General features: G+C 72.6%; 101 protein-coding genes, 1 pseudogene and 1 riboswitch (1 of these 103 running past the window's edge). Of the genes and pseudogenes, 57 read left to right on the top strand and 45 right to left on the bottom strand.

Annotated elements, in window-relative coordinates; translation table 11 throughout:
- The 3 genes in view from AB0K10_RS09480 to AB0K10_RS09470 are tightly spaced (at most 44 nt apart) and all read left to right on the top strand, a layout consistent with a single transcriptional unit that may run on beyond the window.
- Nucleotides 1-120, top strand: the final stretch of a protein-coding gene (locus AB0K10_RS09480) for a type VII secretion target (protein WP_363681638.1). It extends 189 nt beyond the left edge of the window; only the last 120 of its 309 coding nucleotides appear in the window; the start codon falls outside the window, past its left edge; the stop codon is at nucleotides 118-120.
- Entirely contained in the window at nucleotides 117-1,352 is a 1,236-nt protein-coding gene (locus AB0K10_RS09475; RefSeq protein WP_363681636.1) for a hypothetical protein, read from the top strand. The genes AB0K10_RS09480 and AB0K10_RS09475 overlap by 4 nt, the downstream gene beginning before the upstream one ends.
- Before the next feature lie 44 nt (nucleotides 1,353-1,396).
- Nucleotides 1,397-1,726 (top strand): hypothetical protein, encoded by a 330-nt coding sequence (locus AB0K10_RS09470; RefSeq protein WP_363681634.1) that lies wholly within the window; start codon nucleotides 1,397-1,399, stop codon nucleotides 1,724-1,726.
- A 66-nt stretch (nucleotides 1,727-1,792) separates the two neighbouring features.
- Here the strand turns inward: AB0K10_RS09470 and AB0K10_RS09465 are convergent, their stop codons facing one another.
- From AB0K10_RS09465 to AB0K10_RS09455, 3 genes are read right to left on the bottom strand one after another with little or no spacing between them, the layout of a single operon-like run.
- Entirely contained in the window at nucleotides 1,793-2,032 is a 240-nt protein-coding gene (locus AB0K10_RS09465) for a hypothetical protein (protein ID WP_363681632.1), read from the bottom strand.
- 4 nt (nucleotides 2,033-2,036) lie between these two features.
- Nucleotides 2,037-3,224 carry a hypothetical protein gene (locus AB0K10_RS09460; protein ID WP_363681630.1) on the bottom strand — a complete coding sequence of 396 codons (1,188 nt, stop codon included), beginning with the start codon at nucleotides 3,222-3,224 and terminating at the stop codon, nucleotides 2,037-2,039.
- A gap of 33 nt (nucleotides 3,225-3,257) precedes the next feature.
- Nucleotides 3,258-5,246 (bottom strand): DUF262 domain-containing protein, encoded by a 1,989-nt coding sequence (locus tag AB0K10_RS09455; protein WP_363681628.1) that lies wholly within the window; start codon nucleotides 5,244-5,246, stop codon nucleotides 3,258-3,260.
- Between the two features lie 309 nt (nucleotides 5,247-5,555).
- Here AB0K10_RS09455 and AB0K10_RS09450 point away from each other — a divergent pair, with 309 nt between their 5' ends.
- From AB0K10_RS09450 to AB0K10_RS09430, 5 genes are all read left to right on the top strand, one after another.
- Nucleotides 5,556-9,314: a hypothetical protein gene (locus AB0K10_RS09450; RefSeq protein ID WP_363681626.1), complete on the top strand. Its 3,759-nt coding sequence runs from the start codon at nucleotides 5,556-5,558 to the stop codon at nucleotides 9,312-9,314.
- Nucleotides 9,311-12,052 carry a BREX-2 system phosphatase PglZ gene (gene pglZ, locus AB0K10_RS09445; RefSeq protein ID WP_363681625.1) on the top strand — a complete coding sequence of 914 codons (2,742 nt, stop codon included), beginning with the start codon at nucleotides 9,311-9,313 and terminating at the stop codon, nucleotides 12,050-12,052. The genes AB0K10_RS09450 and pglZ overlap by 4 nt, the downstream gene beginning before the upstream one ends.
- Complete coding sequence (gene brxD / locus AB0K10_RS09440) at nucleotides 12,049-13,362, top strand: BREX system ATP-binding protein BrxD (RefSeq protein ID WP_363681623.1); 1,314 nt, start codon at nucleotides 12,049-12,051, stop codon at nucleotides 13,360-13,362. The genes pglZ and brxD overlap by 4 nt, the downstream gene beginning before the upstream one ends.
- A 12-nt stretch (nucleotides 13,363-13,374) precedes the next feature.
- Nucleotides 13,375-15,510, top strand: a complete 2,136-nt coding sequence (locus tag AB0K10_RS09435; protein WP_363681621.1) for a DEAD/DEAH box helicase — start codon at nucleotides 13,375-13,377, stop codon at nucleotides 15,508-15,510.
- 143 nt (nucleotides 15,511-15,653) lie between these two features.
- Nucleotides 15,654-17,198, top strand: coding sequence for an NAD(P)-binding domain-containing protein (locus tag AB0K10_RS09430; protein ID WP_363681619.1), 1,545 nt, complete (start codon nucleotides 15,654-15,656; stop codon nucleotides 17,196-17,198).
- Here AB0K10_RS09430 and AB0K10_RS09425 read toward each other — a convergent pair.
- The 4 genes from AB0K10_RS09425 to AB0K10_RS09410 all read right to left on the bottom strand — a co-directional run bounded on the left by AB0K10_RS09425 (nucleotide 17,182) and on the right by AB0K10_RS09410 (nucleotide 20,914).
- The gene (locus AB0K10_RS09425; protein WP_363682193.1) at nucleotides 17,182-17,781 is read right to left on the bottom strand and encodes a nitroreductase family protein; all 600 of its coding nucleotides are present in this window, start codon (nucleotides 17,779-17,781) and stop codon (nucleotides 17,182-17,184) included. The genes AB0K10_RS09430 and AB0K10_RS09425 overlap by 17 nt on opposite strands.
- A 127-nt stretch (nucleotides 17,782-17,908) precedes the next feature.
- Nucleotides 17,909-19,054 (bottom strand): glutamate--cysteine ligase, encoded by a 1,146-nt coding sequence (locus AB0K10_RS09420; protein WP_363681617.1) that lies wholly within the window; start codon nucleotides 19,052-19,054, stop codon nucleotides 17,909-17,911.
- A 41-nt stretch (nucleotides 19,055-19,095) separates the two neighbouring features.
- Nucleotides 19,096-20,259, bottom strand: coding sequence for a M20/M25/M40 family metallo-hydrolase (locus tag AB0K10_RS09415; protein ID WP_363681615.1), 1,164 nt, complete (start codon nucleotides 20,257-20,259; stop codon nucleotides 19,096-19,098).
- 91 nt (nucleotides 20,260-20,350) lie between these two features.
- Entirely contained in the window at nucleotides 20,351-20,914 is a 564-nt protein-coding gene (locus AB0K10_RS09410) for a carboxymuconolactone decarboxylase family protein (RefSeq protein ID WP_363681613.1), read from the bottom strand.
- 269 nt (nucleotides 20,915-21,183) lie between these two features.
- On the opposite strand from AB0K10_RS09410, the gene AB0K10_RS09405 reads away from it, so the two are divergent.
- Entirely contained in the window at nucleotides 21,184-22,143 is a 960-nt protein-coding gene (locus AB0K10_RS09405; protein ID WP_363681611.1) for a DUF559 domain-containing protein, read from the top strand.
- 121 nt (nucleotides 22,144-22,264) lie between these two features.
- On the opposite strand, the gene AB0K10_RS09400 is transcribed toward AB0K10_RS09405, so the two are convergent.
- From AB0K10_RS09400 to AB0K10_RS09390, 3 genes are all read right to left on the bottom strand, one after another.
- On the bottom strand, nucleotides 22,265-22,723 hold the full coding sequence (locus AB0K10_RS09400) for a hypothetical protein (RefSeq protein ID WP_363681609.1): 459 nt from the start codon (nucleotides 22,721-22,723) through the stop codon (nucleotides 22,265-22,267).
- 33 nt (nucleotides 22,724-22,756) lie between these two features.
- Nucleotides 22,757-23,260, bottom strand: a complete 504-nt coding sequence (locus AB0K10_RS09395; protein WP_363681607.1) for a hypothetical protein — start codon at nucleotides 23,258-23,260, stop codon at nucleotides 22,757-22,759.
- Between the two features lie 74 nt (nucleotides 23,261-23,334).
- Complete coding sequence (locus AB0K10_RS09390) at nucleotides 23,335-24,108, bottom strand: hypothetical protein (RefSeq protein WP_363681605.1); 774 nt, start codon at nucleotides 24,106-24,108, stop codon at nucleotides 23,335-23,337.
- Between the two features lie 265 nt (nucleotides 24,109-24,373).
- On the opposite strand from AB0K10_RS09390, the gene AB0K10_RS09385 reads away from it, so the two are divergent.
- The 17 genes from AB0K10_RS09385 to AB0K10_RS09305 all read left to right on the top strand — a co-directional run bounded on the left by AB0K10_RS09385 (nucleotide 24,374) and on the right by AB0K10_RS09305 (nucleotide 43,050).
- On the top strand, nucleotides 24,374-24,823 hold the full coding sequence (locus tag AB0K10_RS09385; protein ID WP_363681603.1) for a ribonuclease domain-containing protein: 450 nt from the start codon (nucleotides 24,374-24,376) through the stop codon (nucleotides 24,821-24,823).
- A 99-nt stretch (nucleotides 24,824-24,922) separates the two neighbouring features.
- Nucleotides 24,923-25,285 (top strand): barstar family protein, encoded by a 363-nt coding sequence (locus tag AB0K10_RS09380; protein ID WP_363681601.1) that lies wholly within the window; start codon nucleotides 24,923-24,925, stop codon nucleotides 25,283-25,285.
- Nucleotides 25,286-25,559: 274 nt separating this feature from the next.
- Nucleotides 25,560-26,501 (top strand): hypothetical protein, encoded by a 942-nt coding sequence (locus tag AB0K10_RS09375; protein ID WP_363681599.1) that lies wholly within the window; start codon nucleotides 25,560-25,562, stop codon nucleotides 26,499-26,501.
- Nucleotides 26,502-26,577: 76 nt separating this feature from the next.
- Nucleotides 26,578-27,747, top strand: coding sequence for a hypothetical protein (locus tag AB0K10_RS09370; RefSeq protein ID WP_363681597.1), 1,170 nt, complete (start codon nucleotides 26,578-26,580; stop codon nucleotides 27,745-27,747).
- Between the two features lie 17 nt (nucleotides 27,748-27,764).
- On the top strand, nucleotides 27,765-28,193 hold the full coding sequence (locus AB0K10_RS09365) for a hypothetical protein (RefSeq protein ID WP_007460824.1): 429 nt from the start codon (nucleotides 27,765-27,767) through the stop codon (nucleotides 28,191-28,193).
- Between the two features lie 28 nt (nucleotides 28,194-28,221).
- Entirely contained in the window at nucleotides 28,222-28,476 is a 255-nt protein-coding gene (locus AB0K10_RS09360; protein ID WP_363681595.1) for a hypothetical protein, read from the top strand.
- Nucleotides 28,477-28,478: 2 nt separating this feature from the next.
- The gene (locus AB0K10_RS09355; RefSeq protein ID WP_363681593.1) at nucleotides 28,479-31,697 is read left to right on the top strand and encodes a hypothetical protein; all 3,219 of its coding nucleotides are present in this window, start codon (nucleotides 28,479-28,481) and stop codon (nucleotides 31,695-31,697) included.
- Nucleotides 31,694-33,169 (top strand): hypothetical protein, encoded by a 1,476-nt coding sequence (locus tag AB0K10_RS09350; protein WP_363681591.1) that lies wholly within the window; start codon nucleotides 31,694-31,696, stop codon nucleotides 33,167-33,169. Before AB0K10_RS09355 ends, AB0K10_RS09350 begins: the two co-directional genes overlap by 4 nt.
- Before the next feature lie 2 nt (nucleotides 33,170-33,171).
- The gene (locus AB0K10_RS09345; RefSeq protein ID WP_053659787.1) at nucleotides 33,172-33,672 is read left to right on the top strand and encodes a hypothetical protein; all 501 of its coding nucleotides are present in this window, start codon (nucleotides 33,172-33,174) and stop codon (nucleotides 33,670-33,672) included.
- Nucleotides 33,672-34,319: a hypothetical protein gene (locus AB0K10_RS09340; RefSeq protein ID WP_363681589.1), complete on the top strand. Its 648-nt coding sequence runs from the start codon at nucleotides 33,672-33,674 to the stop codon at nucleotides 34,317-34,319. The genes AB0K10_RS09345 and AB0K10_RS09340 overlap by 1 nt, the downstream gene beginning before the upstream one ends.
- Nucleotides 34,316-36,343, top strand: coding sequence for a hypothetical protein (locus AB0K10_RS09335; RefSeq protein ID WP_363681587.1), 2,028 nt, complete (start codon nucleotides 34,316-34,318; stop codon nucleotides 36,341-36,343). The genes AB0K10_RS09340 and AB0K10_RS09335 overlap by 4 nt, the downstream gene beginning before the upstream one ends.
- A 10-nt stretch (nucleotides 36,344-36,353) precedes the next feature.
- A complete protein-coding gene (locus tag AB0K10_RS09330; RefSeq protein WP_363681585.1) occupies nucleotides 36,354-36,677 on the top strand; it encodes a hypothetical protein in 324 nt (107 codons plus the stop codon).
- Between the two features lies 1 nt (nucleotide 36,678).
- Nucleotides 36,679-37,182: a hypothetical protein gene (locus AB0K10_RS09325; RefSeq protein ID WP_363681583.1), complete on the top strand. Its 504-nt coding sequence runs from the start codon at nucleotides 36,679-36,681 to the stop codon at nucleotides 37,180-37,182.
- Nucleotides 37,175-38,611 (top strand): baseplate J/gp47 family protein, encoded by a 1,437-nt coding sequence (locus tag AB0K10_RS09320; protein WP_363681581.1) that lies wholly within the window; start codon nucleotides 37,175-37,177, stop codon nucleotides 38,609-38,611. The genes AB0K10_RS09325 and AB0K10_RS09320 overlap by 8 nt, the downstream gene beginning before the upstream one ends.
- An 11-nt stretch (nucleotides 38,612-38,622) precedes the next feature.
- On the top strand, nucleotides 38,623-40,971 hold the full coding sequence (locus tag AB0K10_RS09315; protein WP_363681579.1) for a hypothetical protein: 2,349 nt from the start codon (nucleotides 38,623-38,625) through the stop codon (nucleotides 40,969-40,971).
- A gap of 13 nt (nucleotides 40,972-40,984) precedes the next feature.
- A complete protein-coding gene (locus AB0K10_RS09310) occupies nucleotides 40,985-42,112 on the top strand; it encodes a hypothetical protein (protein WP_363681577.1) in 1,128 nt (375 codons plus the stop codon).
- Nucleotides 42,113-42,249: 137 nt separating this feature from the next.
- Entirely contained in the window at nucleotides 42,250-43,050 is an 801-nt protein-coding gene (locus AB0K10_RS09305) for a BTAD domain-containing putative transcriptional regulator (RefSeq protein ID WP_363681575.1), read from the top strand.
- Nucleotides 43,051-43,065: 15 nt separating this feature from the next.
- Here the strand turns inward: AB0K10_RS09305 and AB0K10_RS09300 are convergent, their stop codons facing one another.
- Nucleotides 43,066-43,443 carry a helix-turn-helix domain-containing protein gene (locus AB0K10_RS09300; RefSeq protein WP_363681573.1) on the bottom strand — a complete coding sequence of 126 codons (378 nt, stop codon included), beginning with the start codon at nucleotides 43,441-43,443 and terminating at the stop codon, nucleotides 43,066-43,068.
- A gap of 60 nt (nucleotides 43,444-43,503) precedes the next feature.
- Between AB0K10_RS09300 and AB0K10_RS09295 the strand changes: the two genes are divergently transcribed.
- Nucleotides 43,504-44,196, top strand: a complete 693-nt coding sequence (locus AB0K10_RS09295) for an NAD(P)H-binding protein (protein ID WP_363681571.1) — start codon at nucleotides 43,504-43,506, stop codon at nucleotides 44,194-44,196.
- Nucleotides 44,197-44,218: 22 nt separating this feature from the next.
- Here the strand turns inward: AB0K10_RS09295 and AB0K10_RS09290 are convergent, their stop codons facing one another.
- Both AB0K10_RS09290 and AB0K10_RS09285 read right to left on the bottom strand, forming a co-directional pair.
- Nucleotides 44,219-44,932: an HD domain-containing protein gene (locus tag AB0K10_RS09290; RefSeq protein WP_363681569.1), complete on the bottom strand. Its 714-nt coding sequence runs from the start codon at nucleotides 44,930-44,932 to the stop codon at nucleotides 44,219-44,221.
- 183 nt (nucleotides 44,933-45,115) lie between these two features.
- Nucleotides 45,116-46,468: a polysaccharide lyase family 1 protein gene (locus tag AB0K10_RS09285; protein ID WP_363681567.1), complete on the bottom strand. Its 1,353-nt coding sequence runs from the start codon at nucleotides 46,466-46,468 to the stop codon at nucleotides 45,116-45,118.
- A gap of 186 nt (nucleotides 46,469-46,654) precedes the next feature.
- Between AB0K10_RS09285 and AB0K10_RS09280 the strand changes: the two genes are divergently transcribed.
- The 3 genes from AB0K10_RS09280 to AB0K10_RS09270 all read left to right on the top strand — a co-directional run bounded on the left by AB0K10_RS09280 (nucleotide 46,655) and on the right by AB0K10_RS09270 (nucleotide 49,047).
- On the top strand, nucleotides 46,655-47,740 hold the full coding sequence (locus tag AB0K10_RS09280; protein WP_363681565.1) for a sensor histidine kinase: 1,086 nt from the start codon (nucleotides 46,655-46,657) through the stop codon (nucleotides 47,738-47,740).
- On the top strand, nucleotides 47,737-48,393 hold the full coding sequence (locus tag AB0K10_RS09275) for a response regulator transcription factor (RefSeq protein ID WP_363681563.1): 657 nt from the start codon (nucleotides 47,737-47,739) through the stop codon (nucleotides 48,391-48,393). Before AB0K10_RS09280 ends, AB0K10_RS09275 begins: the two co-directional genes overlap by 4 nt.
- A gap of 81 nt (nucleotides 48,394-48,474) precedes the next feature.
- The gene (locus AB0K10_RS09270) at nucleotides 48,475-49,047 is read left to right on the top strand and encodes a hypothetical protein (protein WP_363681561.1); all 573 of its coding nucleotides are present in this window, start codon (nucleotides 48,475-48,477) and stop codon (nucleotides 49,045-49,047) included.
- Between the two features lie 149 nt (nucleotides 49,048-49,196).
- Here the strand turns inward: AB0K10_RS09270 and AB0K10_RS09265 are convergent, their stop codons facing one another.
- The 5 genes from AB0K10_RS09265 to AB0K10_RS09245 form a co-directional block, all read right to left on the bottom strand.
- The gene (locus tag AB0K10_RS09265; RefSeq protein ID WP_363681559.1) at nucleotides 49,197-50,411 is read right to left on the bottom strand and encodes a Gfo/Idh/MocA family oxidoreductase; all 1,215 of its coding nucleotides are present in this window, start codon (nucleotides 50,409-50,411) and stop codon (nucleotides 49,197-49,199) included.
- Between the two features lie 76 nt (nucleotides 50,412-50,487).
- Nucleotides 50,488-51,981 (bottom strand): mannitol dehydrogenase family protein, encoded by a 1,494-nt coding sequence (locus AB0K10_RS09260; RefSeq protein ID WP_363681557.1) that lies wholly within the window; start codon nucleotides 51,979-51,981, stop codon nucleotides 50,488-50,490.
- Complete coding sequence (locus AB0K10_RS09255; RefSeq protein WP_363681555.1) at nucleotides 51,972-53,276, bottom strand: enolase C-terminal domain-like protein; 1,305 nt, start codon at nucleotides 53,274-53,276, stop codon at nucleotides 51,972-51,974. The genes AB0K10_RS09260 and AB0K10_RS09255 overlap by 10 nt, the downstream gene beginning before the upstream one ends.
- A 55-nt stretch (nucleotides 53,277-53,331) precedes the next feature.
- A complete protein-coding gene (uxaC, locus tag AB0K10_RS09250; protein WP_363681553.1) occupies nucleotides 53,332-54,765 on the bottom strand; it encodes a glucuronate isomerase in 1,434 nt (477 codons plus the stop codon).
- 26 nt (nucleotides 54,766-54,791) lie between these two features.
- Nucleotides 54,792-56,120, bottom strand: a complete 1,329-nt coding sequence (locus AB0K10_RS09245; RefSeq protein ID WP_363681552.1) for a Gfo/Idh/MocA family oxidoreductase — start codon at nucleotides 56,118-56,120, stop codon at nucleotides 54,792-54,794.
- A gap of 238 nt (nucleotides 56,121-56,358) precedes the next feature.
- Here AB0K10_RS09245 and AB0K10_RS09240 point away from each other — a divergent pair, with 238 nt between their 5' ends.
- From AB0K10_RS09240 to AB0K10_RS09215, 6 genes are read left to right on the top strand one after another with little or no spacing between them, the layout of a single operon-like run.
- Nucleotides 56,359-57,483: a LacI family DNA-binding transcriptional regulator gene (locus AB0K10_RS09240; RefSeq protein WP_363681550.1), complete on the top strand. Its 1,125-nt coding sequence runs from the start codon at nucleotides 56,359-56,361 to the stop codon at nucleotides 57,481-57,483.
- Nucleotides 57,484-57,502: 19 nt separating this feature from the next.
- Nucleotides 57,503-58,849, top strand: a complete 1,347-nt coding sequence (locus AB0K10_RS09235) for an extracellular solute-binding protein (protein ID WP_363681548.1) — start codon at nucleotides 57,503-57,505, stop codon at nucleotides 58,847-58,849.
- 31 nt (nucleotides 58,850-58,880) lie between these two features.
- A complete protein-coding gene (locus AB0K10_RS09230; RefSeq protein ID WP_363681546.1) occupies nucleotides 58,881-59,864 on the top strand; it encodes a sugar ABC transporter permease in 984 nt (327 codons plus the stop codon).
- Nucleotides 59,864-60,739 carry a carbohydrate ABC transporter permease gene (locus tag AB0K10_RS09225; protein ID WP_363681544.1) on the top strand — a complete coding sequence of 292 codons (876 nt, stop codon included), beginning with the start codon at nucleotides 59,864-59,866 and terminating at the stop codon, nucleotides 60,737-60,739. The genes AB0K10_RS09230 and AB0K10_RS09225 overlap by 1 nt, the downstream gene beginning before the upstream one ends.
- Nucleotides 60,723-61,451 carry a hypothetical protein gene (locus tag AB0K10_RS09220; protein WP_363681543.1) on the top strand — a complete coding sequence of 243 codons (729 nt, stop codon included), beginning with the start codon at nucleotides 60,723-60,725 and terminating at the stop codon, nucleotides 61,449-61,451. Before AB0K10_RS09225 ends, AB0K10_RS09220 begins: the two co-directional genes overlap by 17 nt.
- Nucleotides 61,448-62,389 carry a PmoA family protein gene (locus tag AB0K10_RS09215; RefSeq protein ID WP_363681541.1) on the top strand — a complete coding sequence of 314 codons (942 nt, stop codon included), beginning with the start codon at nucleotides 61,448-61,450 and terminating at the stop codon, nucleotides 62,387-62,389. Before AB0K10_RS09220 ends, AB0K10_RS09215 begins: the two co-directional genes overlap by 4 nt.
- Here the strand turns inward: AB0K10_RS09215 and AB0K10_RS09210 are convergent.
- The 9 genes from AB0K10_RS09210 to AB0K10_RS09170 all read right to left on the bottom strand — a co-directional run bounded on the left by AB0K10_RS09210 (nucleotide 62,352) and on the right by AB0K10_RS09170 (nucleotide 70,983).
- Entirely contained in the window at nucleotides 62,352-63,101 is a 750-nt protein-coding gene (locus tag AB0K10_RS09210) for a hypothetical protein (RefSeq protein WP_363681539.1), read from the bottom strand. The genes AB0K10_RS09215 and AB0K10_RS09210 overlap by 38 nt on opposite strands.
- 72 nt (nucleotides 63,102-63,173) lie before the next feature.
- On the bottom strand, nucleotides 63,174-63,632 hold the full coding sequence (locus AB0K10_RS09205) for a hypothetical protein (protein WP_363681537.1): 459 nt from the start codon (nucleotides 63,630-63,632) through the stop codon (nucleotides 63,174-63,176).
- Nucleotides 63,629-64,561, bottom strand: coding sequence for a hypothetical protein (locus AB0K10_RS09200; RefSeq protein ID WP_363681535.1), 933 nt, complete (start codon nucleotides 64,559-64,561; stop codon nucleotides 63,629-63,631). The genes AB0K10_RS09205 and AB0K10_RS09200 overlap by 4 nt, the downstream gene beginning before the upstream one ends.
- Nucleotides 64,558-65,115, bottom strand: a complete 558-nt coding sequence (locus AB0K10_RS09195; RefSeq protein WP_363681533.1) for a phage tail protein — start codon at nucleotides 65,113-65,115, stop codon at nucleotides 64,558-64,560. Before AB0K10_RS09195 ends, AB0K10_RS09200 begins: the two co-directional genes overlap by 4 nt.
- A complete protein-coding gene (locus AB0K10_RS09190; RefSeq protein WP_363681531.1) occupies nucleotides 65,096-67,732 on the bottom strand; it encodes a putative baseplate assembly protein in 2,637 nt (878 codons plus the stop codon). The genes AB0K10_RS09195 and AB0K10_RS09190 overlap by 20 nt, the downstream gene beginning before the upstream one ends.
- A complete protein-coding gene (locus AB0K10_RS09185; protein WP_363681529.1) occupies nucleotides 67,729-68,157 on the bottom strand; it encodes a GPW/gp25 family protein in 429 nt (142 codons plus the stop codon). The genes AB0K10_RS09190 and AB0K10_RS09185 overlap by 4 nt, the downstream gene beginning before the upstream one ends.
- Nucleotides 68,154-68,492: a hypothetical protein gene (locus AB0K10_RS09180; protein ID WP_363681527.1), complete on the bottom strand. Its 339-nt coding sequence runs from the start codon at nucleotides 68,490-68,492 to the stop codon at nucleotides 68,154-68,156. Before AB0K10_RS09180 ends, AB0K10_RS09185 begins: the two co-directional genes overlap by 4 nt.
- Nucleotides 68,492-70,084 (bottom strand): contractile injection system protein, VgrG/Pvc8 family, encoded by a 1,593-nt coding sequence (locus AB0K10_RS09175; RefSeq protein ID WP_363681525.1) that lies wholly within the window; start codon nucleotides 70,082-70,084, stop codon nucleotides 68,492-68,494. The genes AB0K10_RS09180 and AB0K10_RS09175 overlap by 1 nt, the downstream gene beginning before the upstream one ends.
- Nucleotides 70,081-70,983, bottom strand: coding sequence for a hypothetical protein (locus AB0K10_RS09170; RefSeq protein WP_363681524.1), 903 nt, complete (start codon nucleotides 70,981-70,983; stop codon nucleotides 70,081-70,083). Before AB0K10_RS09170 ends, AB0K10_RS09175 begins: the two co-directional genes overlap by 4 nt.
- 35 nt (nucleotides 70,984-71,018) lie before the next feature.
- On the opposite strand from AB0K10_RS09170, the gene AB0K10_RS09165 reads away from it, so the two are divergent.
- Entirely contained in the window at nucleotides 71,019-71,291 is a 273-nt protein-coding gene (locus tag AB0K10_RS09165; RefSeq protein ID WP_363681522.1) for a hypothetical protein, read from the top strand.
- A 1,102-nt stretch (nucleotides 71,292-72,393) separates the two neighbouring features.
- Here AB0K10_RS09165 and AB0K10_RS09160 read toward each other — a convergent pair.
- From AB0K10_RS09160 to AB0K10_RS09130, 7 genes are all read right to left on the bottom strand, one after another.
- On the bottom strand, nucleotides 72,394-72,876 hold the full coding sequence (locus AB0K10_RS09160; RefSeq protein ID WP_363681520.1) for a phage tail protein: 483 nt from the start codon (nucleotides 72,874-72,876) through the stop codon (nucleotides 72,394-72,396).
- Between the two features lie 3 nt (nucleotides 72,877-72,879).
- Complete coding sequence (locus AB0K10_RS09155) at nucleotides 72,880-74,148, bottom strand: phage tail sheath subtilisin-like domain-containing protein (protein WP_363681518.1); 1,269 nt, start codon at nucleotides 74,146-74,148, stop codon at nucleotides 72,880-72,882.
- Between the two features lie 23 nt (nucleotides 74,149-74,171).
- A complete protein-coding gene (locus tag AB0K10_RS09150; protein ID WP_363681516.1) occupies nucleotides 74,172-74,870 on the bottom strand; it encodes a carboxypeptidase-like regulatory domain-containing protein in 699 nt (232 codons plus the stop codon).
- Nucleotides 74,867-75,475, bottom strand: coding sequence for a glycine zipper family protein (locus tag AB0K10_RS09145; RefSeq protein ID WP_363681514.1), 609 nt, complete (start codon nucleotides 75,473-75,475; stop codon nucleotides 74,867-74,869). Before AB0K10_RS09145 ends, AB0K10_RS09150 begins: the two co-directional genes overlap by 4 nt.
- Nucleotides 75,476-75,486: 11 nt before the next feature.
- Nucleotides 75,487-75,822, bottom strand: a complete 336-nt coding sequence (locus AB0K10_RS09140; RefSeq protein ID WP_363681512.1) for a hypothetical protein — start codon at nucleotides 75,820-75,822, stop codon at nucleotides 75,487-75,489.
- A 116-nt stretch (nucleotides 75,823-75,938) separates the two neighbouring features.
- Nucleotides 75,939-76,742 carry a DUF3153 domain-containing protein gene (locus AB0K10_RS09135; RefSeq protein WP_363681510.1) on the bottom strand — a complete coding sequence of 268 codons (804 nt, stop codon included), beginning with the start codon at nucleotides 76,740-76,742 and terminating at the stop codon, nucleotides 75,939-75,941.
- Between the two features lie 170 nt (nucleotides 76,743-76,912).
- Complete coding sequence (locus AB0K10_RS09130; protein WP_363681508.1) at nucleotides 76,913-78,076, bottom strand: FAD-dependent oxidoreductase; 1,164 nt, start codon at nucleotides 78,074-78,076, stop codon at nucleotides 76,913-76,915.
- Nucleotides 78,077-78,142: 66 nt separating this feature from the next.
- Between AB0K10_RS09130 and AB0K10_RS09125 the strand changes: the two genes are divergently transcribed.
- Nucleotides 78,143-78,772 (top strand): TetR family transcriptional regulator, encoded by a 630-nt coding sequence (locus AB0K10_RS09125; RefSeq protein ID WP_363681506.1) that lies wholly within the window; start codon nucleotides 78,143-78,145, stop codon nucleotides 78,770-78,772.
- A gap of 22 nt (nucleotides 78,773-78,794) precedes the next feature.
- Here AB0K10_RS09125 and AB0K10_RS09120 read toward each other — a convergent pair whose 3' ends face one another.
- Nucleotides 78,795-79,724: an AraC family transcriptional regulator gene (locus AB0K10_RS09120; RefSeq protein ID WP_363681504.1), complete on the bottom strand. Its 930-nt coding sequence runs from the start codon at nucleotides 79,722-79,724 to the stop codon at nucleotides 78,795-78,797.
- A gap of 91 nt (nucleotides 79,725-79,815) precedes the next feature.
- On the opposite strand from AB0K10_RS09120, the gene AB0K10_RS09115 reads away from it, so the two are divergent.
- Nucleotides 79,816-80,940 carry an FUSC family protein gene (locus AB0K10_RS09115; RefSeq protein ID WP_363681502.1) on the top strand — a complete coding sequence of 375 codons (1,125 nt, stop codon included), beginning with the start codon at nucleotides 79,816-79,818 and terminating at the stop codon, nucleotides 80,938-80,940.
- 11 nt (nucleotides 80,941-80,951) lie between these two features.
- Here the strand turns inward: AB0K10_RS09115 and AB0K10_RS09110 are convergent, their stop codons facing one another.
- Both AB0K10_RS09110 and AB0K10_RS09105 read right to left on the bottom strand, forming a co-directional pair.
- Nucleotides 80,952-81,644: a phospholipase gene (locus tag AB0K10_RS09110; protein WP_363681500.1), complete on the bottom strand. Its 693-nt coding sequence runs from the start codon at nucleotides 81,642-81,644 to the stop codon at nucleotides 80,952-80,954.
- A 77-nt stretch (nucleotides 81,645-81,721) separates the two neighbouring features.
- On the bottom strand, nucleotides 81,722-82,714 hold the full coding sequence (locus tag AB0K10_RS09105) for a LacI family DNA-binding transcriptional regulator (protein WP_363681498.1): 993 nt from the start codon (nucleotides 82,712-82,714) through the stop codon (nucleotides 81,722-81,724).
- Between the two features lie 163 nt (nucleotides 82,715-82,877).
- Between AB0K10_RS09105 and AB0K10_RS09100 the strand changes: the two genes are divergently transcribed.
- Together AB0K10_RS09100 and AB0K10_RS09095 are read left to right on the top strand one after the other, a co-directional pair.
- Nucleotides 82,878-84,167 (top strand): MFS transporter, encoded by a 1,290-nt coding sequence (locus tag AB0K10_RS09100; RefSeq protein WP_363681496.1) that lies wholly within the window; start codon nucleotides 82,878-82,880, stop codon nucleotides 84,165-84,167.
- Between the two features lie 79 nt (nucleotides 84,168-84,246).
- Nucleotides 84,247-85,143 carry an aldo/keto reductase gene (locus AB0K10_RS09095; protein WP_363681494.1) on the top strand — a complete coding sequence of 299 codons (897 nt, stop codon included), beginning with the start codon at nucleotides 84,247-84,249 and terminating at the stop codon, nucleotides 85,141-85,143.
- Between the two features lie 67 nt (nucleotides 85,144-85,210).
- On the opposite strand, the gene AB0K10_RS09090 is transcribed toward AB0K10_RS09095, so the two are convergent.
- Both AB0K10_RS09090 and helR read right to left on the bottom strand, forming a co-directional pair.
- On the bottom strand, nucleotides 85,211-85,873 hold the full coding sequence (locus AB0K10_RS09090; protein ID WP_363681492.1) for a hypothetical protein: 663 nt from the start codon (nucleotides 85,871-85,873) through the stop codon (nucleotides 85,211-85,213).
- Between the two features lie 18 nt (nucleotides 85,874-85,891).
- The gene (helR, locus tag AB0K10_RS09085; RefSeq protein WP_363681490.1) at nucleotides 85,892-88,054 is read right to left on the bottom strand and encodes an RNA polymerase recycling motor ATPase HelR; all 2,163 of its coding nucleotides are present in this window, start codon (nucleotides 88,052-88,054) and stop codon (nucleotides 85,892-85,894) included.
- A gap of 254 nt (nucleotides 88,055-88,308) precedes the next feature.
- Here helR and AB0K10_RS09080 point away from each other — a divergent pair, with 254 nt between their 5' ends.
- The 13 genes and pseudogenes from AB0K10_RS09080 to cobA all read left to right on the top strand — a co-directional run bounded on the left by AB0K10_RS09080 (nucleotide 88,309) and on the right by cobA (nucleotide 106,087).
- Nucleotides 88,309-88,644 (top strand): hypothetical protein, encoded by a 336-nt coding sequence (locus tag AB0K10_RS09080; protein WP_363681488.1) that lies wholly within the window; start codon nucleotides 88,309-88,311, stop codon nucleotides 88,642-88,644.
- A 795-nt stretch (nucleotides 88,645-89,439) separates the two neighbouring features.
- Nucleotides 89,440-89,569: riboswitch (cobalamin riboswitch) on the top strand.
- Between the two features lie 279 nt (nucleotides 89,570-89,848).
- Entirely contained in the window at nucleotides 89,849-93,517 is a 3,669-nt protein-coding gene (gene cobN, locus AB0K10_RS09075; RefSeq protein WP_363681486.1) for a cobaltochelatase subunit CobN, read from the top strand.
- Nucleotides 93,514-95,870: pseudogene (locus AB0K10_RS09070) on the top strand (VWA domain-containing protein). Before cobN ends, AB0K10_RS09070 begins: the two are co-directional and overlap by 4 nt.
- Complete coding sequence (gene cobO, locus AB0K10_RS09065) at nucleotides 95,870-96,481, top strand: cob(I)yrinic acid a,c-diamide adenosyltransferase (RefSeq protein WP_363681484.1); 612 nt, start codon at nucleotides 95,870-95,872, stop codon at nucleotides 96,479-96,481. Before AB0K10_RS09070 ends, cobO begins: the two are co-directional and overlap by 1 nt.
- Nucleotides 96,475-97,830, top strand: a complete 1,356-nt coding sequence (locus tag AB0K10_RS09060; protein ID WP_363681482.1) for a cobyrinate a,c-diamide synthase — start codon at nucleotides 96,475-96,477, stop codon at nucleotides 97,828-97,830. The genes cobO and AB0K10_RS09060 overlap by 7 nt, the downstream gene beginning before the upstream one ends.
- Nucleotides 97,827-98,606, top strand: coding sequence for a precorrin-2 C(20)-methyltransferase (cobI, locus tag AB0K10_RS09055; protein ID WP_363681480.1), 780 nt, complete (start codon nucleotides 97,827-97,829; stop codon nucleotides 98,604-98,606). The genes AB0K10_RS09060 and cobI overlap by 4 nt, the downstream gene beginning before the upstream one ends.
- On the top strand, nucleotides 98,603-99,436 hold the full coding sequence (gene cobM, locus AB0K10_RS09050) for a precorrin-4 C(11)-methyltransferase (RefSeq protein WP_363681478.1): 834 nt from the start codon (nucleotides 98,603-98,605) through the stop codon (nucleotides 99,434-99,436). The genes cobI and cobM overlap by 4 nt, the downstream gene beginning before the upstream one ends.
- Complete coding sequence (locus tag AB0K10_RS09045; protein WP_363681476.1) at nucleotides 99,433-100,584, top strand: cobalt-precorrin-5B (C(1))-methyltransferase; 1,152 nt, start codon at nucleotides 99,433-99,435, stop codon at nucleotides 100,582-100,584. Before cobM ends, AB0K10_RS09045 begins: the two co-directional genes overlap by 4 nt.
- A complete protein-coding gene (cbiE, locus tag AB0K10_RS09040; RefSeq protein WP_363681474.1) occupies nucleotides 100,581-101,852 on the top strand; it encodes a precorrin-6y C5,15-methyltransferase (decarboxylating) subunit CbiE in 1,272 nt (423 codons plus the stop codon). The genes AB0K10_RS09045 and cbiE overlap by 4 nt, the downstream gene beginning before the upstream one ends.
- Nucleotides 101,849-103,633 (top strand): precorrin-3B C(17)-methyltransferase, encoded by a 1,785-nt coding sequence (cobJ, locus tag AB0K10_RS09035; RefSeq protein ID WP_363681472.1) that lies wholly within the window; start codon nucleotides 101,849-101,851, stop codon nucleotides 103,631-103,633. The genes cbiE and cobJ overlap by 4 nt, the downstream gene beginning before the upstream one ends.
- A complete protein-coding gene (locus AB0K10_RS09030; protein ID WP_007460705.1) occupies nucleotides 103,621-103,812 on the top strand; it encodes a 4Fe-4S binding protein in 192 nt (63 codons plus the stop codon). Before cobJ ends, AB0K10_RS09030 begins: the two co-directional genes overlap by 13 nt.
- On the top strand, nucleotides 103,809-104,405 hold the full coding sequence (locus AB0K10_RS09025) for a precorrin-8X methylmutase (protein ID WP_363681470.1): 597 nt from the start codon (nucleotides 103,809-103,811) through the stop codon (nucleotides 104,403-104,405). Before AB0K10_RS09030 ends, AB0K10_RS09025 begins: the two co-directional genes overlap by 4 nt.
- Nucleotides 104,402-106,087: a uroporphyrinogen-III C-methyltransferase gene (gene cobA, locus AB0K10_RS09020; RefSeq protein WP_363681468.1), complete on the top strand. Its 1,686-nt coding sequence runs from the start codon at nucleotides 104,402-104,404 to the stop codon at nucleotides 106,085-106,087. The genes AB0K10_RS09025 and cobA overlap by 4 nt, the downstream gene beginning before the upstream one ends.
- A gap of 3 nt (nucleotides 106,088-106,090) precedes the next feature.
- Here the strand turns inward: cobA and AB0K10_RS09015 are convergent, their stop codons facing one another.
- The 6 genes from AB0K10_RS09015 to AB0K10_RS08990 form a co-directional block, all read right to left on the bottom strand.
- A complete protein-coding gene (locus AB0K10_RS09015) occupies nucleotides 106,091-108,244 on the bottom strand; it encodes an FtsX-like permease family protein (protein WP_363681466.1) in 2,154 nt (717 codons plus the stop codon).
- Nucleotides 108,241-108,921: an ABC transporter ATP-binding protein gene (locus AB0K10_RS09010; RefSeq protein WP_363681464.1), complete on the bottom strand. Its 681-nt coding sequence runs from the start codon at nucleotides 108,919-108,921 to the stop codon at nucleotides 108,241-108,243. The genes AB0K10_RS09015 and AB0K10_RS09010 overlap by 4 nt, the downstream gene beginning before the upstream one ends.
- On the bottom strand, nucleotides 108,918-109,442 hold the full coding sequence (locus AB0K10_RS09005; protein WP_363681463.1) for a PadR family transcriptional regulator: 525 nt from the start codon (nucleotides 109,440-109,442) through the stop codon (nucleotides 108,918-108,920). Before AB0K10_RS09005 ends, AB0K10_RS09010 begins: the two co-directional genes overlap by 4 nt.
- 78 nt (nucleotides 109,443-109,520) lie before the next feature.
- A complete protein-coding gene (gene crcB / locus AB0K10_RS09000) occupies nucleotides 109,521-109,883 on the bottom strand; it encodes a fluoride efflux transporter CrcB (protein ID WP_363681461.1) in 363 nt (120 codons plus the stop codon).
- A complete protein-coding gene (locus tag AB0K10_RS08995; RefSeq protein ID WP_363681459.1) occupies nucleotides 109,880-110,359 on the bottom strand; it encodes a CrcB family protein in 480 nt (159 codons plus the stop codon). The genes crcB and AB0K10_RS08995 overlap by 4 nt, the downstream gene beginning before the upstream one ends.
- A gap of 28 nt (nucleotides 110,360-110,387) precedes the next feature.
- Nucleotides 110,388-111,146 (bottom strand): class I SAM-dependent methyltransferase, encoded by a 759-nt coding sequence (locus tag AB0K10_RS08990; protein WP_363681457.1) that lies wholly within the window; start codon nucleotides 111,144-111,146, stop codon nucleotides 110,388-110,390.
- Nucleotides 111,147-111,353: 207 nt separating this feature from the next.
- On the opposite strand from AB0K10_RS08990, the gene paaK reads away from it, so the two are divergent.
- The 3 genes from paaK to AB0K10_RS08975 all read left to right on the top strand — a co-directional run bounded on the left by paaK (nucleotide 111,354) and on the right by AB0K10_RS08975 (nucleotide 114,449).
- Nucleotides 111,354-112,658 carry a phenylacetate--CoA ligase PaaK gene (paaK, locus tag AB0K10_RS08985; protein WP_363681455.1) on the top strand — a complete coding sequence of 435 codons (1,305 nt, stop codon included), beginning with the start codon at nucleotides 111,354-111,356 and terminating at the stop codon, nucleotides 112,656-112,658.
- 62 nt (nucleotides 112,659-112,720) lie between these two features.
- A complete protein-coding gene (locus AB0K10_RS08980; protein ID WP_363681453.1) occupies nucleotides 112,721-113,827 on the top strand; it encodes a nucleotide disphospho-sugar-binding domain-containing protein in 1,107 nt (368 codons plus the stop codon).
- 37 nt (nucleotides 113,828-113,864) lie between these two features.
- Entirely contained in the window at nucleotides 113,865-114,449 is a 585-nt protein-coding gene (locus AB0K10_RS08975) for a dienelactone hydrolase family protein (RefSeq protein WP_363682191.1), read from the top strand.
- Nucleotides 114,450-114,701 lie beyond the last annotated feature (252 nt).

The raw sequence follows: 114,701 nt of genomic DNA, 5'->3' as shown, positions 1-114,701 counted from the left end.
AGCCTCGGCGAGACAGTTCGGGCGCTGCAGGAGGCGGCCGACGGGCTACGTACGGTTTCTGACCGGTATGAGCGGGGTGACGAACGCGCGGCCAGCCGTTTCGGTGGAGGCACACGGTGAGCCAGCCATCTCCCTTGGTCGCCGCCCGCCACGACAGCACGACGGCGTTCAGCGGCATCTTCATCGCGGAGGATATCGACGCGCTGATGGCGGGCTACACCTCCGGCGGCTGGATCGATGTCGCGATCGGCGGTGTCGCGACCTCGATGGATGCCCTCGCCTTCGTCACGGATCCGCTCGGGCAACTGGTCGCATGGGGAGTGGGCTGGCTGATCGAGCACGTCAAGCCCCTGTCCGATGCGCTGGATGAGTTGGCCGGCGACCCAGATCAGATCACCGCGTACGCACAGACCTGGCGCAACGTTGGGAGGGCCGCAGCCGAGACGGGCGCAGACCTCAGGGCAAAAGTCGGTAGCCAGATATCAGGCTGGGGCGGCTCCGCTGCCGATGCGTACCGTCGAACCAGCGACCGGCACATTGCCGCAATGAACGCGCTCACCAAGGCTGCGGACGCCATGGCGGAGATCACCACTGGCGCCGGGCTACTCGTCGCGATGGTCCGCGGTCTGGTCCGTGATCTCATCGCGGAGTTCGTGTCGGTGCTGGCGGTGCGCCTTTGGGAATGGCTCGCCGAGGCCGGCCTGACGCTGGGCGTGGCAACCCCGTGGGTGATCACGCAGGTGACCGCTCTCGCCGGCAAGTGGGTAGCCCGGATCGCCCGCCTGTTGCACGGACTGATCGAGAGCCTGCGCCGGCTGGCGCCCATCCTGCGCCGCCTCGAACAGCTCATCGCGGATCTGAAGGCTCTTCTCCGAGGCGCCACGCCCGGGGGAGCGGCGCCGGCATCGGCGCTAGATCGGGGCACCCACCTGTTTCACGCCGACGCCGATCCGCTTCGGAAGTGGGGCCCGGCGCGCCAGACCCACCCCGAGGAGTGGGAGGGAGCCATCCAGGAGGCGCGAGATTTGGGCGTCGACATTACCTTCCGCCCGGACGCCCTAGCCTACGGTCCGGCCCCCGCGCCGGGCAGCCCTGGTCAACTCGTGCTCGACCCCGAGGCGTCGTATGGGGCGCTGCTGCACGAGATGCAGCACCTGCGCGACGACCAGGCTGCCGGCTGGGCGGGCATGAGAGGCTGGTTCGAGGACCCGGTCGTGCGGTACGAGAACGAGGTTCGGGCGTACCAGAAGGAGATTGACTATGCCAACTCGATCGGTGACCACGAGTCCGTCGAACGCCTGAACCAGGCGATTCGCGAAGAGTATTCGAGAATTTTCGGAGTTGATCCATGACCGCACCGCCCCCGCCTAACCTCCCAGTCCCGCCGGTGGGGCAGATGACCAACGCCGGGTTGGCGGACCTGGCCGCGAGCGGGGGCCCGTACCGGGGCAAGGCGGTGTTCGAGCTTGTTGACCGGGCGCGGTCCGACGACGATGCGGCCACCCGGCTCGATCAGCTGAGCCGGCTACCAGCCCTGCGCGAAGACCGCGCATTCCACCTGGTCTCGCTCGCGTGGGCGGCGATCATCGGCCTGTTGGCAGCAGAGACTCCGCACGCACGGGCGAGGGCCTACGCCGCATTCGAGGCCCTGGATCGCGCCGAGCAGGTCGACTTCCTCGCATGCGTACGAGCGGAACGGGTTGAGGACGCCCATCCGCAGATCTGACGTGAACAAGGGGCCCGGCTTGTACATGCCGCAGAGTGCCTGATCTCCCATGACACTGCCGTTGGGTCAGCTCCGCTGCTCGAAGTGGACCCGGCGACCGGCGATATCCGGGTGGGCAGAGATTCCAGCATCGCGCCATGACGTGGACTGCGCATGGGTCCTGTCCTCGTTCGACCACCAGGCCGAGTAGCGGAAGGCCGAACTGGGCAAGCCTCCGGGAACCAGGTCCGAGATCTCCTCGAAGCTCATCTCGACATCCCCGGAATGTTGCCGGAGGTGTTCACGTAAACCGTCGTACTTGGCCACGGACTCACCCCGCGCCGGGCTCGGGCGTGTTGAGGACGTCCAGGATCGCGGCGGCCACCTGCTCGATGTAGTCGATCGTCTGCGTGGTGCTGGGCCCGTCGATAGGGCGCTTCCGACTGGTGTCCTCAGGATCCTCGTCGTACTCGTGGGCGATCTTGTGACGGCGCTGCACGACCTGCCGGAGTTGTTCCTGGATGTCCTTGCCGGTGAATGCGACCCCGTCGCCGCTCTGCTCTGTGAGGACTCGCGCCACCCGGTCCCAGAAGCCCTTGACGTCATGGACGAGACCGAAGCCCTCGCGAATCTTGTCCGGATTCTGGTAAACAAGATGGCCCTGATCGCGTAGCTGTTGATCCAGGGCTTCGACGAGTGTCTTCGTGCCCAGCTGGACCTGCTCGACCAAGCCGAGCGTGATCTGGAAAGCCGTGAAGCCTTTCGGCCTCTGGGCCGTGGGCTGTTCGACCAGCTTGAGCATCCGGCTCCGGATCTCCTGCCGGACCCAGTGGTCCAGTGCGGCGACGCTCTGGACCCAGGCTGCTCGGAATACATCCGAGACCTCGAACGACCCCACCTTGAGCTGATCCAGGTGCTGGCCGGCGGTGGCAAGGCTACGGGCGTAGTTCAGGTTCCGCCGCAGGTTCGTGAAGGGACTGGAGCCGTCGTCCTGGCCAGGTGGACTAGAGGTAACGGGCTCCTCGGGAGGTGCGGTCGCTGTGTTGGGACGTAGAAGCCGCTCGAGTCGGGTGACGCTGTCAGCCTGGTTGATCCGGTAGACGGTGGTCAGCGACGGGAGGGCAAGCACTTCCCGCTCCACCGACGCCCGAGGAATGTCGGTGCGAGACCAGTGCACGGGACGTACGTGGCGGATGTCAGAGGGTAGGTCGGTCCGGTACTCGTAGGAGCCGGTCACGCGGCCGACAGCAACGTCGGGGCTGGTTCGTTGGAGGTACAGCACGATGTCGCCCTCGGACATCCGCGACCGGAACGCGACCAACTGGATCGCGTAATTTTCCACCGAACGCCGCTCGACCTCTGGGTAGGCGGCTCTGACACGCTCGTAGATGTCGGTGTGGGTCGTGGTCTCCGTCAGGTCACCCGCGCCGGACCAGCCGACCGCGATCAGATTCTTGTCGAGGGCGAGGGCGTCGTAGCTGTCATCGCGTCCCGCCCGCACGATCCATGCCTTCGTCATCGGATCTCCTTTGAAGGGGTGTCGGTGTGCGGGTCAGTCCGTGCTGGTGATGGGGAACTTCGTGGGCTCACCGTCCCACTGCTTTGCCTCGATCCGGGGAAGCGCGGAGAGGGGCTGGGAGGTGTCGAGTTCCCGGTCGAAGACACCGCGCCACTCCTCGGGAGTGCCGGTAACAAGAAACGGGCCGATGTGCACCTGCAACGAGTCCTCGATCATTTCGACCGGGGTGGACTCGCCAGCGATTGTCACATCGCTGTCGATACCCGCGACCCGCGCTGATTCGATGGCGCTGTCCAGCTCGGCCATGCTGGCCGAGCCCACCCAGGAGATGCCGTCGCCGGACGCCGTGAAGACGATCCGGCCACCGTCGCGGACGCTGCCGTAAAGAGCCAGATCGAGCGACAGTCCGGCGCTTGGGTCGGCGTTCTCGACTGGCACCTCATCGAGGAATGGCGGCCGGAATCGGTCCAGGAGATCGTTCATGGCCTCCGCGAGAAGCGCGCGGCGGGCGTTCAGGAATCGCTGGTAGCCGTCCGGGTCCCGTAGTGACTCGTCGAGTGGTACCAGATGCGCCCGCAGTTCGTGCTCGTCCAGGGTCGGGAAGTACTCGATGGGGCTCCGACCGTTGATCTTCTTGTTGGCCTGGGCGGAGATGAACACCAGATTGGCCAGATCGTTGACCATGCCCTTGTCGAAGCGGCGATCGTCGAGGGTCGACGGCGGATGGACGTGGTGGTGCTCGAGTCTGGGCGCGGTCTCCTTCTCAGGAAGGATGTCGGAGCCGTACCACCAGTCACGGGCACCGCGGGCCATGGACACGAGCAGACTGAGGAAGAAGTAGGGACTTTCCTTCGTCCGGCCCCGCAGCGCTCGCTCGGTGACCTCAGCCCGGGAGTTCTCGACGTTCAGACCCTCGAGCAGCGCCCGGACGGGATCTGACTGTCGCGCCGCCCGAATGTCCTGGCTCAACCTGGTGTCAGTGGAGCCGCTGTAGCGGGTCCGGATGGTGGCGAGCAGGAGCCAGTAGATGATCCCGTTCGAGGTTTCCTCGTCGACCGTGTCGTCGGTGCGCTCACCGAGAAGCACGACAAGTGGAATCAGGACGATCATCGAGGGCAGCGGGTCCGACCGGGTCAGCTCGAGGTGTGTCTGCAACAGTGGAATCAGCCGCCGGAGGCCGCGCTTGACCACCTCCCAGCCCTGCTCGAGTTCCGTGTCACCGGTCTGCCGCAGCTTGCTGTGGGACCACACTGACAGACCGCGCCCCAAAACGACGCCTGCCAGCGCCCGGGACAGGAAGTTGACGTCGATGTGCCCGTAGCCGTGGCGGAGCCAGTGCTCCGACTCGCGCTGCAGCCTGGTCAGCACGCCCGTCCACCTGGTGGAAAGGGTCGCCATGGCGAGGTCGAGGGTGCCGAGACGACGGCCACCGCTGTTGACCCGGACGAAGATCTCCGCGACCTCCTCGTACGGGAAACCCTTGAGGACCTCCATGAAGAACCGCCGGTTGCGCAGCTCCTTGATCTTGCCGAGTCGATCCTCGATCTCATGGTCCTCAAGAGTGGAGCCCGCGTCGAGTAGCCGCTGGGTCAGGCGCAACATGCTCGCCTTCGGGTCGAGCACGTCCGCCACCTTCACCCATTTCGGGTCGCGCTGGGTGGCCGCGCTCTGGTTCTGGAATTTCTGGTTCTCGACGTGGAAGACGACCTGCGCCTCGGGGTGGTCACTGAACACCCTGTGCAGGGACGTCAGGCGTTGCTGGCCGTCGAGTAGGAAGAGCGGCGGCTTCGAGGGCGCCCGTTCAGGTCCGCTGACGAACATCTCCCGGGTCTCCGGGACATCGTCGGTCTCCCAGAACAGGAGCGAGCCGAAGGGGTAGCCCCGGTAGATGGAGTCCATCAGCTTGGCAACCTGTGTCGGCTTCCAGACATATTCGCGCTGGATCTCAGGAAGCAGGATCTCGGCACTCGAGATCTCGTCGATCAGTTTCCCGATGGACCGCTCAATCCTGTCGACGTGCATCAGTCAACCTCTTCATCCCCACGAAGGTTTTGGAACGCCGAGCCGGTGTCCACCCAGCCGAGCCGCAGTTCCGGCCGCACCCGGCCCGCCGTCTGTCGATAGACAGCAGGACGCGCTGAGCGATTGGCCCGACTGAAGTCCTACCGTGCATGCGTAGGCCTGTCCACCCCATGATCGGCCGCTCGATTTGTGCGTGGCGCCGGTCGCATGGAGGGTCTGGTTGACGTGCGTCAGCCAGAAAGCCAATTCGGTACAGGCACGAACGCGCCTGTACCGAACGTGCTGGCGTTGGTCGGTACGGTATGCAGCATGTCTTCGCCCAGCCCCGCGCCGCTGCTTCGGGAGTTCATCGACATCCCTGAGCGCACGAGCACGAGCGACTTCGTGCTCAAGCTCGCCGACAGCGTTGTCGACGTCGACGCCACCCTTCGCGACTATGTCGTCACGGACCGTCTGCTCGTCAACTTCGACGAGGCGCTTGGGCTGATCCGCTCCGCAGTCGAGGGGCATGCTTCCAAGGCCGCCTACCTGCACGGCTCATTCGGTTCCGGCAAGTCGCACTTCATGGCCGTGCTGCACGCGCTGCTGCGAGGCGAATCGGCCGCTCGCGGTCGCGACGAGTTGGCCCCGCTGGTGGCGAAGCACAGCGTCTGGCTGGATGGCCGCAAGTTCCTGCTCATTCCGTACCACCTGCTCGACGCCCGCTCGCTGGAGCAGCGGGTGCTGGGCGGCTACGTCGACCGGGTTCGTGCGTTGCACCCGGACGCGTCCATCCCGGCGGTCCACCGTACCGACGCGCTGCTGGATCAGGCGGCCTCGCTCCGCGAGAAGATCGGCGACAAGCAGTTCATCGACGGCCTACCCGGCGGCGACGCCGAAGACGAGTGGGGCGACAGCGAGACGTTCTGGACGCCCGAGCGACTGGATGAGGCGTTCGTCGGCGCGTACTCCGACGAACTGCGCCGCAAGCTGGTGAACGACCTGCTGACCAGTTGGAACGTCGGCTTCTTCAGCAACGCCCGGGAAGACGCCGAGGCGTTTGTCTCGCTCGATCGGGGTCTGACCGAGATCAGCCGGCACGCCAAAGAACTCGGCTACCACGGTCTGATCCTCTTTCTCGACGAGCTGATCCTCTGGCTGGCCAATTCGATCGGTGACCAGCAGTTCGTCTCGCGGGAGATCCAGAAGATCACCAACTTCGTCGAGGGCGGCGACACCCGCCGGCCGATCCCGGTGGTCAGCTTCATCGCTCGGCAGCGTGACCTGCGCGAGCTGGTCGGCGAGGAGGTCACCGGCGCAAACGAGCTGAGCTATCAGGACACCCTCAACCTGGCCAGCGGCCGGTTCGACGTGATCAAGCTGGAGGACCGTAACCTCCCAGAGATCGCTCGCCGCCGGCTGCTCAAGGCTCGCGACGACCGACCCGGGGCGGGCGAGGCCATCTCCCGGTCCTTCGACGCCACCACCAAGGTACGGCGAGAGGTGTTCGACACCCTGCTCGGCACCGACTCCGGCAGTGGCGCCGACATCGACGCCTTCCGGTCGACGTACCCGTTCAGCCCGGCGTTCCTCTCCACCCTGGTGCACGTCTCCAGCGCCCTGCAGCGGTCCCGGACCGCGTTGAAGCTGATGCGCCAGTTGCTGGTCGATCGCCGTGACACGCTGCGCCTCGGTCAGCTGGTACCCCTCGGCGACCTCTACGACGTCATCAGCACGGGCGGGGACCAGCCTTTCACCGAAAAGCTCAAGGCCGAGTTCGAAATGGCTCAGAAGCTCTATGACCTGAAGCTGCGCCCCTACCTGCTCAGCCAGTACGACCTCACGGACGACGACCTTGACGCGGCTCGCCGCGGTGACGCCCAGCCGGGCGAGACGGCGGGACGTGTCCGTGCCTTCACTGGCGACGACCGGCTGATCAAGACTCTGCTGCTGGCCGCGCTGGCGCCCAGCGTCCCGGCGCTGCGCAATCTCACCGCCCGACGGCTATCTGCGCTTAACCACGGCAGCATCACCAGCCCGATCCCGGGAGGCGAGGTCGGCCAGGTCAACCGGAAGTTGACCGACTGGGCCGGCCGCTTTGGCGAGATTCGTATCGGTGAGGGTGATGACCCGATCGTGTCGCTGGAGCTGGTCGGTGTCGACGTCGACAGCGTGCTCGCTACTGCCAAGCACTACGACAACGAGGGTGCCCGCAAGCACCTCGTCCAGCGGCTGCTCTGGAAACAGCTCGGCGTCCCGTGGAGCGACTCGTTCTTCGCCGAGGCTGCGCTGAGCTGGCGGGGCAGTCGCCGCTCGATCGAGCTGGTGTACGGCAACGTCCGCGACCCGCATGACATCCGCGACGAGGCATTCCCGCCTAATGATCCCTTCGGCTGGCGGATGATCATTGACTATCCGTTCGACGACGGGAGTCACGGGCCGGCCGACGACCGGCAGCGAGTCCAGGAGCTGAGCGGGCGGATGACGCCGCGCACGCTCTGTTGGATCCCGGCGGCCCTGACCATCGAACGCCGGAACGAATTGGGCAAGCTCGCCATCATCGACAAGTTGCTGGAGGGTCAGCGTTTCGACAGCCACGCCGAGCACCTCAACCCCGACGACCGTCGGCGGGCTCACGCGGCCCTGACCAACCAGCGCACCGCGCTGTTGAACAAGATGCAGTCGGTGCTGCGCCAGGCTTACGGGCTGGCAGGTAAGCAGCCCTCCGATGTGCAGCTGGGGTTCGATGATCACCTACAGTCGCTCACCCGTGCCTTGGAGCCAAAGCTTCCGATGGGCGCCACGTTCGCCGATGCCCTACGCAGCCTCGGTGACCAGATGCTCGGCCAGCAGTTCCCTGCCCATCCTGACTTCGACCCTGACCGCAAGGGCGAGCCGGTGCGCCTGCCGGACGTGAAGGTCGTGCTGGACCATGTCCGGCGTGCGGTCGAGTCGCCGGAGGGACGCGTCGAGGTCGAGCGGGCGCATCGGCAGACCATGCGGCGGATCGCCAACCCGCTCGGACTCGGCACGATGCACGAGGCAGCCTTCGTCATCGACGGTCAGTGGGCCCAGCACTTCCACCACAAGGCAGCAATCGAAAGCATCACCGGTGAGCTACGCGTCGCCGACCTGCTGCGCTGGATCGACGAACCCAGCCCCCGTGGTCTCGATCCGATCGTGGCGCAACTTGTTGTGGCCACCTTCGCCGAGCAGACGGACCGTGCCTTCTACCTACACGGAAGCACCGTCACGCCAGCCCCGGAACCGGGCCGGATCACGACCGACCATGCTCTGCGCGAGGAGCGGCTGCCGAGCGAGGAGGACTGGGCCGAGGCTCGGGCCCGTGCTGGTGCGATCTTCGGTGTTCATAACCTGAACCTGCGGCGAGGGCGGCTGGTGGCAATGTTCGGCCGCGACATCAGCAACGAGGCCGCCCGCTACCGGGAAGCCGCGCACAGCCTCACCGCCCGGCTCGAGCAGCACGACAAGTGGCTGGGGATCGACCAAGCATCCCTGTCCGGCCGGCTCGTCACCGCTCGCGCTGCGGCCGACCTGCTGGAACGGCTGGCGACCGGGCGTACGGCGGTCGAGACGATCGAACGGCTCTCGCAGGCGGATCTCTCCGGGCCGGCTGAACGAATCGGGAAGAGCATCAAGAGCGCTCAGCAGGTGTCCTCAAGCCTCGCCAGCACGGCCTGGGACAACTTCGAGATCATCGCCGGCCTCGGCGATCCGTATGCCGGGGAGGCCGCGGCAATCCTGGCTGAGGTGCGCCGCGTTGGTCAGGCCGACGAGTTGACCGCCGCACTCAGCCCAGCACTCCATGGCGCGCAGTCCGATGCCGTTTCCCTCATCCGTCGTGCTACCCGTCGGCGTGACAACCCCCCTCAGAGCGGCACTGCTGGCGGGAAGGTCGGGCCACCCGAGTACGTCGGGCCAGGCGGCGGGGGGCGGAGCAAGCCGGCCGCGCCGGATCTCGTTGCGGTACCCGCCGCCGACCTCGGCCAAGCCCTGGACAAGCTACGGGCCTTCGCCTCCGCCCACCCGGAAGCCACCATTGAGGTGAGCTGGAGAATCGTTTCGTGACTCAGGCACCTGCACCCGCTCAGGCACTGCGGATCAGCCCGGTCGCGCTCCGCCAGAAGGTGACGCAACAACTTGAGCGGCACCGCAATGGCGAGGCGTACCCGGTGATGGTGATCCGGGCCGAGCCGGTATGGCCATACGACCCCGCGGTGCTGTTGCCGGACGGACGCCAGGTTCGGGTAGTGCCGTGCGTGTCACCGCTTGCCGTGTGGGAGCACCTCGTCGCCGACCGCGGCGAGGAGGTGCTGGTGCTGCTCACCGACGTTCCGGAATCGGTGCTGCACCACGGGGTGCGGAGCCGGATCTTCCGTCAACACGTCATCACCGTGCAGCCGTGGGATCTGGTCGTCGACGCCTTCGGCGCCCACCTGCCGGACGCCGCCCTTGAGCGCGAGGCGTGGGCGGGGGAGGCGCTGCTCGACGCTATGCCACCGGCCGGCTGGCCGAGGCTCGCCACGTCCGTGCTGACCCGGGACGTGGCTCTGCGGCATCTCGCGGCGGTGCGGCTCGGCCTCGACCGTCACGGCCTCGGTCCGGACGACCTGGATGCAACGGCCCTGTTGCGATGGAGCACGGAGTCCGGTGCCGTAGAGGCGTTCGGACTGTTGCGGGAAGCCGAGCGAGTCGGACTTTCCCGGTGGCTGTTGGAACAGTTCGGCCGACCGGCGAAGGCACTTTTCGCGCTTGTCGACGCGGGGCGCGGGGCCGAGGCGCTGCCGCTGGGCTTGGTCTGCGACGCGCTCTGGAGCACCGAGGGCGCCGATGCGGTGCGCGCTCAGGGACGCGTCGAGCAGTACTTCGGCAACCTCAACGACGACGCGACAGTCCGCGGCTTCGCGGCGGCGGCCGTGCAGGTGGTCAGCGCGCTGCTGAACGCGCCCCGCCCGGCGGTTCGCCGCGACGGGCACGCCATCCTCGACCGCGCGGAGCAGTTGCTCATCCAGTTCTCCGCAGTCAGCAGCGCGGCGCACAGTCCGATCCTGCGGACCGGCTTCACCTACCGACTGGGTGCTGCGGCGGATGTACTACTTGCCGGTCTGCGGAACCCCACGAACCCGGAAGTCGAGCTGGCGGTCGATCACCTCGCCGAGCACCGGCTCGCCGAGGCCGAGGCAGAACGGGTCCGCCGAGCCCGCATGGCCCAGCGGCTTGTGCGTTGGCTCGGCACGACGGTGGTGCCTCCGCAGAGCGTCGCAGACGGCGTGCAACGCCACATTGCCGAGTGGGGGTGGGTGGACCGGGCGCTCAACCACGTCTGGGCTGGTGAAGAGACGCATCCGCAGCTGCAGCGGGCATACCGGGAGATCCATGAGCTGGCGCAGCAGCGGCGGCGTGAACTCGACGGCGCATTTGCGGGCCGGCTTGCGGCATGGGCCACCGCCGGCCCGGGAGGCGACGGCAACCTACTCACTGTCGAGAACCTCCTGCCGCGGGTGGTCGATCCGCTGATTCGCGCCGGCCGACCTGTGCTGCTCACCGTGCTCGACGGCATGAGTGCCGCCGTCGCGGTGCAGCTCGCCGACCAGTTGGCCCCGCACTGGGTGGAGTACGACCCGTTGGCGAAATCGGGAGCGGCCAGACGTCGGGGAATGGTCGCAGCGTTGCCCACCCTCACCGCAGTCTCCCGCACATCGCTCTTCGCCGGGGCGCTACGTGCCGGCAGTCAGGATCTTGAGCGGAGGCTCTTTGCCGAGGGGCGATGGGGTCGGGACTCGCGGATCTTCCACAAGGGTCCAGCCCGTGGCGGAGCGGGCGAGGTGATCGCCACCGAGTTGACCGACGCGGTGGCGAGTTCGGCTCCCGTGGTGGCCGTCGTGATCAATACGGTGGACGACTCGTTGGCACACGGTCGAGAGGGCGACGAGGCCGGTTGGCAGCTCAACGATCTCGGCTTCCTGAAGAGCCTGCTCGACCAGGCCCGCTCCACCGGTCGAGCCGTCATCATCACCAGCGACCACGGACACGTGCTCGAGCGCGGCGGCCAGCACCTCAAGACCCCGGATGCCGCATCCGCCCGACACCGAACCGGCGCCGGGCCGGCAGGGGCCGGTGAGGTGGAACTGGCCGGTCCGCGCGTCGTCTCGGACGGAAACCGCATCATCGCGCTCTGGGATCCGCTGCTGCGCCACCGTCCGAGCCGGGCGGGTTACCACGGCGGCGCGTCCCTGGCCGAGGTGACCATCCCGCTATTGGCCTACCTGCTGCCCAACGTGGTCGAACCACCGGCCGGGTGGGCGCCCATAGAGGAACGCACACCGGAGTGGTGGCAGAAAAACACTGCCGATCCGCAGCCGAGTTCTTCGGCGAAGCCGACGTCCACGCCGAAGCCGCGCCGTAAGGCCTCTGCTGTCGCCGGAGACGCGCTCTTCGACGTACCCGAAGCGGCGACCCTGCCGCAGACGGCCCCGTCCGTCAGCGACAGCGACCTGGTGGCGATGGTGTTGGCCACCGAACTGTTCGAGGCGCAGCACAGTCTGACGCCCCGCCGGGTGGAGTTGAAGAAGATCCAGGCAGCTATGCGGGCCTTGGTCGACGCCAAAGGCGTGCTGCCCGTGGCGGTACTGGCTCAACGAGCTGGCGAGGCGCCGGTGCGGGCGGTCGGCTTCGCCACCACTCTTCAACGAATCTTCAACGTGGACAACTATCCGGTGTTGTCGCTCACTGACAACTCCCGGACCGTCCGGTTGGACCTCCGGCTTCTCCAAGAGCAGTTCCGCCTGCCCGGGAGGCCGGCGTGACGACGGTCAGCCCGGCCCGCCGCCGCGAGGTGATCGACGCGCTGCGCCGCGGCGCCGTGCCATCGGCTGGTCTGGATCTCTTCGCGGTGGGACTGGACCGCTTCGGCGCCGCGATCGGTGACGACCTGGACGGCGTCGCCGCCGGCGGATCCGTCTTCAAGGCGGTCCGGGGCGAATACGGTTCGGGCAAGACGTTCTTCGCCCGGTGGATCGCCGAGCGAGCGAAACAAGCAAACCTCGCCGTCGCCGAGGTGCAGATTTCGGAGAACGAGACGCCGTTGCACAAGCTCGAGACCGTCTATCGCCGGCTCAGCGAGCGACTCACCACCTCGACTTTCCCGCCCAGCGCGCTCCGCCCGATCGTGGACGGCTGGTTCTACGCGCTGGAGGAGGACGTCCTGGCAGCGGGGCAGATCGACTGCCATGACGCCGACATGCTCGACCGGGCGGTGGATAACCTGCTCGACCAACGGCTGGCCATCGTGAGCCGCAGCGCTCCTGCGTTCGCTGCCGCGTTGCGTGGCTACCGCGCTGCTGCCGCACGAGGGGACGCCGCGACCGCGGACGCCGTGCTCGCCTGGCTCGGCGGGCAGCCGCACGTCGCGGCCGCCGCCCGTCGGGCAGCCGGAGTACGCGGCGACCTCGACCACTTCGCGGCGCTCAGCTTCCTGCAGGGACTGCTGGCCGTACTTCGTGACAGTGGGCATCCCGGTCTGCTGCTGGTGCTCGACGAGGTGGAGACCCTGCAACGGGTCCGCTCGGATGCCAGGGACAAGGCACTCAACGCCCTCCGGCAACTTATCGACGAGGTGCATTCCGGGCGATTTCCCGGTCTCTACCTGGTGATCACCGGCACGCCGGCGTTTTACGACGGTCCGCAGGGCGTCCAACGACTCGCCCCGTTGGCGCAACGGCTCGCGGTGGATTTCAACACCGACCCACGATTCGACAATCCGCGCGCCGTGCAGATCCGGCTGCCGGGCTTCATCGCCGATTCCCTCGTCGAGCTCGGCGGCCGAGTACGGGACCTCTACGCCGACGGGTCCGCCGCACCGGAGCGAGTGTCCGCGCTCGTCGACGACGGATACCTCGGCGAACTGGCACGGGCAGTCGCCGGTGGTCTCGGTGGCAGAGTCGGAGTGGCGCCGCGCCTCTTCCTCAAGAAGCTCGTGGGGGAGGTGCTCGACCGGGTGGATCAGTTCCCCGAGTTCGACCCTCGGCAACACTATGCGCTCACTCTGGCCGCTGCCGAGATGACGGACGTGGAGCGGAACGCCACGAGTGCCGACGAGATCTCGATCGAACTCTGAGGAGCGTCGGGTATGACGAGCGGTGCCGAACTTTTGCATCCAGTCGTGCTGCATCACGTCGTCAACTCATTGCAATGGCCGGTATTGCGACCGCTGCAGGAAGCAGCCGTGCAGCCACTGCTGGCGGGCGAGGACGCACTCCTGCTCGCGCCCACGGCCGGTGGAAAGACTGAGGCGGCGGTGTTTCCGCTGCTGTCCCGGATGGCACAGGAGAACTGGTCGGGTACCTCCGTGCTGTACGTCTGCCCGCTGAAGGCGCTGCTCAACAATCTTCTGCCCCGCCTGGAGACTTACACGGCGTGGCTGGGGCGTCGCACGGCGCTCTGGCACGGCGATGTGACGATGGGGCGTCGCCGTGTGATTCTCCGCCAGAGGCCCGACATTCTGCTGACCACTCCGGAGTCCCTGGAGTCGATGCTGGTCAGCACCGCGGTCGATCACGATGCGTTCTTTGGGCAACTGCAGGCGATCGTCGTCGACGAGGTGCACGCCTTCGCCGGTGATGATCGAGGCTGGCACCTGCTGGCCGTGTTGGAACGACTCAGCCGGGTGGCTGGGCGATCGGTACAGCGAATCGGCCTTTCGGCGACGGTCGGCAACCCGGACGACTTGCTGGCATGGTTACAGGGCGCTGGCCGGGGTCAGCGGTCCGCACGGGTGATCGCACCTGATCGTCGCACTTCGGCGGCGTCAGCGACGTCCGTCTCGCATCCAGATGGTGAGGTTGAGCTCGACTACGTCGGATCGGTGCACAATGCGGCGAAGGTCATTGCGGCCCTTCATCACGGACAGAAGCGATTGGTCTTCTGCGACTCTCGCGCGCTTGTCGAGGATCTTGGCCAGCGACTGCGCGCCCTCAACGTGACGACTTTCCTCTCCCATGCGTCCCTCTCGATCGACGAGCGGCGGCGGGCAGAAGAAGCCTTCGCTCAGGAGCGCGACTGCGTCATCGTCGCCACCAGCACTCTGGAGCTCGGTATCGACGTGGGTGACCTTGACCGGGTCATCCAAATCAATGCTCCGCGCAGCGTCGCCGCCTTTCTTCAGCGGATCGGCCGAACGGGTAGGCGTCCCGGTAGCAGCCGTAACTGTCTCTTCCTCACCTTGGACGGTGAAGGGCTGCTGCACGCCGCTGGTCTCCTGAACCTCTGGGCACAGGGTTGGGTCGAGCCAGTCGTACCCCCACCGGAACCACGACACATTGTGGCGCAGCAGCTGCTGGCGCTCGCGCTGCAGAAGCATCGAGTCGGTGACAACCTCTGGGCGCAGGAGTGGAATGGGCTGTCGCCCTTCGACAAGAGCGCGGAAGTGATCGTGCGGCACCTCGTCCAGCATGGCTATCTCGATGTCGACTCCGGAATGCTCTTCATCGGGCCGGAAGCGGAACTGCGCTTCGGACGTCGGCACTTCATGGAGATGTTGGCGGTGTTCACCGCACCGCCGCAGTTCACCGTGCTGGCCGGTCGTACCGAGATCGGCCGGACCGATCCAGCGCTGTTGACGGCGAAGGTGTTCGGTCCCCGGCTACTGCTGCTCGCTGGCCGAAGTTGGCGTGTCACCTACATCGACTGGAAACGCCGCCGATGCTTCGTGGAACCGGCAGAGGGCGGCGGAAAGGCGCTCTGGATGACCAACGGGTCTCCCCAAGGGCTGTCGTACCAGATGGTCCGTTCGATGCGTGATGTGCTACTCGGCGCTGAACCGCCTGTCGCCCTCACCGGCCGAGCGAAGACCAGACTGGCCGATCTACGGGACGACGCGACCTCTGTCGTCCATCCCGGCGGCACGGTGGTCGTCAGGGACGGTGACGATGAGGTCAGATGGTGGACGTGGGCGGGCTTCCGGGCGAACGCCACCCTTATCGCGACCCTGAGTGAACTCGCCGACCCGGCTCAGCGGTACGACGACGCATCGATAAGGCTGCGAGCGGACGTTGACAACGGGACGCTGCGAGCAGCAATGGCGGATGCGGTCGAGCGGATCTGCCTGCCGGAAGTCTCCGATAAGGCGCTTGCCGGCCTAAAGTTCAGTGCAGCATTGCCAGAACGCCTTGCCGTCGCCACGCTGGCTGCTCGACTGGCAGACATCCCAGCGGCCCGGGCCGTGCTTGCCCAACCCACGCGAGTGGCGTACCAATCCTCTGCATGATCGACCGATGATCATTGGCTGCCCGACCAGCCTGCCGGGTGCGGGCCTACTGTGCTGCTGGTGCGAAGCCATGGTGGGCATTGACAGGCGTCGCTTCGCATCCCATGGTCGATGGAGTCTTCCCTCCGTCGAAGGGCCACAGGATGGTCAGCAGCGAACACCGGTACGTCATCGTCGGGGCGGGGCCCGCCGGCCTCCAACTGAGCTATTACCTGCAGCAACACGGTGCCGACTACCTGACGCTGGAGAGCGGCGACGAGCCCGGCGGTTTCTTCCGGCGGTTTCCGCGCCACCGGCGGCTCATCTCGCTGAACAAGGTGCACACCGACAGCGCCGATCCGGAGATTCGCCTGCGCTGGGACTGGAACTCGCTGCTCAACGACTCCCCGGACCTGCTGTTTCCGCGCTTCAGCGACGAGTACCTGCCGGCGGCCGACGACCTCGTCCGCTACCTCGCCGAGTTCCAGCGGGTCCACCAGCTCAACATCCGTTTCGGCACGACTGTCGAGCGGATCACGCGGACCGGCGACGGTTTCACGCTGCGCACCGACCGGGGGGACGTGCGTGCGCGCTGCCTGGTCGTCGCGACCGGCTGGGGCCGGCCCTTCGTGCCGGCCATCAAGGGCATCGAACATGCCATCGGGTACGAGGACATGGTCGTCGACCCCACGGCGTACGACGGGCAGCGGGTCCTCATCATCGGCAAGGGCAACTCCGCCTTCGAGACCGCGTCGGCCATCCTCGGCCGGGCGTCGATGGTGCACCTCGCCAGCCGGCAGCCCCTGCGGCTGGCGTGGAACACCAAACACCCCGGCGACGTACGCGGTCAGTACGGCGCGATCCTCGACAGCTACCAGTTCAAGACGCTGCACTCGGTGCTGGACTGCACGATCGACGAGATCCGGCCCGTCGACGGGCGGTTCCGGGTGTCGATCACGTACACCCATGCCGAGGGCGAGACCGCCGAGCTGGACTACCACACGGTGTTGCGGTGCACCGGCTTCCGGATGGACACCGCGCTGTTCGACGAGACGTCCCGGCCCGACATGGTGCGCGACGGCCGTATGCCCGGTCTGCGCCCCGACTGGCAGTCGAGCAACGTCGACGGCCTGTACTTCGCCGGCACCATCGCCCAGGCCCGCGACGCCAAGCACGCGTCGTCACCGTTCATCGACGGCTTCCGGTACAACCTGCGGACGTTCACCCGGATCCTGCGGGAGCGCTACGACGGCGTGCCGCTGTCGTACGCGACGACGCCTGCCGACGCCGTGTCGCTGACGAAGCTGATGCTCGACCGGGTCAACTGGTCCTCGGCGCTGTGGACGCAGTTCGAGTACCTCTGTGACGTCTTCGTCCGCGACGGCGCCACCGGCGACATCCACCACTACGAGGACCTGCCGGAGGACTACGCCGTGGAGCGTTTCGCGGCGGCCACGCAGTGGTACACGCTCGCGCTGCGGTGGGGCCGCGACGACTACGGTGACGTCTTCGCCATCGACAGGCACCCGACCCCCGACCGTGCCCGGGAGAGCGCCTTCATCCACCCGGTGATCAGGCGTTACCGCGGCACGGAGCTCGTCGCCGAGCAGCATCTGCTGGAGGATCTGCTCGCCGAGTGGCGGCGTCCGGACCGGCACGTGGAACCGTTGGTCGAGTTCCTGACCGAGGATCTCACCAGCGGACCATGATCTCGTCGAGGGGTTTGCGGGGCAGGTCGGGGACGAGGGCGTCCGCTGTGGGATAACCGACGGGCATCACCACGTACGGGCGTTCCTCCGGTGGCCGCTCGCACACCTCGTTGAGGAACCGCATCGGGCTGGGCGTGTGGGTAAGCGTGACCAGGCCGGCGTGGTGCAGCGCGGTGATCAGCAGGCCGACCGCGATGCCGACGGACTCCTTGACGTAGTACGGCTTCGGGCTGTGCGGCCCCTGGTGCACCTCGAACACGACGATGACGGCCGGCGCGGTCTCCAGGAACGGCTTGCGCCAGTCGGTGCCGAGCCCGGCGATCGCACCCAGCCACTCGGCCGAGGCGCGACGGTCGTAGAACGCGCGTTCCTCGGCTTCGGCGGCCTCGCGCAGCCGGCGTTTGCGGGCCGGATCGGTCAGGACGACGAACCGCCACGGCTGCACGTTGGCGCCGCTGGGCGCTGTCGACGCGGCCCGGATGGCGGCCTCGACCACCCCGTCGGGCAGAGGGTCACCGGTGAAGTCGCGTACCGATCGGCGCTGCGCCATCCGTTGCGCGAACGCCTCGGCCTCGCGCACCATGTCCGCCGGTGGCCTGCGATGGTGCTGGACGGGGACCCTGGGTGTCAGGTCAGTGTGGTTCACCTGTGGCCTCCCCTGCCGCCGACATCCGGTTTCCCCAGCATGTCGGAGGCCGGGCGACTTGTCGTTACGCAGGCGTGCCCTCTTCGTGTGCGGGCACGTCGGGCGCGGTCCGGCTGGCGATCTCGTCGACGACGTCGGTCAGTCGTCCGCGCACCGCGTGGGCGGCCCGCTGACGGGTCGCGCCGTCGCCGTCCGCGGCGAGCCACGTCAGCCAGCGCCGCACCCGATGGCTGTCACCCGCGGCGTCCAGCGCCGGCCGGGCGTACTCGACGAGCCGTTCGGCGAGAGATGCCGCGGGCAGCAGCCGGCCCGTGGCGACGTCGACACCGTGGCCGCCCATGCCGTCGCGGGCGGCCCGCCAGTAGGCGAGCCGCAGCAGCTCGGGGGTCAGTCGCGGGCCCTCGTCGCCCCGGTCCACGGCCTCGCCGGCGACGACCACCAGGGCCCGCACCAGGGCGGCGAGCGCCGCGGACTCGGTGGCGGTGACGGGGACGTCGGCCACCCGTACCTCAAGTGTGGGGTGGCGGGTGGACAGGCGGAGATCCCAGAAGATCGTCCCGTGGTCGACGAGCGCGCCCGCGTCGAGAAGCATGTCCACGTGGTCGTCGTACTGCCGGGCGGACGTCAGGTACGGCGGTGGGCCGGCCACCGGCCAGCGCCCCCACGTGACGGTGCGCCAACTCGCGTAGCCGGTGTCGCGCTCCGCCCAGTAGGGCGAGTTGGCGGTGAGGGCGATGAGCACCGGTAGGTGTACGCGCAGGTGGTTGCCGATCAGCACGGCCCGGTCCCGGTCGGGCTGCTCCACGTGGACGTGGACGGCGCAGATCGCCAGCTCGTCGTGCAGCCCACGAAAGGTCGCGGTGCCTCGATCCTGCCGCGGCCCCTTGGTGAGGGGCGGCGGCACCGCCTGGCCCAGCACCGGCGAGCCGCTGGCGATCACCCGCAGACCCGCCGAGCGAGCGGCGGCCTGAATGGCGGCCCTGCCTTCGACGAGCTGGGCGGCGAGGTCGTCGACGCTGTGGCACGGGTCGGTGCGCGTCTCGATCTGCAAGGTGGTGATCTCGCCGCCCACCCGGGGGCCGAGCGTCGGGCGCGCGCCGTCGACGACGGTCGCCGCCAGCGGTACGACCTCGCCCCGGTCGGCGTCGACGACGAGGAACTCCTCCTCCACGCCGAGCAGGGGCGGTCCCGAGAGCTGTCCCGTCGTCATGTCGCGTCCTCGCTGCCGGTCGTACGCCGGCACTGAGCACGTTACGGTATGTCGTCGACGGGTCGCTCCCCGAAACGCTCCATCGTGGACAGGGCTTCCACGAGCCCGGCCAACAGCGCCGTCCGTTCCGGCATCCGGTCGAGGCAGACGTACTCGTCGGCGGCGTGCGCTCCGCCCCCGACCGCGCCCAGGCCGTCAAGCGTCGGTACGCCCAGCGCGGCGGTGAAGTTGCCGTCGGACGCGCCTGCGGCGTACGCGCCGGTCAGGCGCGGGATGCCCAGTCGGCGGGCGATCGACTGGGCCACCTCCAGCAGTGGCCACGCGAGCTCCGCGGACATCGGATAGCGGTTGATGCCGCCCTGGACGGCAAGCGTCGCCTCGGGCAGGAACGGGACGAGCCCGCGGATGGCGTGGTCGACGCGTTCGAGCTCGTCCCTCGTCCAGGCCCGGACGTCGACGGCCAGGCTGGCGCGCTCGGGCACCGTGTTCGTGGTGGTGCCGGCGGAGAGCACTGTCGGCGTGACCGAGGTGCCGCCGCTGTCGGCCACGCCAAGCCCGCCCAGCGTGAGAACCTGGTGGGCGACCTCGACCGTGGCGTTGACTCCGCGCTGCGGCTCGACGCCGGCGTGGGCCGCCCGACCCGAGACGGTGACGCGGTAGACCGAGCCACCCTTGCGGGCCACCTTCAGGTGCCCGTCCGGGGTGGCCGCCTCGCAGACCAGGACCGCGCCCGAGCGCCGCGCCTCCCGTTCGATCAGGTGTCGCGACGTGCCGGACCCGCTCTCCTCGTCGCAGGTGAGCAGCACGCCGACCGTCGAGGTGTCCTCGACCAGGCTCAGGGCCGTGACCATCTGCACGATGCCGGCCTTCATGTCGCACACGCCGGGCCCGGTCGCCACGTCTCCGCGCACGTCGAACGGCCGGGACCGGATCGTGCCCACCGGGAAGACGGTGTCGAAGTGGCCGAGCAGCAGCACACGCTGGTGTACGGCAGGCCACAGCAGGTGCGGCAGACCGTCGATCACGACCCGGTGGGCGGGCCGGCCGAGCACGTCCTGCCCCCAGTCGGCGAGCAGGTCGGCGCAGGATTCGAGCTGGGGCAGCGAACCCGGCGCCGACTCGCGGGAGACGAGCGTGCTCAGCCGATCGACCATGTCGGCTCGGCGCCGCTGGGCGGCGTCGAGCAGGAAACGGGGACGGTCCATCGATCCCTCCAACCGCACGGCCGACGGGCTTCATCAGGCGTGCCAGTCGACAATCGCAGGGGGATCGGGGTGCGGTCACCCGTGGTTGTGCTCAGACCGCCGGCGCGTTGGCCGCCGACCCGTAGCCGAATTCGACGATCCGGTGCGCCATCCCGGCGTACGCCTCCTGGCCCTCGGGCGCGAAGGTGCCCAGCCCGTCGACGTACCTGTTGAACATGCAGAACGCGGCGGCGATCAGAACTGTGTCGTGGATCTCCAGGTCGGTGGCGCCCTCGGCGCGGGCGTCGGCCACCAGTTCGGTGGTGACGTTGCGGCCACTGATCTGCACCGCGCCGGCGATCCGCAGCAGCGCCCGCAGCTTGGCCGAGATCGGGGCGGCGTCGAGGTCGGCGCGTACCTGGTCGACGAGGCTCATGCCCTCGTCGAGCTGCGCGGCGGCGAAGGCCGAGTGCGACGCGCAGCAGAAGGTGCACTCGTTGCGCCCGGAGACGTACGCGGCGATCAGCTCGCGCTCGCCGGCCGGGAGCGAGTGCGGGGCCCGCAGCAGCACCTCGGCCAGCTCGTTGAGCGGCTTCGCCGTCTCCGGGCGGTACCGCATCGGGCCGGTGACGCCGGGAAATTCCTTCTCGTCGATCCCGAGATCGATGTGCGCCATGGTGATCTGCCCTCCAGCCGTGAACGCGGCCCGACCGGACGACGCCTCCGGTGGCGGGGCTGCCCGTGCGGGGCGGCGTGACAGACGCCGCGCAGCCACGATCTCATCCCGTCCGTCGAGAGTCTTTCTTCATTCATGCTCTCTCCAGGGACCGGACGGGCCGTATCACATACGGATCAGGTGCGGGCTTCGTCCACAGTCACCCGCGCCGTCCACAGCAGCTCGGGCTCAGACCGCGATCGGGGGCAGGTCGGGGCAGGGTGGGGCCCGTGGACCCGAAGCTGCGCGAACTCCTCGTGCGCGGTGGCGGCCTGGTCGTCCGGCGGGACGCGCTACGGGTCACGCCGGTGTGGACGATCCAGACGGCCTGGCGGGCGGGACGGCTCGTGCGGCTGCTGCCCCGGGTCTATGGTGACGCCGCGCTGATCCGGGACACCACGTCCGACCTGCCACCTCTGGCCCGGGTCGATCCGGAGGTGGCTCGTCGCGCCGTGCTGGCGTACACCGACGGGCGTGGCGCTCTCAGCGGACTGAGCGCACTCGACGCGTGGGGTCTACGCCAGCAGGCACCCGGCGAGCCGCTGTACGTCGACCTGCCCAGGGGGTCGGGCCTGCGCGGCCGGCCGCATCTCGTGGTACGCCATCGCGCCGGGTTCGCGGTCGAACCGCCGCAGGTGGTGGTGCGGGGTGGGTTGCCGGTGACGCGGCTCGACCGGACCCTGGTGGATTGTTGGTCGTTACTGCCGCCGGTCGAGCGGCCCAACCCGCTGATCCGTGCGGTAAACGATCGGCTGACCACGCCACAGCGACTCGTCGCGGCCCTCGCCGAGGTGCCCCGGATCACCGATCGCGCGGCGCTGCGTGGTCTGCTGGATCGGCTCACCGCCGGCTGCCGCAGTCCGCTGGAGATCTGGGGCCACGATCGAGTCTTCACGGGCCCCGGTATGCCGGCGTTCACCCGACAGGTGCGGGTGCGGGTCGGTGCCCGAACCATCTACCTCGACATGTTCGTCGAGGCGGAGCGCGTCAACGTCGAACTGGACGGCGCCGGCACCCACGCCGATCCGGCCGAGCGCGAGATCGACCTTCGCCGCGACGCCCTGCTGGCCACCGTCGGGATCCTCGTCGTCCGCTTCACCCACCGCCGCCTCGTGGCGAACCCCGCCGAAGTCCGCCAGGAAACCCTCGCCATCCTCGCCGCCCGTCGCCATTCCCCCATGATCAGGTGATGAAAAGTAGGTCTCAGAGGGCCTCCGGACCTGTTTGCCATCACTTGATCATGGGAGGCGGGCCGAGCATGGCCGGGCCGGGCCGGGCCGGGGTGGGGTGGGGCTGAGCGGGCGAGGAATGCTACTCGGAGGTGGCGACGGCCAGGGCGCCGCAGCCGATCACCAGGGCGAGCACTGTCACCAGGACGATGCTCAGGATGGCGCCCGGGCGTTGGATCAGCGGTTTGCCGGGATCCAGGGGCGCCGGCAGCGATGCCGCGACGCCCGGCGTGGGCTGCGGCGGGGCGAGGCGCAGGATGCGACGCAACCGGAGGCGGTCCACGCCGAGGAAGATCGGAATGCCGATGATGCCGACTCCCCACCACGCGGCGAGCATGGTCTTGTTCGCGTGGTGGCGGTACACCGAGAGGCCGCAGTTGCGGCACATCCAGCCGCGTTGTGCGGAGACGACGTACAGGATCACGATGCTGGTCATCGACTGGAAGGACACGTGGGCGGCGGGGTGGCTGCCGCAGAACTGGCACTCCCCGTCGGCGGGCGGGCGGAGGGCCGGGGGCGGCACGGCCCCGGGCGTGGGCATCGTCGACATTGTGGGCTCCGAGGGGGCGACGGGTCAGTTGGCCGCTGCGGGGTAGCGGTCTCCGCCGTACTGGCGCAGGGCCGCCTCGACCTGGTCGCGCGACTGCTTGGTGCTCTTCAGGTCGGCGATGTGGTAGCCCCGCAGGCCGGTCAGCTCGACGTCGGGCGGCAGCGCCCGCTCGGTCTGGTCGGCGACCCAGACGGTCAGGATGCTCGGCTTCTCCAGCTTGCCGGCGTTGGGCTTCTTCTCGACCGCGACCCGGCTCACGTCCGACCAGGCGAAGTCCACGGTCGCCTCGCCCCTGGTCCAGCTGATGCCCCGCTCGCCGATGCGGACGGCGAATGCCTGGCGGCTCTCCCGCACCGCGCCCAGGCCGGCGATCAGGGCGAGCAGCGCCATCACGTAGCCGACCCAGTTGCCGAAGGTGAACTCCCGGCCCATCGCCGACAGGATCTCCGGCGAGAACGCCAGGAACACCGCCAGCACGAGCAGTGCCGGACCCTTGGCGTACGGCTTCCAGTTGCGTTCGAGCTCCATGGCGTACGTTCCTCCCCGTGCCTCCCCGAGCGGAAGGACGGAAGGATGCTAGCCAGCTTTCCTCGTTGACGTGATCAAGATTTGGTAGCGCGGAGGTGAAGGAGTTCGCCGATCCACCGCGCGGCCTCCCTCTGGGCGTCGAGCAGGTGCTGGCGGGCGTCAGCCACCTCCTGGTCGGCGTCCGCGTCGAGGTGGTCGCCCAGGATCGCCGTCCACCGTCGGCTCAGCTCCTCGGCGTACGTCGCCCTGCGCAACTGCTCGTCGAACTGGTACTCCAGTTTCACCATCCGGTCGACGTGCGGCCGGAGCGCCGGCATGATCCGCTCGTCGAGCCGGACGGTGGCATCGGGTCGGCAGGTGATGATGACGTCGCCGCGCTGGTAGCGCCACTCCGGCTCGTCGGCGAGCGCCCGCTGCAACGCCACCTCCAGATCACCTGCCCGATGCGGCGGTAGGTCCCGGGCGGCGTCGGCGGCGAGCCGGGTCAGCCGTTGGATCGCGTTCGGCTCGAAGTACTGCACGTACCAGCTCAACACCTCGGCGCGCAGGCTCGCCGGTGACGACCAGGCGAACGTGGCGCGGACGTAGAACGCGTACACGTACCCCCGGGCGGGGACCGCGATCAGCCGTGGCGCGTCGCGCTGTTCGACGAGCGGCCCCGGTGGGGACGGGCCGGCCCCGGCCCCGACGGGCGCCTCGTCCTGGAGCGCGGCCACCAGCCGGTCCCACGTCCGTGCCCACCACCGCCAACCCCGGACACTCACGTCCCGGGCGATGGTCAGCCCACGGACGCCCCGCCGACGCCACAGATCCGCGGGCCTCGGCCTCTCCTCGGGAGCGTCCGTCATGGCACCCCTTCACGGTCACCGATCCGCATGTCACGCTAACAACGGATGACCGATATGCCCGTAGCCGCGCCGATGGTCCCAGGTTGGGCCGGCGTCGGGAAACGCGCGATCCGCTCGCTCGTGGAGGGGGCGATCGCCCGGGGTTCACCGAGCATTGTGGAGCAGTTGGGGTGGTGGGGGCTGTCGCCGAACCCCGGCAACGGCGAGACTGACTCCGATCCGCCAACGACGCGGATCGATGGATCGGATGGTCTGGAGGCAGCCTGTGTTCACCCTCGTGTCCCCGCTGGCCACGCTCGGCGCGATCCGCCGGCGTACCACCACCCTCGCCCTGCTCCTCACCATGGTCGCCGCCGCGCTGGTCGGCCCGTCCGTGGTGACCCCTCGCCTGACCGACTCCGCGTCGGCGGCGGTCTATGGCTCCTGCACCGTCAGCCGGTGCGCGGATGCGCGTTCTGCCCGCTCCGGCTGGTCCGCCAAGGGCTTCCCAACCAGCCGCGGCTGGTACTCCTGGAGCGGCGGGCTGTCCAACTTCGCCGGCGGCCGGTTCTACAACTACGAGGGTCAACTGCCCACCAACGCCACCTACTACGAGTACGACGTGTATCCGCGTACCCAGGGCGCCGCCCGCGACGCGTACCGGATCGTGGTGAATCGCAGCACCGGGGTCACCTGGTTCTCGCCCAACCACTACACCGACTTCTACCGGCTCTGACCGATCCGGGCCGGCCGGCCGCGGTCGGCCGGCCCGCGTCGTCGCCCCGGTCGGATGTCGCCCAGTCCGATGCCGTCCGGTCCGATCAGGAGGCACATGATGGCCGATGAGAACGCGGGTCGGACACCCGACTGGCTGAACGTCCGCCGCGACGACACCCACGACGTGTCCGACGCGGTGGTGCTGGTCGGAGCCGCGACCCGGACCAGGAGCGACCTGTTCGCCGCGCTCGCCGGCGCGCTGGCCCTGCCGACGTACCTGGGGGACACCTGGGACGCCCTCTCCGACGTCCTCGCCGACCGGCTCGACGCCGGCCCGCTCACAGTGCTGATCACCGACGCCGGCCAGTTGCTCGCCGACGAGCCGAGCGATCAGTACGCCCTCCTGCTCGCCGTGCTCGACGACCTCGCCACCAGCGCCCCGCACCCGCTGCGCGTCACCCTCGACCGAAACCGACTCTGAGGTATACCGCTCTGCGGGGTGGCATGCCTCGGCCCCGCGCCGTGCGCCGACGGCAGCCGTCTCGCGCCGAGGACGGCCGTCTGAGGGCAGCCGGTTGAGGGCCGGGCACGCGGTTGGGGACGGCGGGCGGCTGTGCCCGTGCTCAGTTCCCGACAGTCCGGGGCGCCTCCCTGCGCGGTGACGGTGGTGGTGACGCTCGGGTGACGGCCCCTTCGCGATCCTCGTGCCCAGCCGGGCGGTGTGCCCCGGCCGGGGCAGCGGGGAGGCCGGTGCGGTGGACTTCGTCGATCAGGTGCTGGTGCGGTTGGCCGATCCGGGCACCCGCGCCTCCGTCTTCGACGACGCGTCACTGGCCCACCTGGTCGAGGCCGCGTACGACACCGAGGCGATGCCTGTCGCGCCCCCGTACGCGGCGGTCTTCGACGAGCTGACCCTCGGCTTCGCCGCCGCGCCCGCGACGCTGGCCGAGGGGGAGTGGCTGGGCTCCGGCGGCACCACCCGTACCGAGCTGCGGGTCCGGCTGCACGGTCTCGGCGGGTCGGCGCTGCGGATCGACGCGCTCTGGCGGGGCAGTCTGGTGGTGCGTACGAGCCTCGCGCGGGACCGGGTCGAGGACCTCGACGTGGCGGTGCCCGCCTTCGACGTCGACCCGCAGATCATCGCCGACCTCGGCGCGCTGCCGACCGACCCGGCGCTGCTGGAGACCGAGCGTCGTACCCGACTGGTGGCCCGGCTGCGGGCCGGCCTGCACCAGCCGACCGCCTTCACCGACGCGCACCTGGACCGGCTGCTCGCCGGCGTGGGCGCCGCGAATGCCGGTGATCTGGTGGCGCGGATGCGCGGGCAGGCCGCCGGGGCCACCGTGAAGCTGCGCTACGCGGACCCGCCGGCCGCGCCGCCCACGCCGCGTCCGCTGCCGTTCGCCGCGGCCGTGCTGATCCGTGATCGGGGTTTCTCCCTCGCCGACCTGCTCGTCGAGACGCGGCTGGTCCGGGCCCGCGCCGAGGAGTTGGGTCTGGAGACGCCCGCGCCCGACGACGTCCGGCGGCGGCATCGGGTGGTAGCCGTCTGGGTGGTTCCCATCGAGACGTTCGACGACGACGGCTGGCCCGGCGGCGACGCCGGCACCAACGTGCAGAAGCGGGCCGCCCGGTTCGCCCGCGCCGGCCAGTGGCTCGCCCGTAGCGGCATCGGACTGGCCGCCCTGACGACCTGAGACTCCCGGCCACTGGCAGCACCAGCGGCAGGCAGCCGCACAACTACCGCAGCAGCAACTTCGTCCGGGAGGACCCGTGGCACCGACAGCAGCATTCCCGTTCATCGAGGTCCGGATCGTGCCGCCACCGGCGCCGCTGGCCCAGCGCTCGCCGGGCGTCATTGCCGTGGTGGGCAAGGCGCCCTCCACGGCCGACGGTGGTTCGGCGCCGGCGAACACGCCGGTGCGGATCGAGACCCTCGACGACGCGGTCACCAACTTCGCCCGCCGGCAGGCCGGCAACGTGGTCCGCAACGCCCTCTACAACTCCCTGGAACTGGCGTTCCTGCAGGACCCGCGCCCGGCGAAGGTGTACGGGGTCAAGGTGGCCGGCGACGACTACGCCGCCGCGCTGAGCGGTCTGGAGGCCGCCGACGACGTGACGATGGTGTCGCTGGCCAACGAGTCGAACGTCGGCAACCCGGCCGGAGCGGGGGCGCCCACCGGGTTGCAGGCGCTCAAGGCGCACGTGGAGACGATGTCGGCCGCCGGCCAACGGCGGATCGGTTTCGCCATGGTCAACCCGGCGACCGAGAAGGGCCCCACCTACGTCGCGGACGTCACCACCGCCGCGAACCCGCTCAAGAGCAGCACCAGCCGGATGGTGATGATCGCTGCCCGGGGCGCCGACGGTGACGCCGCCACCGCCGCGATGGCCGCCGTGGCCGGACTGCCGGTGCACCACAGCATCGTGCTGAAGAAGATCCGCGGGGTGGCCGTCCCGGTGGCCAAGCAGTACAGCCCGGCCGAGATCAAGGGCCTCTCCGAGGCCAACCTCACCCCGATCATCGACCCGACTCTGATCACCGGCGAGAGCCTGCACTTCGCCGACGGACGGCTGTTCACCTCCGACGCGAGCCTGCTGCACGTCGACCTGGTCCGCACCCTCGACCAGATCGAGTTCATGCTCCGCGCCGGCCTGATCGGCCTGGTCGGTGACGCCCGCATCACCAAGCCGGGCATGACCCTGCTCAAGACCCAGGTGGACGGCATCCTCGGCCCGCTCAAGCGGCAGGCCGTGATCGACGACTACGGGGTCGAGATCCCGGTGCTGGACATCCTCACCATCCCCGAGGTGGCCCGTACCGCCACCGACACCTCGATCGTCACCGCCGCCCGGGCCGACCGCACGGTCGATCTGGTCGTCACCGTCACGTACGGCCCGGCCGTGAGCCGCCTGCTGGTCACGCTCGTGGCCAAGTTCTGACCCGGAGGAACCAGACCATGGAGTGGAAGACCCGCCTCGCGGTGCAGTACACCAAGGGCACCGAGACGGTGTTGATCAGCCCGATCGACTCGTTCAGCCCGTCCTTCTCGCTCAACGTCGAGGCGCTGCACTCGTGCGAGGTGACCCACCTGGGCGCCATCCACGCGCCGGTGTCGATGAACTTCACGATGACAGTCAAGGCGATCGGGGACGTCGCCGGCCGGCTCACCAAGCTGGCCCTGGACGGCGAACTGTTCGACATCGCGCTGCTGGAGCACACCGGCGACGACTGGTCGTTCTCGTCCTTCGTCTTGCGGGACTGCCTGATCACCAGCGCCACACCGACCACCGCCACCATCTCCGGCGCCCCGGCGGCGACCTTCAGCGGCTTCAGCCTGGCCGCCTCGGTCGACCCGAAGACCGGCGACCCGTCCGTCCTGCCGTAACCGCGCGACGATCAACCGGAGGTAGCAGATGGCGACCGGATCTGGCCGCGCCGCCCGGGTCACCCGTACCGGGCTGGCCCTGGTGCACGCGGGTGAGCTGGTGCTGCCGGCGGCCGGCAGCGAGGCGCAGGCCGAGCAGGTGGCCGAGGATGATCGCGCGGTCATCGCGTACCACTTCCCGGTGGAGATCGAGGTGGTCGCGGCCGGCGGCGCCCTCGACGCCGACGCGCTCGCCGACCTCGCGCTGGCCCGCCTCGCCGAGCACCTGGACGGGCGGGTCTGACGGTGGCCATCTCGGTGCACGTGCCGGTGCGGATCCGGCTGGACGCCCGGTCGGTGACCGAGCGGCCGGCGGCCGTGACCGACGCGCTCGCCGCGGCCCTGGCCCGCGCCCTGGAACGCTCCCGGCAGGAGGTGGTCGCGCCGCGCGGCGGCTATCTGGAGGTACGCGCCGCGGCGCCGGACTTCCGCTGGACCGGCGCCGGCGCCGAGCGGGTGTCCCCGGACGGCCGGCGGGCCCTCGAGGCACGGTTGCGTCGGCGCATCGACGAGGTGATCGCCGCGGCGCGGCTGGACCCGGGGCTGCCGACCGGGGTGGCCGCGCCGCTGAGCCGACCGGCGACCGAGGTGTTCGACGCGTCTCGGATGCGGCACCTGCTGGCCGTCTACCGGGTGCCGTCCTACGACGACGGTGGTGACGCGGCCGAGGTGCCTGTGGACGGCGACGAGCCGCCCGGCGTCACCTACCAGTGGCTGCTGCGCCCGGCCACCTACCTGGCGGGCCACTTCGCCGAGCTGGCCCGCGAGGCGGTACGCCAGCACGGTGGACTGCCGTCGGGCACCCCGCAGGGTGTGATCGCCCGCGTCGTCGGCTCGGACGGGCGACAGGTCTGGGCGATCATGGTGACCACGACCCCGCTGTCGGTCCTCACGTTCGAGCGGTTCGGCGAGACGGTGTTCCGGGCCACGCCGCAGCCGCACTTCGAGGTGGAGGAGCGGGTGCCCAGCCCGCAGCCCGGGACGGTGCAGCGGCGGCCGGTAGCCGACCGGAATGCCCTGGTCGCCATTGTGGACGAGGAGCTGAGCGCCGACATCCGGCAGCGGCTGCGGACCGCCTCGCCGCGCGGCGAGACCACAAGCGTGGACGAGTACCAGGCGCAGATCGAGCGGGCCGTCGACGCGGAGGTGACCCGGCGGGTCGACGCGATCCTCGCCTCGGTGGGCGGGGCGACGCCTACCTGCCTGGTGGTGGTCAGCATCGGCGGGGTGTCCCTGCTGCTGGTCGGCACCGAGGAGACCGACGCCACGATGCACTGGACCGGCACGGCGAACCTGCTGCCGATCACGGTCGAGCAGCACCCGGCCGCCCCGCCGGACCCGAACGCCCCACCCGGCGGCGGCATCGGCGACGGCACGGGGCCGGGCACGGGCGGCACCGGCACGGGCACCGGGTCCGGCAGCGGGCCGGGCGGCACGGGCGGCACCGGCGGCAGCGGAACGGGCAACGGCGGCAACGGCACGGGCTCCAGCCCGGGTGGCGGCACCGGTGACGGTGGCGGCGGGCGGCGGGGCGGGTTCGTCTTCGACCCGAGCAGCCCGAGCGCGCCGGCCGGCGCCGAGGGCAGCCGGTTCCCCGTCGTCGGCGCGGGGCACTCGGCGATGCCCGCCTGCGCGTCGTTCAACGGCGAACCGGAGCTGGCCGCGCTCGGTGCGGACGGCGACGAGCTGCGCCGGCTGATGGACGACATCGCGTTCCGGTTGCAGATGGGTGAGCCGTGCCGCTACCCGGCGAACTTCTGCCTCCAGGCCGCGGCCGTGCTGCGCGGCCGGGCCGCGGCCATCAGCCTGCTGGTCGGCGCGGCCGAGCGCGAGGCGTTCACCCGGCCCGTACCCCAGGGGACTGGAGGGCTGGGCCCGCTGGACTTCCGGCCGGTCGCCTCGCCCGCCGTGCAGTTCCTGCGCCACCTGGCCGGCGTGGTGCCCCGCCTGGATCACCTCGCCCAGCTCGTCATGCGCCGCTACAGCCAGCCCGAGCACTTCGCCCGCGTCCAGGGTGGCTGGATCGACTCGTCGGCCTCCTGGAACCTGCACTTCGTCCAGGCGTTCAGCCCGGCCGTCAAGGCCGCGGTCGGGCAACTCTTCGTCGTCGGCAGCCAGGCCATGCTCGTGCAACTGCTGCTCAGCTCGCGTACCGGCATCGACGCGCGGATCGCCCGCTTCGACCAGTACGCGCCGATCTTCGAGCGGTTGATCGTCTCCCAGCTCACCGACTACGCCGAGCTGCAGGGGCTGCGCGAGCGGCTGCGCCGCCACGAGGCGGCCCGGTGGACGGCCGCGCACACCGACGCCGGCGGTGGCGTTCTCGCCACGGTGAGCGTGGCCAACCCGTCCACCGCCTGGTACGGGGCGGCCCGCGCCATCTCCAGCGCGTTCCTCGCCGCCGAGGCCGCCCTGACCAGTCCCGGCGCGGCCGGCGAGATCGTCGAACGCGACGGCGTGACGCGGATCCGCGACTCCCACGCGGTGCTGTGGACCCTCGCCGAGATCGAGCAGGCGCTCGTCATCCACCGCGGCGAGGCCGAGGGAATCGACCCACTGGTCAAGCAGATCACCGACATACCAGACGTACTGGCCCGCTTCGCCGGTGACCGGTCGGCGATCCGCGACGAGCTGTGGCGGGTGCTGCAGGACATGCGGCGCAACAACACCGAGATGCTGGGCCGCGCCCGCACCGACGCGCGGTTCGCCTTCCGGTCCAGCCGGATCAGCGAGCACATCCCGTCGGCCACCATCCCCGGTGGACGCTTCGCGTTGCAGGGCGTCCACCTGGTCACCCACCAGCAGCTCGGCGAGTTCTTCGGCGGCAACCTCTACTACGCCACGGGCGTCGACGAGCTGTTCGGCACCGAGCTGGGCCGGGAGGCGCTGAGCGCGTTCGCCATCATGGTCGGGATCATCGCGCTGTCGCTGCTCTGCCCGCCGCTGGGCTTCGTGGTCGGGGTGGCCGTCGCCGCCGTCGACGTGGCGCACGCCCACCAGCGTGAGCGCCTCTACTCCTCCATGCTCGACCCGGAGCTGGTGCTCACCCGCACCGAGGTCGAGGTCGAGCTGTTCGCCGCGTACCTCGGTCTGGCCCTGTCGCTGATCCCGGAGGCCGGCACCATCGGCGGCGCGGCCGTGCGCGGCGGCCGGGTCGCCCTGCGCTTCGGCGTCCGCGCGGGGCTGCGCACCGCCCGGGGGTACGTGGTACGCCGGGTCACCCGGCAGATCGTCGAGGCCGCCTCCCGGGACCTGCTCCAGGGGTTCCTGACCGAGATCCTGCTCAACGAGGTGCTGGAACGGGTGGTGCAGAAGCTGATGGAGCCCGTGTTGGCCTACGTGGAGCGGGAGGCGATGCTCAACGGCGCGGTCGGCGGCCCCGAGGGCGCCCGGTTCATCCTCATGGTGCTCGACTCGCCGCACGCCGCCGCGTCCGGCCCGCGCGTGCCGGAGGTGCGGCAGTGACCGGGCCCCGCCGGTTCCGCGCCGGCCGGTTCCTCGACGCCGCCGCCGTGCACGCCGCCGCAGACGCGAACCCCCGGCTGCGCCAGTTTTTGCGGACGGTGGCCGCGCACAGCGAGGCCGGCGAGGTGCGCTCCCGCCGCCTGCTGGAACACCTCATCCGCCGCATCGTCGACGACGTCGGTGACCTGCACCTGGGCAACGCGCTCAACCGGCTGGAACGCATCGCCGTGCTGCGGGACAACATCGCCGCGATCCTCGACCACGTGTTGGAGGGCGGCACCCTCCCCGACGGGGTGCGGGTGGCGACCCTCGGGGAGTACTTCGACCAGCTCAGCACCGAGATGCGCGAGCTGAGCCGACCCCGCGACGGCATCGTGGGCGACGCGCCGCTGCGGCTGGCCGACGACTCCGCCGCGTACGCCGAATCGCTGCTACGCGAGTTCGACGGTGGCGGCGCGGCCGGCCGGCACGTCGAGCCCACCGCCATCGTCGGTGACGCGTTCCGGGCCATGCCGGCGGACCGGCAGGCCGCGCTGCGCCGTGCCGCCGAGCTGGAACCGGCCGCGCTGTGGCACGCCGTGGCCGCCGAGTCCGAGGCCGGCAAGCGGGCCGCCGTGGCGGACCTGGAGACCCGGCTCGGTGGTCGGCTCACCCCCGACGAGGTGGCCCGGCTGCGGACCGCCGTCGACGATCTCGGGCGGGCCCGCTCGCGCGGCGTGCAGATGAGCGACGCCCGGCTGGCCGAGGCCCTGGCCCGCATCGCCGACCCGGACCTGCGGGCGGTGGTGGCCGGCGGCGATGTCTGGCTCACCCAGCAGCTCGCCGTGCACAACCCGGAGGCACTGGCGACCCTGTGGCGGCGCTTCCGCGACCAGGGTGGCCGCGCCGACGACCGCGCCGGCTTCCGCGCCTACCTGCGCCACGACATGGTCACCCACGGCCGGGGCGTGCTCGGCGAGTACACGGCCGCGTTCTCGATCAGCAGCATCGAACTGTTCCTCAAGGGCCCGGACGCCGACGTCACTGCCCGCGGCACCGACCTCGTCGGCATCGGCCACGACGGCTGGGTATGGCTGATCGACGACAAGTCGCACCGAGTGAGAAGCGTCAATGGGGTCACCGCGCTCACCGACAACCTGGTCACCAACCTGCGCCGCGACGCCGCCGACTTCCGCGACGCCATCGCTCGGCTGCAACGCGACGACTCCGGCTTCACCCCCGACCCGCGGATCCTCGACGCGATCTTCCGCATCGAGGACGCCGCCGCCGAGATCGAGCAGATCAACCTGCGCGGCGCCGAGTCCACTCGTTCGGCGCGGATCAGGCGGGCACTGCGGCAGCGCAAGCTGCGGCTGCGGGTCACCAGCGCCGCCGGACAGGTTCGCGAGCTCACCGAGGCGCTGCGTGAGCTGGGTCTGGCCGTCAGTCCCACCCGCACGCCGGTGCCGCCGCCACCCATCGGAGGGCGCTGAGCATGGCCATCACCAGCAGTTTCATGCGGTACGGCACAGTGCCGTCGGCGATCATCAGCGACGGGGTGCTGCCGATCCCGCTCTGGGCGGTCACCGCCATCTCGCTCGCGCAGACGTACCACCTGCCGCCGATCGGCTCCACCGCGCACAAGGCCATCGTGGCCACCCACGACGACACCATCACGCTGACCGGCGTGCTCGTCGGCGCGGAACGCTACGCCTGGAAGTTCGCCCTGGAGACGATGGCCGAGGCCAGCAAACGCGGCACCGCCCTCGCGGCGTACTCCGGTGGGAAGTTCGGCGGGCTCATCCTCGTCACGTCGATGACCATCCGCACCGACATGCAGGTGCAGTCGCTGACCTTCAACGCCTCGGCCGCCCGCCGCGACGTCCTGGACACCACCATCACCCTCGTCCACGTGCCCCGTCCCAGCCTGCTCGGCAAGCTGCTCGACGTGGCCAGCATCGGAGTCGGCGCGCTCGCCGACGGGTTGGGCAACTGATGCCACCGTTCCCGATCGACCGTTACCTGCTGCCGGAGACGCCCATCGAGGTGCCCGCCGGATTCACCGAGGTCCGGCAGAGCCTCACCGCCGGCCTGCCGCACCGCGTCGAGCTGGGCGGCGGCGTACACGCCGTGCTGATCCTGCCCACCGGGCTGGCCCGGCAGTGGCTCGCCACCGATCCCCTCGCCGTGGTCAGCACCTCCGCCGACGACCTGATGCCCCGACCCGCGCCGCCCGCCACGCCCCGGACGCCCGCCCTGGTCGGCCGGGTGCCGCTGCGCCTGGTCGTCCGCCAGGGCACCCGGATCCTCGGCTCGGTGCCGCTCGCCGCGGGCCTGCGCCGGGTCTGCCCCGACGCCGGCCCGGCAGCCACCAACGGATCCACCCCGGTCGCCGTCGAGGTGGTGGTGCTCGCCTGGCTGCTGCACGCCGGGACGGTACGCGGCTCCGGCGACTACGGCTCGACGCTGACGCTGGCCTGGCGCCCCGCCGACCGCGCGGTCGACACCTTCGGGCCGCCGCCGATCAACGAGTTCGTCTGGCGTCGCCGCCCACCGGCGCAGCGCGTCGAATCCGAGCTGGGCCCCGGCAGGTTGCGCTACCGCTACCTGCTCGACAAGAAGATGCGGAGGGTACTGCGGTGACGCTCACGCCGTTCCAGACCGGCCAGGTGCGCCAGGGCGCGGTCGGCAACGACGCCGGCTGGACCCTGACGTTTCACCGGGAGACCCCGACCGGGCTCAGCCCGGACGTCGCGCTCACCCTGTCCAGCGCCGACTACTACGCCGCCATCGACGCCGCGCTGCCCGACGGGCTGGGTCCCGGCGCGTACACGATCACCGTCCAGGGGCTGATCGACGAGCACTTCGCCGCGCTGCGCACCGCCGAGGGACAGCCGCCGCTGGTCGCGAAACTGCACCTGTACTGGCGCGACGCCAACACCTCCGTCGGCGCGTTCTTCACCAACCTGGTCGGCGTCAACGCCGGCCCGACCCCGGCCGAGCTGACCCAGGCACTCGTCGCCGTGCTGCGGGTGACAAAGGTGCGCCGGCTCACCGGCGAGCGGACGTACGACACCGAGCTGACCCTGGTCGAGCAGGCGTACGCCCGGCTCGGGCAGCGCGTCGCCGAGCGGTTCGAGGCGGCCACCTTCACTGCCGCGATCCGGGCCATCGGCGAGCGGACCCGGGTCGACGTGACCGGGTGGGGCGCCAACCCGGACGGCACGATGACCCGAGGCGCCACCGAGGCGGCCGGCGACGAGCGGGTCGCCTTCGGGGCCGGGCTGCTCTACCGCGCCGCCCTGGAGCGCATCGGTGGCGCGTTGCAGCAGTCGCTCAACGCGTACGGGCGGGGGATGCTGCTGATCCGCGACGGCACCGTGCACGTCGGGAAACGCCCGATCCCGTACCCGGAGGGGGAGCCGAAGCCGCTCACCCTCGCCACCGGCCTGCTGGAGTGCACCGAGAACGGCACCCAGGACACCGACCCGTACGCGGCCACCGAGGCCGGCGGCACCGCCGCGCCGCGCCGTCGGGCGTGGACGCTGACCCTCAAGGGCCGCCCCGACCTGAAGCCCGGCGACCTGGTGCGCTTCGATCCGCCGGCGACCGACGAGGCCACCACTCTGGGCAGCGTCGGCGCGGCGCTGCTCGGCTCATTCGCCGCGCCGTTCGCCCCGTCGACCGGGGAGCTGGGCGCCGGGGCGAAGCTGCTCTACCTCAGCGCCGCCCGGCACACTCTGTCGCGTACCGCCGGGTTCGTCACTGTGGTGCAGGGCGTCGAGATCGCCGCGCCCGCTCAGGCCTGGGACAGCTGGAGCGACGCGTCCGGCGTGGGCCCCGCCGAGCCGGCCGGCCCGGCGTCGTCGCCCGGGGTGGCCGCCGCCGAGGCGGTCCGCCGGGCGGCCCGTGCGGCCCGGGGCGAGACGCGCGGCCTGGAGATCGGCGAGGTCCGCGCGGCGGCCACCAACGCCAGCGGCGCGGTCGAGCCGCCGGCACAGACCGAGACGGTGTGGGAGGGCCTGGTCCGCCCGGACGGTCGCCCCAACGGCGCCCGTCGCCTGCCGGTACGCCGCGAGCAGCCCGCGCCCCTGCCCGGAGTGACCTACCTGACCCCGTTCGCGTGGGGTGGTTGCGGGCTCATCCTGCCCCGCTATCCGGGCACCCGGGTGGCCCTGGCCTATCGCAACGGCGCCCCGGACGACCCGGTGGACGTGGGCGCGCTCTGGCCCACCGGGCACGCCCCGGTGTCCCAGCCGGGGGACTGGTGGCTGTCGCTGCCGGTCGGCGTGGCCAGCAACAGCCGCTCCTCGATCGCGGACGCGGTGGTGCCCGCCGACCACAACGGCAAGGTGGTGCACGACCTCACCGACGGCGACGGCAACCGGGTCATCGAGCTGGGTGAGCTGACCGTGCGGGTGGGCCGGGCCCAGTTGCAGGAACGCGGTCAGCGCCCGGCCCGCACCAAGGAGGCCGGCAGCATCACCATCGAGCACGCCGCCGGCGGGTCGTCGATCGTCATGAAGCAGGACGGCTCGATCACCATCACCGCCACCCAGATCGACCTGGACGCGGGCAACGGCGCGGTGAACATCAGCGGCGGCACCGTGAACATCGCCGCCGCCGACGTCGACGTCCAGGTCGACAACGCGATGAACGTCCACTGAGGAGAGCGAGATGGCATTCGTGCTCACCACGTCGAGCGACGTGCACTGCCCCAACTCGGGGAAGGTCACCCCGGCCGGGCAGGGCAAGCTGACCGTCGGCCACGCGCCGGTGGTCCGCCTCGACGGCATCAGCGGCAAGTCGGTGGCCGGGTGCACCATCACCACCAGCAACTCCACCAAGCAGTGCAGCACGGTGACCTCGGCGACCGGCGCCGCCGGCAAGCTCAAGGTCGGCAACGTCGCGGTGGCCCTGGGCTCGCTCAGCGGCGCCACGGACGGCTCCAGCCCCGGGCTGGCCGCCAGCGCCGGGCAGAGCAAGCTGAAGGCGGTCTGAGGTGGACCGTACCGAGCGGGAACGGCAGGCCGCCCAGCGCCGCTACCTCGGCTGGGGTCTCGCCTTTGAACCCACCATGCCGGGGGTGGACCTGGCCCGCGACATCGTCTTCGACGACGGCCCGAACGGCCGCGTGCTGGCCCTCGTCGAAGGCACCGGCAACGTGGCGCAGAGCCTCGCGGTGGCGCTGACCACGCTGCGCGGCTCGAACGTCTTCGACGCCACCTTCGGCTTCGACGGGCTCAACGCCCTGGCCGAGCAGATCGAGCCGAACCTCGTCCGCGAGCAGGTCCGCATCGGCATCATCACGCTGCTCGACCGCGATCCCCGCGTCCGCAAGATCGTCGACGTGAACCTCGACGACGGCCGGCTCGGCGCGGGCCGTGCCGACGACGCGGCGGCGGCCGCGCTGCGGTCCTCTCGCACCCTCCAGGTGCAGGTCCAGTTCGAAACCATCACCGACGACCGGCTCTCGGTGCATCTCGGGGAGCTCCCCAGTGTCTGATCCGACCCTACCGGCCGAACTGGCCGACGTCCTCGCCGTCGACGCCGCCGCGCTGCGGGCCACCGGCTCGACAGGCTTCGGCATCGTCGAGACCGGCTTCGTGCCGAAGTCCTTCGCCCGGCTGCTCGCCGAGAAGCTGGCCACCGCCCGCCTGCTCTTCGGCGAGGACATCGACCTGACCAGCGGTGCGGTCCTGCGCAAGACACTGGAGTTGGCCTCGCTGGAGGACGCCCGACTGTGGGCGATGTGCGGCTCGTTCTACGACAACACGTACGCGGTGTCGGCCACCGCCGAGGCGCTGACCCGCCTCGGCGAGGAGCTCGGCACCCCCCGGCCGCACCTGCAGGCGCGGGGCACGCTGAAACTGAAGCTGAAGGCCGCCCTGCCGGCCGGCCGGACCCAGCTCACCCTGCCCCGCGGCGCGCGGCTGTCCACCCCCGGTGGGCACCACGTCGCCCTCGACGAGACGGTGGTGCTCTCCGCCGCCGTCGGCGAGCGCGAGCCGGCCGTCGCCGCCTTCTACCCCGGCCCGACGCACAACCTCGACCCCACCCAGGCCAGCCAGAAGATCGACCGCTGGAACCGGGCCGACACCCTGCTCGCCGACCTGAACGCCGCCGAACTGGCCGCCGGCGAGGAGCTCGTGGAGATCACCCACACGGTGGCGCTGACCGGAGGTGAGCAGCAGGTCTCCGACGCCCGCTACCGACAGCTCCTGCTGGCCGCGCCCCGCTCGATCTGGACGGCCGAGGCGATCGGCCTGGCCGTGGCCACCGTGCCCGGCGTACGTCAGGTGCAGGTCTTCGACGGCCGGGGCGGGCTGGACCTCAACCAGTCCATCTTCGGCAACTTCAACTTCATCGAGCGGGTCTTCAGCACCGAACGCGACCTGGGTAACCCGTACTACGTCACGGTGCTCGTCGCGCCGACCGCCGCCGCCATCTGGGACGGCCCGGACGGGCTGCACGCCTCCGTCGAGTCGGTCATCGAGGACCTGCGTCCGGTGGGCATCTTCGCCTCGGTGGACCGGGCCGACGAGGTCGGCATCGGCGTCGAGGCGGACCTGGTGATCCGTGGCCTGCCGCTGCCCACCGGCTCCAAGGAGACGGTGAACGCCTCCACCGCCGCCTCCGAGCTACGCGCCCGCCTGCACGCCCGACTGCGCCGCTACGTCGACGAGCTGCCCTTCGGTGAGCCGGTCCGGGCCGCCGAGGTGATCTGGACGTTGATGAACGAGCCGGGCGTCGCCGACGTACGCGGGCTGCGGCTGGTCCGCTTCCCGGCCGACTCGGCGGTGGTGGTGACCGGCAGCGCGCCGACCGGCGACGGGGTGCAGCGCCTTCCGGTCGGGGACAACGCCGTGCTCGCGGCGAACCAGGTGCCCGTCTACGTCGACCGGGACGATCCCCGGCCGTTCCGGATCGTCTGAGCGGGGGCGCGATGACCGACCTTCGGGTGCCGGTGGACGGGGCCGACCCGTCCGTCGAGCAGAACCTCATCGACCAGTTGGAGGGCCCGTACCCGGGTGCCGTGCGGCGGGTGGTGGTGCCGGTCGAGGTCACGGGCGTCGCCGCCGTGGACTGGACGACCCGGCATCCGCTGCTCACCGTGGTGCTGCGCCGGGACCTCGCCGAGGAGACCGTCCGGGTGACGGTCACCCTGGACCCGGGCGGCGCCGACGAGCGGGCGCTGCCACCGGCGGTCTTCGCGCCCTGGTCGGCCAGCGGCGCGTCGGTGCCTGCGCACGTGCCGGACACTGCCGCCGAGCCGCTGGTCGCGCCGTTCACCGTCGCCGTGGCCGTCGACCGCGCGGTCGACGACGACGCCGCCGCCACGGCGGTCACCGGCGCGGCACTGGCCGAGCTGGTCGAGCTGGCCGTGCTGGAGGGCAACATGGGCCGGCTGCTCTACCTGGTGACACACGAGAAGCACCGACTGCGTCGGACCCTGCGGGAGGTGCACGCGTACCGGACCCTGGCGCACGCCCGCCGGGACGCGCTGGACCGGATCGGCGCGGACGTCGGGGTGGCCCGCTTCGTCGACGAGCTGGTGCACGAGCCGGCCAGCGGCGAGGTGTACGCCCGGCGGCTGGCCCCGCCGGCCCGCGAGCCGGACGCGGCGTACGCCCACCGGTTGGGGCTCTACCGGCGGTTCCTGCTGCCCACCCCGGGCGGGGTGCGGCGACTGCTCAACGGCCCCGGTGCGGACACCGACCCGAACGCGGGGCTCTTCGCCGACCTGCCCGGCGGCGCCCGCTTCACGCTGCGCGAGGACGACGACCGGTTCGCGGTGGCGATCCGGCTGGTCGCCGCCGGTGACCCGCAGCACCGCACCAACTTCCTCGCCCAACTGCGCCGCGACCGCCTCGTGCTGCCCGCCAACACCCCACCGAACAACACCGTGCACGCCGGACGCGCGTTGCCGGCCAGCCGGCTCGCCGAGGTCACCGCGCTGCGCGCCAGCCTGCGCCAGTCGTACGCCTTCGACAGCGCGCACGCCGTCGCGCCGCCGCTGGCCACCGCCCTGGACCGGGCCGGGCGGGTCTGCCGGGCGCTCGGCTCGACACTTGTGTGGCAGGTGACCCGGGCCCAGGACGACGCCGGCGGCAGCCGCTACGAGCTGGGTCTCGGCGTGGACGTCAGCTGGCCGACCCCCGCGCAGGCCACCGACCTGCGCAACCGGGTGCTGGACACCGGTCGCGCGATCACCGCCGACCGGACCGCCGAGGCCCTGATCGCCGCCGCCCGCGCCGCCGGTGTGCCCACGGTGGCCGCCGACGGCGAGGTGGCCTGGCTGTGGCGGGTGTGCGGCGTGCAGACCGCGCACCGGATCAGCACCACCAGGATGTACCTGTCGCACCTGCCCACCCGTGGGCTGGCGGTGACCGCGCCGACGGTCGCCACGGTCGGCGTGGACGTGGCCGTCGAGGCGCAGTTCCACGCGCCGGGCGACCCGGGCGGCAACGCGCTGCTGCTGGCCGGCCTGGCCGCGGCCGCCACGGCCTGGACGGGCGCGGGGGAGCCGGCGTGGACGCCGCTGACCGACGCGGCGGCCCGGACCCGGTGGGCGGGCGTACCGACCCGGCCGGCCGGGCAGCCGGTCGACGAGGTGCTGGCCGCCGCCGGCCTGCCCGCGGTACGCGACCCGGCGCCCGTGGTGGCCGCGCTGAACCGGCTCCCCGACGAGCTGGTGGAGACCATCGAGCTGCCGGCGGCGTTGGCGTCCGCGCTGATCGCCGGGCAGCCGGCCGCCGCCGACCGGCTGGCCCGACTGGTCGGCCTGCTGCGCGACCAGCATCTCGCCGCCGCGCTGCCGCTCGTCGACACCGGCAACCGGGTGCTGCTGGTGTGCAGCGTGATCGGGCTGCCCCAGGCCGGGCTCAACCTGGCCGAGCGGCGGGCCACGGGCTTCCGCTGGTACACAGTCGGGCTCGGCGGCGGGACGGCGGAGATCAAGGCCGTCGGCGCGCGGACCACGCTGCGGCCCACCCACGCCGGGCTGGTGGCCGTGGTGGCGCTCTCCTACGTGCGGACCGGTCTCACCGACCCGTACGAGTTCCGGGTGGAGCTGCCCGACGGGGTGACGTTGACCCTCGCGCAGTACGAGCGGCTGATGAACGCGCTGATGCGGGTCTGCCCGCTCGGCGTGGAGATCAACACCTTCGGGATCCGGCGGGACCACGTCGACCTCGATGCCGACGGCGACGCCGAACCGCTGCGCCCGGCGGTGGCCCGGACCTTCCGCACCTTCCAACAGCGCCGGCACCGCGGCGTGTACGACCAGCTCTGAGAGGGACATCATCATGGCGAGCGAGATCAACTACGACGGGGTGACCGTCACCGAGCTGTACGAGGCGTTCACCAAACACGGCATCCCGCAGTCGGACGCCAGCGTGCTGGTCTCCTCCTGGATCTACGAGAACGTGGGCACCGCGAAGCGGGTGTTCAACTACGCCGAGCCGTTCTCGGCGGTGGAGCCGGGCTGCGCGCCGCCACCGTTCGCCCGTACCTTCGCGCACAGCGACTGGGTCGACGGCGAGGACGTCGTCCAGGCCGGGCAGACGCCCGGCGAACAGGGCTTCAACGAACGGTTCCACCGCATCGAGCACGACCTCGACCACCTCGGCACCGACCTGGCCAAGGCGTTCTCCTGCATGGCCGCGATGCGGGTGAGCCTGCGCCACCTGCTCGACGAGATCCGCGCCGAGATCAACAGGCTGCACTCCACGGTGCACGAGACCAAGGTCAGCCCCGGCCCGTACCAGCTCGAGCAGATCCCCAACTACATCGGCACGTTGGACTTCGGCAAGTACATGGGCACCACCATGTTCATGGACAAGAAGGTAAGCATCTGGCAGACCAAGGCCGGCACGATCGTGCTGCCCGCCGTGGAGACCCTCGGTGTGGACGTGGTCGCCGGCCCGAAGGTCCGGGGCGCCGCCTACCTGGAGCGGTACGCCGCCGAGAACGGCGACGTCCGGCAGCGCTTCCCGCAGGAGGTGAAGCTGACCGAGTTCATCCGTACCTTCGGCGAGGACGAGCTGGCCGACGGCCGGACCGTCCGCGACGTGCTGAAGGTGCTGCCGGCCGAGACCGCCTACCAGAGTGTGGACGCGATGTTCGCGGAGGTGAGCGAACGGGAGGCGGTGATCGTCCGGACCACTGTCGGCGCCCAGTCGGCGGTCGCTGCGGCGCTCGGCATCGAGTCCGAGTTGGAGAACGTCGCCGACGCCGACATCGCGATGCTCGCCGGGGTGCCGACCAAGGCCCGCGCGGCGCTGACCCGCGCCGGCATCAGCACGCTCGGCAAGCTGGCCGAGGCGCCGCCCGAGCGGGTGCTCGGCATCATGAAGGACGCGGGGGTACGCGCCGAGGTCGGCGACGCCGCCGAGTGGACCGGCTACGCCCGGACGCTGAGCAAGCTGCGCTGAACGGTCGGCACGGACTCCGGCGAACGGCTGATCCCCGTCGTTCGCCGGGTCGGTGTGACGACACTGCGCTGGCGCGCCGACCGTCCACGCCCGAGCGTGGAACTCCCACACCGGCGATCGGGTGCGAAGGGCGCAGGATGCCAGTTCACGAGGTGACGCAGGACCTCCGCTCCGGGGCGCACGAGGCCGGCGCAGGGCGGACGACCCGCTACACGCTGCGTCTGCTCGGCGGTTTCGGGCTGGAACGCGACGGCCGGTCCGTCCCGGTGCCGCAGGGCGCCCGCCGGCTGCTCGCCTACCTCGGTGTACGCCAGCGGTGCGCCCGCTGGGAGGCGGCCGGCACCCTCTGGCCCGGCTCGCACGAGGAGCGGGCCCGCGCCAACCTGCGCACGATGCTCTGGCGGCTGCACCGGGTCACCCCCGAGCCCCTCGTCGAGGAGGACGACCGGCTGGCCCTGGCCGCCGGCGTGACAAGCGATGTCGCCACCCTCGCCGCGGCGTCCGTGGCGCTGCTGGCCGGCGGGGTGCCGGCGGGCGTCGGCGCGGGGGTGCCGGCGCTGGCCACGGGCGAGCTGCTGCCCGGCTGGTACGACGACTGGGTGCTGACCGAGCGGGAGCGGCTGCGCCAGACCCAGCTGTACGCGCTGGAGGCGCTCGCCGAACGGCTCACCGCGCAGGGTCGCTTCAGCGAGGCGGTGCAGGTGGCGTTGACAGCCGTGCAGTTGGAGCCGCTGCGGGAGAGCGCCACCCGCGTGCTGATCGCGGTGCACCTGGCCGAACGCAACATCAACGAGGCGGTACGCCGGCTGGAGCTGTTCCGCGCCGACCTCGGTCGGGAGCTGGGTGTCGCCCCGACGCCCTGGCTGGAGCACCTGGTCCGCGCGGGCCTGCACACACAGGCGTTCGCGCCGGGCGTCGGTGGCGGTGTGCCGGCGTGATCCGCCGGACGCGGCTCAGCTACTAGCCCGCTGGGCGGCGTCCCTGGAGCGGGCCAGCTCCTCGGCGTGATCGCGGGCCCACGCCCGCGCGTGCTCGACGACGCCGAGCAGCGAACGACCGAGCGCGGTCAGCTCGTACTCGACACCACCGTCGTCGGCGCCGGCGACCGGGCGGCGGCGCACCAGGCCGTCGCGCCCCATCAGGGCCAGGGTCTCGGTGAGCACCTTCGTGCTGATCGGGCGCAGGTGGCGGCGCAGGACGCCGAACCGGCGCGGCCCGTCCTGGAGACACAGCATGATCATCGCGGTCCACTTGCCGCCGATCTGGATCGGAAACGTGCTCATCGGGCACGCGGGGTCGAAGGAGGGCAACGGCCCGACCGACTGGGTCACCGATCCAGCGTAGGTGGTCACGTTGCGGTAACCACAGGTGTGGGACCTACCGTCGTGGCCATGTCCACCACGTCACCAGCGCGACGGGTCGCGGTCCTCGGTGCCGGCGGCCGGGTCGGCCGTGCCGTCACGGCCGCACTGCTCCCGCACGGCCTGCACGTCGACGCCGTGCTCCGCCAACCTCACCGCCACGACCTGCCGCCCCACCCGAGCCTGCGCATGGTGCCCGGCGACGCCCAGCGCCCCGCGGAGCTGGCGTCGACGCTGCGGGCAGTCGACGCCGTGGTGCTGGCCGTCACGCCGTTCTCCGCCCCGCCGCAGTCGTTCGACGACTTCGACCTCGACTACTTCGCGGCCATCGTCGCCGGCATCGACGCGTCCTGGCGAGCGCCCCGTCGACGCCTCGTGGCGGTGGGGCTGGCCGCCACGCTGACGCTCGACTCCGGCACCGCGTTCATGGACGACCCGACACTGTTCCCGCCCGCGCTGACGCCGTTCGCCCAGGCGCACGCCCGGCACCTGCCCGCGCTCGCCGCCACGACGCTCGACTGGGCGGTCCTGACCCCGCCGGCCGGGTTCGGGACGCCTGACACGTCGGCGGCGGGGCGGGGGTACCGCCTGGTCGCCGAACCCCTCACCCGCGAGCAGGCGACCACCTCGCTGACGTACGACCAGTACGCCCGCGCCGTCGCCGACGAGCTGGTGCGGCCAAGTGTCCACACGGCCCGGGTCGCGGTGCTCTCCCGCGCCTGAACGCCGTGGGAAACGCCGCCGGTCAGCGCGAGTGGGCCGGCCGGTCGAGGATGGCGCTGAACCGCTCCTCGGCCAGGTCGAGCTGGCCGAAGATGTGGGTCTTCACCTCCGGCGACAGCGGGGTGTCCGGACGGCCGATCAGATCCCGGAAGAGCGGCACCAGCGGCCGGTACTTCTTGGCCGACGACACGACCTTCGGCCCGATCGTGTGGATCACCCCGACGCCGTTGTCGGTGAAGTCCGACACCTTGATCACCCGCGCCCAGGGTTCCCGGTCCAGGCTGACCGCCAGGTGCTCCCGGTACTGGACGTTGCGGTCGCGCTGCGGGTCGTACGCCGGGTTGGTGACGGCGGCGACCAGGGTGGCCACCCGCGGCCCGAACCGGGCGGCGAGCGCGGCCAGCGCCGCGTCGGTGCCGCCGTCGGCCAGCTCGGCCGGGTGGTCCTCCACCGCGTCGTGCAGCAGGCCGGCGACGATCACGTCGACGTCGCGGACCTGGTAGTGGTGCATCAGCCGGATGGCCACCCGCAGCAGGTGGTTGAGGTACGGCTCGCGGACCCGCCGGTCGTCACGGTGCAGCTCGGCGGCCAGGTCGAGCGCGGCGGTCAGGCGGGCCCGTTCGGCGTCGTCGAAGCGCTCGACCTCCAGTCGGAAGCGCTCCAGCAGGCCCGGTTCGCCGTGGATCTCGGTGATCGCGTGCATCGGCATGCTGCCCAGGTGCGGCGGGAAGTCCATGCGTCACTTATAGCCGATCTTTCCCCCGTCGATGGCCCGCTCGGTCGCCGACCCGACCGCGCGTTTCCGGGGTGATCGACTCGGTTTCCCTGTAATCGGGGTGTCCGGAGCGCTCGGGCACCGCGATATCAGGGAAACCGAGTCGATCATCGCGGGCAGCGCATCGGCGGCGCAGCCGGTCGCTCAGAGCGGCAGCCGATCGGCACCGGCGAGCGGGCCCACCAGGAGCGGAACCAGCGGCGCGGGCAGGACCGGGTCGCGGCGCAGGGTGGGCACCCAGCCGGCGTCGCCGCCCAGGTCGGGCTCGTGGGTCGCGTTGTACGCCGCCAGCAGGTCGACCGGCCGGGCGCGGCCGCCGCCCCGGCGCACCCACGAGCCCCGCTCGGTGAGCGCCGTGCCGCCCCAGTCGTAGAGCAGATCGGCCGGATCGAGGTCGGCGTCGAGGGCGAAGAAGTTGTTCTGCGCGTAGATCGCCGACTGCACACCGACGCCGAGGGCGTACTGGAAGCCTGGACCACCGAGCCGGTACAGGTTGTTGTGCACGTCGACCTGGCCGAAACGCACCCGGGGCAGCCGTTGCAGGACGCCGTCGAAGAGATTGTGGTGCAGGGTGACCTTCAGCCGACCGACGTCCGGGCCGACGGTGTTGGACGAACCGATGAGCATCAGCTTGTCCCGTCCGGTGAAGCGGTTCCAGGAGGCGGTGACGCCGCTCGCGGTGTGCGTGACGTCCAACGACCCGTCGTGCACCTGGTACGGCCGTCCGAAGTAGGTCGGCTGCGCGCTGTCCGGGTTGTCGCCGTCGGTGAACGTGTTGTGGTCGACCCAGACGTGCTCGCTGCGCCGTACGGAGATCTGGTCGTACTGGCTGTTCCAGTTGCCGGCGTCGCCGTCGGTGGGGGACCACGCCGGAAAGCAGTCCCGGGCGTCCACGAAGGTCAGGTTCCGCACGATGACGTTCGACGCCCGGTCGATCATGAGCGTGAGGCCGGTCAGCCGGGCGCCGCGCAGCCCGACGATAGTGGTGTTGGGGCCGACGTTGAGCTGCGTCAGGCGCGTCTGGTTGGCCACCGAGCGCACCCGGGCCTCCTCCAGCGGCCCCGCCGGCGGCACCCGACCCCAGACCGCCGGGTCGTACGCGGCCAGGTAGGCGTCCAGCCGGTACGCCGGGTCGGCCAGGTCCGCACAGCTCAGCGCGGTGCCGTCCGGCCCCTCGAAGCCGTCGATGACACCGTCGACGTAGATCAGTTTCGCGGTGCCGTCGGTGGCGTTGCTGGCGATGTCACCACCGAGCGCGGCGACCAGCCCGGCGCGGTCGTGCACCACACGCGTCCGCTCGGGCGCCGCCGCCGAACCGCCCGTGGTGCCGGCGCCCTCGGCCGCCCAGCCGTCCCGCTCGGGCAGCGCCTGCCGACCGAGTTGACGGGCCGACCAGGACAGCCGGTCTGCGGAGACGGAGTCGGAACGGGATGCGGCCGTCGGTGCGCCGACCAGCAGGAGGGCAAGCGCCATCGCGCCCACGAGGGGTGTACGCATTGATTGTTTCCGTTCGCTGGTGGTGTTTCGGCATCCACCAGGAACGGTAGGTTCACGCTTTTATGTCGGTCAATATCTATTGTTTGCAGGAATGTTGCAGTGGAGGCGGATCCACGACGGGCCGCCGAGGCGGATACCACGTTCGTGGTATGTCGACGGGTCCGGCGGTCCGTACAGTCAGGCGGTATGCGGCGGTGGGTCGTGGAGACGATGATCGTGGCGGCCGTGGGCGTGCTGACCGCGTACCGGCTCGCGACGACGCCTGTGGCGCTGGGTGACCGAGCGCCGGACCTGTGGGCGTACGCTGCCGCCGCCGTGATGGTGTTCGTGCTGCCCGTTCGACGGCGGTGGCCGGTCGGTGTGTTGATCCTCGTGGGCGGGCTCTACCTGGCCTACCACATCTACCACTACCCGGGTGGCGCGCCGGCGGTGCCCGCGTGGGTCGCGCTGTACTCCGTCGGTGCGGCGTCGCGGCAGCGCGTGGGTCTCATCGTCGCGGCGCTCTTCGTGCTCCTGGATGTCCAGGGGAGGGTGGCGGTGGCCGGCGCGAGGCCGTTCGACGCGTCGCTGGACAGCTCGACCGTCGTGTTCGTGGCGGCGTTGCTGCTCGGCGAGGTGGTTCGCGGGCGCCGGACCCAGCTGGCGTTGCTGGCCGCCGACCAGAGCCGGGCCGCCGAGCAGCGGGTCGTCGAGGAGCGTATCCGTATCGCCCGAGAGCTCCACGACGTCACGGCGCACACCCTGGCCGTGGTGTCGGTGCAGGCGGGCGTCGCTGCCGACGTGCTGGACGAGGATCCCGACCAGGCCCGGAGCGCGCTGCGCGAGGTACGCCGGGCCAGCCGCGAGGCGATGGTGGAGTTACGCGCGGCGGTGGGCGTGCTGCGCGACGGCACCCCGGCGGCCGGGCCGGAGCCGCCGACGCCCACGCTCGATCGGCTGCCCGCGCTGGCCGAGTCGACAGGTGCGGTCGTGACCTGCGATGGCGAGCCGCGCGCGTTGCCGCGGGCGGTGGAGACCACCGCTTACCGCATCGTTCAAGAGGCAGTGACGAACGCGCTGCGGCACGCCGGTGCGGCCCAGATCGAGGTGCGTGTCGGATACCGTCCCGACGGCCTGTGCGTGACGGTGCGCGACAACGGGCGGGGCGGCGTTCCGGTGGCCGGCAACGGGCTGCGGGGCATGGCCGAGCGCGCCGGCGGGCTGGGCGGGTGGGTTCGAGCGGGGCCGGCCGACGGCGGAGGCTTCGAGGTGCGGGGGTGGCTGCCGGTATGACGGTTCGGGTCCTGCTGGCCGACGACCAGACCCTCGTCCGCGCGGGCTTCCGGGTCCTGCTGGAGCGGGCGCCGGACATCGAGGTTGTCGCGGAGGCAACCGACGGGAAGGAGGCGATCGCCCTCACCCGAGCGCACCGGCCGGATGTCGTGTTGATGGACATCCGGATGCCGGGCACGGACGGTTTGACGGCCGCCCGGCGCATCCTCGCCGATGCCAGGCTGCCCAACGTACGTGTTGTCGTGCTGACCACCTTCGAGTTGGACGAGTACGTCTTCGCCGCGCTGCAGGCCGGCGCGAGCGGGTTCCTGCTCAAGGATCTGGAGCCGGACGAACTGCGCCGGGCGGTACGCGTGGTCGCCGCCGGTGACGCGCTGCTGGCACCCGCCGTGACGAGACGGCTCATCGCCGCCTTCGCCAGCGGTCCAGCAGTACCGGGCCTGGACAGCCTGACCTCGCGGGAGCGGGAGGTGGTCGGTCTCGTCGCCGACGGCCTGTCGACAGTGGAGGTGGCGGGCCGGCTGGGGATGAGCCCGGCCACGGCGAAGACCCACACCAACCGGGCGATGACGAAGCTCGGGGCTCGCGATCGGGCGCAACTGGTCGTGTTCGCGTACCGCAGCGGGCTTGTCGGCCTACCGCGACCGCGCTAGGCCGACGCCCACCGATGGCAGATCCGGTACGGGGACGCCGCTCGTAGCGTTCCAGTCATGTTTCTCATTCTTGGTCCGGCGTTGAATCTGCTCGCCGGCTTCTTCTGGCAGAACGACACTCAAGGCGTCACCGCCGGCACGATCATCGTGTTGTCGAACGCGTGCTGGCTCATCGGGCTGATCGGCTTGTTCGAACGGCTGCGGCCCACCACGCCGAGGTACGTCGCGATCGGGTTGCCGGTAACGGTGTTCGGCGCGATCGGTGGGGTGGCCTACGGCGTACAGAGTATTCACGAGGGACTGTTCGCCGTCTCCCACGCCGATGCGGTCGAGCGACTCGGCGAGCATCCGTTCGCCGCGTACGCGGTGTACTGGACGTGCGGACCGCTGTTTCCCATCAGCCTGTTCGTCCTGGGCCTCGTGCTGGCCAAGGTGCGCGTGGCGCCACTTCCGGTCGGCATCATGGTCAGCCTGGGCGCGATCGTGTTCCCGCTGAGCCGCATCACCCGGGAGGCGTCCATCGCGCACCTGGCGGACCTGTTCCTGCTGTTGCCGTTCCTCTATCTGGGGCTGCGGTCGCTGTCGCAGTCCCGTGTCGTACGAGGCCCCCAGCGTGACGGCGCGGATGCCGGAAGGCGCCCAGCAGGGCGGTGACGACGCCGGCCACCAGCAGGATCCTCGCCGTGGTGAACACCACCGCGTCCCCTGTGAGGCACGCATGCCCGCGCGGGGATAGGCCGATCGTCCCGCCTCGATCAGGTGATGAAAAGTAGGCCCCAACACCGATTCCGACCTACTTTTCATCACCTGATCTTCCTGCTCGCCGCACCCGCCTGGGGATGGGCCGTCAGCTCGGCCCGGTACGGCGGGGCGGCCCACGGCACGCCCCACTCGCTCGGCAGGGCTCCCTGCTCGGCGGAGCGGCGCAGCACGTCGACCACGCCGCGCAGGTGGCGGGCACGTTGTCCACCGTCGTCCACCACGTCGACCAGGTCGCCGTCGAGCAGCCGTGGCTCCGGTGCGGCCCGCAGCGCGTCCAGCAGGGCTGTGAACGGCGCGGTACGGGCCAGCGGGGCGATCAGCGGCACCCCGGCCGGGTCGGCCCGATGGGCGAGCAGGTTCTCCAGCAGGCCCCGTCGACCGGGGATCCGACGGGTCACCACGTCGCCGGGCAGGCGCAACCGGTCCGTCGGATACTCCAGCACCGCCTGTCCCGTCGTGCCGGTCACCACCACCTCGCCCGCGACGAACTCCTCGGCGACGAGGGTGACCGCCGCCAGCACCGGTGGGCCGGCCCGGAACCGCACCCGCAGCACCGCCGTGTCCTCCACCTCGATCGGCCGCACCCGGTAGCGCTCCACCTCGATGGCGGCCGGCCACGGTGGGGCCCCGCCCAGCGCCTCGGCGACGGCCAGGCACTGCATCACGGCGTGCGCGAGCGGGTTGACAAGCGCACCGTCCAGCACGGGCCGGCCGTCCAGGAACCGGCGACCGGCCCACGGGGAGCGGGCGTAGTAGGCGTCCGGCCGCTGCCAGGCCGCGACTGTCGCGATGCGGGTGACCGCGCCGAGCCGGCCGGCGGCCAGCGCGTCGGTGAGCGCGGTCAGTGCCGCCGAACCGAGCGCCTGGAAACCGATCTGGGCCACCCGGCCGGTCGCCGCCAGCGCATCAATCAGCTCCTCGTGCTCGGCCAGCGACAGCACCGGCGGCTTCTCCAGCAGCAGGTCCGCGCCGGCCGCGAGCGCGTCGCGGGCGATCGGCAGATGCGTGTGCGGCGGGGTGCAGATCACCACCACCTCCGGTCGGGTGGCGGCGAGCATCGCCCGATGGTCGGTGAACACCTCGACCCCCAGCGGGATCGGCGCCTCCGGCTCGTCGCGCACCGGTTGGACGTCGACAAGGGCGACCAGCCGCAGCCGGCGCTCGGCGTGCAGCGGCGCGATCACCCGCCGGTGCGAGCGGCCGTGCCCGTTCGCCCCGATCACCGCCACCGTGGTCGGCGGCACCGACCCGCTCACGAGACGTCGGCAGGCGTCGCCCGGCTCACCGGAGCGCCGGACAGCGCCGACGGAACGCCGGCCGGCGTGGCACCGCTCACCGGGCACCGGCCAGGGTCGCCTCGACGCCGTGTCGTCCGAGCGCGGTCAGCCAGGCGATGACGTCGGCGCGTACCTCGTCGTCGTCGGCGACCTCGGCCGGGATGACCTCACGCAGCGCGAAGACGGCGTCCACCGCGCCGGCCGGGCTCTGCGCGCCGGCGTCCAAGGCGGCCCGGATCGGCCCGGCGAGGGGGTCCTGCAACGGCAGCGGCGCGCCGTCGTCGGCGTACCCCAGCGCGAAGCGCAACCAGGACGCCACGACAAGCGCGCCCCAACGCGCGGACCGGCCGGCCGCGCGCAGGTCGGCGATGGTGTGCAGGATGCGCTGCGGCAGCTTCTGTGAGCCGTCCACCGCGACCTGGAGGGTCCGGTGCCGGATCGCCGGGTTGGCGAACCGGGCGAGGACCTGCTCGCCGTAGTCGACCACGCGCACCCCGTCGGGCGGCGTGAAGCTGGCCGCGACGTCCTCGGCGATCAGCCGGCGCAGCACATCGGTCAGGTGCGGGATCTCCAGGGCGTCGGCGATGGTCTCCCGGCCGGCCAGCGCGCCGAGGTACGCCACGGCCGAGTGCACGCCGTTGAGGCTGCGCAGCTTCAACCGCTCCCACGGCCCGGCGTCGTCGGTGAGCACCGCACCGGCGTGCTCCCAGCCCGGCCGGCCGCCGGGGAAGTCGTCCTCGATCACCCACTGCGCGTACGGTTCGGCGGCGACCGCGGCCAGGTCGGTCACGCCGAGCGCCCGGCGGGCCGCGTCGATGGTCTCCGGGGTGCTGGCCGGCACGATCCGGTCCACCATGGTGCCGGGGCAGGTCACGTTGGCGACCACCCAGTCGATTAGCCCGGCGGGCACCCCGGCTGCCCGCTCGACCGCCTGGTCGACCAGGCCGCGCAGCCGCCGGCCGTTGGCCGGCAGGTTGTCGCAGCTCACCAGCGCCAGCGGCCCGGCGTCGGCGGTGGCGCGGGCGGCCAGCCCGCGCAGCAGCAGCCCCGGCACCGTCGTCGGCGCCCGACCGCCGGCGAGGTCCGCGGCGAGCGCGGCGTCCGGGGACAGTCGGCCGGTCACCGGGTCGAGTTGGTACGCCTTCTCGGTGACGGTGAGCGTCACCACGCGTACCGCCGGGTCGGCGAGCAACGCGACCACGGCGTCCGGGTCGCTGGGGGCGTGCCGTACGCCGCTCAGCGCCCCCACCACCCGTGTGGTGCTGCCGGTGGCGGACAGGGTGCTGACGCTGAACAGGTTGTCCTGGGCGGCGAGCGCCTCGACCACTGCGGTGCTGCGCGGGGCGACGGCCACGATGCCCCAGTCGCCGCCGGCCGCGCCGACCGCCGCCTCGGTGTAGACGGCCTGGTGCGCGCGGTGGAAGGCGCCCAACCCCAGGTGTACGACGCCGACCGGCACCGTGCCCGGACGGACGAGTGGACGGGATTCGACGGGCAGGTGGCGCAGCACGCCCAGCCCGAGGCGGGAGGCGCCGACGGTCACTGCCATGCCGGGCCGTCCGGGAAGCGGAACTCGGCGATCGACGCCGGTTTCATCGTGGCGCTGTAGCCGGGCCGGTCGGGCAGCAGGTATCGGCCGCCGCGGGTGCGGACCGGGTCGACGAAGTGTTCGTGCAGGTGGTCGACGTACTCGATCATCCGCCCGTCCAGGCTGGTGCCCACCCGCAGGTAGTCGAAGATCGCCAGGTGCTGGACGTACTCGCAGAGGCCCACGCCGCCGGCGTGCGGGCAGACCGGCACCCCGAACTTCGCCGCCAGCAGCAGCTCGGCCAGGACCTCGTTGACGCCGCCGACCCGGCACGCGTCGACCTGCATCACGCCTATCGCCTCGGCCTGGAGCAACTGCTTGAAGATCACCCGGTTGGCGGCGACCTCGCCGGTGGCCACCCGGCACCGACCGCCTGTCAGCTCGTCGACGGCGCGGGCGATCCGCGCGTGGCCGAGGATGTCGTCGGCGTGGGTCGGCTCCTCGATCCAGTAGGGGTCCACCTCCGCGAGGGCTGTCATCGCGGTGATCGCCTGGTCGACGTCCCACACCTGGTTGGCGTCCATCATCAGCAGCGCGTCCGGGCCGATCTCGGAGCGGATGATGCGGGCCCGGCGCACGTCGTCGGCGAGTGGACCGCCGACCTTCATCTTCATGGCCCGCCATCCGTCGTCGTACGCCCGGCGCGTCAACGCCCGCACCTTGTCGTCGGGGTAGCCGAGCCAGCCGACCGAGGTGGTGTACGAGGGGAAGCCGTCGCGGTCGAGCGTCGCCAGCCGGTCGGTGAGGCCGTCGCGCCCCTTGTCGAGAATGGCGACTGCGTCGTCCGGCGTGAGCGCGTCGGTGATGTGGTGGAAGTCGACGCTGGCGACGAGCTCGTCGGTGGGCAGCTCGGCGAGGAACCGCCACATCGGTTTGCCGGCCATCCGGGCCCGCAGGTCCCACACGGCGTTGACAAGCGCGCCGGTCGCCATGTGGATGACGCCCTTCTCCGGGCCCAGCCAGCGCAACTGCACGTCGGCGCTGAGCGAACGCCAGAACGCCACCGGCTCGGCCGCGATCTCCTCGACGGTGCGACCTCGCACGTGGTGGGCAAGCGCCCGCACCGCCGCGCAGGTGATCTCGTTGCCCCGGCCGTTGGTGAACGTGAACCCGGCGCCGGTCGGCCCGGCGTCGGTGCCCAGCTCGACGTACGTCGCCGAGTAGTCGCCGCGGTTGACCGCGTCGGAGCCGTCGCCCCGCGCGGCGGTCGGGAACCGCACGTCGTGCACCTCGACGGAGGTGATGGTGACACTCACTGAGCCTGCCTCTCGTTCGCGACCGCGGGGCTCCGCTGCGCTGCGCTCCACGCGCTCACCTGTCGTTCCCCCCGAAGTTGAAGACCCGCTTCGGCAGCCGGTACGCCAGGTCCACGATGGTCTCGGCCGCCTCGTCCAGCGGCAGCCGGTGCTCGGCGACCAGCCGGGCCAGGAAGCCGGCGTCGACCCGGCGGGCCACGTCGTGGCGTACCGGGATGGAGCAGAACGCCCGGGTGTCGTCGACGAACCCGGTGGTGTTGTAGAAGCCGGCGCTCTCGGTGACCGTCTCCCGGAACCGGCGCAGCACCTCGGGGGAGTCCAGGAACCACCAGGGCGCACCGAGCAGCAGCGCCGCGTAGCCACCCGCGAGAGGCGCCAGCTCACGGGTGAAGGTGTCCTCGTCGAGGGTGTAGAGCACCACCCGCAGGCGGGGATCGTTGCCATGGCGCTCCAACAGCGGAGCGAGCGCGTGCACGAACTCGGTGGCCTGGGGGACGTCGCCGCCCACGTCGCGGCCGTGCCTGGCGTACAGCCAGCGGTTGTGGTTGCGCACCGCTCCCGGGTGCAGCTGCAGGACCAGGCCGTCGTCGAGCGACATCCGGGCGAATTCCATAAGCATGTGCGCCCGGAACGCCTCCGCGTCGGACGCGTCGGCCTCGCCGCGCAGGCCCCGGTCGTACAGCCGGGCGGCCTCGGCCGGGGTCAGGTCCAGGGTGCGGGCCGTGGGATGGCCGTGGTCCGACGAGGTCGCCCCGGCGGCGATGAACGCGGCCCGCCGGGCCCGCAGGGCGGCCAGATAACCGGTGTACGTGCCGGTGTCCGCACCGGCCAGCGCGCCCAGGCGCGCCACGTTGGACGACCAGCTCTCGTGCTCCATGTCCACCACGTCGTCCGGGCGGAACGTGGTGACCACCCGGCCGCCCGGCCCGCCCCACCCGTCGGCGGCGAGCTTGGCGTGCTGCGCGAGGTCGTCCAACGGCGACTCGGTGGTCGCCAGGACCTCGATGTTGAACCGTTCGAACAGCGCCCGGGGCCGGAAGTCCGGCTCGGCGAGGCGGGCCGCGATCTCGTCGTAGAGGGCGTCGGCGGTGGTCGGGCGAAGCGGGGTGTGCACCCCGAACACGGTGCGGAAGGTCTGCTCCAGCCAGAGCCGCGAGGGGGTGCCCCGGAACAGGTGCCAGTGCGCGGCGAACCGCCGCCAGATCACCCGCCCGTCGGTCTCCACCGGGCTGCCGTCGCGGGTCGGCACGCCCAGGTCCGACGGGGGTACGCCCTGACTGAGCAGCATCCGGGTCAGGTAGTGGTCGGGCACGATGAGCAGTTGCGCCGGGTCGGGGAAGGGCCTGTCCTCGGCGAGCAGGGCCGGGTCGACGTGCCCGTGCGGCGAGATGATCGGCTGCCGCGCCGCGTGGGCGTACAGCTCCCGGGCGAGCGCGCGTTGGCCCGGTTCGGAGGGCAGGAGCAGGTCGGTGTGGTCGGACGTCGACACGGGGTGAGGGCTCCTCGTCTCCTGGATCAGCGGGGGGTGAGCAGGTCGGCGACCCGGACGGGTTGCCCGGTCTCGAAGGACCGGTTGGCGGCCAGGCCGGTGAGCAGGGCCAGCGCGCCGTCGTCGGCCGTCGCGGCACGGTTCAGCGGATCGGGCTCGCCGCCGAGGAGCACCCGGGTCATCCGGGCGTCCGCGCCGCCGTGCCCGTGTCGGGTACGACAGTCGACCGGGATCTGCCGGGGCGGTTCCCAGAACGGGCGCACGGTGAGCGTCGCGCCGCCACCCTCGGCCGCCGCCTCGACACCGTGCAGCGCCGCGCCCTTGACCGCGCCGGCGGTGCCCCGGTCGACGAAGTCGTTCTCGGTCACCTCCAGCTCCAAGCGCCCCCGACTGCCGTTGACCATCACCCGGTAACCCTCCCAGGGGGCGTACGCGGTGAGGTGGTAGGTCATCGTCGCGCCGGAGGAGTAGCGGGCGAGCACCGCCATGTCGTCCTCGATGCTGACGCCGGGTGCGAACACGTTGCGGTCGCGCTGGTAGCCGTCCTCGGCCTCGGCGTCGAGGTAGAGCTCACGCAGCCTCGGGTGCGCGTCGAGGCGCAGCGCGAACGGGTCGTCGACGGCGGCGGGGGAGCCGTACGCCCGTTCGTAGTCGCGGGCGTAGCCGTGTCGGCGTCCGGCCTCGCCGTAGAAGAACAGGCGTCCGGCGGCGTACACCTCGACCGGGGTGGCCCCCAGCCACCAGTTGACCAGGTCGAAGTGGTGGCTGGCCTTGTGCACCATGAGCCCGCCTGAGGTGGCCTTGTCGCGGTGCCAGCGGCGGAAGTAGTCGGCGCCGTGCCGCACGTCGAGCAGCCACTCGAAGTGCACCGAGCCGATCTCGCCGACCGCGCCGTCGGCGAGCAGGCGACGGACCTGCTCGTGCAGCGGGTTGTAGCGGTAGTTGAAGGCGACGGTCACCCGGCCGCCGGTCTCGGTCACCGCGTCCAGGATGCGCCGGCAGCGCGCGGCGTCCACTGTCATCGGCTTCTCGGTGACCACGTCCCGGCCGGCGCGCAGCGCGGCCACCACGTACTCGTCGTGGGTGACGTCCACACTGGTGACCAGCACGACGTCGACGCGTTCGGAGTCGAGCATGGCCCCGAACTCGCCGGCCGGGTAGGTGGCCACCGGGCGGTGGCCCAGCTCGGCGAGCCAACGGTTGTGCGCGTCCATCCGGGCCTGGTTGACGTCGGCGAAGGCGACCAGCTCGCTGGTGTCGGCGTGGTCGAGCACCAGGGCGCGGACGAACATCTCCGCCCGTGCGCCGGTGCCCACGACGGCGTACCGGACTCGGCCGTCGGATCTCGGTGACATGCGATCGCCCCCAGGTGATCCCTGCAAAGGTTTGCAGTGAAGTAATCACGATCAATGCGACGACGTCAACGACGACGGCGCAATCGGCGAGAAATGTCAGCGTTTGCGGCATGGGCGGTCACCACGAGGAGCGCCGACGCAACAGAGGCGCAACCATTGACCGTTGACACTGGAGCAACCGTTTGCATTAATTGGCGGCACCCACGTGACCGTCGCCACATCGGACGAAGGGCCCGCCGTGCCAGTCACCATCCGGGACGTCGCCCGCGCCTCCGGGGTGCACATCTCCACCGTGTCCCGCACGTTCTCGGCCCCGCACCTGGTCAACCCGGAGACGCGGGTCCGGGTGCTGGCCTGCGCGGAGGACCTGGGCTACCGCCCGAACCGCGCCGCCCGGGCCCTGATCACCGGGCGGACGCACAACATCGGGCTGATCATCGCCGACATCGCGAATCCGTTCTTCCCGCCGCTGATCAAGGCGGCGGAGAGCCAGGCCCGCCACCGCGACTACCACGTCTTCGTGGCCGACACCAATGAGGACCCGACCGCCGAGGAGGAGCTGGTCCACGCGCTCGCCAAGCAGGTCGACGGCGTGCTGCTGTGCAGCCCGCGGATGAGCAACAGCCTGATCGAGCAGCTCAGCCGGGAGGTGCCCCTGGTGGTGGTGAACCGCCAGGTGACAGGCCTGCCCTGCGTCCTGATGGACGTCGGGCAGGGCGCCCGGGCGGCGATCGAGCACCTGATCGGTCTCGGTCACCGCGGCATCGCGTTGCTCGGCGGTCCGCGCAGCTCGTGGACCAACCGGGAGATGCGCCGCGCCGCCGCAACGGCCGCCCGCGGCGGCGGCGCGGAGCTGACAGTGCTCGGCCCCAACGCGCCCACCGAGACCGGCGGCTTCGCCGTGGCCGAGCAGGTGCGGCGCAGTGGCGTGTCGGCAGTGCTCGCCTACAACGATCTGATGGCGATCGGCCTCATCGCGGGGCTGGACGCGCTCGGGGTCCGGGTGCCGCAGGAGGTGAGTGTCGTCGGGGTCGACGACATCGCCCTGAGCCGGCTCACCCGCCCCAAACTGACGACGGTGGCCACACCCACCGGGGCCGCCGGCCGGACGGCCGTCGACATGCTGCTGCAACAGGACATCGAGTCACCGCGCGGCGCGCGGAGCCCCGGTGCCGGCACGGCGCGCGGCGTCCGTCGTACCACCGCACAGGTAATGCTGCAGACCGACCTGGTCATCCGCGACTCGACCGGTCCGGGCCCACACGCCCGACCGGCACGTCCCCTGACCGCCTCGCGTGGCCCGGCCTGCCCTGCGGGCCCGGGCGTCCCGACCGTGGCCACCGGTGACGCCGTCGCCTCCTAATGCCGAGGAGTGAGCGCACATGCACCCCGCAACGCCCCCCACCACCGACACGCCCGCCGGGCTTTGGCACGGTACCGTCCTGCCCCGGCGGCGACTCCTGCGTGGCCTGCTCGCCGCGACAGTCGCCGCACCGCTGATGCTCGGCGCCGCGGCCTGCGGAGACGACGACGGCGCCGCCGACCCGAGCGCCGCGGTAAAGCTCTCCATCTTCTGGTGGGGCGGCGACGCCAGGGCCAAGCTGACCGAGGACGCCCTGGCCCTCTACACCGCCAAGCACCCGAACGTGACCTTCGAGACGACCTGGCAGGCCAACCAGGGCTACTTCGACAAGCTGGCCACTCTCACCGCCGGCGGCAACCCGCCGGACCTGTTCCAGATCGACGACAACTACCTGGCGGAGTACGCGGCCCGCAGCACCACGCTCGACCTGACCCCCTACCAGAAGTCCGCCAAGCTGGACACCTCGAAGTTTCCCGAGAGCCTCTGGCAGTACGGCGTGGTCGACGGCAAGCTCGCCGGCCTGGCCGCCGGGGAGAACACCCAGGGACTGGTCTACAACAAGACGCTGCTGATCAAGAACAACCTGCCCGAGCCCACCACCGGGATGACGTGGGAGCAGCACATCGCCTGGGCCGAGCAGGTCACCGCCGCGACCAGGATGCCCGGCACGCAGGACCCGAGCGCCGACTACAAGGCGCTCTGGGTGTGGCTGCGCCAACAGGGCAAGGACCTCTACAAGGGCAAGGAACTCGGTTTCACCATCCAGGACGTGACCGGGTGGTTCGAGCTGTGGACGGACGCCCGGAGGCGCAAGGCCACCCCGACCCCGGACGTCATCCACGAGGGCAACTCCAGCGACGTCACCAAGCAGCTGGTGGTCACCGGTAAGGCGGCCACCTCCTGGGTCTGGGCCAACCAGATGCCGGACCTGAAGAAGAACACGAAGGACGAGCTGGGCGTTATCGCCTACCCAGGTGATCCGAGTGCGCAGTGGGCCCGGGCCTCGATGTACTGGTCGGTGTTCAAGGGCAGCAAGAACAAGGACGTCGCGGTCGACGTGATCAACTTCTTGAACAACGATCCGGCGGCGGTCAAGCTGCTCGGCACCGACCGTGGCCTGCCGTCCAACCTGGACCTACGCCGCCTGGTCAGCGACGGCACCACCGACCCGGCCATGAAGCAGTCCATCGCCGTCGAGGCGGAGCTGACCCAGAAGTTCGGCCCGTCGCCGCAGGTGCCGATCAAGGGGCACAGCAAGGTCAAGTCGGAACTGATCAAGGCTGCCGAGAACGTCCAGTACGGCCGGGCCACGCCCGTCGAGGCCGCCGGCCAGTTCATCGAGGCGTGCAAGTCCGCCATCGCCTGACCGCCGCACCAGGCGAGGAGAGGAGCTGTTCGTGGCGTTGACCACGGCGCCCGACCCGACCCGACGCGGCCCCGGATCCGGCCGGGCCCACCCCGCGAGGCGTGGGCCCGGCACCATCCGGCACCGCGAAGGTCTGGCGGGGTACGTCTTCCTGTCGCCGTGGCTCATCGGCCTGATGGGTGTCACGGCGGTCCCCATGCTGCTGTCGCTCTATCTGAGCTTCACCAACTACGACATCCTCACCCCGTTCTCCGAGGTGGAGTGGGTGGGGCTGGCCAACTACGAGCGGATGTTCACCGCCGACCCGTCGTACTGGCACGCCGTGCGGGTCACACTCACCTTCGCGCTGATCGCCGTGCCGCTGAAGCTGGCCGCCGCGCTCGGCGTGGCGCTGCTGCTCAACCGCGCCTGGCGCGGGGTGGGGCTGTTCCGCGGGCTGTTCTACCTGCCGTCGCTGCTCGGTGGCAGCGTCGCGCTGGCCATCGTCTGGGTCAGCATGTTCAACCGCGACGGAGCGTTCAACTCGCTGCTGAGCCTCGTCGGCGTCGAGGGCAAACCGTGGGTCAACGACCCGGACTGGGCCCTGGAGACGCTCATGGTGCTGGCCGTCTGGCAGTTCGGCGCACCGATGGTGATCTTCCTGGCCGGGCTCAAGCAGGTGCCCACCGAGCTGTACGAGGCGGCCTCGGTCGACGGGGCCGGCCGGTTCCGGCAGTTCCGCAACGTCACCCTGCCGATGCTCTCCCCGGTCATCTTCTTCAACCTGGTGCTGGAGACGATCAACGGCTTCCAGGGATTCACCGCCGCGTTCGTGCTCAGCAACGGCACCGGCGGCCCGGTCGACTCCACCCTGATGTACACGCTGAACCTCTACATCACCGGCTTCACCGAACTCCAGATGGGCTACGCGTCGGCGATGGCCTGGGTGTTCCTGCTCGCCATCGCGGTCATCACCGCGATCCTCTTCAGCACCGGGCGTTTCTGGGTGCACTACTCCGACGGGGAGGACCGGTGATGGTGACGGCGACCCCGACGCCTGTCGGCCGGCGACGTCCGACCGGGCGGCCCCTGCTGCGGCTGGTCATCCTGGTGGTGGTCGTCGCCGTGGTGCTCTACCCGCTGATCTGGATGGTCGGCACCTCGATGAAGTCGCAGGAGGAGATCGTCAACAACATCGGGCTGCTGCCCGAGCGGTTCACACCCGGCAACTACACCGCCGGATGGTCCAACTTCGACGTCAGCTTCGGCCGGTTCTTCGTCAACAGCGCCCTGGTCAGCCTGCTCACCGTCATCGGCAACGGGCTGTCCTGCCTGCTGGCCGCGTACGCCTTCGCCCGCCTACGGTTCCGGCTGCGCGGCATGTGGTTCGCCGTGATGATCGGCACGCTGCTGCTGCCCCAGCACGTGCTGATCGTGCCGCAGTACATCCTGTTCCGCACGCTCGGACTGGTCGGCGGCGACTGGCCGTACCTGCCGTTGATCATCCCGCAGTTCCTGGCCACCGAGGCGTTCTTCGTCTTCCTCATGGTGCAGTTCATGCGGGGCGTCCCGCGCGAGTTGGACGAGGCGGCCCGGATCGACGGCGCCGGCCCGTACGGCATCTTCCGGCACATCATCCTGCCGCTGAGCCGCCCCGCGCTGGTCACCACCGCGATCTTCTCGTTCATCTGGACCTGGAACGACTTCTTCCGCCAGTTGGTCTTCCTGTCCCAACTGGAGGACTACACCGTGCCTGTCGCGCTGACCCTGTTCATCGACTCGACGAGCCAGAGCGCGGTAGGGCCGATGTTCGCCATGTCGGTGCTGTCGCTGCTGCCCGTCTTCCTGTTCTTCGTCGCGTTCCAGCGGATGCTCGTCGAGGGGATCAACACCAGTGGCATCAAGGGCTGAACCGGCATCAGGGGCTGAACCCCTCGACATCGGCGGGCGGCGGGACTGGCGCGACGTCGCCCGCGACGCCGCCGACCTCGCGCTGCTGGGCATCCTGCTGACCCTCGCCGCGGCGCCGGTGCTCACCGCCGCCGCGGCGGCCGGCGTGGCCAGCGCGGCCGTGCACGACTGGACGCGTACCGGAAGCTGGCCCTCGGCGCGGGCCACCGCGCGCCGGTTCGGCCGCGCGGTGCTGCCCGGAGTGCCGGTCAGCCTGCTGGCGCTCGCCGTGGCGGTGCTGCTCGCCGCCGACCTGGCGGCGCTGGCCGCCGGGCGGGTGCCGGGCGGCCTACCGGCCCTCGCGGTGACCGCGCTTGTCGCGGCCGGTCTGGCCGGGTACGCCGGGCTGGTCGTCGTCGAGGTGGGCGGCTACGGGGGCGGGCGGTGGCGGGTCGCGGCCCGATCCGCCGCCCGCGCCTGCCTCGACGCTCCGCTCCGCTGGGCCGCCCTCAGCGGGGTGGCCACGCTGGCCGGGCTGCTCGCCGTCCTGGTCACCCCGGTCGCCGTGCCGATCCTCGTCGGCTACACGGTGGCCGCCCTGCACGCCGTCGCCGGCCGTCGGCCGACTCCCACCGGCGTCAGCGTCGGTGGGCCGGACACTGCCGCTGTCGGCCGGCCGGGCTCCGCCGTCGCCGGCCGTCGGCCGGTCTCCGCGTGGCCGGAGCTGCCGTGAGCGCCGACCGCGGCCCGGCCGCCACCAGCCGGGACGCGGCGGCGCTTGCCGATCCCGCGCAGGTCGCCGCGCCCACCGAGGAGCCGGCGCGGTTGCTGGTCGGCGGCACGGAGGTGGCCCGGTACGTGGTGGACCCGGCGCTGGACCCGCGGCACGGTCCACGGCCGTACCTGCACCCGGTCCGCACCCTGGGCGGCACGGTGGTCACCGACGCGCTGCCCGCCGACCACGTCTGGCACCTCGGCGCGTCCCTCGCGGTGCAGGACGTCGACGGCGTCAACCTCTGGGGCGGACGCACCTACGTGCGCGACGTCGGCTACACGTGGCGCGACGACCATGGCGTCATCGCGCACACCGGCTGGTCCGAGCGGGCCGCCGACCGGTTGGCGCACCTGTTGCAGTGGCGGGATCGACACGGGTCGGTGCTGCTCACGGAGCAGCGGCGGCTCGCCGCCTCGGCGGTCGCGTCGGACGTCTGGCGGCTCGATGTGGACTCCGCGCTGACCGCCCCACCCGACCGGGAGGTGCGCCTGGGCAGCCCGGCCACCAATGGCCGCCCCGGTGGGGCCGGTTACGGCGGGTTCTTCTGGCGGGCGCTCGCCGACGATGAGCCGACGGTGTTCACGGCCGACGCCGCCGGGGAGGGAGCGGTCAACGGTAGTGCGGCGCCCTGGCTCGCGCTGACCGGCGTCGGACCGGGCGGCGGGGCGTACACCCTGGTCTTCGACGGTCTGGGGCCCGGCGACCGGTGGTTCGTGCGGACCGCGATGTACCCGGGGGTGTGTGTGGCGTTCGCGTTCGACGTCCCGGCGGTGGTGCCGGCCGGTGCGACCCGGCAGGGCCGGTACCGGGTGTGGGTTGCAGACGGCCGCGTGGACCGAGATCGCTGCGCGGCCCTCGTCAGCGGGGTAGGGCGGCCGTTACCCGGACGGACTTGACTATTGCGGGGATGGAGCCGATCAGCAGGACCAGGCCCCAGATGATGGCCACGACGGCGAAGACGAGCGCGCCCACGTCGTCGAGGATGCTCACCACGATGACCGGGACGAGCCGGTGCAGGAACTCCAGCACGACGGTGCAGAGCAGCGTGGTGAGCGCCAGCAGCACGAGGCCCTTGTTCTGCAGGAAGCGTGGTTGGGCGAGGAGCAGCAGCACCACCCAGACCAGCTTCAGCAGCAGCGCCAGCCCCAGCAGCAGGCTCGCCTCGCCCACCGGGAAGAAGCCCCACAACGCCAGGTACGCCAGGGTGCCGAACGGCACCGCCAGGAACAGCGACACCATGATGGTCAGCTCCACGAAGGCGATGATCAGCAGCACGAGCGAGCCCAGGATGAGCAGGATCGAGAAGATCAGCGTCGCCACGCCCTGGATCCGGCCCTGCACCCGCTCGGGCACGACCAGGCTCAGGCAGAACAGGCCTGTGGTCCAGAGCGCCACCACATCGATGAGCGCCAGGTAGCTCGTACCCCGCCCGGACGGCTCGCTGATCCCGCCGCCGTCCACCTCCACGCCGAGGTCCGCCGCGTTGGCCAGCAGCGCGCCGGTGGCGTCCCCGCCCCCGGTGAGCAGCGACGAGCCGACCTCGATGAGGACCACAAGCGTGACCGCGACAAGCGCGAGCAGCAGGAAGGGCTTGCGCAGGTCACCCATGTCGGGTCTCCTCGCGGTCGTGTCGGGAGGCGGGCGCGCGGTAGGCGCCGGCGGGCCCGGCCGGTGGCATGGTCAGTCGGCGGCGACGGTGACGGTGCATCCGACACCTCCCGGGCAGCTCAGCAGCACGGTGACCGCACTGTCGACGGCGATCCGGGCGACCGCCTCGCCGCCGTCGTCCGGCTCGACCTCGGAGCGCACGGTGAGGTCGGCGTCGCGGGGCGCCGGCGCACGCACCACGAACGGGCGACCACTGCGCAGCACAAGCGTCCGCAGCTCGCCCGGGTCGGCGACCCGCACCGCGCAGCCGCCGACGAAGCTGAGCACGTCGCCGGTACGGTCGCAGTCGGCTCGCACGGTTGCCGGGTCGACGCTCGTGCTCCCACCGGCGAGCCGGCCCAGCCGCTCGACGACCCCCGGTGGATCGTCCGCGCGGCCCCGGTCGCCGCCGGAGACGCCGACGGCGAGGACGAAGAACGCCACCAGCAGCGCCGCCAGTGTCACCAGCACCACCTTCTGCCGACCGCTCATCGCTGCGCGACCGTCCCGGTCACCTCGGTGAAGCGGATCTGGTCCACGCCGGCGAAGTACCTGTCGACGCCCTGGGTCTTACCCACCGCGACGAGCGTGAGCGTGTGCCGGCCCGACCGGAGCCGGACGGTGCCCACGTCGGTGAAGTCCTGCAGGACGACCTTCGGCGTGAAGCCGAAGAAGGTGCCGCCGAGCTGCGCGCCGTCGACCTGCCAGATCGTGTTGGCGTAGTCGAACGACGTGGTGCGCCTGGTGGAGAAGCGCCAGACGGCCTCGGCGGGCAGGTCCACTGTGAGGCTCACCCGGTCGCCGGGCGCCAGGCCCGTGAAGAACAGCTGCTTGTCGCCCGACCAGGTCACCGCGCAGCAGTTCGGTTGCGCCCCGACCGCCGCGGCGGTCTTCGCCGGGGACTCCACCCGGGCGCCGTCGACAAGGCTCTCCGCCTCCAGTGTCACCACCCGAGGCGCCCCGGGTGACGGGGTGCCGTCGGGCCGGGTCAGCAGGTACCCGACCACGCCGCCGACCACGAGCACCAGGGCGACCGCCGCGGCGATCCACGGCCAGGGCGTCCGTTTCGGCGCGGCCACCGCCGTGACCTCGTACGTCACCCGGCCGCTGGAGCGGGAACTCTCCTCCGGCGCGGTGTTCGCCGAGTACGCGAACCCGGTCATGTCGTAGCGGCGCGGCGCGGTGCCCGCCGGTACGGCGAGACGGACCAGGAACGAGACCGAGCCCTGCCCGGGGACCACCCGCTGCGGCTCGGTGACCGTGAACCAGGCCCGCTGGCTTCCTTCGCCGGGGGCCACGTCGAAGACCACGGTGTCCGGCGCCAGCTGAGGATTGGAGACGGTGAAGGTCAGCTCGCCGTGGTTGGCGGGGTCCAGGGTGAACTGTGAAGCGGCGGCGACGACTGTCCATTCGGTGGTCATGACGGCTCCTCTGCGGTCGGTGCCGCGCTCGGCGTGGTGGTTGGCGGCGAAGCGGCGACGACGATCTCGGCGGTGGTCGACGCGGGCTTCTCCGCCTCGACGATGCGGGTGATCACGGGGAGCTGACCGGCGGCGGCCGCCGGCACCCGCACCACGATGTGGAAGGGCCGCTCGTCGGGTTCGTCGATGACGAAGCCCGGCGATCCGGTGGCCAGCTCCAGGGCTCGGCGCAGCCCGTACGGGGTGCCGCGCCACCGGGCCAGCAGCGCGGCGTTGGCCACCAGGTCCCGCAGCCGGCCCACCGGCAACGGCAGCGGGGCGTCCGGTCGGGGCGAGGCCACCACGTGGTCCATCGCCACCCAGCGGGTCAGCCGCACGACCAGGTGGTCGGGCGCCCGGTACGGGTCGAACAGGGCGTCCACCTCGGCGAGGATCGCCTCGTCCGGAGCGTGCAGCCCCTCCATCACCTCCAGCAGCGCCCAGAGCACGCTGCCCGGCACGCATGCCCGCTGGTAGGCGGCGGGCAGCAGCCGCTCAATCGCCGAGCGTCGCATCCTGGCGCACCACCTCGATGTCGTGCTCGCCGGAGCAGAGCAGCCACGTGTCCGGGACGGTCACCACGTCGGCGGTGGCCTGGTTGGCGCTGGCGGTCCAGGTGACCGCGTCGGCGCTGCGGTACACGCCGCGCTCACCGCAGGCCAGGACCAGGCGGTCCGCCGCCGTGGAACCGCTCGCGCCGACGGTCGCCGGGCCGCTCACGGCGACGGCGTCCACAGGCACGAACCGGGTCCGGTCGCGCAACGGCAGGCCGCAGTTGACCGACACCGACTGCCACTGCGGCTGCGCCGCGAGGGTGTCCAGCCGCAGCACCCCGCCGCTCTGCGTAGCGGCCAGCGCCTGCCCGCCGGCGAAGGTCAGGTCCCGGCAGGTGCCGCCGACCCAGCCGGCCTGCACGGTCTGCCACTGCACGTCGGACTCGAACAGCCGGGTGCGGTGGCAGCCCTGGCCGGGTTTCTTCGGGTCCGGTTCGCCAGCGCCGCTCCACAGCAGGGTGGCCGGGCCGTCGTACTGCACGGCCAGGACCCGGTTGTCCACGTTGGAGAGGCCGACGTGCGCGAAACTGCCGGGACGGCCGCCGGCCGTCGACAGGTACACCCCGAAGCCGGCCTGTGCCGCGACGGCCACACCGGGCGCGCCCCGCTCGGAGACGAACGCGCGTACGGCGTAGAAGCCCCGGTCGGCGTCGGACGCGTCGACGAGGATCTGCAACGGCACCGCCCCGGGCAGCAGCGACACCTCGTACAGCCCGGTGTCGGTCGCCACCAGCAGCGCGCCCGCGCCGTCGCGGTCGATCCACGACACGTCGGAGATGCGGGAGTCCAGGTCGGTGAGCAGCGACCACGTCTCGCCCAGGTCGGTGCTCAGGTGCACCCGGGACCCGCCGGATTCGCGCAACGTCACCACGGCCACCGAGCCCGGTCGCGGGACGATGCCCGGTCGCACCGGCGCGGGAGCGGGCGCCACCCGCAGCACCGTCTCGTCGTCGAACCGGCCGGCCGGCTCCCAGCCGGCGCCCGCGTTGCTGGAGCGGAACAGCACCGGGCCGCGCCCGGCGTACCAGGTGCGCGGTTGGTACTGGTCGACGGCGAGGGCACGGACCTCGGCGTCGGGCGCCTCGTCGACCACGAACCGCACCGACTCGACGTAGCGCACGCCGGGCTCGGCGTGCTCCAACAAGCGGTACACGTTGGACGCCCGCAGCGGCTCACCGAAGGGCCAGCCGGTCGGGTTGAGTGCGGTGGGCAGTGGGCTGAGCGTCTGGTGCAGCCGGTCGTGGATGCGTCGCCGGACCGCGTCGACGTCCTCCTCGCGGCGCACCACCACCCGGGCTCGCACCGACACCGCCTTGAACCGGGCCCAGGTGGCCCGGGAGCGGATGCCCACCATCCGGCGCTGTTCCAGGTCCCCCTCGACGCGGTGGCGTGCCTCGGGCATCTCGTGCTCGCGCAGCACCGCGACCGGCAGCCGGCCACCCGGGCGGGCCGTCGGCGGCACGTACGGCACGAGCACCACCTCGACCTCACCGGGCCGGGCGAAGCTGTACACGGCCGAGCGGGTGAACGCCCGTGCTCTGGCCACCGCGCCGGAGCTGGTGGCCAGCACCTCGAAGTCGCGGGCGGTGACCGCGCGCTGCTGGGCGAAGAACTCGTACGGGCCGCGCAGCAGCACCGATTCCAGCGCCTCCATCTCCCGGCCGCCGGCCGCGGGCGCGGGGTTGTCGACACGTACCCCGGGCAGTGGGTCGCGCAGGCTGGTCAGCGTGCCGGCGGCCACGTTGCCGGTCGGACCGCCGCCGGCCCGGTACCAGAGCCGGACCTGCCGCCCGGCCGGCGGCACCGCCGCCACCGTCACCACAGCGCCCGGCCCGGCGGGCTCGCCGGGACCGCTGGGCGCTCGCAGGTCCAGGGCCGGGGCGAAGGTGACGGTGCCCGAGCAACGGTCGACGAGGTACGCCTTGGCCTGCGGGCCGAGCCCGGCGAAGCTGTCCACCGGCTGCCAGATCTCGAACGTACGGCCGTCCTGCTCGCGGGCCGCCGCCCCCAGCTCCACCGAGCCGGTCGGCACCTCGACCCCGAGCAGCAGGTCCAGCGGCTCGCCGGTGTGGGTGAGGGGGGCGTGTGCGGCCCGCAGCACCTGGCCCGGCTGGCCGGTGCCGACACCCAGCAGCTCCGCCGCGACGGGCTCGCAGTGGTGCATGCGAACCGTCACCGACGCCTCCCCGGCGGCCAGCACCGCCGGTTCGGTGGTGACGAACACGACCGGTCGGGGATCGGCGCCGCGTGCCGCCGCGACCCGCAGGCCGGCCGGGATCCGCACCGCTCCCCGGTCGGTGCCGGCGCGGGTGAACACGACGTCCGCCCAGGCCGCGGTGGGCGCGTGGCGCGCCACCCCGAGCAGGTTCAGAAACGAGACGTACGCCTTCTCCGGCAACTGGTTCAGCCGGTAGATCATCACCTCGGTCAGGTGCGCGAACGCCTCCACCAGCGCCATGCCCGGATCGTGCGCCGACAGGTCGGTCCAGGCGGGGCAGGACTGTTGGATCCGCTCGCGGGCCTCGGTGACGAGGTCGAGGAACCCACGGTCGTCCAGGTGCGGAACGGGCAGCGTCATGACTGTCCTCCCGAGTCGTCGGCGGGGAGCAGGTCCACGGAGAACACCAACTGCCCGGGCGTCAGGCTGGCCCGCACCCGGTAGTCGAGCCGGATCACCAGCCGCCACGCGTCGTCCGGGTCCGGTCCGGCGTCGGTGTCGATGACCTCGATCCGGGGCTCCCACCGGGCGATGGCCTGCCGGACGTAGTGGATGGCCAGCCCGGCAGTCGTGTCGTCGTTGGGCGCGAAGATCAGCCGGTGCAGCCGGGAGCCGTACCCGGGTCGCATCAGCCGCTCGCCCGGCGTCGTGGACAACAACAGAAACAGCGCCTGGCGTACGCTCTCGTCGCCCTCGGTCATGGCCAGGCCCCCGGCCGCGGTGAGCGCCAGCCCGCCGCCACGGCCCGCGTCGAAGCCCGCGCCGACGAAACGGAAGGCCCTCATCGGTCCGCCGCCAGGAACTGCTGCCGGGGGTCGCGGACGGTGTGGTGGACCGCGCCCGGTGGTGTGCCGTCGGTGAAGCCCTCCAGGTGGGAGAGCACCACCCGGTGGCCGTCGACGCGCAGCCAGTCGCTGTAGCCGACCCGGACGGTGAGCGTCTTTCCGCACGGCTTGATGGTCGGTCCGTAGTTCGGGCAGGCGATGATCTTTCGTCCTTCCGGGTCGTCGTCCACCAGCACCGGCACGGCGGTGACCGTCACCCACCGCTGCGACGGCTGGTTCTCGACCCGCCCGTCGTGATCGCAGGTGATCACCGAGTCGCGGTGGATCCAGCGCATCAGCCGCCTCCTTCGTGGTGGGCGCGGGCCAGCGAACGGGCCTGCTGCGCCGCTGTGGTCGGGTCCTCGGTCGCCTCGGCGTGCAGGAAGTCCACGCTGCGGGCGCGGATCACCATGGCCCGGCCCGGCGCGGAGATCACCAGATCGCTCGCCGCGTGCAGGGTGGCCAGGTCGGGGGTGAGTTCCAGGTAGCTGCCGCCCTCGGTGGCGAGCCGCAGGCTGCGCTGGACGTCGTCCACGACTATCGACTGCCCGCCGGCGGTCCGCAGCGACCAGCGCCGGGCCTTCCCGTCGTCGACACCCGCGTCGTACGGCTCGACGGCCCCGAACAGCGAGCCCAGCACGATGCCCGAGGCCGGTTCGCCGCCGGGCAGCACCACCAGCACGGTGTCGTCCGGGTCGGGGAGCGCCACCAGGCCCTTGCCCCGTCCCGCGCCGGGACAGAGGACACCGAGCCAGCCGGCGTCCAGGTCCCCGTACGCCGGCAGGGTCAGGCGTACCCGGCCCAGTCCGTCGGGGTCGGCCACGTCGGTGACGGTGCCGAGGGTGACAGTGGCGCTGTCCGCCGTGCTCGGGGGCGCGGTCGGCGGCACTGTGGAGAAGCGGGTCAGGTGCCCGTCGCCGTCGACCGTGTGCACCACCTCGGTCAGCACGTACGCCCCGGCGAGCGGGTCGGGCACACCCGTCAGGTCGATCCGCCGGCCGGGACGCAGCGCCGGATCCCCCTCGGCGACCCCCTCGGCGGTGGCCAGCGCGGCGGCGCGCAGGTCCAGCCGCGCCTGAGCGAGGGCCGCCAACTCGTCGTCACTGCGGCCCGGCTGGTCGACTGCGGTGCGTACCCCGTCGGCGCCCACGTCGGCCGGGTCCGGCCGGTCACCGGCAGGGCGGCCGCAGCGCGCCTCGTCGGCCTGTTGACTGATCGGCTCGGCCCGCTGCGGATGCCAACCGAGCGCGGCGCTGGCGCCGCTGGCCCGGTCCGCGTTCGTGGACAGCCGCAGGGTGTGCACACCCGCGCCCAACCTCAGCGCGACGGGCTCCCCGTAGCCGGCGAGGGTGATCAGCCGGACGTCGTCGCCGTCGACGGCCAGGTGCAGCCCGGCCCGGCCGGTGACCTCCCGCAGCAGCTCCAGGTCGCTGTGCCGGTGCTGGAGCAGCCGGTCCAGTCGCGGCCCGTCGCTGTCCGCCGTCACGGTCAGCCCCACCGCGCCGCACAGCTCGCCTGCCAGCTCCGCCGCCGTCACCGAGGTGAAGACCCGCAGGTCCTGCCGCTTGCGCAGTCGATGCAGCGCGTCGTACGCCCGCAGGCGCAGCACTGCCGCGCCGTCGGCGGCGTACTCGACCTCCACTGCGGTGACCTCCCCGGCGAACAGCGCGTCGGAGTGCTCGGCGAGCCGGACGTCGAGAGTGGTGCCCGGCCGCGCCGCCGGGTCGAGAGCGCCACCTCCGGCGGCGGTGGCGAGCACCAACTCGGCCTGGGTCGGCTGGTCGAGTCGGGCGGCCACCCGCAACGAGCGGATCCGCTGTCGGGCCGGGGCGTTCAGTTCCACGCCGTCCAGCAGGACGGTAAGCGCGCGGGGCGCGACGCTTGTCATGGCGTGCTCCCCGAGCCGGTGCCGAGTGGCGTGCCGCCCGGGTTGGTGCTGGCGGCTGTCGTACCTGTCGGTGTGGCCCAGGTCGCGGTGGCGATCGAGGCGCCCACGAACGACGCGCCGGCACCCACCGCGCCTGCCACCGCCCGCGCCATCCCCGCCAGCGTCGACTCCGGCCCGCCACCGCCCGAGGCGGGCGGGGGGACCGCGAGGGTCGTACCGGCCGGCACCGCGAGGGGGTCGGCGATCCGGTTGTGCTCGGCCAGCAACCGCCAGCGCAGCGGCGACCCGAGCGCGTCGTTGGCCAGCAGGTCGAAGCGCACCCCGGAGCGACCCGGCTCGGCGGCACCGTCACCGGCGGCGACCATGGCGCTGCCCGGGGCGGCGGACGGGGTGCTCGCCGTGGCCAGCTCCTCGGCGAATCCCGCCTGCGCCTGGTCGGCTGTCTCGGCGGCGCGGACCAGCTTCAGCCGCAGCCAGGAGCGCCGCGGCGAGCCGGTCCCGGTGAACGCGTCGAACCGCTCGGCCACCGCGACGATCACACCTGGCACGTTCCACGTCTTGCCCCAGACCAGCCGCACCAGCGGCGGGCGCAGCCACCCGTGCTCGGCTGTGGAGTTCTCGGCAAGCATCCACAGCGGGCGGGTGAGCACCCGTACGTCGGCGGGGCGGACCTGCGCCTGGACGAAGTCGACGTCGAACAGCAGGTCAAGCACCAGCTCCGTACGACCGCCGCCGGTGAAGACCAGCGGGTCGTCGGCCAGCCCGGCCCCGGTGAGCTGCCCGCCACCCGCGCCCCGAGAACGGACACCGGCGAGCCGGGTCACCTGCACGGTCTCCGGGTTGAGCAGGCAGTCCACCCGCTCCCCGGAGGAGTCGATGAGGAAGGCGACGCGTTCCATCAGCCGCCCGCCTGTTCCCGATCGAGGCGGTCCACGTGCGATGCGTCGAGTCCCGCCCCGGGCACCGTCCACAGCGGCCCGTCATCGGGCAGCGTCGGCCACCTGTCGACGGCGACCGTCTCGACCGGCGACGCCGGGAACGCTGTCGCGCGCGGGTCACGGTGGCCGCGCTGGTGGTGCTCGTCGCGGTGGTGCCCGGCGTGCCGCGTACCCCGCTCGCCGCCCGGCTGCGCCGGCTCGCCCGGCAGGTCGGGCCACCAACGGCCACCCACCCCGCCGTCGCCGGCGGTAGTACGAGATCTTGGTAGGAAAGTGCCCCCGGAGGGGCCGGAATCTTCCAAGATCTCCCGGGAGAGGGCCTCTCGGGGGGAGGGCCTGCCCGATGCGAGTCCGGGTACGGATGGGGTGTCGGCCCGCCGTGTCGATGCCGCCGTAGGGGCGGACGTTGCCGGCGCGGCCGAGTGCGGCGCTCCGTCCCGCCGATACTGTTCGCGACGGCGCCAGCCATCCGACAGCCGACGCGGCCAAAGCCGGCTCCCGTGCGAGGACGCTTCCGCCGCGCCACCCCCACCCGAAGCCCGAATGGCGTCGTCGGCGTCGCTCGGGCTGGCGCTGTCGGGGTGGGTGCCGTTCGGGTCGGCGCTGCTCGGGTTGGCACCGCCGATCCCTGAACGGCCCGGTCGGCCGGTCGCACCGGACGGCCGGCCCGACCTCCCGACCTCCCGCGTTGGCCGTCGGTCCCGCTGCCCGTCCCGCCTGGTCTCGTCCGCCCTGCCGGCGGCGTCCACCCCGCCGATCGTCGGGAAGCCGCCTGCCGTGGCGGGCCCGTCCGCTGCGCTGAGGTTGCCTGCTCTGCTGTGGTTCTCGGCCGTGCCGAGGCCGTCCGTCGTGTCGAACCCGTCTGCCGTGCCGAGCCCGTCTGCCCCCGGGCCACGGCCGCCACGCCCGCCTCGACCACTGCGATCGCCACGACCGCCTGCGCCGCCACGCCCGCCTCGACCACCACGACCGCCCTCGCCGCTGCGACCGTCTCGACCGCTGCGACCGGCAGGTTGCGTGGCCGTTCCGGCCGCACGCGGTCCGGCCCGGTCGCCGTGGGACCAGGACGACTCCCCGACAGAACCGAGCCGATCGTCCGCGATGGACTGGGCCGGGTCGGTCGACGCCGCGTCGTCGGCGTCGGACCCCGGGTGGTCGTCGCGGCTGCCTGCCCGGTCGGCGGTCGGACGGGACGGGTCGAGGTCCAGTTCGCGCAGCAGGCCGGGGGCGTGGGCGGCGACCAGGTTCAGCCAGTGCGCAGGCGGCTCCCCGAGACGACGCGGCGTCTCCGCAGGCACACCTGTGGTCTCGACGCGGCCGGCGAGGCGCTGCGTCGCGCCGGCCGCCGAGCGCAGCCGACCGGCCAGCCACCTACGCGGGCTTCGGCGCGGCGGCACCGCCGGTCTCCAACTCCAGGCCCTCGTAGCGCAGCGTCAGCGACGCGATGGCGATCTCGTGGCTGACCGTGTTGAGGTGCGCTCCGCGCCACCGGGTGGGCCAGGCGTCGATCAGGTTCCAGCGCAGCACCTCGGCGGTTCCGGCGGAGTCCAGCAGCACGACCGACACGTTGCGGCGGTTGAGGGTGCCCTGGGCGGTGGCGTTCACCCAGTCCCACAGCTCGCGGGACGCGGTGAGGCCGAAGTGCAGTGTCACCGGCTCGTACTCGGCCTGGCCGGGGACCATCCGCGTCGGTCCGGGGCCGTGCTCGCGGTACGGCTGCCCGGGGATGTTCACCTCCAGACCGCTCATCTCGGTGAAGTGGCCGTTGGTGACGCCGTTGATGAGGAGCCGGAAGTTGTACGCCCGGTACGGGTCGACCGGGGCGCCCGGCTGCGGGGTGGCTGTGGTGGGCATGTGTCAGCCTCCGATCGTCTCGGTCTCGGTGCCGCCGGCCCACTGGCTGAGCTTGAACACCACGAACTCGGCGGGCTTGACGACGGCGATGCCGATGTGGGCGATCACCATGCCGGCGTCGCGGACGTCCACCGGGTTGGTCTCCTCGTCGCACTTGACGAAGAACGCCTCCTCGGGGGTGCGCCCGAGCAGTGCCCCGTCGCGCCACACCCGGGTGAGGAACGCCCCGATGTCGCGCCGGATCGAGCGCCAGAGGGTGAAGTCGTTCGGCTCGAAGACCATCCAGCGGGTGCCGTTGGCGATGGCCTGCTCGATGGAGATGCTGAGGCGTCGTACGTTGAGGTAGCGCCACTCGCTGGCCTCGGCGGCGAGCGTACGGGCGCCCCAGACGCGGATGCCCTCGCCGGCGAAGTAGCGGATCACGTTGACGCCCTTGGGGTTGAGCACGTCGTGCTCCGATCGGGTGACCAGGTAGCCCAGGTTGACCGCGCCGCGGACGGGTTCGTTGGCCGGCGCCTTGTGCACGCCGCGCAGGGCGTCGGTGCGCGCCCAGATGCCGGCGAGGTGCCCGCTCGGCGGGGTGAGTTCCAACTCCCCGCTGATCGGGTCGCGCACCTGGAGCCACGGGTAGTAGAGCGCGCCGTACTCGGACTGGCGGGGCCGGTAGGCAGGCCCCTCGGGCCCACCCGAGCCACCCGGGCCAGCGGCGCTCGCGGAGCCAGCGCTGCCGGTGCCGGCGCCACCGCCCGGGCCGTCGCTCGGCTTGGGCGGCTTGCCGGACGACGGGGTGGCGACCCGGGTCAGCGCGGAGATGTCGTCGATGTCCGGCGCCGGGTCACAGATCGCCACCATGGTGCGGGTGCGCTCGGCCATGCTGAGCAGCGCCTCGTGGGACACCACGTCGTGAAAGCCCGGAGCGGCGATGATGGAGATCTCGTCGATGGCCTCCAGCAGTTGCAGGCCACCGCGTCGCTGGCCGGCGCCGGTGATGGCGCCGCCCTCGCCGACGTTCACCACCCAGCAGCGGGCGCCCCCGTTGTCCAGGAAACCGAACACGGCCCGGGCCAGCGGGGTGCTCTCGACCTCGTCGCCCTCGGCGAACAGCCGCAGGAACTCGGTCCAGTTGTTGACAGGTACCGCCTTGCCCAGGTGGGCGCCACGGTTCGGGGCGACGCCGACGAACGCGGCGATGCTGGTGCTCGCCGGTCCGATCGGTCGGGCGCCGCTGGGGACCTCCTCGACGTAGATGCCGGGGGAGAAGTAGCTGGGCATCGGTCCTCCTGTGCGGGTGGGCGTCAGTGGGTCGGTGGCGCGCAGACGATGACGATGTCGTCCTCGCCCGCGTCGACGTCGGCGGTGAGCACGAGCCCGCGTCCGCGCAGTCGCAGTCGTACCGGGCCGGGGTGGTCGGGGTCGTGCGGGACCCCGACGAGCAGGAACCGGCCGTCGGGGCCGGTGCGGGTCGCGGACGCCGTGCCGGGCAGCTCGACGCGCATCGCGGCGAGCGGCTGGTCCTCGGGGCCGACCACCCGCCCGGCGAGGGTGCGCATCGAGAGTTGCCGCAGCCGCAGCGGTTGCAGGACCGGCGGCGCGGCCGGAGTCGGGTGGTCCACCTGCGCCGGCACGTCGATCAGCAGCGCCGGGCGGGGCGCGGCGCCGAACGCGCTCCACAGCGGCGCGTCGCCGGCCTCCAGCACCACCGGGTAGCTGCCGTCGCTGGTCGCGGAGGTGAGCACCCGGTCCAGGAGTGCCGGCCCGGCTGGCCCGGCCACGCAGAGCAGGTGGCGGACCGTGAACCGGTACGGCTCACGAACCGCGCCGCTGGAGCGCGTCTGCTGGGCCGGGCGCAGCTCCAACGGCCACAGGGTCAACCCGTCGGCGTCACCGTACGCGCGGGGCGGTCCGATCGGGACGGTTGTCCCCGCCGCGCTGGTCAGCCATGCGGCCAGCTCGGCGGTGGCCGTCTCGATCGGTCCGCGCCCGTCGGTGGTCATCGCGGCGGCGTCCCCTGGATCCGGTACGCGATTGCCTCGTTCCACACGTGCGGGTAGACGCCGATCTCGAAGTAGCGGGTGAACCGGTTGATCGGCGCGTTGGTGTGGTCGTGGTAGAGCAGCCAGATCGGCGCGATGGTGAACAGCACGTAGTTCGCCAGCACCAGCGGGATGTAGAGCGGGCCGAGGAGGCGTCCCTGGAAGATGTGCACGTCCTCGTGGCGTTGGATGCCCGAGCTGGAGCCGGCGCAGACCGTGCCGATGGTGGTGGCGTAGCGGGGTGAGACGCCCTCGACCACGCTGACCCGGCCGCTGGCCGACGAGGTGGGCCGGTCCAGCGAGTGCCCGAAGATCAGGTGCACGGCCAGGTAGATCGCCCCGACGGCCGTGTTGAGCAGGCTCCACGTGTGGTCGACGACGAAGAGGAAGATGCCGCGGGCGTCCGCCGCGTACACCCCGGCGGAGGTGACCGCCCAGCCGAACACCGCGCCGACCAGCAGGCCCACGACGGCGCCGATGAGCAGGCCGACCGGGCCGCCGGCCAGGAGGCCGAGGACGGCGCCGAGAGCCACCTGGATCGCCGCGCTGAGAATTCCGAAGATCATGACGTCACTCCTCAGACCCACGAGCGGAAGAGACGGGGCTCGCGACCGCTCGCGAGCTGGGCGGGTGTCGCCTGCCGGTTGCCGGGCGGGAACTGGCTGACGCCGAGCGCCGCGGAGAAGATCACCAGCGCGTTGAAGAAGGCGATGACCCACTTCTCGCCGCCGGCCTCGTCGGCGAACGCCGCGGTCAGGTAGGACAGCAGCAGCGCGATCGCGATGGCGATCCACTTGCGGAGCTTGTCGCCGCTCGGGCCGATGAGCCCGCCGATGACGTTTGTGGCCAGCAGGGTGGCGGCGCTCGCGCCGGCGATGGTCCCCAGGGCGGCCCAGGTGAAGAGATCGTTCACGGCGATCCCCCTTTTCTGCGATGGTGCGACCGGGATGTGGTGGTGGTGAGGGCCGGTCGCCGTCGTCGCGGGCGGCCGGGGCCGGACGTGGCCGGCGGGGCCGGCCACCGGATGGATCAGCCGGGCCCGGGAGCACCGGCGGGCGGGCCCGGCGCGGTCGGCCCGGGTGTGGTCGGCCCGGATGCGGTCGGACCGGGTGCGGCCGGCGCCGTCGGGCGACGGCGACGCAGCAGGAGTACGCCCACCGCGGCCAGAACCAGCAGGAGGACGACACCGCCGACGACGAGGACCCAGGGGAACCCGCCGTCCTCGGCGACGGCGACCGGCGACGCCGAGGGTCGGGGCGGCGCCTCGGCGACGGCGCGCAGCTCGGTCGGCTTGGGTTGGTTGGCGTCCACCTTCCACGTCACCGACCGACCGTTGACGGTGCCATTGGTGTCGATCACCCGGCCGGGAAATGTCACCGAGATCTCGAACGACATCAGCGTGAGGAACGCCTGCTGCTGCTGCGGATTCTGTTGGGCTACTTTTCCGCCGTATTTCTTCGGATCGAGCGGCAATGTGAAGCGGTAGAAATCGCCGTCTCGGACCAGTTTGACGCTCTCGCTGTCGAAGCCCGCCAGCGGCGCCTTGCGGTAATTGATCTGGCTGCCGAAGAATTTGCCGTCCTCGTAGCCGGTCTCCTCGCCGGGAGGCAGCGCGGGAATGTTCTGCCGCAGCTCCGCGAACGCCAGCGAGATGTTCTTGTTCCGGGCGGTCAGCACGGACTTCTCGGCGGTCAGCAGCAACTGCCCGTCGACCGTGTCGTCGGCGTTGACGGTGAGCCCCATGTTGAGCTGCATGCAGCCGCTCAGAACGGCGAGAAGAAGGAGACACGCCGCGACGCGGAGTGCCCTGCCGCGGTTAACTCTCCTGTTCATGGGGCCAGTGTGTGTGATCGGTTTCACCATCGGCAGTCAGTGATCGGTCACATCGCAGTCGCCGATTGTACCGGTGTGCTGTCGCCTTTACCCGGGGCCGACAATCGCGCAATTGACTAAACTGGAGCTTTGCGTCCGTCGCGCCCAATCCTGATCTTTGTGGCCCGAGTTCAGTCCCGCGGGGGTCGCCAGTCGGCGGACCACGTCATGCTCCGCAACAGCGCGCGGGGCGGGGTGAGGCGCAGTGCGGCGGCGCGCACGGCGAGCGCGAGGGGGTTGCGCAGTTGTTGGCCGTACCGCCCCGCGCGCAGCGAGGCGCGGGCGATGGCCTGAGTGCGGGGGCGGCGCTGCTCGTCGTACGCCGCCAGGGCCGCCGGCAACCCCTCCGCGCCGCCGGAGCAGGCCGCGCCGAGCACTACCGCGTCCTCGATCGCCTGGCCGGCGCCCTGCCCGAGGTTCGGCGTCATGGCGTGGGCCGCGTCGCCGAGCAGCGCCACCCGTCCCCGCACGTACGAGGGCAGCGGCGTGGCGAGGTGGTGGATGTCGTTGCGCAGGACGACCCCGGGTGGGGTCGCCGCCAGTAGCGCGGGAATGGGCTCGTGCCACGCGCCGAAGTGGTCCCGTACGGCCGCCAGCTCGTCCGGGGCGTGGCCGCCGGGCGGGGCGGTGATCGCCCCGTACCAGTAGAGCCAGCCCTCACCGATCGGCACCATGCCGAACTCGGCGGCCGGCCCCCAGGTGATCGCCGTCGGGATCGGGTCGGGGAACGCGATGGCGGCCCGCCAGGTCGTCGAGCCCGCGTAGACCGGGGCGGGGATCTCCGGCCAGAGCTGGGCGCGCAGCCGGCTGCGCAGGCCGTCGGCGCCGACCACCAGGTCGGCGTCGAGGGTTCCGGGGCCGTCGGGGCCGCGGTAGCGCACCGTGGCGTGGTCGGTTTCGGACTCGACCTGCTCGACCTCGGCCCCGGTGTGCAGCGACGAGGCGGGCAGCGCCTCGCGCAGGATGCGGTGCAGGGTGGCCCGGTGGATGCCGAGCGCGCTGGTGCCGAGCTGCCGGATCATCTCCGCCGCGTCCACCCGGGACAGCCACCGTCCCCGCCGGTCGCGGACCCCGCCGGGCGCCTCGGCGTGCACGGTTGACCGCAGGGCCGGGCTCAGGCCGAGGGCGTCCAGGGCGCGCAGCGAGTTTGCCATCAGGGTCAGCCCGGCGCCGACCTCGCGCAGTTCGGGGGCGCGTTCCAGCACGGTGACCCGCCACCCGCGCCGGTGCAGGGCGAGCGCCGCGCTCAGCCCACCGATGCCGCCGCCGACCACTACCGCGTGCGGTTCGTCCATGTCGTCCACCCTTCTACACCTGTAGAAGAGTGATACTACAGCCGGACCTCTACCGAAAGGAGACCCGTGACGGCCCGCGCCAACCGGATCGCGCTGCTTACCGACGCGGCCATCGAGCTGATCGCCGACGGCGGCATGCGGGCGCTGACCCACCGGGCCGTCGACGCCCGCGCCGGGCTGCCGGCCGGCACCACCTCGGCGTACCTGCGCACGCGGCAGGCGCTGATCGAGGCGGTGGTGGCACGCCTCGCCGAGCGGGACCGGACCGACCTGGCCGCCTACGACCTGCCGACCGAGCCGCCCTCCCCGACGCCGGGTCCCCGGCTCGACGGCGACGACCTCGACCGGCTCGCCACCGGGGTGGCCGAGGTGCTCGACCGCTGGCTGAGCACCGGACGCAGCCGGACGCTGGCCCGCTACGCCTGTCTGCTGGAGGCGGTCCACCGCCCCGAACTGCGCGGCATCCTGCAACACGGCACCGGCATGCGGGCGCAGGCACGGGACCTGCTGACCCGGAGCGGGGCCACCGACCCCGACCGGCAGGGCGACCAGTTCGTCGCCTTCGTCGACGGGCTGCTCTTCGACCGTCTGGTCGGCGCGGGCGCGCTCACCGCCCCGCCCCCCGGCGACCCGACCAGCCGCGCCGACCTCGCGAACGCCGTCCGCACGCTGCTGCGCGCCCTGACCGGAAACTGAGCTCGCGGAGGGGTTCAGGCGGTCAGGCGCCGATCCGGTGCTCGCGCGGGCTGATTCCCCGGACCCGACGAAACGCCGTGCTCAGCGCGTACGGGCTGGCGTAGCCGACCCGACGGGCCACCGCGCCCAGCGTGGCGTCCGGTTCGCGCAGCAGGTCGGCGGCGAGCGCCAGCCGCCATCCGGTCAGGTACGCCATCGGCGGTTCGCCGACCAGCTCGGTGAAGCGGCGGGCCAGCACCGCCCGGGAGACACCCACCTCGGCGGCGAGCGCCGCGACCGTCCATCCCCGGGCCGGGTCGTCCTCCAGCAGCCGTAGGGCCGGGCCGACCACCGGGTCGCCGGCCGCCCGGAACCAGCCCGGCGCGGCATCCGGCCGGCCGAACCAGGTGCGCAGGGCGTCGATGAGCAGCAGGTCCAGTAGCCGGTCCAGCACCGCCGCCTGGCCGGGCGCGTCCCGGGTCACCTCCTGCGCGAGCAGTGGCACCAGCGGGCCGCGCCCCTCGTCGGCGGGGACCACCAGCAGCGGCGGCAGCGCGCCGAGCAGCCGCCGGCTCACCGCGCCGGGCAGCTGGTACGTCCCGGTCAGCAGCACCGTCGACCCGTGCGGGCCGGTGCCCCAGGTGCGTACGCCAAGCGCCATCGACTCGGTAAGCGGCTCCCCGCGCAGGGTGGTGCAGCGCTGACCGGGGTGGATCACCACCTGCGGTGGAGTACGCGGATCGTCCGCCACGAGGTAGCCGTCCGGCCCGCGCAGCACCGCCACGTCGCCGGGACGCAGCGTCGCGGCCGGGGCATCGTCCGGCACCAGCCAGGCGGCGCCGCGCACGAGCGCCACCACGGTCAGGGGCGCCCGGTCCTCGATCCGCAGCGCGTACGGCGGGTCGAACACCGAGCGCAGCAGGAAGGCGCCCCGGGCGCGGGGACCGTCGAGCAGCCCGGTGAGCGGGTCCATCGCGCGATGGTAGACGATCGCGAGGGGCGTACCGGGCCGCCGTGATCGTGGACGGCCCGGCATGGAGTCGAGGTGGCGGGAGGTGGGGGCGATGGCGTGGTTCGGGGGCCTGCGGGTCGCCGGTCACCGGCTGCGGCAGGGTTGGCGGCCGGTGCTGGAGGCGACAGTCGCGGCGACAGTCGCCTGGCTGCTCGCCACCCGCCTGCTCGGGCATCCGCAGCCCTTCTTCGCGCCGGCCGCCGCGCTGATCGTCCTCGGACAGGCGCGGGGTCAGCGCATCCGCCGAGCCGTCGAGGTCGTCCTCGGGGTGGCCGCCGGGGTGCTCGTGGCGGACCTGGTCGTGCAGGCACTCGGCCCGGGCAGCACGTGGACGGTAGGCACTGTCATCCTGCTCACCGTCCTGCTCGCGGTCGCCTTCGGCGCCACCGGCGTGACCCTGGTCCAGGCCGCGGTGTCCGCGCTCTACCTGGTGGTGGTCGCGCCGCCGGACGGCTCGCTGGTGCCGTTCCGCTTCGTCGACGCGCTTGTCGGCGGCACTGTCGCGCTCGCCGCCAGCCTTCTCGTCGACGCCCGCCACCCGCTCGCCCCGCTCGTCGCCGAGGTGCGCCGCGCCTTCGACGAGCTGGCCGACCTGCTGGGCGAGATCGCCGACGCGCTGGACGGACGCGACGAGGCGGCGGCGCTGGCCGCGCTGACCCAGGCCCGGGGCATGGACGCCCGGGTCGACGGACTGCGCGAGGGCGTGCTCGCCGCCGGTGAGGCGCTGCGGCTCAACGTGCGTCGCCGCCGGCACATCGGCCGGCTGCGGTCGGTGGACGAGTCGATCCGGCAGACCGACTACGTGGTCCGCAACGTCCGGGTGCTGGCCCGCGCCGGGGTGACGCTCAGTCGACTGCGGACCCCGACGCCGCCCGAGCTGGGCGAGGCGCTGCGCTGCCTGGTCGAGGCCGTCCGGGAGGCCGGCGCGGCGCTCGCCGCCGACCTGGACGGGCAGGAGGAGGCTGCCGACCGGCACGCCGTTCGGGCCGACGCGGCGGCGCTGGCCGCCGTCCGCACGGCCGGGCAGCTCTTCGGGTCGACCCAGACCCTCCCACTAGCCATGATCATCGGTCAGGTCCGGGCGACGGCCATCGACCTGCTGCGGGGCGTGCACCCCGACGACGACGCGGCCGTCCTGGCCCGCGTGGACGAGGCCCTCGGTCTCCCCGCCGTCTGACCCCCGGCCGATCAGCGGGCGTCTTCGCCGGTGAGCCACTCGGTGGCGCTCGCGCGGATCGGGGCGGGGATGTCGTGGCCGCCGGGGAACTCCTCGTAGGTGACGTCATAGCCGAGGCCGCGCAGGTGGGGCACGAAGCGGCGGCTGCACACGTCGATCGGCAGGACGCGGTCGTCCACCCCGTGCGAGACGAAGATCCGCGGCCGACCGCGGGTGACAGGCGGCGCGGCGAAGCCGGGGGAGAAGGCCAGCACCGCGTCCACCAGGCCGCCGTTGGCCAGGCCCAGCGAGAGGGCGTACGACGCGCCGTCGGAGAACCCGCCCAGCGTCACGTCGCGGACGGGATAGCCGTCGAAGGCGCTGGCCAGCAGCGCGTCGATGTGCTGCACGTCCACCCCGAATCCGCCGGCGATCAGGTCCCAACTCGCCGCCGACGACTGCGGGGCGACAAGCAGCAGGTGGTGCGCGTCCGCCACCGGCAGCAGCTGGTCCAGGCCCTGCCGCGCGGAGCCGCCCGCCCCGTGCAGCAGCACCACCAGCCGGTACGCGACGCCGTCGGCCGCCGGCTCCGGCACGTACGTCATCGCCGGCCGGCCACCGTCACCGCCGGGTAGCGGCACCAGACCGGTGGGACCTGACAGCACCGGCGGGTGCGGACGTGTGGTCAACAGGCCGTGCCGGGGATCCGGCGCGGAGTTGGACACGGGTCACCATTCCTCGCGGTCGACTGCAGGTGCGAGGCGGTTACCCGACCGACCGCCGCTTAACCGGCGGCCGGCGTTCAGGCGCTGTCGCGGGTCACCAGGGCGGACGGGAAGAGCGTCACCGGCGCGGCCGGGCGGCCGGCCAGCACGGCGGTGGCCGCCGCGGTGGCGATCCGGCCCACCGGGTGGCTCGCGGTGGTCAGCGCCGGCGCGGTCATGCCGGCCAGCGGGATGTCGTCGAAACCGGCCACCGCGACGTCACCCGGCACCCGCACACCGCCGTCGCGTAGCGCCGCGATGACCCCGAACGCGGTCTCGTCGCTGATCGCGTAGATCGCGTCCACGTCCGGCCAGCGGCGCAGCGCCTCGCCGGCCGCCGCCCGGCCACGCGCCGCCGTGAAGTCGCCGTCCACGACCCGCTCGGGCAGGCCGGCCTGGCGCATCAGGTGGCGGTACGCCTGCACGGGGCGCTGCGAGCACGGCAGCCACGCCGGGCCGGTCACCATGGCGATCCGGCGGCGGCCCGTCGCGTACAGGTGGCGCAGCACCGCGCCCGCGCCGGCGGTGTTGTCGACGTCGAAGGACGGCACCTCGGCCGAGCCGATGCCGATGGAGGCGACCCGGCCGTGCAGCGACCGGGGTACGGCGTCCAGCAGCGCCTCGGTGGTGTTGACAAGTACGACGCCGCACACGCTGCGGTCGGCGGCGAGCTGCTCCAGGCCGCGTGGGTCGCCCAGCGGCAGCCAGTGCAGCGCCACCCCGACGCCGGCCGGCGCGCACACCCGGGCCGCCGAGCCGACCACCCGGTGGACGTACGGGTCGTCAAGCACTGCCGCGCTTGTCGCCGCGGCGGCCACCACCAGCCGTACGCCGCCGCCGCCGCGAACCAGCGCCCGGGCGGCCGGGTTGGGCACGTAACCGAGCTGGTCGGCGGCCGTCACCACCCGCTCCCGGGCGGCCGGTGAGGCGAACCCCGTCCCGGCGATCACCCGCGAGGCGGTGGACCGGGAGACCCCGGCGGCCCGGGCGACGTCATCCAGAGTGGCCGGCCGGAATGCCGCTGCCGTCATCGTGCCCTCCCCACGGCGCCCACCCGGAGCGGGCGTACGCCTGCCCGGAATCATCCCCCGACCTGCGTGCCGCCGGTAAGGGGTGGCGGCCCGCTTGTGGTGGAAGCGCTCTCAGGTGTGCGATCGTGCCAGGAGATCACCCCGAGGAAGAGGACCCACAGCTGTGAGCGCCCCCACCAGCCCGGCCGTCGCCCCGGACACCACCGTTCCGGCACGCATCGTCCGGCTCGCCCGCAACGGCGTCGCCGTCACCTTCACCCTGAACGGCCTGGCCGTCGGCAGCTGGTTCTCCCGGGTGCCGGCCGTCCGCGAGGCGCTGGACCTCTCCGCCGGACGCCTCGGGCTCCTGCTGCTGGCGATGAGCGTGGGCGCGCTGCTCGCCATGCCGACCTCCGGGCTGCTCGCCCAGCGCCTCGGCTCGGCCCGCAGCGTGACGATCGCCACCGTGCTGGTCGCGGTCGGCCTGGTCGTGGCCGGTCTGGGCGCGACGGTCGCCGGGTCGGCAGTCGTCGTCGGGCTGGGGCTGGTGGCCTTCGGCTACGGCTCCGGCGCGTGCGACGTGGCCATGAACGTCGAGGGCGCGACTGTGGAGCGGCGGTTGGGGCGTACCGTCATGCCCCGTTTCCACGCGGCCTGGAGTCTCGGCTCGGTGGCCGGCGCGGGCCTCGGCGCCGGGGCCGCTCGCCTGGACGTGCCGGTCGGCGCGCACCTCGCCGCCGTCGCGGTGGTGGTGCTCGTCGGCACCGTGCTCGCCTCCCGGATGTTCCTGCCCCAACCGGCCGTCGACGCGGCCAACCAGACGGCGGACACCAGCCCGGCCGGCCGCCGTCGCGCGCAGCTCGCCGCCTGGCGTGAGCCGCGCACCCTGCTCGTCGGGCTTTTCGTGCTGGTGGCGGCGTTCGCCGAGGGCAGCGCCAACGACTGGCTGGCTGTCGCTTTCGTCGACGGTCGGGACCTGAGCGAGGCGGCCGGAGCGGCGGTCTTCGGCGTGTTCGTCGTCGGTATGACCCTCGGACGGACCGCGGGCACCGTCGCGCTGGACCGCTGGGGTCGGGTACCGGTGCTCAGCGGCACCCTCCTGCTCGCCGCTGCCGGCGCCACTCTGGCCGTGCTGGCCGGCTCGGGACCGGTGGCCATCGTCGGCGTCGCGCTGTGGGGCCTCGGCGCGTCGCTGGGCTTCCCGGTCGGCATGAGCGCGGCGGCCGACGAGGAGGCGCACGCGGCGGTGCGGGTCAGCGTGGTGGCGGTGATCGGTTACACGGCCTTCCTGGGCGGGCCGCCGCTGCTGGGCCTGCTCGGTGACCAGGTCGGCACCCTGCGGGCGCTGCTGGTGGTGCCGCTGCTGCTCCTGCCGACGCTGGCGCTGGTGCCGGCGCTGCGCCCGCCGCGGACCGGCGAGCCGGCGCCGGCAGCGCGGGAAACGGCCGACGAGTCGGCTCCGGCAGCACAGTAAAACTAGCCCGGATCGGGGTTCGGCGGTATCGGGTGCGCGGCCGAGTGCGCCGCGTGCCCGCGCTGGCTACGGTCGCCCGATGCCAACCGACGAGATCACCGCCGCCGCGGCGGGCAGCTGGACCCTGGGCGACCGCACCGTGCATCGGATGGGCTTCGGCTCGATGCGGATCACCGCGAACCCCGACCGCGAACGGGCGATCGCGGTGCTGCGCCGTGCCGTGGAACTGGGCGTCAACCACATCGACACGGCCGCCTTCTACGTCTCACCCGGCGGCACCCTGCGGGTGGGCACCGGCCCCGCCCGCTACGCCACCGAGCTGATCCGGGCGGCGCTCGCCCCGTACCCCGAGGACCTGGTCATCGCCACCAAGGTCGGCTTCGGCTACGACCCGGTGACCGGATTCACCGAGGCGGTCACCGGGGAACAGCTCCGCGCCCAGGTCGAGGAGAACCTGCGCCGCCTCGGCCGCGACGAGTTGGACGTGGTGAACCTGCGCCTGGGCCGGGGACCCGGCCCGGTGCCGCTGGCCGAGCGGTTCGGCGCTCTCGCCGAGCTGCGCGCCGCCGGCCTGATCCGGCACCTCGGGCTGTCCAACGTCCGGCCCGAGCAGCTGGACGAGGTGGCGGGCATCGCGCCCGTGGTCTGCGTACAGAACAACTACGGCGTGGACGCGTACCGGGAGCAGGACGCGTTCGTGCGCGCCTGCGGCGAGCGGGGTATCGCCTACGTGCCCTTCTTCGCGCTGGCCGGCACCAATCGGGAGGCGGGCGCGAGCGCCGCGCAGGGCGCGGCCGTCGAGGTGGTCGCCCGGGCCCACGGCGTCACCCCCCAGCAGGTACGCCTGGCCTGGACGCTGCACCAGGGCCCGCACGTCCTCGCGATCCCCGGCACGGGCGACAAGGCCCACCTGGAGGAGAACATAAGGACCGCCGCCCTGCGCCTGACCCCCGAAGACCTAACCCACCTGGCCTGAGCCCTGCCCCCGGTGATCATGAAGTTATTGTCGTCGATGCCGGCGTGTCGCGCCCATAACTTCATGATCACCGGAGCCAGACCCGGAGGGGGCCCGCGGGACGGAAGCCGGCTCGTCGGGCGGGTGGTAGGTCGGGGGCGGTCTCGTAGCCGACCACTGTGACGCCGGGCCGGGTGGCGACGACCCCACGCCAGATCGAGGCGGGGTCGCCGGTGGTGGCGAACACATTGGAGACGCCGGACGGGTCGTCGCCGCTGACCACCGCCCCGCCGACGACCGCGCCCGACTCGTCGTGGCGGGCCAGCACGCGGATGCGCGGGTCGGCCAGCAGCTCCGGGCGGAACAGCTCTCCGCCGCCGTGCGCGCCAGCCCAGGCCGCCAGCCCTTCCGGGCTGGTGACCGGAGTGAGCGGCGGGCTGGCCGGCGGGTCGGTGGGCGGGCGGTGGATCCACTGCGCCTCGAAGAGCACCCGGAATCCGTACGCCGATAGGTCGAGGTCGGCGAAGCTGTCCTTCACCGATGCGCCGGCCCCGGCGTCGATCCGCGCCAGCAGCGCTGCGGGGTCGACGCCGGGGCGCAGGGTGACGGCGTCGGGATACCACTGTGGGGAGCGGCGGGGCACCGACCACGCGTCGGCGTCGATCCGGCCGGTCAGCCCGTGGCTGGCGCACACGGCGGCGCACCAGTGCGCGTTGTCGTGCGCCGCCGCCTCCCGCACGTCATTCGACACGTCCCGCAGCCTACGAGGTCAGGAGTTGGCGAGGACGACGAGTCGCTGGGTCGCGCGGGTCATCGCGACGTACCTGTCGACAGCCCCCTGGATGCCCTCGCCGAACGTCTGCGGGTTGACGAGGACTACCAGGTCGAACTCCAGCCCCTTGGACAGCTCCGGGGTCAGCGACCGGACGCGATCAGTCGTCGGTCGGTACGTGGGCTCTCCGATGACGCAGGCGATCCCGTCGGCGTGCTCCGCGAGCCAGCCGTCGACGATCGCGTCCAGGTCGTGGACCGATCCGTGGGCAACCGGGATGCCGTTGGCGCGGATCGACGTCGGCACGTTCGCGTCCGGGAGGACGGCCCGGATGACCGGTTCGGCCTGCGCCATGACCTCCTGCGGCGTCCGGTAGTTGATGCTCAGCGAGGTCATGGTGACCCGGTCGAGCCCGATGCGCCCCAGTCGTTCCTGCCACGACTCCGTGAACCCGTGCCGGGCCTGGGCGCGGTCCCCGACGATGGTGAAGCTGCGCGACGGGCAGCGCGACAGCAGCATCTGCCACTGCGCGTCGGTCAGCTCCTGCGCCTCGTCCACGACGACGTGCGCGAACGGGCCGGCCAGCAGATCCGGGTCGGCGCGGGGCAGGACTGCCTCGTCGACGAGCGCGTCCTGCAGATCCAGTTGACGCAGGCTCGACAGCACGCCCTCACCGTCGTCGTAGGCGTGCGCCTCGATCAACTCGTCGACGACAGTGGCCATGCGCGCGCGTTCGGCGGCGATGGTGGCCTCGTGGCGGCGGGCACGCCGGGACGCCTCCGGGTCGCCGAGCCGCTGCCGTGCCGCGTCGAGTAGCGGCAGGTCGGACACCGTCCAGGCGCGGGCGTCCGCGCGCCGCAGCCGACGGATGTCGTCGGGGCCGAGCCAGGGAGCGCACCGGCGTAGATAGGCGGGCACCGACCACAGGTCCGCGACGATGTCGGTCGCATCGAGCAGCGGCCAGGCGTTGTGGAACGCCGTACGCAGGTCGCGGTTGCGCAGCAGCGACAGGCGTACCAGCTCGTCCGACTCGTCGCCGTCGTACTTCCCGAGCAGGATCGCCAGCAGCTCCGCCCAGATCTCCTCCCGCGCCTCGTTGTGCGGGGTACCGGGTCCGGGCGCCTCGAACGCCTGAGCCCAGTCGTCCGCGCTCAGCCGCAGGTCGGTGTCGCCGGCCGTGACCGTCGTCGGCGTGGTCGGCGGCTCCTCGTAGAACCGCACGGCCGCCTCGATCGCCCGCACCAGGTCGGCGGAGGACTTCAGGCGGGCCACCTCCGGGTCGGCCTCCACGGTCGCCGCGGCACCCTCGGGGACCAGGTCGCGCAGGGTGCAGGTCTGCACGTCCTCCTCGCCGAGGCTGGGCAGGACGTCGGCGACGTACGCCAGGTAGGGCTGGTGCGGCCCGACGAACAGCACCCCGCCGCGGCGCTGGCCGAGGCGCGGGTCGGAGTAGAGCAGGTACGCGGTGCGATGCAGGGCCACGACTGTCTTGCCGGTGCCCGGACCGCCGTCGACGACGAGGGCGCCCCGCGATCCGGCCCGGATGATGGCGTCCTGGTCGGCCTGGATGGTGCCGAGCACGTCGCGCATCCGGGCCGACCGGTTGCCGCCGAGGCTGGCGATGAACGCGGACTGGTCGTCGAGCGCCGCGTGCCCCTCGAACCCGTCCGGGGTGAACACCTCGTCCCAGTAGTCGCGGATCCGGCCGAGGGTCCAGCGGTACCGGCGGCGGCTGGCCAGGCCCATCGGGTTGGCGTGGGTAGCCCCGAAGAACGGCTCGGCGGCCGGGGAGCGCCAGTCGAGCAGCAGCCGACGACCGCCCCCGTCGGTGAGGCCGAATCGCCCGATGTAGACGGGCTCGGGGTCGTCGGCGCTGACGATGCGTCCGAGGCACAGGTCCAGGCCGAAGCGGCGCAGGGCCCGCAGGCGACCGGTCAGCCGCCGGACCTCCTCGTCCCGGGCGACCGCCTGGCGGCCCTTGCCGGCGGGTGCCCGGCGCTCGGCGTCGAGGCGGTCGGACAGGTCCGCGATCGACTGCTCCAGGCTCGCCGCGATGGCGGCGAAGTGCTGCTCGTCACGGGCGATCAGCGCCGGATCGGCCTTGGCGGCGAGGTTGTCGGGAAGGTCGAACACGGCGTCCGCCGCCGACGACTTGTGCATGTGCTGGCTCCCGTTTCCGCAGGTCCTGGCCTTGGACGGGCAATTCTGCGGTACACCTGGGGCCTTGCCGCAAGTCCCCCCATGCGGTATATGTTGGATATGGCGGGAGGTGTGTCGCCCCTCCCGCGCGCCGCGTGTCCCTGTGGCCCGCTTTCCCTGCGGCCCGGCGATCCAGATTTCTCCCACCCGGCGCGCAGCCCATTGCCAGGAATCGGTGCTGAACTGGAGAGGCGTCCGAGGAGAGAGGGCTGGGCATGAGCTGGTTCAACAGGCGGTCACGGGGCGCCGAGGCGACCCCGACGAAGCTGGACCGCGAGGCCACCCGGGACGACCTCGCCGCGCTGGAGGCATTCGTCGCCAGCCGTCGGGGAGTGGAGTTCTACCTGGAACCGGAGACCACCGCGACCGACACCACGGTGGTGGCGATCGCCCACGACGGCGAATGGATCCGCCGCCGCACCGGCACACCCCGCGCCGCAGGCGCCATCGCGCGCAAGCACGCGGTTCCGCTGTACGAGGCGGCCCGCACCGGCTACCCGGAACGGATGCGCACTTGGAACCGGGCGCACCCGGAGCGTCACGCCCGCTGATCGCCGGAGCGGCGACGCCCGTTGGCCGTTGGAGCGGCGACGCCCGCTGGCCCCGATCAGCCGTCACGCCCGCTGATCGGGGTGCCGCCCAGAGTCGGTTGTTCTGCGCGGAGGCGAGCGCCGCTCGGCCCTTCGCGGGTGGTGGTCGATGCCTTTGGAGCTGATGCGGTTGACGACATCGCCGTGGGAGCGAACCGACCGACTGGCGCGCGGCTCAGGAAAGCCCAGGTGCGGTGGACCGGTCGGATGCGTTGGACGGGTCGGGTGCGGTGGACGGGGCTGGCGCGGTGGACGGGTCACGAAGCGGGTGGGCTCGCGGCAGTGGGCGGGAGCCGGGAAGCGGGAGGCAGGGCGATCGGGGCTCGCGGCACCGAACGGCGGTCAGGGAGCGAGAGTCAGAGCGATGTCGCCCACGACATCAGCTCCAAAGGGCCCACGTACCCTCACCCTCCCGCTGGCGGGAGCGCCCTGCGACCGGCTGGCCCTGCGACCGGCTGGCCGGCCCTGCGACCGGCGGCCTCGCGACGTCGGCATCCGCAGGGTCGGCGAGTGGCGGCGTGTGCGCCTGCCGCAGACGTGCGCTCATGACGTGGGACGGCGTGAGACGGCGTGGGACGACGTGGGACGGCGTGAGACGACGTGGGGCGACGTGGGACGACGTGGGACGGCGTGAGACTCGTGACGTGAGACTCGTCGCGCCGCCGCTCCGGAGCAGGTGAGCGCGGCCGGCGGTGCCGCGACCTGCGTTGACCGGCGGCGCTGCCGTGTGGCAGCATTCGCGGCCTGACGGCAGTGAAGGAAGTCGGTGCGAATCCGACGCGGTCCCGCCACTGTCACCGGGGAGCGATCCCCCCTCGCGAGTCACGGCCGTGTGTCTGCGGTTGGAAGGCCGGGGGAGAGCGTCGATCCGGAAGCCAGGATACTTCGGCCGTCGGGACGTACCCCAGGGCGTGGACACCCGAGGAGGACCCGATGACGCTTGGCGTCTCCATCATCGACGGCGCGTGCCGTTCCCCGCACCGCGGCCGTGTCGTCGCCGCGATCGGCATCGACTCCGTTCACTGCTGAGTTCCGGACCGCGCCGCCCGTCGTCCCCGGCCGTACGCCGGTGAGCGGGCCCGATCGCGGCCTCCGCTGAACCCTGCGCCCATCCGTCGCCAGGCCGCTCCCGCGAGCGTGCCGGCGTTACCGTCCGGAGCCTGCCGTGCGCGTTCTGCTGCTCTCCACCGCCGACACCGACCTGCTGGCCGCCCGCGCCAGTGACGCCGACTACCGGCTCGCCAACCCCGCACGGGTCGCCGCCGACGAGGTGCCCGCCCTGCTCGACGGGGTCGACCTGGCCGTCGTACGCCTGCTCGGGGGTCGGCAGGCGTGGCCGGACGGCCTCGCCGCGGTGCTCGCCACCGGCGTGCCGACTGTCGTGCTCGGCGGCGAGGCGGTGCCCGACGCGGAGCTGATGGCCGTCTCCACGGTGCCGTCCGGGGTGGTCACCCAGGCGCTGGCGTACCTGGTGGAGGGCGGGCCGGACAACCTCGGGCACCTGGCCCGGTTCCTCGGCGACACGGTGCTGCTCACGGGGGAGGGGTTCGCTCCGCCCGCGCCCACCCCGGCGTACGGGGTGCACGGCGAGCACCCGGCCGACCCGGACCGGCCCACCGTGGGGATCGTCTTCTACCGGGCGCACGCCCTCGCCGGCAACACCGCGTTCGTCGACGTGCTGGCCGACGCCGTGCGGGAGGCCGGGGGCAACCCGCTGCCGATCTTCTGTGGCTCGCTGCGCGGCCTGACCACCGGCGCCGGCCCGCTGGGGCTGTTCGCCCGCTGTGACGCGCTGCTGGTCACCGTGCTCGCGGCCGGCGGTGCGGTCGCCGCGGACGCCTCCGGGGGCGGCGACGAGGACGCCTGGGACGTCGGCGCGCTCGCCGCCCTGGACGTGCCCGTCATCCAGGCGCTCTGCCTCACCAGCACCCGTGAACAGTGGGCCGGCAGCGACGCCGGGCTGTCCCCGTTGGACGCGGCCATGCAGGTGGCGATTCCCGAGTTCGACGGCCGGATCGTCACCGTGCCGTTCTCGTTCAAGCGGATCGACGCCGACGGTCTCTCGGTGTACGCCGCCGACGCCGAGCGGGCCGCCCGGGTGGCCGGCATCGCGGTGCGCCACGCCCGGCTGCGGTACGTGCCCAACGCCGACAAGCGGGTCGCCGTCGTCCTCAGCTCGTACCCCACCAAGCACTCCCGGGTGGGCAACGCCGTCGGGCTGGACACCCCGGTCTCGGCGGTCCGGCTGTTCGCCGCGCTCGCCGAGGCGGGTTACGACCTGGGTGACGCGCCGCCACCCGAGGACGGCGACGCGCTGATCCACGCGCTGATCGCCGCCGGCGGTCACGACGTGGAGTGGCTCACTCCGGAGCAGCTGGCCGCCGCCGAGGCCCGGATACCGGGGCAGACCTACCGGCGGTGGTTCGACCAGGTCCCGGCCGAGCTGCGCGAGCGGATGCGGGAGCACTGGGGTGAGCCGCCCGGCGAGCTGTACACCGAGGGCGGCGACATCGTGCTGGCCGGGCTGCGCTTCGGCAACGTGGTGCTGTTGATCCAGCCACCCCGCGGCTTCGGGGAGAACCCGATCGCCATCTACCACGACCCGGACCTGCCGCCGAGCCACCACTACCTGGCCGCGTACCGCTGGCTGGCCGCGCCGGTCGCGGACGGTGGGTTCGGCGCGGACGCCGTGGTGCACCTGGGCAAGCACGGCACCCTGGAGTGGCTGCCGGGCAAGGGCCTCGGCCTGGCCGCCGACTGCGCGCCCGACGCGGTCCTCGCCGACCTGCCGCTCGTCTACCCGTTCATCGTCAACGACCCCGGCGAGGGCACCCAGGCCAAGCGCCGCGCGCACGCCGTGGTCATCGACCACCTGGTGCCGCCGATGGCCCGCGCCGAGACCTACGGCGACCTGGCCAAACTGGAGCAACTGCTCGACGAGTACGCGACAGTGCAGGCGCTCGACCCGGCCAAGGTGCCCACCGTGCGGGCGCAGATCTGGGACCTCGTCCGCGCCGCCGAGCTGCATCACGACCTGCACGCCGAGGCGATGCCCGACGCCGACGACTTCGACGACTTCGTGCTGCACCTCGACGGGTACCTGTGCGAGGTCAAGGACGTGCAGATCCGCGACGGGCTGCACATCCTCGCCGACGCGCCGACCGGCGAGCCCCGGGTCAACCTGGTGCTCGCCGTGCTGCGTGCCCCGCAGATCTGGGGCGGCAAGCACGCCCTGCCCGGCCTGCGGCAGGCCCTCGCCGCCGCGTACGGCCTCGACGAGCAGGAGCTGCTCGCGTCGCCGGGGCAGCGGATCGCCCTGCCGGTCGCGCTTACCGACGCGGTGGACGGGCCGGCCGGCACCGCCGCCGACGCGGTCGACCTGATCGAGGCCCTCGCGCGACGGCTGGTCACCGGAATGGAGACCCTGGACTGGGACGCCGAGGCCGTCGACGCGGTGGTCGTGGAGGTGACCGGGCAGTCGATCCCGGACGCCGCCGCCGTGCTGCGCTTCGCGGCCACCGAACTGGTGCCCCGGCTGGCGCGCACCACCGACGAGCTGACCAACACCCTCGGCGCGCTCGACGGCCGGTTCGTGCCGCCCGGCCCGTCCGGCTCACCCACCCGGGGCCTGGTAAACGTGCTGCCCACCGGCCGCAACTTCTACTCCGTCGACCCGAAGGCCATCCCCAGCCGCAACGCGTGGGACGTCGGTGTGGCCCTCGCGGACTCGCTGCTGGCCCGGCACCTCGCCGACACCGGCACGTACCCCCGCTCGGTGGGGTTGACCGTGTGGGGCACCAGCGCGATGCGGACCCAGGGCGACGACATCGCCGAGGTGCTCGCGCTGTTGGGCTGCCGCCCGGTCTGGGACGAACGGTCCCGGCGGGTCACAGGCGTCGAGGTGGTGCCGACCGTCGAGTTGGGCCGCCCGCGCGTCGACGTGACAGTGCGCATCTCCGGCTTCTTCCGTGACGCGTTCCCGCACGTCGTGGCGCTGCTCGACGACGCCGTCCGCCGCGTCGCCGCGCTGGACGAGCCGGACGAGGACAACTACCTGCGGGCGCACGTCGCCGCCGACCTCGCCGAGCACGGGGACGAGCGGCGCGCGACCGCCCGGATCTTCGGCTCGAAGCCCGGGGCGTACGGCGCGGGCCTGCTGCCGCTGATCGACGCCCGGACGTGGCGCAGCGACGCCGACCTGGCCGAGGTGTACGCGGTATGGGGCGGTTACGCGTACGGCCGGGGCCTGGACGGGCGGGAGGCACGCGCCGACATGGAACGCTCCTTCGCCCGCATCGCGGTGGCCGTGAAGAACCAGGACACCCGCGAGCACGACATCGTCGACTCCGACGACTACTTCCAGTACCACGGTGGGATGGTGGCGATGGTCCGCCACCTCACGGGCACGTCACCGCAGGCGTACGTGGGTGACTCGGCCATGCCGCACGACGTGCGTACCCGCACCCTGGGTGAGGAGACCCGGCGGGTGTTCCGGGCCCGGGTGGTAAACCCGAAGTGGATCGCCGCGATGCGCCGGCACGGCTACAAGGGCGCTTTCGAGCTGGCCGCCACCGTGGACTACCTGTTCGGCTACGACGCCACCGCCGGCGTGGTCGACGACTGGATGTACGAGCACCTGGCCGCCGCGTACCTGTTCGACGACACGACCCGGGAGTTCCTGGAGCAGTCCAACCCGTGGGCGTTGCGGGGCATCACCGAGCGGTTGTTGGAGGCCGCCGACCGGGGGCTGTGGGCCAAACCGGAGCCGGCCACCCTGGACCGGCTGCGCGACACGTACCTGGCCAGCGAGGGCGACCTGGAGGACCGGGCATGAGCGCGAGGAGTGAGCCGGTTTTGCGAGCCCCGCAGTCGCGAACGAAGGAAGCACAGTGACGATCTATCCGTTCAGCGCGGTGCTCGGCATGGCCGACATGCGGTTGGCGCTGCTGCTCAACGCGGTGTCCCCGGCGATCGGCGGAGTCCTCGTGCGGGGCGAGAAGGGGACCGCCAAGTCCACGGCCGTGCGAGCGCTCGCCGCGCTGCTGCCCCCGGTGCGCCGGGTCGCCGGTTGCCGCTTCGGCTGCGACCCGGTCGAGCCGGACCCGGGCTGCCCGGACGGCCCTCATCCGGCCGACGCCGCCGCCGAGACGCGTCCCGCCCGGCTGGTGGAGTTGCCGGTCGGCGCCGCCGAGGACCGGGTCGTCGGCTCGCTCGACCTGGAGAAGGCCCTCGGCGAGGGCGTACGCGCGTTCGAGCCGGGTCTGCTCGCCGCCGCCCACCGGGGGGTGCTCTACGTCGACGAGGTCAACCTGCTGCACGACCACCTCGTCGACCTGCTGCTCGACGCGGCGGCGATGGGCCGCAGCCACGTCGAGCGCGAGGGCGTCTCGGTCAGCCACGCCGCTCGGTTCCTGCTGGTCGGCACCATGAACCCGGAGGAGGGGGAGCTGCGCCCGCAGTTGCTCGACCGGTTCGGGCTCACCGTCGAGGTAGGCGCCAGCCGGGACCCGGCCGTCCGGGTCGAGGTGGTGCGCCGCCGGCTCGCCGCCGACGCGGACCCGGTCGGTTTCGCCGCCCGCTGGGCCGACGCCGACGCGGAGATCGCCGCGCAGGTGGCCGCCGCCCGCGACCGGCTTCCCGGAGTACGCCTGCCCGACGCCGCCCTGCGCCAGATCGCCGAGGTGTGCGCGGCGTTCGACGTGGACGGCATGCGCGCCGACATCGTCACCGCCCGGACCGCTCTCGCCCACGCCGCCTGGCACGGCCGGGACCGGGTCACCATCGACGACGTCCGGGTCGCCGCCCGCCTCGCCCTGCCGCACCGCCGACGCCGCGACCCGTTCGACACCCCGGGCCTGGACGAAAAGCGCCTCGACGAGGCGTTGCAGCGCGCCCAGGACGCGCACCCCGACGACCCGGACGACGACGGCCCCCAGGACCGTGGCCCGGACGACGGGGGTCCCCAGGGCGGTGGCCCGGCCGGCGGTGGCGGCCCGAACGGTGGCCCGGCCGGCGATGGCGGCCCGAACGGTGGCGGCCCGAACGGTGGCGGCCCGAACGGTGGCGGCCCGAGTGGTGGCGGCCCCCAGGGCGACGGCAGCGGCGACGGGGCCGAGCAGGGTGCACCCGGGTCGGCCGGGCACTCGGCGGCACGCGACGGCAGTGGCCCGGACGGACGCACCGACGGCCCCGACGGGTGGCCGCAGCGCCAGTCGGGCGACCGAGGCGACGACGGGTGGCCGCAGCGCCAGCCGGGCGACGACGATGGCTGGTCGCGGCCCCAGGCGGGTGACCGGGGTGACGACGGTCAGAACTCGCGCCGGCGCGGAGGCCGGGAATCGGCGGCCGCTGACGACCCGACCCGCGGCGGGGCGTCCCAGCCGGCGGCCGTACCCCGGGGTGGGTTGCGGGCCCGGCTGCTCACCGCGCCCGGCGTCGGTGACGGCGTGCCCGGCCGGCGTTCGCGGGCCCGCACCGGTCGGGGGCGCACCACCGGCGCCCGGGCGCCGGCCGGGCGGGTCGCCGCGTTGCACCTGCCGGCCACGATCCGCGCCGCCGCGCCGCACCAGGCGTTGCGGGGACGGCTGGCCGGACCGCTGCGACTGCGCCCGGACGACGTGCGGGAGGCCGTCCGCGAGGGACGCGAGGGCAACCTCGTGCTGTTCGTGGTGGACGCCAGTGGCTCGATGGGCGCCCGGCAGCGGATGACCGCCGTCAAGGACGCGGTCCTCGCCCTGCTCACCGACGCCTACCAGCGGCGGGACAAGGTCGCGGTGATCGCCTTCCGGGGCGCCGGCGCGCGGACGCTGCTGCCGGCGACCTCGTCGGTGCTGGCCGCCTCGACCCGGCTGGCCGAGCTGCCGACCGGCGGGCGTACGCCGCTGGCCGAGGGGCTGCTCGCCGCCGCCGATCTGCTGCTGCTGGAGCGCCTGCGCGACCCGAAGCGCCGCCCGCTGGTGCTCATCGTCACCGACGGCCGAGCCACCGCCGGCACCCGTCCACTGGATCGCGCGGCAGCAGCCGCGAAGGCCCTGGCAGCGACGGGCGTCTCCTGCGTGGTCGTCGACTGCGAATCCGGCCCGGTACGTCTGAACCTGGCCAGTCGCCTGGCCCGCCAGCTGAATGCCCCCCGCCACCAACTAGCCGACGTGGCCCAACCCTCAGCCGGAGACAAGGGAGATCGCTGATGCCGCAGGGACAGCCGACTCACGTGCCCGCCGACGGGTTGACGACCCGGCAGCGGCGGCACCGACCACTGCTTATCGTCCACACCGGACAGATGAAGGGGAAGTCGACGGCGGCCTTCGGGCTGGCGCTGCGGGCCTGGACCGCCGGCCTGCCGATCGGCGTGTTCCAGTTCGTCAAGAGCGCCAAGTGGCGGGTCGGCGAGGAGAACGCCTTCCGGGCGCTCGGCGAGGTCCACGAGCGCACCGGTCAGGGCGCGCCGGTGGCCTGGCACAAGATGGGCGAGGGCTGGTCCTGGATCCAGCGCGGCGGCGAGGCCGACCACGCCGCCGACGCCCTGGAGGGCTGGCGACAGATCCAACGCGACCTGGCCGCCGAGCGGTACGGGCTGTACGTGCTGGACGAGTTCACCTACCCGATGAAGTGGGGCTGGGTGGACGTCAACGAGGTCGTCGCCACCCTGGCCGACCGGCCCGGCTTCCAGCATGTCGTCATCACCGGCCGCGACGCCGACCCGCGTCTCGTCGCCGCCGCCGACCTGGTGGCCGAGCTGACCAAGGTAAAGCACCCGATGGACGCCGGTCAGAAGGGCCAGAAGGGCATCGAGTGGTGAGCGCGCCCTGGTCGCTGCCCCGGGTGGTCGTCGCCGCGCCGGCCAGCGGCCACGGCAAGACGACTGTCGCCACCGGGCTGCTCGCCGCGCTGCGCCGTCGCGGTCTGACGGTCAGCCCGCACAAGGTCGGCCCGGACTACATCGACCCCGGCTACCACGCCCTCGCCGCCGGACGGCCCGGGCGCAACCTCGACCCGTTCCTGGTCGGGCCCGAGCGGATCGCCGCTCTGCTGCGCCACGGCGCGAGCACCCCGACGCCCGCCGACATCGCCGTCGTGGAAGGGGTGATGGGCCTGCACGACGGCGCGGTGGGTCGCCGCGACTTCGCCTCCACCGCGCATGTCGCCAGGCTTATCGACGCGCCGGTGGTGCTGGTGCTGGACACCACCGCGCAGGGCCGCTCGGCCGCCGCGCTGACGCTGGGCATGGCCGCCTTCGACCCCGCGGTACGCATCGGCGGGGTGATCCTCAACCGGGTCGGCTCGCCCCGGCACGAGTCGCTGCTGCGCGACGCCCTCGCCGAGGTGGGCGTACCGGTGCTCGGGGCGGTCACCCGCGCCGCCGAGGTCGCCGCGCCGGCCCGGCACCTCGGGCTGGTGCCGGTCGCCGAGCGGGCACCCGAATCCGTCGCCATCGTCACCGCGCTCGCCGAGCTGGTGGAAGCCACCGTGGACCTCGACGCCGTGCTCGACCTGGCCCGCAGCGCCCCGCCGCTGACCACCTCGGCGTGGGACCCGGTCGTCGCCGTCGACGGGCCGGCCGGCGAAGAACGCCCAGTTGTCGCGCTCGCCGGCGGTCCGGCGTTCACCTTCTCGTACGCGGAGACCGCCGAACTGCTCACCGCCGCGGGCGCGGACGTCGTCACCGTGGACCCGCTGCGCGACCCGGCCCTGCCCGCCGGCACGCGCGCGGTCGTGATCGGCGGCGGCTTCCCCGAGGCGTACGCCCAGGAGTTGGCCGGCAACGGCACGCTCCGGGCCGAGTTGGCCGACTTCGACGGGCCGATCGTGGCCGAGTGCGCCGGTCTGCTCTACCTCGGGCGATCGCTGGACGGCGTACCGATGTGCGGTCGGCTGGCCCTGGCCGCCCGGATGACCGGCCGGCTCACCCTCGGCTATCGCGAGGCGACGGCGGTCACCGACAGCCCGGTGGCACGCGCCGGCGCGCCGGTACGCGGTCACGAGTTCCACCGCACCACCACCGACCCGGGGCACGGCGAGACGTCGGCGTGGCGCTGGAACGACACCGAGCACGGCTTCGTCACGGGCCGGGTGCACGCCTCCTACCTGCACACCCACTGGGCCGGCCACCCCGCAGCCGCCCGCCGACTGGTCGAGGCGTGCCGGTGAGCGCCGACGCCACGCTCACCGGGGTCGGTGTCGGACCGGGTGACCCGGAGCTGCTCACCGTCAAGGCCGTGCGGTTGCTGCGCGAGGCCGACGTGATCTTCGTACCCGTGATGGCGGACCGGGGCGAGTCGACCGGGACGGCCGGTGCGGCAGCGCCGGGCGCGGAGGCCGGGCGGGCCGAGGCGACCGTCCGGGAGTACGTGCCGGCGGACCGGCTGCGTCGACTGCCGTTCGCCCTCGACGACCGGGGCGGGGTGACCGCCCGCCGGACGGCGGCCTGGGACGACGCCGCCCGGGTGGTGGTCGAGGCGATCGACGCGGGCGCGCGGTCCCTGGCGTTCGCCACCATCGGCGACCCCAACGTCTACTCCACCTTCGGCTATCTGGCGCAGAGCGTCCGGGCCCTGCGCCCGGCGGTGCGGGTGGCGACCGTTCCCGGCGTGACAGCCATGCAGGAGCTGGCCGCCCGCAGCGGCACCCCGCTCTGCGAGGGACGCGAACCGCTGACCCTGCTGCCGGCCACCGCCGGGTTGGCGCTGTTCGCCGACGCCCTCGCCGGGCCGGGCACCGTTGTCGCCTACAAGGGCTGGCGGCGGCATCCGGAGCTGCTCGCCGAGCTGCGCCGGCAGGGCCGTCTCGCCGACGCGGTGCTCGGGCGCAGCCTCGGGCTGCCCGGCGAACGGATCGGGCCGGTCGACGACAGCGACCACGACCTGCCGTACCTGTCGACGCTGCTGGTTCCGGCCCGCCGCGAGCACCGAGGAGGAAAGCTGTGACAAGCAACGGCAAGGTGTGGTTCGTCGGGGCCGGCCCGGGTGCGGCGGACCTGCTGACCCTGCGGGCCGCCCGGGTCATCGCCGCGGCAGACATCGTGATCTGGGCGGCCAGCCTGGTGCACGCCGACGTCCTCGACCACGCCCGCCCCGACGCGGAGATCGTCGACTCGTCGCAGCTACCCATCGAGGGCGTGCTGCCGCTGTACGAGCGCGCCGCCGCGCGGGGGCTCACCGTGGCCCGCATCCACTCCGGCGACCCGGCGCTCTGGGGCGCCGTGCAGGAGCAACTGGACCTGTGCCGGACGCTCGACCTGGCCGTGGAGATCGTGCCCGGGGTGTCCTCGTTCACCGCCGTCGCGGCGCTCGTCGGGCGGGAGTTGACAGTCCCCGAGGTGGCCCAGTCGGTGATCCTCACCCGCCTCGAAGGCGGCAAGACCCCGATGCCGCCCGGCGAGCGGGTCCGCGACTTCGCCCGGCACGGCACCACCATGGCGCTGTTCCTCTCCGCTGCCCGCTCCGGCCAGGTGCAGGCCGAGCTGCTGGCCGGCGGCTACCCGGAGGACACCCCGGCCGTGGTGGCGTACCAGGCGACCTGGCCCGACGAGCTGGTGGTGCGCTGCACGGTCGGCACCCTGGAGGCCACCGTCAAGCAGCACAGGCTGTGGAAGCACACCCTGTTCCTGGTCGGGCCGGCCCTCGCCGCCGAGGGCACCCGCTCGCACCTGTACCACCCCGGGCACTTCCACACCTTCCGCCGGGCCGAGCCGGCCGCCCGCGCCGAGCTGCGCCGCCAGACCGGCGGCCGCGCCGGAGGAACAGGCACACAGTGACGTACGCCGAGCCGCCCCTGCGCGAGCCGGACCTGCCGCGTACGGCGAAGGTCCGGCCCACCGCCCTGCGGACGGGGTGGACGACCGGCGCCTGCGCGACGGCGGCGGCGAAGGCGGCGGTCACCGCCCTGGTCACCGGGGAGATCCAGCCGGACGTGGAGATCGGCCTGCCCGCCGGTCGGCGGGTGCGCTTCGGAGTGGAACGCTGCGAGGTGACCGGCACGCCACCGGTGCGGGCCGAGGCGGTCGTCGTCAAGGACGCCGGTGACGACCCGGACGTCACCCACGGCGCCGAGCTGACCGCCACCGTGGACTGGACCGACGTCCCCGGGCTGCGGCTGGCCGGCGGTCCCGGCGTCGGCACCGTCACCAAACCGGGCCTCGGGCTCGCGGTCGGTGGCCCGGCCATCAACGACACACCACGCCGGATGATCGGCGAGGCGGTGGCCGAGGTCGTCGACCTCACCGAGGTCGGTGTCCGCGTGGTCATCAGCGTGCCCCGGGGCGAGATCATGGCCCGCAAGACCACCAACCGGCGGCTCGGCATCCTGGGTGGCATCTCGATCCTCGGCACCACAGGCATCGTCCGGCCCTTCTCCACCGCCTCCTGGCGGGCCAGCGTCGTGCAGGCCGTGCACGTGATGGCCGCCCAGGGCGAGCGGGCCGTGGTGCTGTGCACCGGCGGGCGTACCGAGCGGGCCGCCCGCGCGCTGCTGCCCGACCTGCCCGAGGTCTGCTTCGTCGAGGTCGGGGACTTCACCGGCGCCGCCGTGACCGCCGCCGTGGACGACGCGATGACAGGTGTGGTGTTCGTCGGCATGGCCGGCAAGCTCGCCAAACTCGCGGCGGGCATCCTGATGACCCACTACACCCGCTCCAAGGTGGACCTGTCCCTGCTCGGCGCGGTGACGGCAGACGCCGGTGGCGATCCGGCGCTTGTCGCCGCCGTGACCGAGGCGAACACCGGTCGGCACGCGTACGAGCTGTGGGAGGCCGCCGGGTTGCTCGGTCCGGCCGGGGACCTGCTCTGCCAGCGGGTCGGTCAGGTGCTGCGGCGCTTCGCCGGGCCGACTGTCACAGTGGACGTGGCGATGGTCGACTTCGCCGGAGCGCACGTGGTCGCCTCGTCGGGCCGGTGGCCCCGATGAGCCGGACGTCCGCGAACCCGCTGGTGACAGTGGTCGGCCTGGACGCCGCGGGTGCCGCGCTTCATCCCGCGCTCGCACCCGCGCTGGCCGCGGCCGGGCTGGTCGTCGGGGCGGCCCGGCACCTGGCCGCCGTTGCCGTGCCGGCCGGCGTGGACACCGTCGTCCTCGGGCCGCTCGCCCCGGCCGTCGACCGGCTGAGCGTCGCCGTCGCCGCCGGGGTGCCGGCCGTGGTGCTGGCCAGCGGCGATCCCGGCCTGTTCGGCATCGTCCGGCGGCTGCGTGCCGCCGGACTGCCGCTGCGGGTGGTGCCTGCCGTGTCCAGCGTGGCCGCCGCGTTCGCCCGTGCCGGACTGCCCTGGGACGGGGCCGCCGTGGTCACCGCGCACGGCCGCGACCCGCGCCCGGCCCTGAACGCCTGCCGGGCTCTGCCGCTGGTCGCGGTGCTCACCGCGCCCGGCGCCGGCGCCGCCGAGCTGGGCGCAGGCCTGGTCGGCTGGCCCCGCCGCCTGCTGGTCGCCGAGCACCTGGGCACCGACGCGGAACGGGTCCGCGCGGTGACCCCCGCGCAGGCCGCCACCGAGACCTGGTCCGACCCGCACGTCCTGCTCAGCCACGCGGACACCAACACCGCCACCGACGTCGCGCCTGCCGACGCCGCGTCCGGTCGGGTCGCACCAGGTGGGATGCGCTCCGACAACCAGCCCGCCGCCGCGCCGGCCGGCGGCTGGGCGCTGCCGGAGGGCCGGTACGCCCACCGCGACTCGATGATCACCAAGTCGGAGGTGCGTGCCCTCGTCGTCGCTCGGCTGCGGCCGCGCCTGGGCCGGCTGATCTGGGACGTCGGCGCGGGCAGCGGCTCGGTCGGCATCGAGTGCGCGCTGCTCGGCGCGGCCGTGCTCGCCGTCGAGCAGGACGCCGCCAGTGCCGCGACGATCCGGGACAACGCGGCGGCGCACGCCGTCACCGTCCGGGTCGTCGTCGGGCGGGCTCCGGCGGCGCTGGTCGGGCTGCCCGAACCGGACGCGGTCTTCGTCGGCGGTGGCGGCGTCGACGTCGTGCCCGCCGTGGTGGCCCGTCGACCCGAGCGGGTGGTGCTCACCCTGGCCGCGCTGGACCGCGTCGCGCCGGCCGTGGGCCTGCTGCGGGCCGCCGGCTACACCGTCGAGGGCAGCCAGCTCTCCGCCGCCCGCCTCGCCGACCTGCCCGGTGGGTCGATCCGTCTCGCGGCCACCAACCCGGTGGTCGTCCTCACCGGGGAGCGCCCGTGACCGACCAGAACCCGCCCGCCCGGATCGGCCTGGTGGCGGCCACCGCCGCCGGCCGTCGACACGCCCACACTGTCGCCGCGGCCTGGCCACACGCACGGCTGGTCGAGGGGGAGAACGTCACCGCCGCGCTGCGGACGGCCTGGACACGCTACGACGCCGTGGTGGCGTTCCTGGCCACCGGCGCGGTGGTGCGCGTCGTCGCGCCGCTGCTCGGTGACAAGCGCACCGACCCGGCCGTGGTGGTCGTCGACGAGGCGGCCCGACACGCCGTGGCGCTGCTCGGCGGTCACGCCGGCGGCGGCAACGACCTCGCCGAGGCCGTCGGCGCCCTGCTGGACGCCCGACCGGTGATCACCACCGCCACCGACGCGGTCGGGCTGCCGGGCCTGGACACCCTCGGCTGGCCCGTGCAGGGCGCGGTCGCCGCCGTGTCCCGGGCCATCCTGGACGGCGAACCGGTCGAGCTGATCGCCGACGCCGCCTGGCCGCTGCCCGCCCTGCCCCCGAACGTCCACGCCGCCGACAAGTCCGCCGCCGACAACGCCACCGCCGCCGACAACGCCGCCGCCGCCAACGCCGCCGCCGGCAGCGGGGCCGCCGGATATCGGCTGCTGGTCACCGATCGGGTGGTGGCGCTCGACGAGCGGACCGCGGTGCTGCGGCCGCCGTCGCTGGTCGCCGGTGTGGGCGCGAGTCGGGGCGTACCGGCCGCCGAGGTCACCGAGCTGCTGCACCGGGCGCTGGCCGAGGCCGGCCTCGACCCGGCGAGCCTGCGCTGCCTGGCCAGCGCCGACGTCAAGGCCGACGAGGTGGGCATCCGCAGCACCGCCGACGCGCTCGGCGTACCCCTGGTGACCTGGCCGGCGACGCGCCTGGCGGCGGTCGACGTGCCGCATCCCAGCGAGGTGGTCCGCGCGGCGGTCGGCACGCCGAGCGTCGCGGAGGCCGCCGCGCTGCTCGGCCCGGACGGCCGGGCCGACGACGCGACGCTGCTGGTTCCGAAGACCGCGACGGCGATGGCGACAGTGGCCGTGGCCCGGCACGCGCCACGCGGCCGGCTGGCAGTCGTCGGCCTCGGGCCGGGCGCCGCCGATCTGCGGACCCCCCGCGCGGTGGCGGAGCTGCGTCGCGCGGCGGTGGTGGTCGGCCTCGACCAGTACCTCGACCAGGTACGCGACGTGCTGCGGCCGGGCACCCGGGTGCTGTCCAGCGGGTTGGGCGCGGAGGAGGCCCGGGCCCGCGCGGCCGTCGCGGAGGCCGCCGCCGGCCGGGCGGTCGCGCTTGTCGGGTCCGGCGACGCCGGGGTGTACGCGATGGCGAGCCCCGCCCTGGAGTACGCCGACGAGCGCATCGACGTGGTCGGTGTGCCCGGGGTGACCGCCGCGCTCGCCGCCGGGGCGCTGCTCGGCGCGCCGCTCGGCCACGACCACGCCTACGTGAGCCTGTCCGACCTGCACACCCCGTGGGAGGTCATCGAGCGGCGGGTGACAGCCGCCGCCGAGGGTGACTTCGTGACGCTGTTCTACAACCCGCGCAGCCGGGCGCGTGACTGGCAGCTCGGCAAGGCGCTCGGCATTCTCGCCGGGCACCGGCCCCCGGACACCCCGGTCGGCGTGGTGCGCAACGCCAGCCGGCCCGGCGAACGGGTGCACCTGGCGACCCTCGCCACCCTGGACCCGGCGGTCGTCGACATGTACAGCGTCGTGGTCGTCGGCAGCAGCGACACCCGGCTGGTCGCCGGCCGGATGGTCACACCCAGGGGGTACCGGTGGCGCTCGTGACCATCGACGCCTGCCAGGGCTGCGGGGCCTGCCTGCTCACCTGCCCCACGCACGCGATCCGGCCGGTGGCCGGCGGACTGACGGTCCGCGCCGACCGCTGCACCGGCTGCCTGGAGTGCCTGGAGATCTGCCCGGTCGACGCGATCCGCGTGCTCGACCCTCAGGAAGGAGCCCGATGAGCCGGGTGGTGCATCCGATCGAGGTGGAGTCGTACCGCATCCTGCGGGAGCGGGTCGACCTGTCGCACCTGCCGCCGCTGACCCGGGCGGTGACCGAGCGGGTGGTGCACGCCAGCGCCGACCTCGCGTACGTCGACGAGCTGGTCTGCGACGAGGCCGCCCTGGAGTCGGGGCTGGCGGCGCTGCGCGCCGGGGCCCCGGTGGTCACCGACGTGGCGATGGTCGCCGCCGGCATCACCCGGGCCGGCCTGGAGGTGGTCTGCCCGGTCGCCGAACCGGCCGCCGCCGAGCTGGGCCGCGCGGCCGGAATCACCCGCTCGGCGGCAGCCGTGCGGATCGCACTGGACCGGGTCGGCCCCGGCGCGGTGTGGGTGGTGGGCTGCGCGCCGACCGCGCTCGTCGAACTACTCACCCTGGACGCCGCGCCCGCGCTCGTCGTCGGCCTGCCGGTCGGCTTCGTGGGGGCCGCCGAGTCGAAGGCGGCGCTGCGGGCCAGCGGCCTGCCCGCCGTGTCCAACATGGGGGAGAAGGGTGGCTCGGCGGTCGCCGCCGCCGCCCTCAACGCCCTGCTCTATACCGAGGAGAAGTCATGACCGCTCTGGTCATCGTCGGGCACGGCACGCGCAGCGCGGCCGGGGTCGACCAGTTCGCCGCGCTCGTCGAGCGCGTCCGCCGTCGCGGCGACGTCGGCGACGTCGAGGGCGGCTTCATCGAGCTGTCCCGTCCACCGCTCACCGACGCCGTCGGCGCGCTCGTCGCGCGCGGGCACCGGGCACTCGTGGCGTTGCCGCTGGTGCTCACCGCCGCCGGGCACGGCAAGGGCGACATCCCCGCCGCCATGGGACGCGAGCAGCAGCGCCACCCCGGGCTGACCTACCGCTACGGTCGTCCGCTCGGCCCACACCCGCTGCTGCACGAGGCCCTCGCGGAGCGCATCGACGCGGCGCTGGCCGACACCGCACCGGCCGACCCTTCGCCGGCCGGCGCTCCTCCGGTCGACGCTTCTCCGGTCGACGTCGACCGGGCCGGCACCTGGGTCGCGTTGATCGGGCGTGGGTCGACCGACCCGGACGCCAACGCCGAGGTGGCCAAGGTCGCCCGGCTGCTGTGGGAGGGACGCGGCTACGCGGGCGTCGAGCCGGGGTTCATCTCGCTGGCGTCTCCGTCGGTGCCGGAGGTGCTGGACCGGTTGCGTCGCCTCGGCGCGCGGCGGATCGTCGTCGCGCCGTACTTCCTGTTCGCCGGGGTGCTGCCCGACCGGATCGTCGCCCAGTCGGCGGAGTTCGCCGCCGCCCACCCCGACCTGGACGTCCGGGTCGCCGAGGTGATCGGCGACTGCGACGCCCTCGCCGACCTGGTGCTCGAACGCCACGCCGAGGCGCTGGGCGGGGACATCCGGATGAACTGCGACACCTGCGCGTACCGGGTGCTGATGCCCGGCTTCGCCGACAAGGTGGGCCGCCCGCAACGCCCGCACGACCACCCCGACGACCCGGTCGGCCACCACCATCACCACGGACACGACCATCACCACGACCACGGTTCGGTCGCCGTGGTCGGCGGCGGGCCGGGCCCCGACGACCTGATCACGGTACGCGGAAAGGCCCTGCTCGACGCCGCAGACGTCGTCGTGGTCGACCGGTTGGCTCCGCAGGGGCTGCTCGCCGGACTACGCCCCGACGTGCTTGTCATCGACGCCGCCAAGGTGCCCCGTGGCCCGTCGATGGCCCAGGACGCGATCAACGCGGCCCTGGTGGCGCACGCTCGCGCCGGCCGCCGGGTGGTCCGGCTCAAGGGCGGCGACCCGTACGTCTTCGGACGCGGCCACGAGGAGGTGCAGGCCTGCGTGGCGGCCGGCGTACCGGTGACAGTGGTCCCCGGGGTGAGCAGCGCCCTCGCCGCGCCGGCCCTCGCCGGTGTGCCTGTCACACACCGGGGCGTGGCGCACGACGTCACAGTGGTCTCCGGGCACCTGCCGCCCGGGCACCCCGACTCGCTCGTCGACTGGGCGGCGCTGGCCCGCGCCCGGGGCACCGTCGTGCTGCTGATGGCCGTCGACACCATCGCCAAGATCGCGACGGTGCTGATCGAGCACGGTCGCGCCCCGGAGAGCCCGGTGCTGGCCGTGCAGGACGCCGGGTTGCCCGGCCAGCGGTCGGTGCCGGCCCGGCTGGACGAGATCGGCGCGGTCGCCACCCGGGAGAGCGTCGGCCCGCCCGCCGTCTTCGTGCTCGGCCCGGTGGTGGCCCTCACCACCACCGGGCCGAGCACCTGACGACTACTCGCTGCGGGCGGTCTCCGGCCCGGTGATGCGTTCCAGCAGCGGCATCGTGGAGGCGATGACGCCGAGGCAGGCGACCAGTCCGACGACGACGATCACGTAGAAGCGCGGCTCCGGCGCGATCAACGTGTAGTGCATCTGTGCCCGCAGGAACAGGTGCGCGGCGAGCAGGCCCATCCCGATGGCGACCGCGGCGACGGCGAGCATCGGCACGGCGCTCTCCAACGCCACCACCCGACGCAGGACCCGCACCGGAGCGCCGCTGAGGCGCAGCAGGCTGAACGGGCGTCGGCGCTCGGTGAGACCACCGATGACGCTCACCGCGAGGCTGCACCCGCCGAGCGCGAGGCTGGCCACGATGATGACGTTCGCCAGTTGCTCCCAGCCGCGCAGCGTGTTGGCGAAGTCCGACTCGAAGTCGCCTGGCACGTTCGGCCCCGTCCAGAAGGTCGGGAAGGCGACCTCCAGCACGGTGCGGGTGCGCTCGACGGCGGCTGCCGACCCGTCCGTGCCCACGACGACCGAGATCACCGGCAGCCGTTGGAGGTCGTCGAGCGTGACCGACGCCGCGTGCCACTCCGTTGTGGACGACGCCGACTCCTGCCAGCGGCTCAGACCTATCGGCACCTCGATGACTGTGGCGCCCTGCGCGCACCGCCCGTACGCGCTCGGGAGGTCGGCGCAGGCGATCACCCCGCCCTCGCCGCCGGTGTTGATGTCCGGGGCTTCCCGGATCGCTGTCGCGGACCGCACGCCGCTGATCGCGTGCAGCTCGGCGAAGACCGTGTCGGGCACCGATGACGCCTTCTCGTCGAAGACTGTGGTCACCGTGCCGGCGTCGGTCGAGCCGACCGGTGCTGGACCCCGGTTGGCGATGATCGTGGTGATCACGCCGACGGCCACGCTCGTCACGAAGAGCGCGAGCATGATGCCGCTGATCGCCCGGAAGCCGGCCTTCGGGTTGTCGGCGAGGCGACGCGCGGCGATGAGCGTGGCCGGGCGGTTGGCGTACCGCGCCAGGACGCGGGCGCCGACCATCGTCAGCCACGGGCCGGCGAAGACCAGGCCGGCCATGATGAGCAGCAGCCCGGGCAGGAAGATCGCGGTCTGGCCGTCAGACGTTTCCGGCTTGAAGCCGACGGCGAAGAACAGCACCGCGACACCGAGCAGGGCCGGGATCAGCCGGTACGCGCTCGGGACGCGGGGGGTGACCCGGCGGGTGACGCCCAGCGGGGAGATCCGTACGCGGCGCAGCGAGACCTGGGCCGCCACCGCCGCGCCGGCCGGTACGCCGAGCGCCACGAGTAGGACGTTCAGTACGCCCAGCGACATGTCATTGGGGAAGAACGGCATGCCGGTAAACGGGATGCCCGCGAGCGGATCGCGGAAGGCGTAGAACAGGCCGAAGCCGACGGCGGTTCCGGCGACGGCGGCGGCGGTCGCCTCCACGGCGGCGACCATCGAGATCTGCCGGGGCGTCGCGCCGACCAGGCGCATCGCGGCGAAGCGCTGCTCCCGGCGGGCCGCGCTGAGCCTTGTGGCCGTGCCGATGAAGATCAGCACCGGGAACAGCAGCCCGCCGGCGACCACCCCCAGGATGAGGTCCACAGTGGTCTCGGGGAGGGCGGGGGTGTCGCCGACGCTTGTGACCTGCTTCGCGGCGGGTAGCTTGGCGACCTGGTCGGGCGTGCCGCCGGCGATGACGAGCAGGGTGTCCGGCGACGTCAGCGCGGCCTGACCCACAGTGCCGAGATCCCGCCCCGGGTAGCGGTCGCCCAGTTGGTCGGTCGGGTGGGCGGCCAGCAGGTCGCGCAACGCGGGCGAGGCGTAGAACTCGCCGGGACCAGGGATGGTCGGGACACCGACCGGGGTGGGCGAGGTAGAGCCGGTCGCGGCGACGTCGATCCGAACGATCTGCCTGCCGTGGAAGTAGTCGAACCGGGTCGACCACCACAGCGGGTCGGCGTCGCCGGCCGAGGCGTTGGGATACATCGAGGCGTACCGGGTGAGCTGGGCGTTCACCGCGTTGACCCCGGCGAGGGTGGTCAGCAGCAGCCCACTGCCGATCGCGACGGCGGCGGCGATGACGAGCAGGCGGGTGAGCGCCTCACGACCACCGGCCACGGCGAGGCGGAGCCCGAAGCGGATCATGAGGCGATCCGGTCCGGCGCGTTGACGCGCCCGTCGCGGACCATGACCTCGCGGTCGGCGTACGCGGCGATCCGGGGCTCGTGGGTCACCAGGATGACTGTGGTGCCCTGCTCGCGGGCGGCGTCGACAAGCAGATCCATCACCTGCTCGCCGGTGAGCGAGTCCAGCGCGCCGGTCGGCTCGTCGGCGAAGAGCACCTGCGGCTCGGCGACCAGGCCGCGGGCGAGGGCGACGCGCTGCGCCTGCCCGCCGGACAGCTCGCCCGAGCGCCGCTGCTCCAGGCCGTCCAGGCCGAGGCGCGCGAACCAGGCGTACGCCTTCGTGAGCGCCTGGGTGCGGCGGACGCCGCTGAGCAGCAGGGGAAGGGCGACGTTCTCCACGGCCGTCAGCTCGGGGACGAGCTGACCGAACTGGAAGACGAAGCCGAACCGGTCCCGGCGCAGACTGCTGCGCTGGGCCTCCGCGAGTGCGTCGACCCGGATCCCGTCGAAGAGGATCTCGCCGGAGTCGGGCACGAGGATGCCGGCCAGGCAGTGCAGCAGGGTGGACTTACCCGACCCGCTGGGGCCCATGATGGCGAGGATCTCGCCCGCGTCCACGGCGACGCTCGCGCCGCGCAGGGCTGGCGTCTGGCCGAAGGCGAACTCCACGTCGCGGGCCTCGATCACGACTGTCATCGCCGCACCTCCTTGCGCAGGGCGTCCAGGCGGGCGCCGGTCATCTCGATCCACCGGAGGTCCGCCTCCAGGTGGTAGAGGCCGTGGTCGGCCAGCAGGGCGTCGACGAGGCTGCCGGCCCGCTTGATCTCGGTCAGCTCGCGCATCCGGTGCAGGTGCGCGCTGCGCTGGGTGTCGAGGTAGTCGGCGGCGGGACGGTCGAGCATCAGCGCGAGCACGACCTTGGCGAAGAGCACCGTCTGCAGGTGCGGCTCCGGGTCGACCGGCTGCGTGAGCCACTGCTCGACCTCGGTGGCGCCGACGTCGGTGATGACGTAGCGCTTGCGGTCGGGGCCGGAGCCGGGCGCGACGTCGCTGATCACCACCTTGCCGTCGCGGGCCAGGCGGCTGAGGGTGGAGTAGACCTGGCCGAACGGCAGTGGCTTGCCCCGGCCGAAGAAGGCGTCGTAGTCGCGCTTCAGGTCGTAGCCGTGGCTGGGCTCCCGTTCGAGGAGGCCGAGAAGGGTCAGTGGCACGCTCATGCCAGGAGACTACACCGGAGGTATACCTCGCGTATATACCCCCGGTGTGCTCCCGGCTCAGGGCACGACTTTCGCAGGTCAGCCGGCCAGGGCGCGGGCCAGGGTGTAGCCGGCGGCGGCTGCGGCGAGCCCGGCGGCGACGCTGCCCACGACATTGGCCAGCGCGAGGAGGCGGTGACCGCCCCGGGTCAGGCGCAGCGTCTCGTAGCTGAAGGTGGAGTAGGTGGTCAGGGCACCGCAGAAGCCGGTGCCGAGCAACGCGCTGGCCGCGGGGCCGACCGGTGCTCCGACGAGGACGCCGAGCAACAGCGAGCCGACCACGTTGACGGTGAGCGTGCCCCAGGGGAACGAAGAGTCGTGCCGGGACTGCACGGCCCGGTCGGTGAGATAGCGCAGCGGTGCGCCGACGGCCGCTCCCAGCGCGATGAGCAGCACGCTCATCGGGCCGCCGTCCCACGCCGCAGCAGCCCGGTGGTGACGGCTTCGCCCAGCCCGACCGCGACGAGCGCCCCGAGCACCGTCGCGGCCAGGTACGCCGACGCGGTGCCCGGGGCGCCCGCCACGAGCGCCTGCTGGATGTCCACGGCGTAGGTGGAGAACGTGGTGAAGCCGCCGAGCACCCCGACCCCGAGGAACGGGCGGGCCAGCGGGTGTCCACCGCCGAGGTGCCCGAGCGCCGCCATCAACACGCCGATCAGCAGGCAGCCGGACACGTTGATGCCGAACGTCGCCCAGGGAAAACCGGTAGGAGTATGCGGAGCGGCGTGCTGCAGGCCGGCCCGGCCCAGCGCGCCGAGCACCCCGCCGGCCGCGATCGTGGCCAGCACCGTCACGGGACGGGTGGTCAACTCCCGCCGGTCGGCGGGGACATGCCTGTCGACGTCGGGGTCGGTACGCGGCTCGAAGGGCTCTGACACGAGTCCTTCCTACCAGCACGGGTGCTGATCAGCGCACCGCCGCGACGGCGGCGTCCGGGCCGCCGCGCCACACCGTGCCGACCTCGCCGAACCCGGCCTCGCGGAGCGCGGCGAGGTGCCAGGAGACCGGCGGGTTCCACTCCGGGCTGTGCCCGGTCGGATAGATGGCGTGCCGCTGTGCCACCAGCGGGGCGAGCGCCGGGTCGGCGGCGGCCCGCTCCCACCAGTCCGACCACGAGAGCACCGAACCGGCGGCGTAGCGGGCATTGCGCCGGTCCCGCGCCCGGTCCAGCAGTCGCTTGGTCAACTCCGGCAGCGTGTCGTCCGGCATGTGGTCGGCGTTGACGAAGATCCCACCCGGCCGCAGCACGTCGCGCAGCTCGGCGTAGAGCACGCCGAGCCGGTCGGCCGGCAGCCAGTGCAGGGCGGTGGCGGTGAGAACGGCGTCGTACTCGGAGTGGGGGAGCGTCGAGCGCCAGTCGGGCGTGGCGAGGTCGGCGGTGACGATGGTGGCCCGCCCGGCCAGCGAGGCGCCGGCGATGGCGAGCAGCGCCGGGTCGAGGTCCACCAACGTCAGCTCGGCGTCGGGGAAGCGTGCCAGCGTCCGCAGCGAGATGGTGCCGGTGCCGCCGGCCAGGTCGAGCAGGCGCGGGGGTCGGCCGTCGAGGACCGCGTCGACGGCGTCGAGCATGGTGGCGAGGCGGTGTTCCCGGTCCGGCAGGTAGGCCTCCTGCTGGCGGTCCCAGCTCTCCTGCCATGCCGACGGATTCGTGATGTAAGGACTCATGACGTCCAGGCTAGTTACCTGACCGGGCGGGGTCCAGAACTTGTTGCACATCTTTTGCAATTGCAGGATGATGGCGGAGCGATGATCGGAGCGACGCCGGGTCGGGCATCCCGCCCGACCCGGCGCCCCTCACCTCGCGCCTCCGGTCGACGGCCGGCGTACGGTACCCGCAGCCCGCACCGGGACCGTCGCGCAAGGAGGCAGGCGATGCAGGACCGCACCCCTCGTCCGGAAGAGCTGGAGCCGATCGAGCGCGCCGACATCGACGAGCTGCGCGCCCTGCAACGCGAACGGCTGCGGTGGTCGCTGCGGCACGCGTACGACAATGTGCCGCACTACCGTCGGGCGTTCGACGCCGTCGGGGTGCACCCCGACGACTGCCGGGACCTCGACGACCTGGCCCGCTTCCCGTTCACCGGCAAGGCAGAGCTGCGCGACAACTACCCGTTCGGCATGTTCGCCGTACCCCGGGAGCAGGTCGCCCGGCTGCACGCCTCCTCCGGCACCACCGGCCGACCCACAGTCGTCGGCTACACCCGCGACGACCTGCGGACCTGGGCCCGGCTGATGGCCCGGTCCATCCGCGCCTCCGGCGGCCGTCCCGGCGACCGGGTGCACGTCGCGTACGGCTACGGGCTCTTCACCGGCGGCCTGGGCGCCCACTACGGGGCCGAGGAGCTGGGCTGCACTGTCATCCCCGTCTCGGGCGGCATGACCGAACGACAGGTGCTGCTGATCCGAGACTTCGAGCCCGAGGTCATCATGGTCACGCCCAGCTACCTCCTGGCCATCGTCGACGAGATGCGCCGCCAGGGCATCGACCCGCGCGCCACGTCACTGCGGGTGGGCATCTTCGGCGCCGAGCCGTGGACCGAGGACATGCGCCGCGAGATCGAGCAGCAGCTGGACATCCACGCCGTCGACATCTACGGGCTCTCCGAGGTGATGGGCCCCGGCGTCGCCACCGAGTGCGTCGAGACCAAGGACGGGCTGCACCTCTGGGAGGACCACTTCTACCCGGAGATCATCGACCCGCTCACCGGGGCGGTGCTGCCCGACGGCGAGCGGGGCGAGCTGGTGCTCACCTCGCTCACCAAGGAGGCGATGCCTGTCGTGCGCTACCGCACCCGGGACCTCACCCGGCTGCTGCCCGGCACCGCGCGGCCGATGCGCCGGATCGAGAAGATCACCGGCCGGACCGACGACATGATGATCCTGCGCGGGGTGAACATCTTCCCGACGCAGATCGAGGAGCTCATCCTGCGTACGCCGCAGCTGTCGCCGCACTTCCAGTGCGTCCTCGACCGGCAGGGCCGGCTGGACACCCTCACCGTACGGGTGGAGCGGCGCGTCGGGGTCGCCGTGGACGCCGCCGAGCGGGCCGGCGCGAGCGTGGCAGAGCTGGTGAAGAACACCATCGGGGTGAGCGTCGCGGTGGACGTGCTCGACCCGGACTCGGTGGAACGGTCGATGGGCAAGATGCGCCGCATCGTCGACAAGCGCGGCGGCTGACGGCCCTCGGCGGGCGGTCGACGGGTCAGCGCGCCCGGCGCCGCCGACCTACGATGCGACCCATGCGCGTGCTGGTGGTCTCCGCCCCGCTCGTCGGGCACGTCTTTCCCCTGGTGCCACTCGCGGTCGCACTGCGCGACGCCGGCCACGACGTGCTGGTCGCCACCGGTGGTGGGGCGATGGCCGCCGGCGACGCCGGTCTGGCCGTGCACGACGTCGCGCCGGGCTTCAACTTCGGCCGGATCGCGCAGCGGGTCTTCCTCCGCCATCCGCTGATCGCGCGCGCCGAGATGGCCGGCACCGCCGGCACCCGGGGCGCCGGCCTGCTCTTCGGCGCGCTCAACGACCAGCTCACCGACCCGGTCGTCGCGCTGGCCACCGAGTGGCGTCCGGATCTGGTGGTTCACGAGCCGTTCGCGGTCGCCGGCGCGGTGGCGGCGGCACGGCTCGGTGTGCCGGCCGTACGCCAGGAGAACGCCCTCTTCGACGGCCGGGCCCTGGTCGGCGCGACCACCGCCCAGCTCGGTGCCGCGTTGCGCCGGCACGGCCTCACGGAGCTGCCACCACCCGCCGCCGCCCTCGCCGTGGCACCGCCCAGCGTGGCCACCCAGCACGGCTGGCCGATGCGCTACACGTCCTACGTGGGCGGCGGTGAACTGCCGGCCTGGCTGCGCGAGCCGGGCGAGCGCCCCCGGATCCTGGTCACCCGCAGCACCCTGACCGGCCCCGGCGACCGGGGGCCGATGCCCGCCGTGGTGGCCGCCGCGGCCCAGGTGGACGCCGAGATCGTGCTGGTGCGGCCCGACGAGCGCTCGGCTCGTTCGCTGCCCGCCAACGTCCGGGTGGTCGACTGGATCCCGCTCGACGAGGCGCTGCCGGCGAGCGCCGCGCTGGTGCACCACGGCGGGGCGGGCAGCGTTCTCGGCGCCCTCGCCGCAGGCCTGCCGCAACTGGCCACTGTGGGTCCGGGGGACCGGCGGCACAACGCCGAGCTGGTGGCCCGCCGGGGTGCCGGCCTCGCGCTGCGTCCGGCCGACATCACCGCGCAGACGCTGACCCGGTTGCTCACCGACGAGAGCCTGCGCACGGCCGCCGCGCAGGTCAGCGAGGAGATCGCCGCGATGCCACCGCCGACGGCCCTGGTGGCCCGGCTGGCGGCGCTGGTCTGATCCCCGTCCCGCGCGCCACGGCCGGGCCCACGCCCGGCTGCGGGAGGATGGCCCGATGCGACACGTCGTGCTGTTCCACTCCGTGTACGGGCTGCGGCCCGCCGTTCGTGCCGCCGCCGACCGGTTGCGCGCCGTCGGGCACCGGGTCACCGCCCCCGATCTGTACGGCGCTCCGGCCACCGACACCGTCGAGGAGGGCTTCGCGCTGCTCGACAAGATCGGCCACGACGTGGTGCTCGACCGGGCCCGGGCGGCGCTGCGTGACCTGCCGCCGCAGACGGTCCTCGCCGGTTTCTCGATGGGCGCGGGCGTCGCCGGGGCGCTGCTCGCCGAGCGCCCCGAGGCCGCCGGCCTGCTCCTGCTGCACGGCACCGGTGGTGCGCCGGACGCGGTCCGGCCCGGCCTGCCGGTGCAGCTGCACCTCGCCGACCCGGACCCGTACGACGCGCCGGACGAGGTCGACGAGTGGCAGGAGGCGATGACCGACGCCGGTGCCGACCTGACCGTGTTCCGCTATCCCGGCGCAGGGCACCTGTTCACCGACCCGGACCTCGCCGAGTACGCCCCGGACGCCGCCGAGGCGGCCTGGTCGCGGGTGCTGGCCTTCCTCGCCGCTGACTGACCGTTCCCTGGCTCGCGGTCCCGGTGCCGCCCTGCCCGACGCTGTGCCCGGCCGCCCTCCAGCGGTGGTTGGCGCGCGCCACCACGCCGCCCCCTCGTCAGCGTGGTCGATGTCCGCGAGATCTTGGACAGTTTCCGTCTTCAGGGCGGGCTCAACTGGTGGTTGCAACACCCTTCCGTTTTCTTCGTTGGGGTGGTTATGGCGTCGAGGTTGAGCCCGCTGGAGCGGGAACAGATCGGGTTGGGTCGGGCT

Origin of the sequence: Micromonospora sp. NPDC049274 (genome assembly GCF_040678875.1) — a bacterium.
In the GTDB taxonomy this organism is placed as follows: Bacteria; Actinomycetota; Actinomycetes; order Mycobacteriales; family Micromonosporaceae; genus Micromonospora.
Note: the sequence above shows the minus strand (reverse complement) of the source record. Positions and strands in the feature narration are given on the sequence as shown.

Coding starts and splice junctions, on each gene's coding strand:
- AB0K10_RS09285 (WP_363681567.1), bottom strand. CDS start 46,468: ATGCGTACACCCCTCGTGGGCGCGATGGCGCTTGCCCTCCTGCTGGTC.
- AB0K10_RS09195 (WP_363681533.1), bottom strand. CDS start 65,115: ATGCGACGCTCGGCGATTGAGCGGCTGCTGCCCGCCGCCTACCAGCGG.
- AB0K10_RS09105 (WP_363681498.1), bottom strand. CDS start 82,714: ATGACGGCAGCGGCATTCCGGCCGGCCACTCTGGATGACGTCGCCCGG.
- cbiE (WP_363681474.1), top strand. CDS start 100,581: ATGAGCCGGACGTCCGCGAACCCGCTGGTGACAGTGGTCGGCCTGGAC.
- AB0K10_RS09310 (WP_363681577.1), top strand. CDS start 40,985: ATGGCGAGCGAGATCAACTACGACGGGGTGACCGTCACCGAGCTGTAC.
- AB0K10_RS09315 (WP_363681579.1), top strand. CDS start 38,623: ATGACCGACCTTCGGGTGCCGGTGGACGGGGCCGACCCGTCCGTCGAG.
- AB0K10_RS09275 (WP_363681563.1), top strand. CDS start 47,737: ATGACGGTTCGGGTCCTGCTGGCCGACGACCAGACCCTCGTCCGCGCG.
- crcB (WP_363681461.1), bottom strand. CDS start 109,883: ATGAGCGTGCTGCTCATCGCGCTGGGAGCGGCCGTCGGCGCACCGCTG.
- AB0K10_RS09365 (WP_007460824.1), top strand. CDS start 27,765: ATGGAGTGGAAGACCCGCCTCGCGGTGCAGTACACCAAGGGCACCGAG.
- AB0K10_RS08990 (WP_363681457.1), bottom strand. CDS start 111,146: ATGAGTCCTTACATCACGAATCCGTCGGCATGGCAGGAGAGCTGGGAC.
- AB0K10_RS09245 (WP_363681552.1), bottom strand. CDS start 56,120: ATGTCACCGAGATCCGACGGCCGAGTCCGGTACGCCGTCGTGGGCACC.
- AB0K10_RS09425 (WP_363682193.1), bottom strand. CDS start 17,781: ATGGTGCGCGAGGCCGAGGCGTTCGCGCAACGGATGGCGCAGCGCCGA.
- AB0K10_RS09115 (WP_363681502.1), top strand. CDS start 79,816: ATGGCGTGGTTCGGGGGCCTGCGGGTCGCCGGTCACCGGCTGCGGCAG.
- AB0K10_RS09420 (WP_363681617.1), bottom strand. CDS start 19,054: ATGACGACGGGACAGCTCTCGGGACCGCCCCTGCTCGGCGTGGAGGAG.
- paaK (WP_363681455.1), top strand. CDS start 111,354: ATGCAGGACCGCACCCCTCGTCCGGAAGAGCTGGAGCCGATCGAGCGC.
- AB0K10_RS09390 (WP_363681605.1), bottom strand. CDS start 24,108: ATGACGGACGCTCCCGAGGAGAGGCCGAGGCCCGCGGATCTGTGGCGT.
- AB0K10_RS09015 (WP_363681466.1), bottom strand. CDS start 108,244: ATGATCCGCTTCGGGCTCCGCCTCGCCGTGGCCGGTGGTCGTGAGGCG.
- AB0K10_RS09290 (WP_363681569.1), bottom strand. CDS start 44,932: ATGGACTTCCCGCCGCACCTGGGCAGCATGCCGATGCACGCGATCACC.
- AB0K10_RS09235 (WP_363681548.1), top strand. CDS start 57,503: ATGCACCCCGCAACGCCCCCCACCACCGACACGCCCGCCGGGCTTTGG.
- AB0K10_RS09415 (WP_363681615.1), bottom strand. CDS start 20,259: ATGGACCGTCCCCGTTTCCTGCTCGACGCCGCCCAGCGGCGCCGAGCC.
- AB0K10_RS09145 (WP_363681514.1), bottom strand. CDS start 75,475: ATGATCTTCGGAATTCTCAGCGCGGCGATCCAGGTGGCTCTCGGCGCC.
- AB0K10_RS09345 (WP_053659787.1), top strand. CDS start 33,172: ATGGCCATCACCAGCAGTTTCATGCGGTACGGCACAGTGCCGTCGGCG.
- AB0K10_RS09150 (WP_363681516.1), bottom strand. CDS start 74,870: ATGACCACCGACGGGCGCGGACCGATCGAGACGGCCACCGCCGAGCTG.
- AB0K10_RS09455 (WP_363681628.1), bottom strand. CDS start 5,246: ATGCACGTCGACAGGATTGAGCGGTCCATCGGGAAACTGATCGACGAG.
- AB0K10_RS09460 (WP_363681630.1), bottom strand. CDS start 3,224: ATGACGAAGGCATGGATCGTGCGGGCGGGACGCGATGACAGCTACGAC.
- AB0K10_RS09280 (WP_363681565.1), top strand. CDS start 46,655: ATGCGGCGGTGGGTCGTGGAGACGATGATCGTGGCGGCCGTGGGCGTG.
- AB0K10_RS09190 (WP_363681531.1), bottom strand. CDS start 67,732: ATGACGCTGCCCGTTCCGCACCTGGACGACCGTGGGTTCCTCGACCTC.
- AB0K10_RS09130 (WP_363681508.1), bottom strand. CDS start 78,076: ATGGACGAACCGCACGCGGTAGTGGTCGGCGGCGGCATCGGTGGGCTG.
- AB0K10_RS09155 (WP_363681518.1), bottom strand. CDS start 74,148: ATGCCCAGCTACTTCTCCCCCGGCATCTACGTCGAGGAGGTCCCCAGC.
- AB0K10_RS09025 (WP_363681470.1), top strand. CDS start 103,809: ATGAGCCGGGTGGTGCATCCGATCGAGGTGGAGTCGTACCGCATCCTG.
- AB0K10_RS09170 (WP_363681524.1), bottom strand. CDS start 70,983: ATGGAACGCGTCGCCTTCCTCATCGACTCCTCCGGGGAGCGGGTGGAC.
- AB0K10_RS08980 (WP_363681453.1), top strand. CDS start 112,721: ATGCGCGTGCTGGTGGTCTCCGCCCCGCTCGTCGGGCACGTCTTTCCC.
- AB0K10_RS09470 (WP_363681634.1), top strand. CDS start 1,397: ATGACCAACGCCGGGTTGGCGGACCTGGCCGCGAGCGGGGGCCCGTAC.
- AB0K10_RS09185 (WP_363681529.1), bottom strand. CDS start 68,157: ATGAGGGCCTTCCGTTTCGTCGGCGCGGGCTTCGACGCGGGCCGTGGC.
- AB0K10_RS09400 (WP_363681609.1), bottom strand. CDS start 22,723: ATGCCCACGCCCGGGGCCGTGCCGCCCCCGGCCCTCCGCCCGCCCGCC.
- cobO (WP_363681484.1), top strand. CDS start 95,870: ATGCCGCAGGGACAGCCGACTCACGTGCCCGCCGACGGGTTGACGACC.
- AB0K10_RS09305 (WP_363681575.1), top strand. CDS start 42,250: ATGCCAGTTCACGAGGTGACGCAGGACCTCCGCTCCGGGGCGCACGAG.
- AB0K10_RS09410 (WP_363681613.1), bottom strand. CDS start 20,914: ATGGCGCACATCGATCTCGGGATCGACGAGAAGGAATTTCCCGGCGTC.
- AB0K10_RS09430 (WP_363681619.1), top strand. CDS start 15,654: ATGGTCAGCAGCGAACACCGGTACGTCATCGTCGGGGCGGGGCCCGCC.
- AB0K10_RS09095 (WP_363681494.1), top strand. CDS start 84,247: ATGCCAACCGACGAGATCACCGCCGCCGCGGCGGGCAGCTGGACCCTG.
- AB0K10_RS09360 (WP_363681595.1), top strand. CDS start 28,222: ATGGCGACCGGATCTGGCCGCGCCGCCCGGGTCACCCGTACCGGGCTG.
- AB0K10_RS09380 (WP_363681601.1), top strand. CDS start 24,923: ATGGCCGATGAGAACGCGGGTCGGACACCCGACTGGCTGAACGTCCGC.
- AB0K10_RS09200 (WP_363681535.1), bottom strand. CDS start 64,561: ATGACCACCGAATGGACAGTCGTCGCCGCCGCTTCACAGTTCACCCTG.
- AB0K10_RS09135 (WP_363681510.1), bottom strand. CDS start 76,742: ATGAACAGGAGAGTTAACCGCGGCAGGGCACTCCGCGTCGCGGCGTGT.
- AB0K10_RS09340 (WP_363681589.1), top strand. CDS start 33,672: ATGCCACCGTTCCCGATCGACCGTTACCTGCTGCCGGAGACGCCCATC.
- AB0K10_RS09205 (WP_363681537.1), bottom strand. CDS start 63,632: ATGAGCGGTCGGCAGAAGGTGGTGCTGGTGACACTGGCGGCGCTGCTG.
- helR (WP_363681490.1), bottom strand. CDS start 88,054: ATGCACAAGTCGTCGGCGGCGGACGCCGTGTTCGACCTTCCCGACAAC.
- AB0K10_RS09160 (WP_363681520.1), bottom strand. CDS start 72,876: ATGCCCACCACAGCCACCCCGCAGCCGGGCGCCCCGGTCGACCCGTAC.
- AB0K10_RS09435 (WP_363681621.1), top strand. CDS start 13,375: ATGACGAGCGGTGCCGAACTTTTGCATCCAGTCGTGCTGCATCACGTC.
- AB0K10_RS09010 (WP_363681464.1), bottom strand. CDS start 108,921: ATGACAGTCGTGATCGAGGCCCGCGACGTGGAGTTCGCCTTCGGCCAG.
- AB0K10_RS09080 (WP_363681488.1), top strand. CDS start 88,309: ATGAGCTGGTTCAACAGGCGGTCACGGGGCGCCGAGGCGACCCCGACG.
- AB0K10_RS09175 (WP_363681525.1), bottom strand. CDS start 70,084: ATGACAAGCGTCGCGCCCCGCGCGCTTACCGTCCTGCTGGACGGCGTG.
- AB0K10_RS09120 (WP_363681504.1), bottom strand. CDS start 79,724: ATGGACCCGCTCACCGGGCTGCTCGACGGTCCCCGCGCCCGGGGCGCC.
- AB0K10_RS09330 (WP_363681585.1), top strand. CDS start 36,354: ATGGCATTCGTGCTCACCACGTCGAGCGACGTGCACTGCCCCAACTCG.
- AB0K10_RS09225 (WP_363681544.1), top strand. CDS start 59,864: ATGGTGACGGCGACCCCGACGCCTGTCGGCCGGCGACGTCCGACCGGG.
- AB0K10_RS09005 (WP_363681463.1), bottom strand. CDS start 109,442: ATGAGCGTGCCACTGACCCTTCTCGGCCTCCTCGAACGGGAGCCCAGC.
- AB0K10_RS09295 (WP_363681571.1), top strand. CDS start 43,504: ATGTCCACCACGTCACCAGCGCGACGGGTCGCGGTCCTCGGTGCCGGC.
- cobA (WP_363681468.1), top strand. CDS start 104,402: ATGACCGCTCTGGTCATCGTCGGGCACGGCACGCGCAGCGCGGCCGGG.
- AB0K10_RS09210 (WP_363681539.1), bottom strand. CDS start 63,101: ATGGGTGACCTGCGCAAGCCCTTCCTGCTGCTCGCGCTTGTCGCGGTC.
- AB0K10_RS09180 (WP_363681527.1), bottom strand. CDS start 68,492: ATGCGCTGGATCCACCGCGACTCGGTGATCACCTGCGATCACGACGGG.
- AB0K10_RS09395 (WP_363681607.1), bottom strand. CDS start 23,260: ATGGAGCTCGAACGCAACTGGAAGCCGTACGCCAAGGGTCCGGCACTG.
- AB0K10_RS09450 (WP_363681626.1), top strand. CDS start 5,556: ATGTCTTCGCCCAGCCCCGCGCCGCTGCTTCGGGAGTTCATCGACATC.
- AB0K10_RS09260 (WP_363681557.1), bottom strand. CDS start 51,981: ATGGCAGTGACCGTCGGCGCCTCCCGCCTCGGGCTGGGCGTGCTGCGC.